The organism is Nonomuraea sp. NPDC049649 (assembly GCF_040675175.1).
GTDB lineage: Bacteria > Actinomycetota > Actinomycetes > Streptosporangiales > Streptosporangiaceae > Nonomuraea.
Genome location: NZ_JBFAOH010000012.1, coordinates 110207 through 191244 on the forward strand (window position 1 = coordinate 110207; position 81038 = coordinate 191244).

Genomic DNA, 81038 nt, shown 5'->3' on the forward strand with positions numbered 1-81038 from the left:
GCCCGCCTTGCTCGCGGTACGGTTCCACACCGTCACGTCGTGGCCCGCTTCCAGGAACGTCGCGGCCATCGCCGATCCCATCGGCCCCAGGCCGATCACCGTCACATCACTCATGGCCCTCAGCCTGGGGCGGGGCCCTTCGGAAATCCTTCCGGCCCGCCACGGGTTGACCATGACGTGGCGCGCATCGGAGTCCTGGGACCGCTGGAGGTGCGGTCGTCGGCGGGCGTGCCGCTGCGGGTTCCCGATCGCAAGGTACGTGTGCTGCTGGCGGCCCTGGTGGCCCGTGACAGCGGCCCGGTGTCGGCGGACCAGCTCATCGACGACCTCTGGGGCGACCGGCCACCCCGCAATCCTGCGGGCACCCTCCAGGCCCGCGTCTCCCAGCTCCGCCGTGCCCTCGGATCGCCTGTGCTGCACGGCCCCTCCGGGTACCGCCTGGACGGGGTGACGGTCGATGCGTCCCTCTTCCGTACACTGCTCGCTTCCTCTGCGGGAGGGGCGCCGGGGCGGGCCGCGGTCATCGAGGAGGCCCTCGCGTTGTGGCGGGGGCCCGCCTACGCCGACTTCGCCGATGAGGGTTTCGCCGCGCCGGAGATCGCTCGTCTCGACGAGCAGCGGCTGACGGCGTGGGAGGAGCTGGCGGAGATCCGGCTGGCTCTCGGAGAGCCTGTCGAACTGAGTGTCCTGGTGGCCGAGCATCCCCTGCGGGAACGACTCACCGCCCTCCACATGCGGGCGCTGTACAGGGACGGGCGGCAGAGCGAGGCCCTGGCGGTCTTCGCGTCCCTGCGCGACCGGCTCGCCCGGGAGCTGGGCGTCGATCCGGCTCCCGAGCTCAGAGCCCTGCACCAGGCCATCCTCCGTCAGGACCCGGCTCTCCCGGTCCGCCGCACCGGCCCTCTTCCTCGTACGGTGCAGGAAGCCTCCAACACGGTGGCGGGTGTTTGGCCGGTGCCGGTGTCTCCGGGGAATGTGCCTGCGCCGGTGGGTGGGTTGATCGGGCGGGAGGGGGACGTCGCCGAGGTACGGGGGCTGCTCGGGGAGAGGCGGCTGGTGACGGTCGCGGGGCCGGGCGGGGTGGGGAAGACGCGGCTGGCCGTCGAGGTGGCGCGGGGGCTGGCCGCTGCGGACGCTTATCCCGGCGGGGTGTGGCTGGTGGAGCTGGCCGGGGCCGGGGACGTGGCCGAGGCGGTGGCCGGGGTGCTCGGGGTCCGGGATGACGGGGCCGGGGCGTTGCCGCCCAAAATGGCTGGGGCGCTGGCCGGTAGACGGACGCTGCTGGTTGTGGACAACTGTGAGCATGTGGTCGAGCGGGCGGCCGAGGTGGTTTCCGCGCTGCTCAGGGACGCTCCGGGGCTGGATGTGCTGGTGACCGGGCAGGAACCGCTCGGCATCACCGGGGAGCACGTCAAGGTGCTGCCGCCGTTGGCGCGGGACGCGGCGGTGCGGCTGTTCACCGACCGGGCCGGGGTCGAGGCGAGCCCGGCCGTGGAAGGCATCTGCGCGCGGCTCGACGGCATTCCGCTGGCGCTGGAGCTGGCGGCCACCCGGGTGCGGGCGCTCGGCGTCGAGGAGCTGGCCGCGCGCCTGGACGACCGGTTCCGGCTGCTGAACTCGGGTACGCGCGACGCGCCCGCCCGGCAGCGGACGCTCCGGGCGATGATCGACTGGAGCTGGGAGCTGCTGTCGGGCCCGGAGCGGGTGGTGCTGCGCCGGCTGGCCGTGCACGCCGACGGCTGCACGCTGGAGGCGGCCGAGCAGGTCTGCGCGGAGCCGGGCGTGGACGTGACGGACGTGCTGGTACGGCTCGTCCAGCGTTCTCTGGTCACCCCCGGGCCGCGTCACCGGCTGCTGGAGTCGGTGGCGGTGTACTACGGCGAGCGGCTGCGGGAGGCGGGCGAGTACGAGCTGATCGCAGAGCGGCACGCGCGCTACTACACACGCCTCGCCGAACGGGCCGACCTGCGCGGTCCCCGGCAGCGCGAGTGGCTGGCCCGGCTGGACCAGGAGAGCGCCAACCTCCGCCGCGCCCTCACCGGACCGGACCCGCTCCGCCTGGTGAACGCCCTCGCCTGGTACTGGTTCCTGCGCGGCAGGCTGGGCGAGGCCCGCCGTTCCCTGACAGCGGCCCTCGCGGCCTCGAAACCGGCCGGCCCGGGTGCGGGCGGGGCGGAGCGGGCGCGGGCGGCGGTGTGGCTGGCCGGGATGACGATGGCGACGGGGGAGGCGGCGACGCCTGTCCCGGATGGGGAGCTGGATAGGGCCGGGCGGGCGCTGGCCGGGTGGTTTCCGACGCACGTGCGGTGGGCGTACGGGGATGTGGGCGCGCATGAGGAGGCGGCTGAGAGGGCGCTGCGGGGGTTCGGGGAGCTGGGTGATCGGTGGGGGGTGGCGGCGGCGCTGGCGCTCAGGTCGAAGCTGGCTGAGCGGCGCGGGGACCTGACGAGGATGCGCCGTGACGCCGAGCGGAGCCTGGCGATGTTCGAGGAGCTGGGGGACGGCTGGGGGCGGATCGAGGCGATGGACAGCCTCGATCGGCTGGCCGAGAAGCTGGGTGACTACGAGGAGGCCGGGCGGCTCCGGCACGAGGCACTGGAGCTGGCCGAGGAGCTGGGCTGCGAGGTCTCGTTCAGGCTGTCCGCCGTGGGCCGGATCGCGTTGCTGACCGGCGACTACGCCCGCGCCGACGACTATCACGAGCGGGCCCGCCGCCTGGCCGTCGAGCAGTCGTACAAGTCCGCCGAGGAGCACGCCGAGCTGGGCCTGGCCATGAGCGCCCGCAGGCAGGGGCGGTACGGGCGGGCGGAGGAGCTGCTGGGGCGGGCGGCGGCGCTGCGGGAGTCCGTCGGCACGCCGCTCGCCGCGGGAGAGCGCCACGACGTGGACCGGATCAGGGCCAGAGTTCTCAGTGAAGAGGGAACTCGGCGATGACCTGCCAGGCGCCCTCGGGGGTGGGCCCGGCGGTGAGCCGGCCGCCGAGGGCTTCGACGCGTTCGGCCATGCCGACCAGGCCGAAGCCGCCGCCGGTGCGGGCCAGCCGGGGGTTGGCGTCGGCGCCGTGGTTGAGCACGCGCAGCACCACGGTCGAGTCGTAGCGGCGCAGGTCGGCCTCCACCCACGCGGACCGCTGGGCGTGCTTGCGGATGTTGGTGAGCGCTTCCTGGAGCACCCGGTGCAGGGTGGTGAGGACTTCGGGCGGCAGGGTCTGGTCGTCGATGCCGGAGCCGATCTCGAACGCCACCTTCGGCCCTTCGGAGGAGAACCGCTCGGTGAGCAGCCGCAGATCGGCCAGGGTGCTGCCGGGGGTGCGGGCGGCCTCGTCGGCGCGGAGCACGGTCACCATGCGGCGCATCGAGGTCAGCGCGTCGCCGCCGGCCGTGGCGATGGCGTCCAGGGCGGGCAGGACCGCTTCCGGCTTGGTCTGGGCGACGGTCCGGGCGGCCTGGGCCTGGACGACGATGCCGGTGATGTGGTGGGCCACCAGGTCGTGCAGTTCCCGGGCCAGCTCCAGCCGTTCGGCGCGCCGTACGGAACGGACGGCCTCCTTGCGGCGCTCCTGCTGAAAGCGGAGGTAGCCGCCCACGCCCGCGATCGTGGACCAGGCCACGAGCAGCATGAACGAGTAGACGAGCGCTCCGCCGGCGGACGCCCGGCCGATGGCCTCGGCCATGAGCACGATCAGCCCGGAGACGGCGAGCATCGCGGCGTCCCGGACGGGTTCGACGTGGCGGAGCACGCCCAGCATGAGGACGAGCAGCACGCCGGTCTCCGCCGCCCCGGGCATCCCGCTCGTCCCGGTCAGCCACATGATCATCGAGACGGCGAACGACAGGCAGAGCATGATCGCGTACGTCTGGACCCGGTGGCTGCGGCGCAGGATCACGGCGGCGATGCCGGCGTTGCCGAGGAGGAACACCAGCCACTGCAGGCCCCCGCCCAGGGCGACGGCGAGGTCGGCCAGGAGCAGCAGGCCGAGCCAGCCGAGCATGGCCAGCTCGCTCAGCCGGCGTATCCAGTAGACGAGGCGATGGGATTCCCGCACGACCACGAGACTAAGCCGCAAGTCGGACATGTCGTATCAACCATTTGGCTGAGGTCCCGCCCGCGAGGACCGTCACTTCAGCCGAAGCGCCGGCGACCCCCGCTGACCGATTCTGGATACACCGAGAAGGGGGCAAGAAATGGCGACGATCGGATTCGTCTTACTGGGTGCGGGACTGCTCATCGGAGTGCTGCTGGCACTGTCCGACCCCGTACTGCTCTCCCGTATCAACGGCGAGCCCGCGCAGGGCGCGAGCGGCCGCCACCTCGACACAGACCGCATCGACACGGACCGCGTCGTCCCGCTGCCGCGCCGCGAGACCGGCGTGCACGGGCAGACGGCGGCCTGACAGACGGGCTCGCGCCACGCAGGGGCCGCGAGCGTCCACGGCGCCGCCCGGGGAGCGGCGCCCGGCCCCGGCCCGCGCCCGGCGGGGGACCGGTGCGCGGGCCGGGTCCGTTACCGTGGCGGTATGAGCAACGGTTTCGAAACCCTGGCGATCCACGCAGGTCAGGATCCCGATCCCACGACCGGCGCGGTGGTCACGCCCATCTACGCCACGTCCACCTACAAGCAGGACGGCGTGGGCGGCCTGCGGGGTGGATACGAATACAGCCGCTCGGCCAACCCCACCAGGACTGCCCTGGAGGAGGCGCTGGCCGCGGTGGAGGGCGGGACGCGGGGGCTGGCCTTCGCCTCCGGCCTGGCCGCCGAGGACACGCTGCTGCGCGCGGTGTGCAAGCCACAGGACCACGTCATCATCCCGAACGACGCGTACGGCGGCACCTACCGGCTGTTCGCCAAGGTCAACGAACGCTGGGACCTGCACTTCGACCCGGTGCCGCTCGGCGACCTCGACGCGGTGGCGTCGGCGATGACCCAGAAGACGAAGATCGTCTGGGTGGAGACGCCGACCAACCCGTTGCTCGGCGTCAACGACATCGCGGCGCTGGCCCAGCTCGCCCACGACAACGGCTCGCTGCTGGTGGTCGACAACACCTTCGCCTCGCCGTACCTCCAGCAGCCGCTGGCGCTCGGCGCGGACGTGGTCGTGCACTCCACGACCAAGTACATCGGCGGCCACTCCGACGTCATCGGCGGCGCGCTGATCACCGCCGACCGGGCGCTGGGCGATGAGCTGGCCTACCACCAGAACGCGATCGGCGCCGTCGCCGGGCCGTTCGACGCCTGGCTGACGCTGCGCGGGCTCAAGACGCTCGGCGTGCGCATGGACCGCCACTGCGACAACGCCGAGCGCGTCGTCGATCTGCTGCTCGCCCACCCGAAGGTGACCGAGGTGCTCTACCCCGGCCTTCCCGACCACCCCGGCCACGAGACCGCCGCCAAGCAGATGCGGCGCTTCGGCGGCATGGTGTCGTTCCGGGTGGCCGGCGGCGTCGAGCAGGCGCTTCAGGTGTGCGACCGCACCGAGCTGTTCACGCTGGGCGAGTCGCTCGGCGGCGTCGAGTCGCTCATCGAGCACCCGGGCCGCATGACGCACGCCTCGGTGGCCGGCTCCCCGCTGGAGGTGCCGGACGACCTGGTGCGCCTGTCGGTGGGCATCGAGACGGTGGACGACCTGCTCGCCGACCTGTCCCGGGCGCTCGGCTGAGTCAGCCCGGAAGGATCATCAGCGCGAGGATCACCAGCCAGATCAGCGCGAGCAGGCCGCCGATGGCGGCGATCCGGCCGTTCTGGACCTGCGCGTCGTCGGCTGTGTCCTCATTGCCCAGGACCTTCACGGCGCTGCGCAGGTCGCGGTCGATGAGGAACAGCAGCACGATCCCGACGAGGAACAGCGTCATCGACGCGGACATGTACCACTCGCCGAGCACGCCACCGCCCATCGCGATGCCGACGGCCAGGCCGAACACGAACACGCCCACCGACGCGAACCCGTAGATCCGGATCGTGCGCTGGATGTTGCGCAGGACGGGCACATTTTTGGCCCTGATGGTCCGCGGGGCGGCCATCAGGGCGGCGGTCAGCGGGCCGAGGGTGAAGATCGCGAACCCGACGTGCAGCAGAAGAAACAGATCCGACATGCGGGAGAGACTAGTCCCCGGCGATCTCGACGGGGGACTCGACACCCTCTTCGTCGTCGGAGGAGCTGCGCATGATCAGCTCCATGGCCGCGACGGCGACGATCATCAGCACGATCAGAACAATCATGGCGAACATCAGAGTCCCCTCCTTCCCGGTAAGAGGCGCGGTTATCGTCCCGTAAGGACTAAGACGCGCAGGCGGCGGCATTCGGACAGGTGATCCGCGCCTTTTTCCCTTACTTTCAGGACACAGAAGGGTGTCGTCAGCGCCAGCGGGCCCGGCGCACTCTGAGGAAGTCGCTGACCACGTACTCGCCCAGCCGGTCGGCGCTGGGGGAGAAGACGCGCCCGCCGTTGCGGCGGGCCACCTCGTCCACGAAGTCCTTGAGCCGGTCGTCGCCCGCCAGCATGAACACGTTGATCGTGGCCCGGCGGCGGGTCATCTTGTCGACCTCGGCCAGGGTCAGCTCCAGCGTCTCCGGCGAGGGCGGCCACTCGAAGGCGGAGTGGCCGTTGCGCAGCAGGTGGGCGGTCGGCTCGCCGTCGGTGACGACGAGCACCACCGGCTCGAAGTCGGGGTGCCGGTCCAGGTGGCGGCCGGCGATGAGCAGCGCGTGGTGCAGGTTCGTGCCCTGCACCATGTCCCAGTCGAGGCCCGCCAGCTCGTCCGGCTGCAGCACCCTGGCGTAGTTGGAGAAGCCGATGATCTGCACCGCGTCCTGCGGGAACTTGGACGCCACCAGCGCCTGCAGCGCGAGCGCCGTCTGCTTGGCGGCGGCCCAGGTGCCGCGGAGCGCCATCGAGTACGAGAGATCGACCAGCAGGCAGACGGCCGCGGCGGTGCGCCGCTCGGTCTCGGCCACCTCGAAGTCGTCGACCGACAGCCGGACCGACGGGCCGTTCTCGCCCATCCGCAGGCCGCCCCCGCGCACCCCGTTGACCAGCGTGCGCACCACGTCGATCGGCTGCTCGTCGCCGAACCGCCAGTGCCGCGACGAACCCGTCAGCTCGCCCGCCGCCCCGGCGTCGTGCTGGTCGTGGTCGCCCCGCCGGCCGGCGTCCAGCGAGGAGAACACCCGGCGCAGCGCCGTCTCGCCCAGCCGCCGCACCGCCTTGGGCGTCAGCTCCAGCTTGCCGCGGCGGCGCAGCAGGTAGCCCTGCTCCTCCAGCTCGCGCTCGATACGTTTGAGCGCCTCCAGGTCGTCGACCGCCGAGCGGCCCAGGGCTCGGCGGACCGCGGCCTCGTCGATGTCGTCCAGCCGCGCGCCGGGATAGTCCTGGCGCAGCGCCGACTCCAGCTGGCTCAGGTCGGCCAGCTCCTCCAGGGCGGTGACGGCGTCGCCCATGCCCAGGGGCTGGTCGCCGGTCATCCGCTCGGTGGAGTCCCACGCAAGGTCGGGGCGGCGGGCGTACAGGGCCTCGCCGAGGCGGCGCATCTGCTCGGACAGGCCGGCCTGGTCGAGGGTCTGGTTGATCAGGTTCTCGAGCTCCTCGCGCTGGCGCGGGGTCATCGAGGCGAGCAGCCGCTGGGTGGCCGCGGCGCGGCGGGCCAGCACGTCGACCAGCTCGCTGAGGTTGCGCGGCCGCTCCGGGAACATGTCGCCATATTTCGACATGAAGGCGTCGAAGTCCGCCTGGGTGTGCTCGCCCCTGGCGTCCTTGTCCAGCATGTCGTTCAGGTCCGTCATCATCTGACGGACCCGCTCCATCGCCTCCGGGTCCGGGTTGGCCAGCGCGTCGCGCATCCCCCGGAACTGGCTGTCGAGCACCTCGCGCCGCAGCAGGTCGCGCAGCTCCTCGAAGGTCTGCCGCGCCGCCGCCGAGCGCCATTCGTACGAGCTCAGCTGCTGGATGGCGTGGGCCGTGTCGTCCGGCAGCGTGTCGAGCTCGGCCTCGCGCGCCCTGGCCTCGTCGGACGGATCGGGGAACAGCTCGGCCCGCTCCTGGCCGATGGCCTTGTCGAGCAGCGCCCTGGCCCGCTCCAGCGTGCCGTCGAGGCGGCCGCCCTCCCGCAGCTCGCGGCGGCGCCTCCGCACCTCGCGCAGCATGTCGTCCAGGCCGCGCCGGTCACGGGCCCCGGGCAGGCCGCGCCGGAGCAGGTCGCGCAGCGCGTGCACCGGGGTCGAGCCGGACAGGATGGCGTCGCCCATCTCGTCCAGCGCCGCCCGCACGTCGTACGGCGGCGCGAGGGGATCAGGACCGTCGTGGTACTCGCCATAGCGGTAGGCCATCACGAATCCACGCTAACCCGCGCCGGGACGCCCGTCATGTCCGATAAACCGCGACCCCGTCGACGTCGTCCTTGGACAGCCGCCGCATCAGGTAGAGGCCCTCCAGCGTGAACTCCAGCGCCGCCGCCGCGTGACCGGGCGACTCGTCGCCCGCGCCCATGCCCAGCCGGGACATGATCTTGGCGAGGCCCTGGACCGGGCCGATGCGGCGCAGCAGCTCCGCGGCCGGGACCAGCTCGCCCGACTCCACCTGGTTGCCCTCGGCGAACTTGTCGGTCACCGGCGACAGGTCCATCCCGCCGAGCCGGCTCCGGAAGGTCTCGGCGACGGCCCGGCGCAGCAGGTGGGCCAGGATCTCGGTCTCCCTGCCCTCCTCGCTGACCTCGAACTCCACCTTGCCGCGCAGGCTGTGGACGATCGGAGTCAGGTCGCACACCCGGGCCACCGGCTGCTCCTCGCCGCACAGCGCCGCCCGGCGCACGGCCGAGGCCGCGGCGGTCTCGGCGGCCGCGATCGAGAACCGGGCCGACACGCCCGACCGGGCGTCCACGGCGGTGGACTCGCGCACCAGGCGGGTGAACCGGGCGACGGCCTCGATCAGGTGCTCGGGGACGTCGGCCCCGATGTCCGGCACGGACTCCTGGCGGATCAGCGTCAGCTCGTCCTCGACCGACCGCGGGTAGTGGGTGCGGATCTCGGCGCCGAAGCGGTCCTTCAGCGGCGTGATGATGCGGCCCCGGTTGGTGTAGTCCTCCGGGTTGGCGCTGGCGATGAGCAGGATGTCGAGCGGCAGGCGCAGGTTGTAGCCGCGGACCTGGATGTCGCGCTCCTCCAGCACGTTGAGCAGCGCCACCTGGATCCGCTCGGCCAGGTCGGGCAGCTCGTTGACGGAGAAGACGCCGCGGTTGGTGCGCGGCACCAGGCCGTAGTGGACGGTCTCCGGGTCGCCGAGCCGCCGGCCTTCCGCGATCTTGATGGGGTCGATGTCGCCGATCAGGTCGCCGACCGAGGTGTCGGGCGTGGCGAGCTTCTCGCCGTAGCGCTCGTCCCGGTGCTTCCAGGCCACCGGCAGCTCGTCGCCCAGCTCCTCGGCGAGGGCCTGGCAGCGTCCGCAGGCGGGCGCGTACGGATGGTCGTTGATCTCGCAGCCGTCGACGATCGGGGTCCACTCGTCGAGGAGCCCGGCGACGGTGCGGATGAGCCGGGTCTTGCCCTGGCCGCGCTCACCGAGCAGGACCAGGTCGTGACCGGCGAGCAGCGCCCGTTCGAGATGGGGCAGGACAGTGTCGTCGAAGCCCACGATGCCCGGGAACCTGGGTTCGCCCGTACGGAGCCTGGCCAGCAGGTTCTCGCGGACCTCGGCTTTGACGGTGCGATGAACGTGGCCGCTCTCTCGCAACTCGCGAAGAATACGAGGCAGATGCACGGGAACGAGACTACGTGCCCGCGAGGGAAAGCGGCAGGGAGTTTCGCATCTGGCGGAGATATCGGATCTCGACCATATCGTCACGTTTCGTATGCGTGCTCGCCTCTTTAGTGGGGAGAATCGGCCCTAGGGTAAGTGGACCAGGAGAGGAAGGCGAGATCCGTGGCCGTGATGACCAGCCGCTTCGCCGACGGCCTCGCCGTGGACTCCGACCTGGTGGGAGCCGCGGAACGGGCGGTGAACCAGGCCCTGTCCAGGCTCAGCGGGCCGGCTGACCTGGTGTGCTTCTTCATCTGCGGAGACGATCCCGACGACGTGGCCAGGGCCGGCGAGCGCGCGATGCGGATGGCGCCCGAGGCGCACGTGATCGGCTGCAGCGCCACCGGGGTGATCGGCGGCGACACCGGGGTGGAGCTGACGCCCTCGGTGAGCGCCTGGGCCGCCACCCTCGAAGGCGCCGAGCTCACCACGTTCGCGCTGGAGACGCTGACCGCCGAGGACCGGTTCGTGGTGGTCGGCCTGCCCGAGCGCAGCCCCGACGACCACGTGGCCATCCTGCTGGCGGACCCGTACTCGTTCCCCGCGGACGCCTTCGTCGAGCGCTCCATGGACGTGCTGGGCGACCTGCCGCTGGTCGGCGGGCTGGCCAACGGAGTCCAGGGGCGCGGCTCCGTACGTCTCTTCGCCGACGGCGAGATCTACACCGAAGGCGCCATCGGTGTCCTGATCAGCGGCTCGGTCAACGTGACCACCCTGGTCAGCCAGGGCTGCCGGCCGATCGGGCCCAACATGGTCGTGACCCGCGCCGAGGAGAACCTGCTGCTGGAACTGGCCGGGCAGCCCGCCCTGTCCCGGCTGGAGGACATCGTCACCGACCTGGACGAGGACGACCGCGAACTGGTCGCCGCCGGGCTGCAGATCGGGCTCGCCATGGACGAGTACGCCGAACGGCACGAACGCGGCGACTTCCTGATCCGCGGCGTCATCGGCATCGACCCCGAGCGCGAGGCGGTGGCCATCGGCGACATCGTGGAGATCGGCCGTACCGTGCGCTTCCAGGTGCGCGACGCCGCCACCGCCGACGAGGACCTGTACGACCTGCTCGACGCGCACCGGCAGCAGCTCGGCCGGGTCGACGGGGCGCTGCTGTTCTCCTGCAACGGGCGCGGCTCGGCGATGTTCGGCACCGCCGACCACGACCCGCTCGCGCTCCGCGACACGCTCGGGCCGGTCGGCGTGGCCGGGTTCTTCGCGGCCGGCGAGGTCGGGCCGGTCGGCGGGCACAACCACGTGCACGGGTTCACCGCGTCGCTGCTGGTGTTCTCCTCGGCGGACGGCGAGTGATCCTGGCGGTCGACGTCGGCGGCACCAAACTGGCCGCCGCCCGCGTGTCCCCCGACGGCGCCGTTCTGGACGTGCGGCGATCGGCGACCCCGCAGGACGCGGACGCCGAAACCCTCTGGCAGGCGCTCCTCGCCGTCATCACGCCCCTCTCCGACGGGGTGACCGGCGTCGGCGTCGGCTGCGGCGGCCCGATGACCTGGCCCTCCGGCGTCGTCTCGCCGCTCAACATCCCCGGCTGGCGCGGCTTCCCGCTGCGCGACCGGCTCTCCGCCCTGTTCCCGGATGTTCCGGTACGGATCCACAACGACGCCATCTGCCTGGCCGTGGCCGAACACTGGCGCGGGGCCGGGCGGGGCGTCGCGGACATGCTGGGCATGGTCGTCTCGACCGGCGTCGGCGGCGGCCTCATCCTCGGCGGCCGGCTCGTCAACGGCGGCACCGGCAACGCGGGGCACATCGGACACGTCGTCGTGGAACCGGACGGCGGGCCGCCCTGCGGCTGCGGCGGCCACGGCTGCCTCGAAGCGGTCGCCCGCGGCCCCGCCCTGACGGCCTGGGCCCTCGCCCAGGGATGGACCCCTGGCGGGCAGGACGACCTCGGAGAAATCCACGCGGGTGAGAGCGCGCGAGCCGTCGCTGGAGGGTGCGGCGAGGCGGGTGCGGCGCCGCCTCTGGATCAGCCTCGGCCGGGAGGGGCGGTCGCTCCTGGGCGGGTAGACGTTGGGGCGTACCGGGAGGAGCGGGCGGTTACCGGGCGGATGCTGGCGGCGGACGCGCGGGCGGGGGATGAAGTGGCGGTGGCGGCGATGCGGCGGGCGGGGCGGGCGCTGGGGATCGCCATCGCGTCCGCGACGCACCTGTGTGATCTGGAGCTGGTCACCATCGGCGGAGGGCTGTCACAAGCTGGGGAGTTGCTGTTCGGGCCGCTGGAAGAGGCGCTGAGGGAGCACGCCCGGATGGAGTTCGCCCGCCGCCTGCGGGTGGTGCCCGCGTCGCTGGGTCAGGAGGCCGGTCTGATCGGCGCCGCCGCCCTGATCATCGCGGGTGACACATACTGAGGTCTCTTGAGGTCGCTGGGGTGACGGGTATTCGGGTTGTCGTTCGTACTGGCTGCTTGACAGCATGATCGGATGGACGAGGCCGCAGCGCTGCTGATCACCGGAACGGTCGGGGCCGGGAAGACCTCGGTGGCGGAGGCGGCAGGAGAGCTGCTGGCCGAGCGCCGCACACCCCATGCCGTGATCGACCTCGACGGGCTCCGGAGGTTCTGGCCCGCCCCGGAGGACGACCCGTTCAGTCTCGGGCTGACGCTGCGCAACCTGCGGGACGTCGCCCGGAACTTCCTGGACGAAGGAGCCCGCCGAATTGTGCTGGCCGGGGTCGTGGAGAGCCGGGACGAGCGTAAGCGCTACGAGGAGGCGCTGGGCGTCCGACTCGTGGTGTGCCGGTTGCGGGTGCGCCTGCCCGTCGTCCACGAAAGGCTGGCGCGCCGTCACGAGGGTGACGAGCCCGGCCTGCGGTGGCATCTCGGCCGTTCGGGCGAGCTCGACCGGATCCTCGACGAGGCCGGGGCCGAGGATGTGACCGTCGACGCCACCGAGCGGCCGGTGAGGGACGTGGCCGCCGCGGTGCTGGAGGCGGCCGGGTGGCGCCGAGGCTGACGGCAGGGTCAGACGGCGGGGCGGCGGGGCTGGAAGAGCCAGGCGTCGAAGAGGGAGCCGAGCTGCTTGCCGGACAGCCGTTCGGCGAGCGCGGTGAACTGGTCGGTCGTCGCGTTGCCGTGTTCGTGCTCGGCCGCCCAGGTGCGGAGCAGCTTGAAGAAGGTGTCGTCGCCGATCTCCTGGCGCAGGGCGTGCAGCGTCATCGCACCCCGGAGGTAGACGGACTCGTGGAACAGGTCGTCGGGCCGGGTGTCGCCGGGCGGGTAGGACCAGATGGCGTCGTCGGCCGCGCGGTTCAGCGCGGTGCGAAAGCGCTGTTCGGCGGTGGAGTCGCCGCGGTGCTCGGCCCACAGCCACTCGGCGTAGGTGGCGAAGCCTTCGTTGAGCCAGAGGTCCTTCCAGCGCTTGATGCTGACGCTGTTGCCGAACCACTGGTGGGCGAGCTCGTGCGCGATGATCGACTCGTCCGGTTCGAAGCCGCCGTACATGGGTTTGGTCTGGTTCTCCAGCGCGTAGCCCGCGGAGAAGTCGTCGATGACGCCGCCGGTGGAGCCGAACGGGTAGGGGCCGAAGACCTTGACCCAGTGGTCGGTGATCTCGCCGGAGCGTTCGTAGAGCTTGTCGAGCGCGCCGGCGTAGCGCGGGTCGGTGGCGGCCAGGTTGGGGATGCCGCCCGCGGTCTTGCCCTCGCGGAGCCGGAACTTGCCGAGGGTGGCGGTGGCCAGGTAGGTGACCATCGGGTTGGACTCGCGCCAGGTGAACGTGGTGCCGCCGCCGGCGGCGGGTTTGCGGCTCAGCAGCTCGCCGTTGGCCAGCGCGGTCACCCCGCGCGGGACGGTGATCTTGAAGTCGAAGGTGGCCTTGTCGGCCGGGTGGTCGTTGGCGGGGAACCAGGTGCGGGCGCCGTTCGGCTCCGCGGTGACGAACGCGCCGTCCTTGGTGGGGATGAACCCGTACGTGCCGAGGTTGGACGAGCCGCGCACCGGCTGCGGCTCCCCGGAGTAGGCCACCCGGACCGCGAACTCGGCCCCCTGCGCCAGCGGCTTGGCGGGGGTGACGGAGAGCTCGTCGCCGTCGCGGGAGAACCGGGCCGCCGCGCCGTCGACGGTGACCTCGCTCACTTTGAACCCGTGCAGGTCGAGGTTGAACCGGGACAGCGGCTGGGTGGCCGTCGCCCGGATCGTCGCCTCGCCGTCGAGGTGCTTGCTGGCCGGCACGTAGCCGATCTCCAGCGCGTAGTGGGCGACGTCGTAGCCGCCGTTGCCGTCGAGCGGGAAGTGGGGGTCGCCGATGCCGGGCGCCCCCGCGCCCGCCCGCGCGGCGGCGGGCGGGCTCCCGTCGGAGCCGGTCGACCCCTTCGACGGCTCGACGGCCGCGCCGCACGCCAGCAGGTTCAGCGTGGCGAGCAGCGCCACGGCCCCCCGTGTCATCGACCCCATGAGCGGGACAGCCCCTTTCGGTGAGTGATCAGCAGCGTACGGTGAGTGAGCCGTTGATCACCACCCGGGCAGCAGGAAACCCGCCGGGGACGGCGGGTTTCCGTGACCTCAGAGGTTGCCCCGGCGCTCCTGCTCGCGCTCGATGGCCTCGAACAGGGCCTTGAAGTTGCCCTTGCCGAAGCCCAGCGACCCGTGCCGCTCGATCAGCTCGAAGAAGACCGTCGGCCGGTCCTGCACGGGCTTGGTGAAGATCTGCAGCAGGTAGCCGTCCTCGTCGCGGTCGACCAGGATCTTGCGCTTCTTCAGCTCCTCGATGGGCGCGCGCACGGTGCCGATGCGGGCGCGCAGCTCGGGGTCGTCGTAGTACGAGTCAGGCGTGTCCAGGAACTCGACCCCGGCCGCCCGCATGTGGTCGACCGTGGTGATGATGTCGTTGGTGGCCAGCGCGACGTGCTGGACGCCCGGCCCGCCGTAGAACTCCAGATACTCGTCGATCTGCGACTTGCGGCGGCTGACGGCCGGCTCGTTGAGCGGGAACTTGACCTTGCGCGAGCCGTCGGCGACGACCTTCGACATCAGCGCCGAGTACTCGGTGGCGATGTCGTCGCCGATGAACTCGGCCATGTTCGTGAAGCCCATCACCTTGCGGTAGAACTCCACCCATTCGTCCATCTTGCCGAGCTCGACGTTGCCGACGCAGTGGTCGACCGCCTGGAAGAGCCGCCCCGACTTGGTCGCGGGCGGCGGCACCAGCGGCTTGGCGGGGGCGTACCCGGGCAGGTAGGGGCCGGTGTAGTTGGAGCGGTCGACCAGCGTGTGGCGGGTCTCCCCGTACGTGGCGACGGCGGCGACCGTCACCTTGCCGTGCTCGTCCTCCAGCGTGTGCGGCTCGGCCAGCCCGCGCGCACCCTGGGAGACGGCGTGCCGGTAGGCGGCCTCCACGTCCGGCACGTCGAGCGCCAGGTCGATCACCCCGTCGCCGTGGTCGGCCACGTGCCTGGCCAGGTCGGTGCCCGGCCGGATGGACGCCCGGAACTCGAAGGTGGCGCCGCCGGAGGTGAGCACGTAGGCGGCCTCGTCGCGGCTGCCGTTCTCCGGCCCTCGGTAGGCCACCAGCTTCATGCCGAACGCCGTCGCGTAGTAGTGGGCGGACTGCTTGGCGTTCCCGACCGCGAACACCACGGCGTGCATGCCGTTCACCGGAAAGACATCACTCATAGGGCCAACTCTCAGTATGGATGGACGAGTTGCGCAAGAGTTGCCAGAATGAGTGGACAATCTGCTCAGCCTATTGGCCCGTACGACGGGAATTCTGTACATCATGACGATCGACGAGCTGGACGCCCGGCTCATCGCGCTGCTGACCACCGAGCCGCGCCTCGGCGTGCTGGAGTGCTCGCGCCGCCTCGGCGTCGCCCGGGGCACCGTCCAGGCCCGGCTGGACCGGCTCACCGCCCGGGGCGTCATCACCGGGTTCGGGCCGGACGTGTCGACCGCGGCGCTCGGCTACGACGTGACCGCGTTCGTGCTGCTGGAGATCCGGCAAGTGGCCGGGCACGACCCGGTGGCCGACCGGCTCGCGCACATCCCCGAAGTGCTGGAGGTCCACACGGTCACCGGCGCCAGCGACCTCATGTGCCGGGTGGTGGCCCGGACCAACGCCGACCTGCAGCGCGTCATCGACGGCATCGTCGAGGTCCAGGGCGTGCTCCGGACCTCCTCGATCATCGCGCTCGACACGCCCGTGCCCTACCGCGTGCTGCCTTTGGTGGCCGATGTCCCACGCCGGGCGGCCCGCGAGCCGTAGCATCGCGGATGGGACGAGGCACCGTAGTCGAGCGCTTACCCTTACATTCGCCCAGATGGCAGGGGGTCGGGAGGCGTGACGGGGTGGTGAGAAAGGTGTTGCGGAAGCGGCGGCTGCTCCGTCTCGCGCTGATCGTGGCGGGGGCGGTGATCGCCGTGGTGGCCGCGCTGTTCGGCGTGGCGTGGGCGCTGACGCCCATCCCCGACAGCACTCAGGCGGACGCCACGGCCCAGGGGTCGGTCATCTACTACCGCGACGGCAAGACCGTCATCGCCCGGCAGGGCGTCGACCGCCGCAACGTCGAGCTGGACAAGGTGCCCGAGCACGTCCGCGCGGCCGTCATCGCCGCCGAAAACCGCTCCTTCTACGAAGACAGCGGCGTCTCCATCAAGGGCACCGCCCGCGCCGTCTGGTCCACCGTCACCGGGCGGCAGCTCCAGGGCGGCTCCACCATCACCCAGCAGCTCGTCCGCAACTACTACAGCGGCCTCAGCCAGGAGCGCTCGGTCGTCCGCAAGGCCAAAGAGATCATGATCGCGATCAAGGTCGACCAGTCCAAGCCGAAGGACTGGGTGCTGGAGCAGTACCTCAACACGATCTACTTCGGCCGCGGCGCCAACGGCGTGCAGGCCGCCGCCCGCGCCTACTTCGGCAAGGACGTCGGCGACCTCACCGTCGCCGAGGGCGCCTACCTGGCCGCGGTGATCCAGCAGCCCTCCCGGTTCGCCGCCCCCGAGGGCGCCGACCTGAAAGCCGCCGAGGCCCGCTGGCAGTCGGTGATCAGGGCCATGACCGAGACCGGCGCGCTCACCCCCGAGCAGGCCGCCGCGCAGCGCTTCCCCGAGCTGAAGGCGCCGAAGAAGCCGTTCCGGCTCAAGGGCCAGGCCCGCTACATGCTCCAGCAGGTCACCGACGAGCTGAACCGGCGCGGCTACACCGACGAGGACATCAACGGCGGCGGCCTGAAGGTCGTCACCACCTTCGACAAGAAGCTCATGGAGGCGGCCGAGCGGGCGGTGAAGGGCACGCTGCCGGAGTCCACCCCGAAGAAGGTCCGCACCGGCCTGGCGGCCGTCGATCCCGCCACCGGCGAGGTGCTCGCCTTCTACGGCGGCAACCCCTCCAGGTCGCAGTACGACAACGCGTTCTCGGCCAAGGTCATGGCCGGGTCCACGTTCAAGCCGTACACGCTGGCGGCGGCGCTGGAGAGCGGGCTGGGCCTGTCCACCCGGGTCAACGGCAACTCGCCGATGCGGGTGGCGGGCGACCCCGACCACCCCATCCCCAACGACGGCAACCGCTCCTACGGCTGGATCGACCTGGTCACCGCCACTCGAAACTCGGTCAACACCGCCTTCGTCGACCTCGCCCAGAAGGTCGGCGCGCGCAAGGTGGCCGCCACCGCCGAGGCGATGGGCATCCCGGCCGACCAGCTCGGGCCGCACGTGGACCACGCGTCCTTCCCGCTCGGCGTGGCCTCGGTCAGCGCCGTGCAGAACGCCGCCGGGTTCGCCACCTTCGCCAACGAGGGCGTCCACATGGAGGCCCACGTCATCAGGTCGGTCACCAACGCCGACGGCATCAAGGACGTGGTCCGGCCGGTCGCCTCCCAGGCCATCGGCAAGCGGGCCGCCGCCGACGCCGTGTACGCGATGCGGCAGGTCGTCGAGTACGGCACCGGCACCGCCGCCCGCCTCTACGACCGGCCCGTGGCCGGCAAGACGGGCACCACCGACGACTCCAAGGCCGTCTGGTTCAACGGCTTCACCCCGCAGCTCGCCACCGCCGTCAACATGTTCCGCGACGACAACGAGACCGTGAGCATCCCCGGCTACGGGGTGCAGTTCGGCGGTCAGCTGCCCGCCCAGGTGTGGCGGGCGTTCATGGCCGAGGCGATGGAGGGCAAGCCGGTCGAGCAGTTCGCCCAGCCGTCGGGCGTCGGCACCTGGTCCGGTTACGAGCCGCGCGAGCGCGACCAGATCCGGCACGACGACACGCCGTCGCGCGAACCCGAGCAGCCGCAGCGCGAACGGTCCACGCCGGAGGAGACGGAGCCGCCGCTCACCGACGAGGAGCCGTTCCTGGACCTGGTGCCCGAGGACGAGCCCCGGCAGCGGGAGCGGCCCGAGCAGGACGCCGGGCCGCCGCCCGTCGACGAGGAGCCCCCGCCGGTCGTCCCGGAGGGCGACACCTCACCGTTCGGCGACTGAGCCGAGCTGCACCCGCAGGTCCTCCACCGTGGTCACCGGCAGCTTGCAGGCGAAGCCCCGGCACACGTAGGCGGCCGGCGCCCCGCCGACGAGGCCGCGGCCCTGGAGCAGCGGCACCTCCGGCTCTCCGTCGCCGGAGCCGGGCGCGACCACCAGGCCGGGCGCGCCCGACAGGTACGTCTCCTTGTGCAGCGCGCGCGTACGAGGGTCGTCCGGCGGCCCGACGACCGCCACCTCGACGGGACCGTCGAGCGCCGCCCGGGCCACCGCCAGCCCCCACCCGGCGAACCGGGCGTGCTTCCCGGCCAGCACCGACACCGTGCCGAGCGCGGCGTGCGCCGCGTCGCGGTGGCGGGCCGACCCGGTCAGCGCCGCGTACGACAGCAGCGCCCCGGCCGCCGCGTACTGGCCGGACGGCGTGGCGTTGTCCGTGGGGTCCTGCGGCCGCTGGAACAGCCGCTCGGCGTCGTCGGCGGTGTCGAAGAAGCCGCCCGAGCCGTCGCCGAACCGGTCGAGCACGGCGTCGAGCAGCGTCTCCGCCAGCCGGAACCAGCGGGCCTCCCCGGTCACGCCGTGCAGCGCGATCAGCCCTTCGGCCACGTTGGCGTAGTCCTCCAGCACTCCGGCGTTGCGCCCGGCCTGCCCGTCACGGGAGGTCCGCAGCAGCCTGCCGCCCTCGACGTGCACCTCGTCCAGCAGCACCGCCGCCGCGGTGGCCGCCTCCACCAGGTCGGGCCGGTCGAACACGATCCCGGCCTCGGCCAGGGCCGCGATGGCCAGCCCGTTCCAGCTCGCCACCACCTTGTCGTCGCGTTCCGGCCGTACCCGCTCCTCCCGGGCGGCGAGCAGCCGCGCGCGGACCCGTGCCAGCCGCTCGGGGTCGTCCGGGTCCTTCAGGAGTTGCAGCACCGACGTGCCGTGCTCGAACGTACCGGTCACCTCGAAGACCCGCACGGCCCAGTCGCCGTCGTCGGGCCCCAGGACGTCGCGGAGCTGCTCCGGAGTCCAGACGTAGAACTTGCCCTCCTGGCCCTCGGTGTCGGCGTCCAGGGCGGAGGCGAAGCCGCCCTCGGGGGTGCGCAGCTCGCTCAGCAGCCACTCGGCGGTCTCCAGCGCCACCCGGCGGGCCAGCGGCTCGTGCGCGGTCGTCCACCAGTGGGTGTAGACGCGCAGCAGCAGCGCGTTGTCGTAGAGCATCTTCTCGAAGTGCGGCACCACCCAGCCGGCGTCCACGCTGTAGCGGGCGAAGCCGCCGGCGAGCTGGTCGTAGATGCCGCCCCGGGCCATCGCCTCCAGCGTCTTGCCGGACATGTCGTGCTCGCCCATGCGGAGCAGGAACTCCAGCACCATCGACGGCGGGAACTTCGGCGCGCTGCCGAACCCGCCGCGGACCGGGTCGAACGACTCGCGCAGGTTGGCGACGGCCTGGTCCAGCGTCGCGGCCGTGGGCAGCGGGCCGCTGGGCAGGGTGCCGGCCGAGTTAAGCGCCTCCACCACCTTCGCGCCCTGCTTCAGCACGTTCTCGCGGTCGTGCGCCCAGGCATGGTGCAGGCCCGTCAGCAGCCGCTGGAACTGCGGGCGCGGGAAGTACGTGCCGCAGTAGAACGGATGGCCCTCCGGGGTGGCGAACACGGTCATCGGCCAGCCGCCCTGCCCGGTCATCGCCTGGGTGGCGCTCATGTAGACCGCGTCCACGTCGGGCCGCTCCTCGCGGTCGACCTTGACGTTGACGAAGTGCTCGTTCATCAGGCGGGCGGTCTCGGGATCCTCGAAGCTCTCGTGAGCCATGACATGACACCAGTGGCAGGCCGAATAGCCGACGCTCACCAGCAGCGGGACGTCACGCCGCGCCGCCTCGCGCATCGCCTCCTCGCCCCAGGGCCACCAGTCGACCGGATTGTCGGCGTGCTGGAGCAGGTAGGGGGAGGTCTCGCCACTGAGCCTGTTCATACCGTCAGACTCTCACACCCTCCACAGGGCCCGGCAGGTGCGGGAGCCCCGGGAGGAGGCGTAGTTTACGGAGCGTGGACCTGGAATTCGTCAGCCGCCACGCGGGCCGTCCGGCGACCGCTCTGACCCGCAGGGATGTGGCGCGGGCGCTGCTGGCCGTGCCCTCCGGGGTGGCGCTGGTGGCGCTGCCCGACCTGCGCAGGGCCCTGATGGCCGTGGGCAACCCGCTGTCCGCGCCGTTCTGGGACTCAGCCAGGACCACCCTGGCGGCCATCGAGTCCGGCACGGCCACGGTGGGTGACGTGCAGCGCTGGTCCGAGTCGACCGGGACCGAGCCGATCCTGCTGACGCCGAGCTACTTCGTCTGGCCCGAGGAGGACGAGCGCGGGCCGGTGGCCCAGGAGATGTACGACCTGCTCGTGGCCCACCTGGAGAAGCTGGTCGACGCGGGCGAGATCGACCCCGACGCGCTCGCCCGCGGCGACCATCAGGCCCGTCGCGCGTACGAGGAACTGCAGGAACGCTGGCTGGCCACGCCGCTGCCCGACGGGCGGGTGCCGGGGTTCGCGGTCAGCGACGAGCAGGACGAGGAGCTGTTCTCGGCGTGGGACGAGGAGGAGGCGTTCGCGCTGGAGGAGCTGCGGCGCATCACGGACGAGCTGCCCAAGCGGCCGGAGCTGCCGATCGCCGACCTGGAACGGGCCGCCGCCCGGCTGCGCACGCTGCTCGCCGTCGCGGGCTACCCGGGCAACGTGCTGCGGGCCTGCGCGGGCTTCGACACCGAGGCGACGCCGGACGACGACGTGGAGCTCTGGCTGACGGTGGCCGCCGGGATCGCCGGGCCGGTCTCGGACCTGCCCGAGGAGGGGGACCTGCTGGAGGAGTTCACCGACCTGGACGGTGAGGTCAGCCGGGAGGACGAGATCATGGCGCACCTCTGCGCGATCCAGCACGCCGACTGGCTCGCCGCCGTGGCGGCGCTGGCCCGGATGGGGCCGGGGGTGCTGGCCTCGCCGGAGCGGATCGCCCGCCTGATCGCCGAGTCGGAGGACATCGACGCCGACGAGCAGGAGCTCGACGACCTGGCGTCGACCGAGCGCCTCTTCCAGCCGGTGGTGACGCTCTGGGCGCACCTGGGCATCGTCGACGGCGACGACGTGCTCACGCCGCTCGGCTGGTGGGGCCTGCCGATGGCGCTGGAGCGCGCCTGGTCACCGCGCGACTGAGTCGACCAGGTCGTGATATTCGGGGTGGCGCTGGATGTAGCGGGCGACGTACTCGCACCGGGGCTCGACCTTCAGGCCGGTGTCGCGGGTGACGTCGAGCGCGTGTTTCACCAGCCGGCCCGCGAGGCCCTTCCCCTCGTACGCGGGAAGCACCTCGGTGTGGGTGAAGACGACCTTGGTGGGCAGCAGCAGGTAGTCGGCGAACCCGGCGACCTGGCCGTCCACGATGATCTCGAAGCGGCTCTTGCCGGTGTTGTCGACGACGTCAGGGGGCATCTACTCGGCCTTCTTGTCTTCGAGCCGCTTCTCTTCGAGCTCGGCCTCGCGGGGGACCTCGATCTTGCCCATCTGCTTGTTCATCGACTTGATCAGGAAGTAGAGGGCGAATCCGAGAAGGGCCACCACGACGAAGCCGAGCAGGCCCGGACTGACCTCACCTGTTGCCAGAACTATCACACTTCCAGTCTGCCACCCGGGGGCCGTGCTCCGGCCTCCGCGTCAGTGGCAGGCCGGGGAGGTCTCCGCGGCGTGGATGCCGGCGAACAGGTCGTCCTCCGGCAGCTCGGTGTCGACCAGCGAGCGGGCCAGGTGGTAGTCCTCCGTCGGCCAGATCTCCTCCTGCAGCTCGCGCGGGCAGACGAACCACCAGCCGTCGGGGTCGACCTGGGTGGCGTGCGCCTTCAGGGCCTCGTCACGCAGGTGGAAGTACTCGCCGCAGGGCACCCGGGTCGTCACCTCCCACTTGGCGGGGCGGTCCTCCCAGCGGGAGATCCAGTCGGCGTAGGGGGAGCCCATGCCGCGCGCCTGCATGGCTTCGTGCAGCGCCTCGAACCGGGCCCGGTGGAAGCCCATGTGGTAGTAGAGCTTGAGCGGCTGCCACGGGTCGCCGGTGCCGGGGTAGCGGTCGGGGTCGCCGGCCGCCTCGAACGCCTCCACGGACACCCGGTTGGTCATGATGTGGTCGGGGTGCGGGTAGCCGCCGTCGTCGTCGTACGTGAGGATCACGTGCGGCCTGAACTCGCGCACGGCGGCCACCAGCGGCGCCGAGGCGTCCTCGAGCTTCTGCAGCGCGAAGCAGCCCTCGGGCAGCGGCTCGTCCTCGTTCTCCGGCAACCCCGAGTCGACGAATCCCATGAAGCGCTGCTGCACGCCCAGGATCTCGCGCGCCCGGTCCATCTCGGCCCTGCGCACCTCGGCGATGTTGGCCACGATGTCGGGCCGGTCCATCTTGGGGTTGAGCACGGAGCCCCGTTCGCCCCCGGTCAGGGTGCAAACCAGCACGTCGACGCCTTCGCGGACGTATCGTGCCATTGTGGCTGCGCCCTTGCTCGACTCGTCGTCGGGGTGGGCATGGACGGCCATCAACCTCAGCGGTGCACTCACGGGCTCGACGTCTCCTCAGACACATGGACCGATCAGTCGCCCAGAGAGGCTAGTTTCTGCTGGGCGGTCGCGAGGGCATGACCCCCGCGGGCGACAATTGTCTCGGATAACGCCGAGGGAGTGCAGGGAGATTCCACCATGGCCACCAGAGATGCCGGGAACGGGCCCGTTCTCGGCACCCCCGACGACTTCCCGGACCGTCCCGAGCGGGGTGGCCGGCTCGTCGTGCATGTCGTGATCGGCGTGCTCGTGGCCATCATCGCGGGCGGCTGGGGCTACGTGATGTGGTCCATGAACGGCAGTGCCAACGGCGCGATCGCCCAGGTGATGACGTTCAAGGTGCAGGGGCCGACGGAAGCCGAGATCACCTTCCTGGTCAGCAAGCCCGACGACCGCGAGGCCGTCTGCCGGGTCCGCGCCATGGACGTTTACCACGTGGAAGTGGGCAGCAAAGAGGTAAGAATCCCGCCCGGTCAGGGTACGAAGCAGGTCAAGGAACGCCTCAGCACCAGCGCGGAGGCGACTTCCGTCCACGTCCAGTACTGCAATCTCGTATAGTGAGACATTTGGGGAAGCGTTCGTGCGACTGACTTGTTAGCCTTTCGCAATTCAACCGTACGTAACCCTCAGTGATCTCAGGGCCCCCTAGGCAAGCAAGGAGAACCCGTGGCCGACTCTCGCGATGAGAACGTCACATGGCTGACGCAGGAGGCGTACGACCGCCTGAAGGCCGAGTACGAATATCTCTCGGGGCCCGGGCGTGTCGAAATCGCCAAGAAGATCGAGGCCGCCCGGGAAGAGGGTGACCTCCGTGAGAACGGCGGCTACCACGCCGCCAAGGACGAACAGGGCAAGATGGAGGCGCGGATATTCCATCTGCGCCAGATCCTCGACAACGCGCGCGCGGGCAAGCCGCCCGCGGCCGACGGCGTCGTCGAGCCCGGCATGACCGTGACCATCCGGTTCGTCGGCGACGACGACGAGGTGACCTTCCTGCTCGCCTCGCGTGAGGAGAGCGGCGCGCCGATCGACGTCTACTCGCCCAAGTCGCCGCTGGGCGCCGCGATCAACGGTAAGAAGGTCGGCGACAAGGCGACCTACGCCCTCCCCAACGGCCGCCAGAACACCGTGGAGATCCTCGAGGCAGTGCCCTACATCGGCAGCTGATGCACCCTGAACGGAGCCGCCGGGCCTCGAAAGGCCCGGCTGATTTCATGCGCGGTGGTTCCGGCATCGGCCGGGATCTCGGCTTCCTGCTGAGGTCCGGCCGGCGCCGCGACCACCGCCGCCTGATCCCGTTCATCGTGGTGACCCTCGTCGCGGTGCTCACCGCCGACGTGCTGCTGCTCACCGAGGCCAACCGGCCCTCCGAGCCGGCCGCCGAGCCCGTACGGGTGCGCCAGACGCCCCGGCAGAGCCTGATGGCCGACAGCAGGACCGTGCGGCCGGTGGCGCCCCTCGGCAAGCTCCACAAGCCGCACGTGTTCGTGGTGACCCGCAAGCCGTTCACGCAGAAGCAGTTACAGAAGATCGCCCGCCTGTCCGGGGTGCGCGCGCTGGAGCTGGCCGACGCCGCCAGCGTCACCCTCGACGGCAAACGGGTGCAGACGCTGGCCGTCGAGCCGTCCACCTTCCGCGCCTTCACCCCCAAGGTGACGGCCACGTCCGACCCGCTCTGGAACAACGTCGCCGCCGGCGACGTCGCGGTCTCGTTCGTGCTCGGCAACGACGGCGGGCTCAGCCTGCACCGCAAGGTCAGCGGCCCGGCGGGGCCGATCCGCGTCGGCGCCTACGCCACCACCGGCTTCGGCGCCGTCGACGCGGTCGTGTCCAAGGAGACCGGCCGCGACCTCGGCCTGCCCCGCGACAACGCGCTGATCATCAGCGCCCCCAAGGCCGACTCGGCCCGGCTCCGCGACAAGGTGCTCAAGCTGCTGCCCAAAGGCACCCAGGCGGCCCTGGTCAACCCCGTGCGGCCGCAGCCGCAGGTCAAGGCCCGCGACTGGCCGACTGGCGCGTTCATGACGGGCGAGCAGCTCACCGCGGCGCTGCGCGCCGCCGCCTCCAAGCTCGGCAGACCGTACGTGTGGGGAGCCGAAGGGCCTGACAGCTTCGACTGCTCCGGGCTGGTCCAGTGGGCCTTCGCCCAGGCCGGGGTCAAGATGCCCCGGGTGACGCACCAGCAGTGGGTCACCGGCCCGCAGGTGCCGCTCTCGCAGGCGCACCCGGGCGACCTGCTGTTCTGGCGGCACGACCCCACCAACCCCGGCTACATCTCGCACGTGGGGATCTACTGGGGCGACGGGAAGATGCTGCACGCGCCGCGCACCGGCGACGTGGTGAAGATCGTGCCCGTCAGCACCCGCAACCTGGCCGGCGTCGTCCGGGTCAGCCCGCAGGTCGCGGCCCGGGTCCGCTGAAACGTCCGCACAGGCCCCGAGAGGCCGCATCGGTCATGTCTTTTCGGCGTCAGCTGTGTAATGGTGATTACATGGCAAGCGAAGACGACATCGCGCAGATACGCGGATGGTTCACCGGGCGGCTCCCTGAAGGCTGGTTCACCGGCGCGCCCGAGATCGTCAGGGACCGCGAGGAGATCGCGGTGCTCGGCACCCTGCCCGACCCGCCCGGCGACGTCGACGAGGCCGAGCGGGCCGCGCTCGTCGACGGCCTCATCGGGCGCTTCCGTGAGGAGACCAGGGAGCGCCGCATCGAGATCGCCAAGGAGGCCGAGCGGAGGTTCCGCCAGAAGGTCTCCTGGGGCGTGACCTGCGGCGGCGAGACTGTGATGTTCACCACACTCTCGGTGCCCGTCATGACGAGGCTGCGCCAGGCCGAGCGTCAGGTCCTCGACACTCTGGTGGCGGCAGGCGTGGCCCGCAGCCGCAGCGACGCACTCGCCTGGTGCGTCCGGCTCGTCGGCAAGAACACCGACACCTGGCTGGCCGACCTGCGCGATGCGCTGCGACATGTCGACCGGGTACGTGCCGCGGGCCCCGACGCGAATTCCCGGAGAATGGACTGAACCAATTCCGGAATTGGTTTAGACCAGCGCCGGTGGTATATACCAGTGCGCTGCGGAGTTTTTTTTAGACCCGGTTCCGGTGGGTAGGGTCCCCCAAATCGTCAGGGCCGCTGCCTGCGGCGACGTCGCGAGGCCGAAAGGTCTACGCCAATTGGCTTTCCCGTGTCGTCGCATGAATGATGAGCGGGCCCGGTGAGAGTGGAGGAGCCGAGTCGTGTCCGTGACCGTGGAAGTCCCTGCGCCGACCAGGAATGCCGAATTGGTCGCCTGGGTCAATCAGATAGCCGCGCTTACCCAACCGGACCGAATCGAATGGTGTGACGGTTCCGAGGCCGAATGGACGCGCCTGACCAACCTTCTGGTCGAGCAGGGCACGTTCACCCGCCTCGCGAAGCGGCCCAACAGCTTCTACGCGGCCTCCGACCCGAGCGACGTCGCCCGGGTCGAGGACCGCACGTTCATCTGCTCGGAACGTCAGGAGGACGCCGGACCCACCAACAACTGGATCGCGCCCGACGAGATGCGCGCGACCTTCGCCGAACTCTTCAAGGGCTGCATGCGCGGCCGCACCATGTACGTGGTGCCGTTCTGCATGGGGCCGCTCGGCAGCGAGATCTCCCAGGTCGGCGTCGAGATCACCGACTCGCCGTACGTCGCCGTGTCCATGCGGATCATGACCCGGATGGGAGAGCGGGCGCTGCGCCTCATCGAGGAGCGCGGCGGCTTCGTCAAGGCCGTCCACAGCGTCGGCGCGCCGCTGGCCCCCGGCCAGCGGGACGTGCCCTGGCCGTGCAACTCCACCAAGTACATCAGCCACTTCCCGGAGACCCGCGAGATCTGGTCGTACGGCTCCGGCTACGGCGGCAACGCGCTGCTCGGCAAGAAGTGCTACGCGCTGCGCATCGCCAGCGTCATGGCCCGCGACGAGGGCTGGCTGGCCGAGCACATGCTCATCCTCAAGCTGACCCCGCCCTCGGGCGAGGCCCGCTACATCGCGGCCGCCTTCCCGAGCGCCTGCGGCAAGACCAACCTGGCCATGCTGCAGCCCACCATCCCCGGCTGGAAGGTGGAGACCATCGGCGACGACATCGCCTGGATGCGCTTCGGCGACGACGGCCGGCTCTACGCCATCAACCCCGAGGCCGGGTTCTTCGGCGTCGCGCCGGGCACCGGCGAGGTCACCAACGCCAACGCGGTGAAGACGCTCTGGGGCAACAGCATCTTCACCAACGTCGCCCTCACCGACGACGGCGACGTCTGGTGGGAAGGGCTCACCGAGGAGCCGCCCGCCCACCTGACCGACTGGAAGGGCCGGCCCTGGACCCCGGACAGCGACGAGCCGGCGGCCCACCCGAACGCCCGCTTCACCACCCCGGCCTCCCAGTGCCCCACCATCGCCCCGGAATGGCAGGACCCCAAGGGCGTACCGATCTCGGCGATTCTGTTCGGCGGCCGCCGCGCCACCGCGGTACCGCTGGTCACCGAGTCGCTGAGCTGGCAGCACGGCGTCTTCCTCGGAGCCAACGTCGCCTCCGAGAAGACCGCCGCCGCCGAAGGCAAGGTCGGCGAGCTGCGCCACGACCCGTTCGCCATGCTGCCGTTCTGCGGCTACAACATGGGCGACTACTTCGGCCACTGGCTGAGGATCGGGCGGCGCGAAGGCGCTGTGCTGCCGCGCATCTACTACGTGAACTGGTTCCGCAAGGACGCGGACGGCCGGTTCATCTGGCCCGGCTTCGGCGAGAACAGCCGCGTGCTCAAGTGGATCGTCGACCGCCTCAACGGCGAGGCCGAGGCCGTCCCGACGCCGATCGGGCTGCTGCCCGAGACGCTCGACACCGAAGGGCTCGACCTGCCGGAGGAGGACCTGCGCACCCTGCTCACCGTCGACCGCGACGCCTGGCGGGAGGAGGCCGCGCTCATCCCGGCCCACTTCGAGAAGTTCGGCTCCCACCTGCCCAAGGAGCTGTGGGAGGAGCACCGGGCGCTGATCGACCGGCTCGGCTGAGCCACACGGTGCGCCGGCCGTCCCCGTGACGGCCGGCCTTCTCATGCCCGGGAACTCCTGCCCGCCTGTATCCGTGACGGCCGGCCTTCTCATACCCGGGAACTGCTGCCCGCCTGTATCCGTCTACCTGGTACACGGGAGGAGTTCTCATGGAACTTCGCGGGCTGGGGATCGGCTGGCGGGCCGAGATCGACCTCACCGTTGAGCGGCTGCCCGGCGTGGACTTCGTGGAGGTCGTCGCCGAGCACATCAGACCGGCCCGGCTCCCCGAGTCGCTGCGGGTGCTGCGCGCGCGGGGCGTCCCCGTGGTGCCCCACGGCGTGAGCCTCGGCGTCGGCGGCGCCGACCCGCTCTCCCCGGCCCGGCTGGCCCACCTCGCGGACTGCGCGCGGGCGCTCGGCTCGCCGCTGGTCAGCGAGCACCTGGCGTTCGTCAGAGCGGGCGGCGTCGAGGCCGGGCACCTGCTGCCCGTCCCGCGCACCCGGGAAGCATTGGACGTCGTCACCGAGAACGTGCGCCGCGCCCAGGACGCCCTGCCGGTCCCGCTCGCCCTGGAGAACGTCGCCGCCCTGTTCGGCTGGCCCGACGACGAGCTGACCGACGCCCAGTTCCTCGCCGAACTGGTCGAACGTACCGGCGTGCTCCTCCTCGTCGACGTGGCCAACCTCTACACCAACCAGGTCAACCTGGGCCTGTCCGCCGTCGAGGCGCTGGACCGGCTGCCGCTGTCGAAGCTCGCGTACGTCCACGTCGCGGGCGGCGAGGAGCACGGCGGTCTCTGGCACGACACCCACACCGCCCCGGTCCCCGACGCCGTCCTGGACATCCTCACCGAGCTCTGCGCCCGCACCACCCCGCCGGGCGTCCTCCTGGAATGGGACGACGCCTACCCGAGCGACGCCGCCCTCGAGACGGAGCTGTCCCGGATAGCCGCGGCGATAAGGCGGTCCTCATGACCCTCGTGAGCGGAAAGGCGGACGACGGGCCCCTCTTGGGGCGAGGCGGTGCTCATGACCGAGGTGGGGGCGGGGGCAGGAAGTGGGGTCTGCGTGGGCGGAGAGGTGGACGACGGGCCCTCTTTGGGGCGAGGCGGGATGAGGGGGTCCTCATGAGTGGGCACCAGCTGGATGACGGAGGCCGCACGGCTGGGGAGGCACGGCGGAGGCTGGGGGAGCGGCAGGGGGCGGTGGTGGCTGCTCTGGTGGGCGGGGGAGGGGTGCCCGAGGGGTTCGACGCCGGGCGGCTGCGGGTGCAGGCGCGGAGCCTGGTCGCCAAGCGGCGGAGTGTGGTGGCGAGGTCGCGGCCGGAGGTGGCCGCGGCGGCGGGAGAGGAGCTGGCGGTGCTGTTCGCCGCCTACGCGGCGGAGCGGGCCGAGCCGCCGTCCGGGTACCGCGCCGACGCCGACGACTTCGCCGAGTGGCTCCGGCGGCAGGGCAGGCTTCCGGCCGCGCGCCGCAGACCCTGGTGGTCACGGCTGCTGCGCCGCTGACCTGAAACGGGTACGTACGAGCTACTTCTTCCGATGGAGGCCCGGCATGGCATTCATGATCGCGTTACTTCTCGTCGTGGGTGTCGCCGTCTTCCTGGAGATCCAGGTGACCGGCACGGTGGCCGAGCTCGACGACGCCTACCGGGAGATGCGGGGCGGCGTCCTGGACGGCCGGGACGAGCTGGGCACCTACGAGCTGGCCTACCCGGCGGGCGGGCCGATACGGGTGGTGAACACCGGCCTGGCCGCGCTGGTGAGCGAGGGCCGCCTCCGCCTGTCCAGGGGCGGGACGCTGCACCGGGTGGCAGGCGCGGGACGGCCCCGCGACAAGGTCGAGCGGGAGCTGCTCTACACCGTGGAGCGGCACGGCGGGCAGCGCAGCGTCGCGGAGGTGCGGCGGGAGGTCTCCCCCGGTCCCGAGGTGGAGGCGGTGCGGCGCCGGCTCGTGGAGATGGGCCTGCTGGCGGGGGACGACGGGCTGACCCGGGTTCGCAGGCTCCTCGGCGACCTCCTGCGCTGGTCGCGCCTGGCGTGGGGCTCTGCGGCAGTCGCGGGGCTGGCGATCGTGCCGGTGGCCGGGCGGGTGTCGGCGGACGCGGCGTTCGTGCTGTTCGGCGGGGCGGCGGTGCTCACCGTGCAGGGAGTCAGGTGGCACCGGCTGCATCGCCGCAAGCGGGCGGCGGCGGAGCACCTGCTCACCTACGCGGGCCGCGAGCAGCTGCGGGCGGCCCAGGAGACCTACGCCGGGCAGGGCGTCCCGGCTCTAGCTTTCGCTCCGGTGGCGGTGTTCGGGCTGTCGGCGGTGGACGACGCCGTGGTCAGGGAGGAGCTCGCCAAGAGGCAGGACGGAGCGGCGGCTTGCGGAGGGGTGGCCTGCGGGGGCGGCATCGACGGCGGGCGGGTGTCCGGCGGCGACTTCGGCTCCGGCCATGACTCCGGCGGCGACTCCGGCGGAGGTGACGGCGGCGGGAGCGCGGGCTGCGGCGGCTGCGGGGGAGGCGGGGGCTGAGCACCCTTGCCCTGGAACCGCAGACATCCTATGTTCTGCTCGTGATTGTCGACGCGCACCAGCACTTCTGGAACCTCGAAACCGTCGGGTACCCGTGGCTGACCTCCGATAACGGCGTGCTCTACCGCACCTACGCGCCAGAGGATCTGGCCCCCGAGCTGCGATCCACAGGGGTGGACCGGACGGTGCTGGTGCAGGCGGCCGACTCCTATGACGAGACCGACGCGATGCTCGCGCACGCCGACGCGCACCCGTTCATCGCCGGAGTGGTCGGATGGGTGGACCTGACCGACCCGGGCGAGGCGGCCACGGCCCTCGACCGTTACCGGCGGCATCCCAAGTTCGTCGGGGTCCGCCACCTGATCCACGAGGAGCCCGACCCCGACTGGCTGGTGCGCGACGGGGTGCTGGAGTCGCTGGGCCTGCTGGCGGCGGCCGGGCTCACGTTCGACGTGGTGTCGCTGCTGCCCCGCCACCTGGAGCACGTGGTCACCGTGGCCGAGCGCCATCCCGGGCTGAAGCTGGTGGTCGACCACCTGTCGAAGCCGCGGATCAAGGACGGGGAGTGGGAGCCGTGGGCCACCGGGATCGCCGCCGCCGCTTCGTACCCGAATGTCCATGCCAAGGTGTCGGGCCTGGTCACCGAGGCCGACCACGAGCGGTGGACGGTGGAGGACCTGCGCCCGTACGTGGAGTACGCGGCGGAGCGGTTCGGCCCGGAGCGGCTGATGTTCGGCAGCGACTGGCCGGTCGCGCTGCTCGCGGCCGATTACGCGACGGTCTTCCGGGTGACGCGGGCGCTGCTCGGCGGCGCCGGCGCCGAGCACGTCTTCGGCGGCACCGCCACCCGCGTGTACGGCCTCGGCGAGGAGATTCGCGGGCCGGAGTGAGGGAAGGGACTCCGGCGTGGCAGGACTACGCTGCGCCGACGGCTCCTATCTCAACGTGACACCGGTGGCCTGCAGAGACAGCGCGGGCAGGCCGTACGAGGTCACGCTGGAGCTGTGCTGCGACGGCGTCCCGTACGGGGCTGTCGGAGAGCGGTGCGCGTGGTGGCTGGAGCGCCTGGCGGGCCGGGTGGAGGCGGCCCGCCGCGATCCGGGCCAGGCGTCCCGGTGGCCGGACCCGGACGACCGTTTCCCCGGGGAGGGTGACGGGCACGAGCTGTTCTCGTTCCGGGACCGCGGCAGAAGGGACGGCGCCGGGGGCGGCGAACTGCGCTGTTCGCTGCGTACCATCCCGATCTGGACGCGCCGCCGGCGGTGGCTGGTGACCCGCAGGGCCTACGTCGAGGCGTGGGGAGCGGGCGGCCCGGGGACGCGCGCGATCCTGACCTCCGGCGAGCTCGCGGGGTTCGTGCGCGCGCTCGTGGACGAGGCCGAGAGCTGTCTTGAGGCCGCGGACCCGGGCAAGATCGGTGTTCACGGCACGGGCACCGTCGAAACGCGGTGATAATGGCCTGTCAGGTCTTTCGACCGAGATATGGCAGCGCTGGGGAGGGACTTCCGTGCACCTGCGCGACCTGGTCTACCGGCTGTACGAGCGCCGGCTGGAGGCCAAGCTGTCCAAGGACAGCATTCCCCGGCACGTCGGGGTGATCATCGACGGCAACCGCCGGTGGGCGCGCGCCATGGGCATGACCGACGTGGCCAAAGGGCATCGCAAGGGCGCTGACAAGATTTCCGAGCTGCTCACCTGGTGTCGCGAGACCGGCGTCGAGGTCGTCACCGTCTGGATGCTGTCCAACGACAACCTCAACCGGCCGCCGCACGAGCTGGAGCCGCTGCTGCGCATCATCGAGGACGTCGTCCAGGAGCTGGTCGGGCAGGGCTGGCGGATCATCCCCGTGGGGGCCCTGGATCTGCTGCCGGACCGCACGGCCAATGTCCTGAAGGACGCAAAAGAAGCCACATCGCACCGTCCCGGCCTGATTGTGAACGTTGCAGTTGGGTATGGAGGAAGGCGTGAGATTGCCGATGCGGTGCGCTCACTCCTGCAGGAGCAGGCGAGCAAGGGTGCGAGCATCGAGGACCTCGTGGAGGGTCTCGATGTCGAACACATCGCGGAGCATCTCTACACTCGCGGTCAGCCCGACCCGGATCTGCTCATACGTACCTCGGGTGAGCAGCGCCTGTCGGGCTTCATGCTGTGGCAGAGCGCTCATTCCGAGTTCTACTTCCACGAGGCCTACTGGCCGGATTTCCGCAGGGTGGACTTCCTGCGAGCCCTGCGGGATTACGCCGCGAGAAACCGGCGTTACGGTTCCTGACGGGACATCCTGGAATTCAGGACGTAACGTTGGATATGTCCGGTCGAAGGCCGGACATTCCGGAAAGGGCCCGCCTTTGCGTCACTACGAGCCGAGGGGGCCGGAATCCGGCGCCGACGGCTTGTCGGGGACACGGGTCCGGTCCGATTCCCGCCTCGTCTGCAGGGTGCCCGCCCGCACGGGCGCCCGGGGGAGAACGTGTGGCAGTGTCCTCGAGCAACCCTACGACCCACCCCGCCAAGCGCACCTATGTGCTGGACACCTCGGTCCTGCTGGCCGACCCGGCGGCGATGACCCGCTTCGCGGAGCACGACGTCGTCCTGCCGATCGTCGTCATCACGGAGCTTGAGGGAAAGCGGCATCACCCGGAGCTGGGCTACTTCGCCAGGGAAGCCCTGCGTTACCTGGATGAGCTGCGCGTCCGGCACGGCCGGCTGGACGAGCCGATGCCCACGGGGGAAGGCACGATCAGGGTAGAGCTCAATCACAGCGACCCATCCATCCTGCCCGTCGGTTTCCGCCTGGGCGACAACGACACCCGCATCCTCACCGTGGCCCGCTCGCTGGCCGCCGAGGGCCGGGACGTCGTGCTCGTCTCCAAGGACCTGCCGATGCGGGTCAAGGCGGCCTCGATCGGCCTGGTGGCCGAGGAGTACCGCGCCGGGCTGGTCGTCGAGTCCGGCTGGACGGGGATGGCCGAGATGCAGGTGACGGCCGAGGACGTCGAGTCGCTCTTCGAGTCCGGCACGGCCGACCTGGAGGAGGCCAGAGAGCTGCCCACGCACACCGGCCTGCGGCTGCTGTCGGCCAAGGGCTCGGCGCTGGGCCGGGTCCAGCCCGACAAGTCGGTGCGGCTGGTCCGGGGCGACCGCGAGGTGTTCGGCCTGCACGGCCGCTCCGCCGAGCAGCGCATCGCGCTGGACCTGCTGATGGACCCGGAGATCGGCATCGTCTCGCTGGGCGGCCGGGCCGGCACCGGCAAGTCGGCGCTGGCGCTCTGCGCGGGCCTGGAGGCCGTGCTGGAGCGCCGCCAGCACCGCAAGGTGGTCGTCTTCCGGCCGCTGTACGCGGTCGGCGGCCAGGAGCTGGGCTACCTGCCGGGCACCGAGGGCGAGAAGATGGGCCCCTGGGCCCAGGCGGTCTTCGACACGATGAGCGCCGTCACCTCGCCCGAGGTGATCGAGGAGGTGCTCGACCGCGGGATGCTGGAGGTGCTGCCGCTCACGCACATCCGCGGGCGGTCGCTGCACGACGCGTTCGTGATCGTGGACGAGGCCCAGTCGCTGGAGCGCGGCGTGCTGCTGACCGTGCTCAGCCGCATCGGCGCCAACTCCCGCGTGGTGCTCACCCACGACATCGCCCAGCGCGACAACCTGCGCGTCGGGCGGCACGACGGCGTGGTGGCGGTGGTGGAGAAGCTCAAGGGCCACCCGCTCTTCGCGCACGTCACGCTGACCAGGTCGGAGCGCTCGCCGATCGCCGCGCTGGTGACGGAGATGCTGGAGGACATCACCCTCTAGCTCACTTGAGCTGACCGCAGGTGAGACCGCGCCTCGTGACCGGGGCGCGGTCTCCGTACCTCTGCACGATCTTCACCTCCTCGATGGTCACGTCCTGCTGGGCGGTGCAGACGATCTGCGCCATCGCGATCTTGCTCAGCCGGCCCGGCCCGCGCACGTACACGGTCAGCGTGGAGGTCCTGGGCAGCTTGACCTCGTCGCGCCGTATCGGGTTGAGCGAGTCGTCGATGCCCTCGAAGACGTAGCCGCGCAGGGCGGTGTCCAGCTCGCCGAGCGGCTGGGTGGAGGCGGCGAAGAGGGCGCGCAGCAGGCTCTCGACCGACGCCGAGCTCACGTTGGCGGGCTCCATCGTCAGCGCGCCGTTCTTCAGCAGGTAGATGGTCTTGGACGGGGGCGGGATCTCGATGACGGGCGCCGGGGCCCGCTCGATCACGTCGGTGGGCATGATGCCGCAGGCGACGCCGGACAGCAGCGCCGCGACGGCCAGGAACGCGCGTAGGGGCCTCATGCGTGCGGGAGCCAGACCGTGAAGAGGGTGCCGGGGTTCTGCGCGCGTACGGAGATCGTGCCGCCGTGCAGGTGCACGTTGGCGCGCGCGATGGCCAGGCCCAGGCCGCTGCCCTGGCTGCGGGTGCGGCCCGCGCCCGCCTTGAAGAAGCGGTCGAAGACGTGCGGCATCGCCTCGGGAGGGATGCCCTTGCCGTGATCGCGCACCTTCACCTCCAGACCGTTCTCGGTGGCCCGGGCGCTGACCAGCACCGGCGGGCCGCCGTGCTTGAGCGCGTTGCCGACCAGGTTGGCCACGATGACGTCGAACCGGCTCGGGTCCAGGTTGACGACCAGGCTGCGGGAGGCGTTGACCCGCACCTGCTCGGTCCAGCCGCGCACCTCCAGGCAGTCCTGGATCGTATCGGCCACGTTCACCTGCTCCAGGCTGAGTGTCGCGGTGCCCGCGTCGAAGCGGCTCACCTCGATGAGGTGCTCGACCAGCTCGCGCAGCCGCTCGATCTCGTGCAGGACCAGGCGTACGGCCTCCGCCGGGGCCTCCGGCAGCCGGTTCGCCTCCTCGTACAGCATGTCGGCGACGGCGGTCATCGCGGTGAGCGGGGTGCGCAGCTCGTGCGAGACGTCGGCGACGAACCGGCGCGACATGGCCTCCAGCGAGCGCAGCTCCGACACGCTCAGCTCCAGCGCCGCTGCGGCGTCGTTGAAGCGGGCGGTCAGCTCGGCCAGCTCGTCCTGGCCGTGCACGGGCAGACGGGTGTCGAGGCGTCCCTGGCCGAGCGCCTGGGCGGCCGCGCTGAGCCGCCGGACGGGCCGGAGCACCTGCCGGGCCGACACCAGCGCCACGACCAGGGCGATGAGCACGATCGCCACGCCGCCCTGGGCCATGGTGGTGCGCAGGTTGGCGAGCTGGCTCTGCTCGTCGCGCATCGGGTAGAAGACGAACGCGCGCAGGCCGGTGGCCTCCGGCTCCTGGCCGTTGTCGCGGTAGACGGCCGAGCCGACGATCAGCCAGAGCTCGTCGCGGACCGTCTTGCGCTGGGTGACGACGTGCCGCTTGGCCCGGCCGTGCAGCTCGTTGGGCACGTCGTCGAGCGTCATCGGGCCCTCGGCGTGCAGCAGGTCGCCGTACTCGATGACGACGCTGCGCCCAGGGCCGTCCAGCGCGTCGGCGAGCTCGGCCAGCTCCCTGATGCTGGGCGCGGCCTCGCCCTGCCTGAGCTTCCCTATGGGGAAGGTGATCCGGTTCAGCTCTCTGGTCACGAGGTCCACGGCGGTGTCCTCGGCCCGCTTGACCAGCGCCGACTTGGCGAGCTCGAACCCGATCGTGGCCACCAGGACGGAGGCGGTCATGGCCACGAGCGTGAAGAAGATGACGAGCCGGGTGCGGAACCCGACGGGAAGCCTGATCACTTGATCATGACGGCGGGCTGAACCGGTAGCCGAAGCCGCGCACGGTGTGGATGAACACGGGCTCGGCGGGCCTCGGCTCGATCTTCGCGCGGATCCGCTGCACGCAGGCGTCGACCAGCCGGGAGTCGGCGACGTGTGTGTGGTCCCAGACCGAGCGCAGCAGGTAGCGCCGGTTGAGCACCTGGCCGGGGTGGCGGACCAGCTCCAGCAGCAGGCGCAGCTCGGTGGGCGTCAGGTGGATCTCCTTGCCCGCCAGCGTCACCTTGAGCGCGCCCCGGTCGATCATCAGGTCGCCGAACGAGATGCGGTCGGAGGCGGCGGACTCGGCCCGCCGCAGGATGGCCCTGATGCGGGCGTCCAGGACCCGCGGCTCGACCGGCTTGACCACGTAGTCGTCGGCGCCCGCCTCCAGGCCGACCACGATGTCCAGGTCGTCGCCGCGCGCGGTGAGCAGGATCACCGGGAGCTGGTCGAGCTTGCGGATGCGCCGGCACACCTCGACACCGTCGATGCCGGGGAGCATGACGTCGAGGATGGCTATCTCGGGGCGGCGCGCCCTGATGTGGTCGAGGGCTTCCTCGCCCGTGGTGTAAGAGGTGACGGAGTGCCCCTGGCGCGACAGCGCCAGTTCGAGCGCCGTGCGGACAGAGGGGTCGTCTTCTACGAGGAGAATGCCAGCCACGACCACATTATTGTGCTATGTCGGGTATGCCCGCGTTCTGTGACGAAAATGTGACGTTCCGCGTACACCATGTGCAACTGCTTGTGGACCGGCGTTCTGCGCGTCCGAGCGTACCTGATCGACTGCGCCACCGATGTGACCAAAATCACATGACGGCCTTACCTGCTGGTTAGCCAAGGGAGTGCCAAGCGAAATACCCGTTTCGGTTGCGGACCACCCCCTGAGACAGGGCAAGCTCATGAGCCGTGAGCCCAGGTCCGAAGTTGAGCGAGCGCCCCACGCGCCGTGCCGCCCGCGCGGCACGCAAGCGTTCGCGGCTGAGCCCCAAGCGGGTGATGATCATCGGCCTGTCCGCCGTGGTCGTGTTCGGCGGCGGTGGTTTCGTCGTCCACCGCGCCATCGAGAACGCCAACCGGCCCCCCACCGAGGGCCCCACCCTCGACCAGCTCGCCCGCCTCGCCGCCGGCGACTTCTCCAGCGGAGACCCCGAGACCGACCAGCTCAAGGCCGCCGCCGTCCAGGCGCACAAGGCCGAGGAGCTGAAGAAGGGGCGCTCCGGCAACGACCCGCTCGACACCATCATCATCAAGAAGCAGGCGCCCGGCGGCGACGGCTTCCCGCCCGCCAACTTCCCGCCCGGCAGCACCCCCTCGCCCGGCTCCAACAAGGCCGTCGCCAAGGAGATGCTCGGCTCCTTCGGCTTCGGCGCCGACCAGTGGGGCTGCCTGGAGAGCCTCTGGCAGAAGGAGAGCGGCTGGAACGAGCGGGCGATGAACCGCTACTCCGGCGCGTACGGCATCCCGCAGTCGCTGCCCGGCAGCAAGATGGCCAGCGCCGGCGCCGACTGGCAGACCAACCCCGCCACCCAGATCAAGTGGGGACTCGGCTACATCAAGGGCCGCTACGGCACGCCTTGCGGAGCCTGGGGGCACTCCCAGGCCAGGGGATGGTATTAACAGGCCATCTTTCCTCCTGTAATCGGCAAGCCGTCGCGCCCCCGCGGGAGGGACCACGCACGCTGACCGCATGGGTGTGAAGGTCAGTGTGATCGTCAGTGTCCACAACCCGGGTGATTCAGCCGATCCGTGCATCCGCTCGACGCTGGAGCAGACGCTTCCGGCGGACGAGTACGAAGTGATCTTCGTGGACGACGGGTCCACGGACGGGATAGCGGAGCGGCTCGACACCATCGCCGCCGTCCGCAGGAACGTGCGCGTGCTGCACCTGCCGCACACGGGCTCACCCATGCGCGGCCGGAACGTCGGCATCGCCGCCGCCAAGGGCGACTACGTCTTCCTCCTCGGCCAGCAGGACCGGCTGTCCCGCGACGCGCTGCGGCGCATGCACGACCGGGCCGTGGAGACCGACGCCGACGTGCTCGCCGGGCGGCTGGTGCGCGAGGGCGGGCCGCCGATGACCGCCTTCGACCACAGCAAGGCCCGCGCGGACGTGCTGCGCGACAAGCTGCTCACGCTGCTCACCCCGCACAAGCTCTACCGCCGCGCCTTCCTGGAGGAGCACGAGCTGGGCTTCGCCGTGCCCGGCGGGACCATCGCCGAGCAGGCGTTCGTGGTCCGCGCCTACCTCCAGGCCAAGGTCATCGCGGTGCTCGCCGAAGAGATCTGCTGCTACCTCGGCCCGCGCGAGATCGTCGCCGAGGAGCCGCGCACCGCCGTCCGCGAGCTGCGGGCCCTGCTCGGCGACATCGACCAGTACGTGGGAGAAGGCCGCCAGCGTGACCGGATGTACGCGTACTGGTTCCGGTCGGCGGTGCTGCGCCCCTTCCTGACGACCGCGTTCGCCGCCTCCTCGATCGACCGGGGCGCGTACTTCCGGATGGTCCAGGAGCTCGTCACCGAGCGCTTCCCCGAGCGGCTGGACCGCTACCTGCCCGTCCAGCTCCGCGCCGTGGCCGCGCTCATCAGGTGCGGGCGGCTGGACCAGCTCGTCATGCTGGCCAACTCCTCCCGCCGGGCCGGGCTGCGCGCCGACCTGACCGAGGTCCGCTGGGACGCGCACGTGCTCGTGCTCGGGCTGAGCGTGGAGGTGCTGAACGGGGAGGGCAGGCCCGAGCGGTTCCTGACGGACGGCGACCGGCTCTACTGGAAGCCGCCGCGATCCGTCGACGCCAAGCTGCTGCCCGAGAGCGTCACCGACATCACCTCCTCCGTCGAACGCGCCCGCATCGAGGTCTACCTGCGCCACTCCGGCACCGGTGACGTGCACTTCCTGCCCGTCGCGTACCAGGTGGACACCGTGGAGGACGGGCGCCGCCACGCCCGCGTGCGCATCCTCGGCGAGGCCAGGGTGGACGTGACCGCCGCCGCGCAGGGCGAGCCGCTCCGGCCCGGCCAGTGGGAGGTGCACGTACGCATGTTCGGCGGCGCGCACCAGGCCAGGAGCCGGGTGCGGCACCCCGACGGGCCGCTCAACTGTCTCGGCGTGCTCGCCCAGCGGCCCAGGACGCGGCTGGTGGTGCCGTGCTGGACGGACACGGGGGAGCTGGGGCTGGCCGTCGAGCCGCGCTCGTTCACCGAGTCGATCGCGCTGGTGTCGCCCGGCGTGAGCGTCAAGCTGCTCGGCGAGTACCTGTGGGTGGTGCTGCCGGTGCCGTACGTGCCGCCGAGCGGCGGGCCGCCGCTGGAGCTGGTGCTGCGCACGGGCGGGCGGCGCGAGAGCGAGCTGTCGGCCCCCGCGCTGGTCGAGGCGGGGGTGCCCGGCAGGCTGGCCGGGCAGCTGGTGGCCAAGCTGCCGGTCAAGCGGCGCAGGCCCGGCCGGGACAACCTGGGGCCCGGCATCTGGACGGCGACGCTGCGCGGCGAGGACGGGGAGCTGGGGCTGCGGTTCGCGATCGAGCTGCGGCACGGCAAGGCGGTGGTGCGACCGGCCACGGCCGTCACCCCGGAACGGCGCTTCCCGCTGGCCCGCGACACCGCCTGGCGCCGGATGGCCCGCCGCCTGCCCGGCGCGCGCAAGCTCATCCGGCTGGCGCGCGCCGGCAAGCAGCGCTATCTCAAGGACTGATCCGCAGGTGGCCGGCGAGCAGGCTGACGAACGTGTCGGGATGCTCCAGATGGGGGCTGTGGCCGCAGTCCGCCAGCACCTCCTCGCGGTAGCGGCCGTAACGGTCGAGCACGGCCCTGGTCTGCGTGACCATCGGCTGGGCCGGGGTGCCGGGTGAGCCGGGCAGCACGCCCAGCGCGCCCAGGTGGGCGAGGTCGGACAGCGAGGTGTCGGAGACGATCCGGTCGTCGGCGCCCCTGATCCACAGGATCGGCGGCTTCGGGTCGATCTCGTGCAGGTCGTCCAGCCGGAAACGGGTCGGGGCCATGGTGTTGAGCACGCCGGTCTTGCCGGGGGCGACGTGCGGCCAGGCGTCCGAGGCGACCGCGTCGCCCGGGTAGTTCCCCTCCCCGGTGCGGGTGGTGAGCATGGCGCGGACGTAGAAGTCCTCGTCGGGGACGGGGTTCTTGACGTACGCGGCGCGGAAGACCGAGCGCGGCGAGGTCGGCGCCTCGTCCGACAGGTCACCGGCCGCCAGCCGCGCCACGAAGTCCGGGTTCGCACTGCCCGCCCCCGAACCGGTGCCGTCGGGGTGGGTGAGCCGGCCGTCCGGTCCTTCGGTGCCGCCGAACCCGTACGGCGAGACCGGGTTGACCAGGGTGACGCTCCGGACGGCGGCCGGGCGGTCGCGCAGCAGCTGGAGCACCACGCCGCCGCCCATGCTCCAGCCGACCAGGTGTACGGGGGCCAGCTCCAGCGCCTCGACCAGCTCGATCAGGTCGTCGGAGAAGTCGCGCAGCCCGCGGGTGGCGTCGACCGGGAGGGAGTCGGTCTCGCCGAACCCGCGCAGGTCCACCGCGAACGGCCGGAAGCCGCCGGGCATCGCCGCCATGGTGTCGCGCCAGAACGCGCCGGAAGAGACGTTGCCGTGCACGAACAGCACCGGCTCGCCGGTCCGGCCGTCGACGGTCCGCACGTGCTGGGTGAGCCGCGGCGTGGTGATCCTCATGCCCGGATCCTCTCAGCCAGGTCGCGGCCCTGCGTCTCCCTGGCGAGGTAGACCGAGACGAGCGTGACGGCCGCCGCCAGTGCGAGATACAGGGAGATCGGCAGGCTGCTCCCGAAGTCGCGCAGGAGCGCCACCGCGATCACCGGGGCCAGCGCGCCGGCCACGATCGCCGACAGCTGGGCGCCGATCGAGACCCCGGTGTAGCGCATCCTGGTGCCGAACAGCTCGGAGAAGAAGGCCGCCTGCGGACCGTACATCATGCCGTGGAACAGCAGCCCCACCGTGACCGCGAGCGTGATCGCCAGGAAGTTGCCGGTGTCGATGAGCGGGAAGAACGCGAAGATCCACACCCCGACGCCGGCCGCTCCCATCAGGTAGGTCGGGCGGCGGCCGATCCGGTCCGACAGCGCCCCCCACATCGGGATCGTGACGAAGTGGATGGCCGAGGCGACCAGCACCGCGTTGAGCACGGTCGAGTTGGATACCCCGGTGCTCTTGGCGTAGGTGATGACGAAGACCGTCAGCAGGTAGAAGGAGATGTTCTCCGCCATCCGGGCGCCGATCGCGATCAGCACGTCCCGCTTGTGGTGCCGCAGCACCCCGACGATCGGCGGCGCCTTCTCCGGCTCCGCCTGCTGGAAGACCGGCGACTCGCTGATCGTCAGCCGGATCCAGATCCCGAGCAGCACCAGCGCGCCCGACAGCAGGAACGGGATCCGCCAGCCCCAGGCGAGGAACTGCTCCTCCGGCTGCCAGGCGGCCAGCGCCGCCAGCACGCCCGTCGCCAGCAGGTTCCCGCCGGGCGCGCCCGCCTGCGGCCAGGACGCCCAGAACCCGCGGCGGGCCGCGTCGCCGTGCTCGGAGACGATCAGCACCGCGCCGCCCCACTCGCCGCCCAGCGCGAAGCCCTGCACCAGGCGGAGCGTCGTGAGCAGCAGCGGCGCCGCCGCGCCGATCGCGGCGTGCGTGGGCAGGAGGCCCATGAGGAACGTGGCGCCGCCCATCATCACCAGGCTGATGACGAGCAGCGTCTTGCGGCCGAACCGGTCGCCGTAGTGGCCGAACACCAGCCCGCCGAGCGGGCGGGCGACGAAGCCGACGGCGTAGGTGAGGAACGCCAGCAGCGTCCCGGTGAGCGGATCGGACTCGGGGAAGAACAGCTTGTTGAAGACGAGTGCGGCTGCCGAGCCGTACAGGAAGAAGTCGTACCACTCGATGGTGGTGCCGATCAGGCTCGCGCCGACGATCTTCTTGATGGATGTGGTGGCCATGCCGTCACGCTAGGGAGTGACCATCGTCACTCATATGGGTCCGTCACCCATACTCTTGCCGGTGCCTGTGTGGCCGAGCCGGTGCAGGCGGAGGGCGAGCTGGACCTCCAGCGCCCGCTCCGGGTCCTGCCAGCCGTCGCCGAGCAGCTTGCCGATCCGCTCCAGCCGCTGGGTGACGGTGTTGACGTGGATGTGCAGGGCCTCGGCCGTGCGTGAGGGCGAGGCGCCGGTGCCGAAGTACGCCGCGAGCGTGGAGGTCAGCTCGGTGCCGCGGCGCGCGTCGTACTCGATCACCGGGCCCAGCGTGGCCGCGACGAAGCCTCGCACGTCGCGGCCCTCGCCGATGAGCAGCCCGACGAACCCCAGCTCGGCCGCGCTCGCGCCGTCACCCGCCCGGCCCAGCGCGATCAGCGCGTCCGCGCACCGCCGCGCCTCCCGGTAAGCGCCCGCGACCCCGCCGACCGCCTGCTCGTCACCGGCCTGTTCCTGTCTCCGCGTGGATCCTCTGTCGCGGGCGGCACGGTGCGGATTCGCCTGGGCGGGGTCCGGAGTCCAGGCTCGGGCCGCGCCCGCCGTCGCCGGGGCCTGCAGCGCGGCGCTCAGCTCGGCGGCCACCCGCTGGGCGAGCGGCCCGGCGTCCGTGCCGGGCAGCAGCAGCACCACCTCGTCGCCGCGCCCCGCCGCCAGCCCGCCCCGCAGCGACGCCTCCGCCGAGGCCCAGAACGCGGCCCGTTCCCGCTGCCCGCCGTGCCGGGCCACGACCACGACGTGCGGCGCCGACAGGTCGACGCCCAGCCGGTCGGCCCGGTCGCGCAGCCCCGGCGAGTCCGGCCGGGAGATCAGGTCGTCGAGCAGCTCGCCCCGCACCCGGCCCTCGGCCTCCGCCACGCTCCGCCGGAACAGCAGCAGCAGCGCGCACACCAGCGCCGCCCGCTCCAGGATGCGCTCGTCGGCGTCGTCGCTGCGCAGGACCAGCGTGCAGAGCGGCTCGCCGCCGACGTCCACCGACGCGATGCGCAGGTCGCCCCTGCGCACGGTACGGCCGAGCGCCCGCGAAGCCTGAGCCGCCTCGGAAAGCCCAGGATCGAGCCCGGTGGCGTCGCCGACGAGCGGCCGGCCCAGATGGTCCAGCACGGCCAGCTCGCCGCCGAGCACGTCCGTCACCACGGCCGCCACGTCCTCGATGCCGCCGCCGCGCAGCACCAGCGAGGTCATCCGGTCGTGCGCGGTCGCCGCCCGCTCCACCGCCTCGGCGTGCTCCCTGGCGGTGCGGTGCGCCTGCGACAGCTCCTCCAGCGCGCTCCTGGTCTCCTGCAGCAGCCGGGCGTTGTCGATCGCCACCGCGGCGTGCGCCGCCAGGCTGGCCAGCAGCGAGACCTCCTCCTGGTGGAACGGCCGGGCGCTGCGGTTGGCCGCGAACAGCACGCCGATCACCCGCTGCCCCAGCCGGAGCGGCACGCCCAGGATCGCGACCAGGCCCTCCTCGGTGACGGCCTCGTCGATGTCGTGCTTGTGCCGGAAGCGGGAGTCGGCGAAGTAGTCGGCGGTCGAGTAGGGGACCGCGGTCTGCGCCACCAGCCCGCCCAGCCCCGCGCCCATCGGCAGCCGCAGCGAGCGGAACTTGGCCGAGATCGAGCCGTCGGTGACCCGCATGTAGGTGTCGCCGTGGTCGGGGTCGTGCAGCGTCAGATAGGCGGTGTCGGTCGCCAGCAGCTGCCGGGCGCGGTGGACGATCGCCTCCAGCACCGCGTCCAGGTCGCGCAGCGCCGACAGGTCGCCCGCCGTGTCGTACAGCGCCGACAGCTCGGCCTCGCGCCTGGCCCTGCGGCGCAGCAACGCCCGCACCTTCAGCGCCTCGACCTTGGCCCGTTCGAGCTCCTCGATGGCCGCCGGGTCGGCCCCGGCGGCCCTGGCTTCGATGATGGGGCCCTCGAACTCGACCGCCGACGCCTCCCTGGCCAGCAGTTCGAGAAAGGCCCTGGTCATGGCCGCTCCGGCTGGGTCATCGCGCCGTCCAGCCGCCGTCCATGGTCAGCGACACGCCCGTGATGAACGAGCCTCCCGGCCCGCACAGGTAGGCGACCAGGTCGGCCACCTCCCCGGGCTCGATCAGCCGCTTGATCGCGGTGGATCGCAGCATGACGTCCTCGACCACCTGATCGGGGCCGATGCCGTGGACCCTGGCCTGGTCGGCGATCTGGGCCTCGACCAGCGGGGTTCGCACGTACGCCGGGCAGACGCAGGTGGAGGTCACGCCGTGCGGCCCGCCTTCGAGCGCCAGCGTCTTCGAGAACCCCTCCAGCGCGTGCTTCGCCGTCACATAGGCGGATTTGTACGGTGAGGCGCGTAGTCCGTGGACCGAGGAGATGTTGACGAAACGTCCCCACCCTCTCTCGTACATGCCCGGCAGCACCCGGCGCGCGATCAGGAACGGCGCCTCCACCATCACCCTGAGTATCGCCGAGAACACCTCGGGCGGGAACTCCTCGATCGCCGCCACGTGCTGGAACCCCGCGTTGTTGACCACGATGTCGACCGGCTCGTCCGGCAGCGCCCCCACGAACCCCGGGTCCGTCAGATCCGCCACCACCGCCAGCCCGCCCACCTCGGCCGCGACCTCTCCGGCCGGACCGGCCTGCCGGTCCACGACCAGGACCCGCGCCCCCTCCGCGGCCAGCCGCCGGGCGCACTCGGCCCCGATCCCGCTCCCGGCCCCCGTCACCAGCGCGGTCCGCCCCGTCAGCTCCTTCGCCATGGCACGACTCTAGGCTCCGGCCGCCCGTGGACGGCATGGGGTCCGGCCACATAGATCAAAGCGTTTCCATGTGTGCTGCCTAGGCTGCTAGCCTTCTGGCATGACCGCGTACCCGATGCTGTGGTGGCCCGCCCTTTAGGCGGTCCTCCCTGCGTGCGTACGCATTCTTCCGGCCGCCTCGGCGAGGCGGCCATCCGGTAGGGAACGCCCCTTGTCGAGGTTTCGACACGAGAAAGGCGTCATCCATGACCGGCACCACCACCTGGCCCGCACTGCTCACCACGCTCCTCGACGGTGAGCCGCTCACCTCCGGGCAGACGGCCTGGGCCATGTCGGAGATCATGGCTGGGCGCGCCACGGACGCCCAGGTCGCGGCCTTCGCCGTCGCGCTGCGTGCCAAAGGAGAAACCGTCGCCGAACTGTCCGGGCTCGCCGACGGGCTGCTCGCCGGGACCTCCGCCATCAGGATCCCCGGCGACACCGTCGACCTCGTCGGTACCGGCGGCGACCGGGCCGACACCGTCAACGTCTCCACCATGGCCGCCGTCGTCGCCGCCGCGGCCGGGGCCAAGGTGGTCAAACACGGCGGCCGGGCCGCCTCCTCCACCACCGGCGCCGCCGACGTCCTGGAGGAACTGGGCGTGGTCGTCGACCTCCCGCCGGCCGCCGTCGCGGAGGTGGCCGAGGAGGTGGGCATCACGTTCTGCTTCGCCTCCGTCTTCCACCCGGCGCTCAAGCACGCCTCCCGGCCGCGCCGCGAGCTCGGCGTCCCCACCGTGTTCAACTTCCTGGCGCCCCTGACCAACCCGGCCCTGCCCACCGCCTCCGCGATCGGCGTCTACCACCCGACGATGGCCGAGGTCGTCGCCGGCGTCCTGGCCGTACGAGGCGCGTCCAGCCTGGTCTTCCGCGGCGACGACGGCCTGGACGAGCTGACCACCTCCGGGCCCTCCACCGTGTACGTGGTCCGCAGGGGCGCTGTCGCCCGCACCCGCTTCGACCCGGCCGACCTCGGCATCCCCCGCAGCAACCCGGGCGACCTGCGTGGCGGCCCGCCTGCCCACAACGCCGCAGTGGCCCGCGCCACACTCGCCGGCCAGCTGGGGCCCGTCCGCGACATCGTCCTGCTGAACGCCGCCGCGGCGCTGGTCGCCGCCCAGGGCACGCCACCGGCCGACGAGATCACCTCCGCGCTGGCCGACGCCTTCAAGCACGCGGAAGCCGCCGTCGACTCGGGCGCCGCCACCGACCTCCTCACCCGCTGGTCCACCGCCACCCAATCCCGCCGCTGACCCCGGAATCCCTCTGCCGGACGCTGGTGCCGGTGGGTGGGTCAAGTCAGCTTGACCATGGCGCCGCCACCCCCTCTGCCGGTGAGTGAGAGGTGGGGTCAGCTGGGTTTGGTCATGGCGAGGACGTCGAGGGCGGCGTCCAGCTGGGCTTCCGTCAGGGTGCCGTTGGCGACGTGGCCGCGTTCGATGACCACCTCGCGGATCGTCCTGCGTTCCGCGAGGGCCTGCTTGGCGATCCTGGCCGCTTCCTCGTAGCCCACGTACTTGTTGAGCGGGGTGACGATCGACGGGGAGGATTCGGCGTACTCGCGCAGGCGGTCGACGTTGGCGGTGATGCCGCTGACGCAGCGGTCGGCCAGGAGACGGGAGATGGTGGCCAGCAGCCGCACCGACTCCAGGATGTTACGGGCGATGACCGGAAGCTGGACGTTCAGCTCGAAGGAGCCGGACGCCCCGGCGAAGGTGATCGCGGCGTCGTTGCCGATGACCTGGGCGGCCACCATCATCGTGGCCTCGGGGATGACGGGGTTCACCTTGCCGGGCATGATCGACGAGCCGGGCTGCAGGTCGGGCAGGTTGATCTCGCCCAGCCCGGCGCGCGGGCCGGAACCCATCCAGCGCAGATCGTTGGCGATCTTGTTGAGCGAAACCGCGACGACCTTGAGCTGCCCGGACAACTCGACGATGGAGTCCTGCGTGCTCTGCGCCTCGAACCGGTCCGTCGCCACCCGGAAGTCGATGCCCGTCGCCTCGCGCAGCTTGGCGACGGCCTTCTCGGCGAAGCCCGGCGGGGTGTTGATGCCGGTGCCGACCGCGGTGCCGCCCAGCGGAAGCTCCAGCACGTGGCCGAGAGCCTGCCGCACCCGGACCACGCCGTGCTCGATCTGGGTCGCGTAACCGCCGAACTCCTGGCCCAGCGTCACCGGGGTGGCGTCCATCAGATGCGTCCGCCCGGCCTTCACCACGTCCTCGAACTGCAGCGCCTTGGCCCGCAGCGCCGCCGCCAGATGCTCCAGCGAGGGCAGCAGATGGAAGGACACCTCCGTCGCCGTCGCCACCCGGATCGAGGTCGGGAACACGTCGTTGGACGACTGCGAGGCGTTGACGTGGTCGTTCGGGTGGACCGCACGGCCCAGCCGCTCCTCGGCCAGCGTCGCGATGACCTCGTTGGCGTTCATGTTGGACGAGGTGCCGGAGCCGGTCTGGAACACGTCGACCGGGAAGTGGGCGTCGTGCTCGTTCTCGGCCACGTCCGCCGCCGCCTGGGCGATGGCCTCCGCCAGGTCCTTGTCGATCACGCCCAGTTCGCCGTTGACCTCGGCGGCCACCGCCTTGACCAAGCCCAGGGCGGCGATGTGGGACGGCTCCAGGGGGCGGCCGGACACGGGGAAGTTCTCCACCGCCCGCTGGGTCTGCGCCCGCCATTTGGCGCTCGCGGGGACGTGCACCTCGCCCATCGAGTCTTGCTCAACGCGATACTCGGTCATGTCTCCCAGTCTTACCCACAGGGAGGGAGATCAGTTGGTGAGCAACGCCACGATCAGGATGGCGATCACCACGGCGGCCGCGGCGGCCACCGCCATGAGCACCAGCATGCCGGTCCGGTTGCTCGCTTGCTGCTTCTCGGGGCCGATGATCGAGAACAGGTCGGTGCCGAGCCCGGGCGCGTCGTTCGCCTCGGGCGGCGGGCCCGGCGGGAACGGCGGACGCTGACCGGCCGGCTGCTGCCCCTGGCCGGGCGGCTGCTGAGTCGGGGGATAGACCTGCAGACCGGGCGGGTCGAGCTGCGGGTTACGGGGGACCCGGGTGGTGGCGAACGTCCCCTCGCCGGACTGCGGCCCCTGAGGGTTCTGGGGGAGCGGCGTCTTCGGCCGCATCATGCTGACCGTGCGCTCGGTGTCCGCCTGCCCGGCCTGCTGCTGAGCCCCGGGACTGCTGAACGCGTCCCGGCCCTCACCGTACGGGTTGCTCCCCCCGAAGGGAGCGGGCCCGCCTCGCGGATCGGTCCCGCCGGATGGGATGGGCCCGCCGGGCGGGTTGGGTCCGGAGGGCGAGCCCTTTCCGGAGTACGGGCCGGTGCCACCGTACGGATTCACTTCGGCGGGCGGTGGGGCGTGGGGGTGCGGGTGGTCGCTGCCAGGAGCCGGACCGGCGCCGAATGGGCCGGGACCCTGAGGGCCGGTGGGGACGGGGCTGGGGCCGGAGGGCCTGCCGTCCGCGGGGCCGCCACCAGGAGCCGGACCTGCACCGAACGGACCTGGGCCCTGGGGACCGGTGGGGACGGGGTTGGGACCGGAGGGCCTGCCGCTTGCGGGGCCGCCACCGGGAGCCGGGCCCGCACCGAACTGGCCGGGGCCGTGAGTGCCGGCGGGGACGGGGTTGGGACCGGAGGGCATGTCACCAGTGTGACCGCCTCCGAGGTGACCGCCCCCGGGATGACTGCCTCCGGCGTGACCGCCCCCGGGGTGGCCGCCGCCAGGGGGGATGGTGCCGGGTGGGTAGGGGCCGCGGTCGGTGTCGGGGGTTATTGCTGGGATGTCGCTGGTCGGGGTGTCGGCGAGCATGCGCAGCATGGTCTCCGCCTGAGCGGCGGTCATGCGGCGCTTGTGGTCCTTGTTGAGCAGCCCTTCCAGCACGGGCCGGAGCGGCCCCGCCTGGGTGGGCGGGTCGGCGCTCTCGCTGAGCAGCGCCGCCAGGGTCTCGGCGATCGTGGATCGTTCGTACGCGGGACGGCCCTCGACGGCGAAGTAGAGCGTCGCCCCGAGCGACCAGATGTCGGACTCGGGGCCGGTGTATTCGCCTCTGGCCCGTTCGGGGGCGGTGTAGCCGGGCGAGCCGATGACCATGCCGGTCTTGGTCAGCTTGGGGTCGCCTTCGGCCTTGGCGATGCCGAAGTCGGTGAGCACCACGCGGCCGTTCTCGGTGATGAGCACGTTGCCGGGTTTGACGTCGCGGTGGGTGATGCCCTGGGAGTGCGCGGCGCGGAGCGCGCCCAGCAGGTCGACGCCGATCTCGGCCACCAGCCGGGGCGGCAGCGGCCCTTCTTCGTCGATCACCTGCTCCAGGGATCGGCCCTCGACGAGCTCCATGATGATCCAGGGCCGGTTGCCGTGGACGATGACGTCGTGGATGGCGGCGACCGCGGGGTGGTTGATGCGGGAGGCGATGCGGCCCTCGCGGACCATGCGTTCGCGTAGTTCGGCCCGCTGCTCCTCGGTCAGGCCCGTGTCTTGGCGGATCTCCTTGACCGCGACCTCGCGTCCGAGCGCGCGGTCGCGGGCGCGCCACACGGTGCCCATGGTGCCGCGGCCGAGCGGGGCGAAGAGTTCGTACCGCTCCGCGAGCAGGTGCGTCTGCTGTTCCGGCATGAGAAGAAGATATCGATTCTCGCTTGGGAAGTGCTTTACCCTCGCTTGCGAAGTTCTCTTGGCCAGAACCGCCGAGGAAGGAGCAACTTTATCATCGTGGTGGTGAAGCGGGCGTAAGCCGAGGGCGCCGGCTCGGCTCGTCTGCGGTGGACTCCTTCGCCGGGGCGGCGCTCCTGACGTTGTGGGGGGACGTTCAGCGACGGCGTGGCGACGTCGGCCCGGTGCAGCCCGCGGTGCGCGGGCCGGCGGGTGAAAGGGGGCGCGCTCGGCACCATCGCCGGTCGCGGGAGCCTGCGCGGGGTCAGCGGTTCCTCCGCCGAGCCGCCCGCCGCGACGCGGGTGAGCATCAGCGACGCCCGTACCGAGTCGAGCCGGGTGTGCGGGTCGATGCGGAGCAGCGCGTCCAGGACCGGCGCGAGCGGCCCCGCCTTGGCCATCGGGATGGGTTCGCCGCTGGTCAGCGCCGCCAGCGCGGCCGCCGCCGTACGCCGCCCGTGCAGGCCGCGGCCCTCGACGGCGGTGTAGAGGGTCGCGCCGAGCGACCACAGGTCGCCGGCCGGGCTGGCCTTGGCGCCGAGCACCCGCTCGGGCGCGATGTAGCCGGCCGAGCCGAGCACTATGCCCGCCTGGGTGATGGAGACGTCGCCTTCGAGCGCGGCCAGGCCGAAGTCGGTGAGCACCGCGCGGTCCTCGGTCACCAGCACGTTGCTGGGCTTGACGTCGCGGTGGAGGATGCCCTTGGCGTGGACGGCGCGGAGCGCGCCGAGGATCTGGCGGCCGATCTCGGCCACCCGGCGCGGGTCGAGCGGCCCGTCCGCCTGGATGATCTGCTCCAGCGACCGGGCGCGGAGCAGCTCCATGACGATCCACGGCCGGTCGTCCTCGGTGACCACGTCGAAGACGGTGATCACCGACGGGTGCGCCACCATCGCGGTCGCCCGCCCCTCGCGTTCGGTGCGCGCGCACAACTCGGCACGCAACTCCTCGTCGAGGACCTTGGGCAGGCGGACCTCCTTGACTGCCACTTCACGGTTGAGCAGCTCGTCATGTGCCCGCCACACGGTGCCCATGCCGCCGCGTCCGACCGGCTCCACGAGCCGGTAGCGCGCGGCGAGGAGGTAACCGGAGGGCGCACGCATGCCTGGCAGCTTACCTATTTGTGTAAACCCACCAGTAGAGGCCGGGCCGATAAATTGTTGCGAATTCAAGTCAGCCATCATGACCGGCTGAGTCAGGACATGTCGGAGCGCCCGGCCAGGGCCGTCCTGAAAGCGTTGCGCCCGACACCGTCACAGCCCTGTAACGCTGTGGTAAGGGCATGAGGGCAAGGCGGGCGCACCGGGCAGGAGTCCAGGTGGAGCGACGGGAACTGTCAGTGCAGGTCGTCAGGATGGGAGGCAACCGCCCGAAGGTTGACCAGCGCAGACCAGAGGACGTGAGGACGATGCGCCAGATCCGGATTCGCCGCCGGCCCCGCAGGCCGGCCGCCGCCTCACTCGACCTCCGCACGCCGTCGGGGCGCAAGCTGCCCTACTGAGACCGGCCCGCTACCGGCCGGCGCCGGGGAGCCGCCCGGCGCCGGTCACGTGCTCTCAGGCCCGCCGGCCGATCGTCAGCACCGGCCCGGTGGTGTCGGCGAAGAAGTCGTTGCCCTTGTCGTCGACCACGATGAAGGCCGGGAAGTCCTCCACCTCGATCTTCCAGATCGCCTCCATGCCCAGCTCGGGGTACTCCAGCAGCTCGACCTTCTTGATGCAGTCCTGCGCCAGCCGGGCCGCGGGGCCGCCGATGGAGCCCAGGTAGAAGCCGCCGTACTTCTGGCAGGCCTCGGTCACCTGGAGGGACCGGTTGCCCTTGGCGAGCATCACCATCGACCCGCCCGCCGCCTGGAAGCGCTCGACGTACGAGTCCATCCGCCCGGCGGTCGTCGGCCCGAACGAGCCGGACGCGTACCCCTCGGGGGTCTTGGCCGGGCCCGCGTAGTAGACCGCGTGGTCCTTCAGGTACTGCGGCATCTCGCCGCCGGCGTCGAGCAGCTCGGCGATCTTGGCGTGCGCGATGTCGCGGGCCACGACGAGCGGCCCGGTGAGCGACAGCCGGGTCTTGACCGGGTACTTCGACAGCTCGGCCAGGATCTCCGGCATCGGCCGGTTCAGGTCGACGGAGACCACGTCGCCGGACAGGTCGGCGTCGGTGGTGTCGGGCAGGAACCGCGCCGGGTCGGTCTCCAGCCGCTCCAGGAACACGCCCTCGGGGGTGATCTTGGCGAGCGCCTGCCGGTCGGCGGAGCAGGAGACCGCGATGGCCACCGGGCAGGACGCGCCGTGGCGCGGCAGCCGGATGACCCGGACGTCGTGGGCGAAGTACTTGCCGCCGAACTGCGCGCCGATGCCCAGCTTCTGGGTCAGCTCGAAGACCTTCGCCTCCAGCTCCAGGTCGCGGAAGCCGTGGCCGGACGCGGAGCCCTCGGTGGGGATCGAGTCGAGGTAGCGGGCGCTGGCGTACTTGGCGGTCTTGAGCGCGTACTCGGCGGACGTGCCGCCCACGACCACGGCCAGGTGGTACGGCGGGCAGGCGGCGGTGCCGAGCGAGCGGATCTTCTCCTCCAGGAAGGCCATCATGCGCGCCTCGTTCAGCACGGCCTTGGTCTCCTGGTACAGGAACGACTTGTTGGCCGAGCCGCCGCCCTTGGCCATGAACAGCAGTTGATACTCGTCGGCGTGGCCGTGCGGGTCCTCGGCGTAGAGCTCGATCTGGGCGGGCAGGTTGGTGCCGGTGTTCTTCTCGTCCCACATGGTCAGCGGGGCCATCTGGGAGTAGCGCAGGTTGAGCCGGGTGTACGCGTCGTACACGCCGCGGGAGAGGTGCTCGGCGTCGCGGCCGTCGGTGAGCACGTGGCGCCCGCGCTTGCCCATGACGATCGCGGTGCCGGTGTCCTGGCACATGGGGAGGACGCCGCCGGCCGAGATGGAGGCGTTCTTCAGCAGATCGAGGGCCACGAACCGGTCGTTGCCGCTGGACTCCGGGTCATCGATGATCTTGCGGAGCTGGGCCAGGTGGGACGGGCGCAGGAAGTGGGAGATGTCGTGGATGGCGGTCTCGGTGAGCAGCCGGAGCGCCTCGGGGTCCACCTCCAGGAACGTCCGCCCCGCGGCTTCGACCGTGCGCACCCCCTCCGAGGTGATCAGGCGGTATTCCGTGTCGTCGGCGCCCAGCGGGAGAAGGTCGGTGTAGTCGAAATCGGCCATGTCCATCCTTTCGATCCGCTAGAAGGGTACGCCTTTGCTGGTCACGGTCCGTCCCTTGGGGGTTGCGCGGGTTTTTATGGCGGTACGAGCAGACGCCCCGCTCAGCCCGGCCAGGATGCCGGCGATCACCAATCCCGCCCCGGCCAGGTCGTAGGCGGTCGGCGTGGCGATGCCGAGCACCACTCCGGTGATGATCGCGCCGACCGGGATGAGCCCGGCGAACAGCCCCGCCCGCCCGGGCCCGAGCCGGGGCAGCGAGGTGTACCAGAGCAGGAACGCCACCACCGTCACCACCACGGCCAGGTAGCCGAGACCGAGCGCCTCGGCGGCCGTCGGCACCCGGAGCACGTTCGTACCCTCCTGGAAAAGCCCGATCGCCGCCAGCATCGGCACGGCCAGCACCGTCGCGTACGTGGACACCCGGATCGCCCCCAGCCTGGGCAGCAGCGGCAGGGCCAGCAGGGAGAAGCACACCTCGCCCGCCAGCGCGCCCAGCGCCCACAGCAGCCCGGTCAGGTTCCCGCTGCCCAGCCCGGTGGCCAGCGTCGCGCCCGCCACCACCACGACGGCCCCGGCGAGCAGGCGGGGCGCGGGACGGCCCCCGGCGAAGGCCAGCCAGAGCGGCACGGTGCCGAGCACGGTGCCGACCAGCGCGGGCCCGGCGGCCCGGGCGGACTCGATCACGAACACGTTGAACAGCGCCAGCCCCGTCAGGGCCAGCGCGCCGAGCAGCAGCCACTCCCGGCCGGTCAGGCGGACGAACCGCAGCCCCATGACCCGGGTGACCGCCACCAGGATGGCGGCGGCGATCAGGTAGCGCACGGCCTGCCCGCCGTAGACGGGATAATCCTCGATCAGGCCGGACACCCCGGCCAGCGTCCCCACGCAGAACATGGCCGCCGTGGCCCCCGCGACTCCGCTTCTCATGGCAGCCAGGCTAGGGAGACAATGGTCCCCGTAGACAGTCCAATACCGGGCGGCGATCGGGGGCCAATGTGGCCGACCTCCATGTGACGATAAATCGCGGAATCGGGGGAATCGCCGGGCAGATCGCCGCCGAGCTGCGCCACGCCGTCCGCACCGGCCGCCTCACCCCCGGCACCCGCCTCCCCGCCACCCGCGACCTCGCCGCCGACCTGCGTGTCTCACGCGGCGTCGTGGTGGAAGCGTACGAGCAACTCGTCGCGGAGGGCTTCCTCGTCTCCCGCGTCGGCTCCGGCACCCACGTCGCCCCGGCCGCCGCGCCCCGCGCCGAACCCCCGCCCGGCGACCGGGAGCACGCCCCCTACTACGGCCACCGCCCCACCTCGCCCGACCTCGGCCTCTTCCCCCGCGAACGCTGGCTGGCCGCCCTCCGCCACGTGCTCGCCACCGCCCCCGGCGACGCGCTCGACTACGGCGACCCCGGCGGCGTCCCCGAGCTGCGGGAGGAACTGGCCGGATACCTGAGCCGGGTGCGGGCCGCCGACGTGCGCCCGGACCACGTGGTGGTGACCGGCGGCGTGGCCCAGGGGCTCAGCCTGGTCCTGCGCGTCCTGGCGGAGCCGGGCAGGCTTCGCCTCGCGGTGGAGGACCCAGGCAGCGACCGCCAGCTCCCGCTGCTGCGCCGCGCGGGCGCCGACCCGGTGCCGGTCCCGGTCGACGAGGAGGGCCTGGACGTGGCCGCGCTCGCGGCGAGCCGGGCGGACGCGGTGCTGGTCACGCCCGCCCACCAGTTCCCCACGGGCGTGGTGCTCTCGCCCGCGCGCCGGGCCGCGCTCATGGCGTGGGCCCGCGACGGCGACCGGATCGTCCTGGAGGACGACTACGACGCCGAGTTCCGCTTCGACCGCGAGCCGGTCGGCTGCCTGCAAGGGCTCGCCCCCGACCGGGTGGTCCTGTCCGGCAGCGTCAGCAAGTCGCTCGCGCCCGGCCTGCGGCTGGGCTGGGTGGTCGCGCCCGCCCGCCTGGCCGCCGCGGTCCGCCGGGCGCGCGGCGAGCTCGACCTGGGCTCGCCGGTGATCGAGCAGTACGCGCTGGCGCACTTCCTGCGCACCGGCGGCTACGACAAGCACCTGCGCCGGATGCGCAGGGAGTACCGCGTTCGCCGGGACGCCCTGGTCGAGGCGCTGGCCCGGGACCTGCCGGAGGTCCGGGTACGGGGGATCGAGGCGGGCCTGCACGTCTACCTGGAGCTGCCGGAGGGCTGGGACGCGGAGCGGCTGGTCGCCGCCGCCCGGGAGCTGGGCCTGGTCGCCGCCCCGGTGAGCCGGACGCGCGGGGCGGGCGGCCCGCCGGCGGTGGTGGCCGGGTTCGCCCGGCTGCCCGCCCGTCGCGCCGCGGAGACCGTACGAGGGCTTAACGTCCTTATGTCTGGACATTTTAGGAAGTGAGAGTTAGAAAGAAGGCCGATCCCTACGGGAGGTGCCATGCGTGTGGGTCTGCTGGGGCTGGGACGGATCGGCGCGTTCCACGCCGCGACGCTGGCCGCGCACCCGCTGGTCGACGACCTGATCGTGGCCGACCCCGTACTGACCTCGCCGCACGGCAGGCCGGGCGACCCTTTCGAGGCCGACGCGGTGGTGATCGCCACCCCCACCAGCACCCACGCCGAGCTGCTGCTGGAGGCGTGCCGCCGGGGCATTCCGGTCTTCTGCGAGAAGCCGGTGGCGCCCGACGTCAAGGGCACGCTGGAGGTGCTGGAGGCGGCCCGGGGGAAGCGGGTGGTGATCGGGTTCCAGCGCCGGTTCGACCCCGGGTTCGCGGCGGCGGCGGACGCGCTGCGCCGCGGTGAGCTGGGCGACCTGCACCGGGCACACCTGATCACCGCGGACCCGGCGCCGCCGCCCGCCGGCTACATTCCGCTGTCCGGCGGGATCTTCCGCGACTGCCACATCCACGACTTCGACATGCTGCGCTGGGTGACCGGCCGCGAGGTCGTCTCGGTGTACGCGGCGGGGGCGAACCGGGGCGCCGCGTTCTTCGCCGAGGCGGGCGACGTTGACACCAGCGCCGCGCTGCTCACCCTCGACGACGGCACGCTCGCCACCGTCCAGGGCTCGCGCTACAACGGCGCCGGGTACGACGTGCGCATGGAACTGGCGGGCACCCGGGGCACCCTCGCCGTCGGGCTCGGCCCGCGTGCCCCGCTCACCCCGGCCGAGGGGCCCGGCCCCGAGGGGGAGCCGTGGCCCGACTTCGTCACCCGGTTCGCCGGCGCCTACCGCGCCGAGCTCGACGCGTTCCTGCGCGGCGCGGACGGCCTGTGCACGATCGAGGACGCGCTGGCGGCGCTGTACGTGGCGGAGGCGGCGGAGCTGTCCCGCCACGAACACCGGCCGGTCGAACTGGCCGAGGTCACGGCCGCGAGGTGACCCGCTCCGGCTCGAACGCCCTGGCCAGGAAGACGATCGCGGCGGCGAGCACCAGCGGCGCGGCGAACCCCGCCCGCATCCCGGCGACGTCCCCGAGCCCGCCCACCAGGGCCGCGCCCACGATGAAGCCGACGTAGTTGAACAGGTTGATCCGGGCGATCGCCACCCCGGCGCCCGACGGATCCAGCCGCCCCGCCGCCGAGAACGACTGCGGCGCCACCACCGACAGCCCCACCCCGGTCAGCCCGAACGCCACCACCGCCAGCGGCTGGCTCGGCGCGAACACGATCCCCAGGAAACCCAGGGTGGCGATCGCCCCGCCCAGCCGGACCACGACGGCCGGACCGTGCTTCCTGACCGCCAGGTCGCCCGCCAGCCGCACCAGCAGCGTGGTCGCCTGGTACGCGGCGTAGGCCAGCGGGATCACCCGGGCGTCGGCCAGCAGCTCGTCCTGCATGAAGACCGTGCTGAAGTTCGACACCGCCGCGTCGCCCACGTACAGGAAGCCCATCGCCAGGCAGAGCGGGATGAGCGGCCGCCACGGGACCTTGGCCCCGGCGGCCTGCCCGGCGGTGTCCCCCCACTCCTCCTCGGGCGCGTACAGGCGGGGACCGGCGAGCAGCGAGCCCGCGACGGCCAGCACCATCGGGATCGACATGACCGCCTCCAGCGGCAGCCCGTCGCCCGCCGCCGACGCCCACAGCGCCCCGGCCAGGCTGAACACGCTCCACAGGCAGTGGAATCCGTTCAGCACGGCCCGTCCGTACCGGCGCTCGACCGCGACGCCCTGGATGTTCATGCCCGCGTCCACCGCGCCCGCCGTCACCCCGAACAGCAGCAGAGCCGGCACCAGGAGCGCCACGCTGGGCGCCAGTGCGGCGAGCACGACGGCGGCGGCGAGCGTGGGCTGGGCGAGGCGTAACAGGAGGCGGCTGCCGAGGGGGGCGGCGAACGCGCCCGCCGCCATGCTGCCCACCCCCGCGAACACCGGGACGATGAGCAGCAGCGCGGTCAGCGCCCCGGTGCTCAGACCATGTTTGTTCTGCAGGTGCGCGACCTGGGTGAGGAGGGTGGCGAAGGACAGGCCCTGCACCGCGTACACGGCGAAGGTGGCGACGCGGGCCTGGCGATCACGCGGAGACGGCACGGCGGCCTCCTGAGCGGGGGGAGAAAAACGTGAGGAGGGGTCAGGTTAGCCTCTGGGATCCCCGCTCCACCAGGGCCTGACCCGAGTTCCCCGCCAGCCTCCTGCCCGCCGCCCAGAAACCCAGCGCCGCCACCGCCGCCACCTCCACGGCCGCCAGCCCGCGCTCCACCAGACCCAGCGGCATGACCTGCCACCACCGCAGCCCGTCCTGCGCCCCGAGCAGCACCAGCACCCCCATCCCCGCCAGGTACAGCACCGAGCACACCCCGAGCCCGAACGCCACCAGCGACGCCGGATTCCGCGCGCCCCGCCGCCACGGCCGGGCGATGACCAGCGCGGCCAGAGGCAGACTAAGGAAGGCCACCACGCTGCCCGCCCGGTGGATGCTGCCGCTCAGACTCGGCCCCACCGACCAGTCGTGCTTGGGAAAATAGGCCGCCACCAGCAGCCCCGCGCTCCACGCCAGCAGCGCCAGAGTGCCGACCGCCCCCGCCAGCCCCGCCCGCCGCAGCGCCAGCCCGATCGCCGCCGACCCCGCCGCCAGCAGCGCCACCCCCAGCCCGAACAGCCAGCCCAGCTCGGTCAGGCCGTGCTCGCTGATCGTCCGACGGAACGGGTCGATCTCCCCTAAAGCGGCCAGATCCAGCCCCAGGACCACCACGGCCCCCGCGCCCACACCGCCCAGTCCCCAGCGTGCCGGCTGACTCAAGAACGCCTCCCGCGTCGTACTCCATCGGATGCAACGGCCCCGGCGACCGCGGGGATTCCGGACAGGGGCGAACCGGGTGTCAGCCGGATATCGTGGAAACCGTGAAAGAACGCCCGGGATCCTGGCTCCCCCGTCTTCAGGAGGCCGGCGAGCGGCTAGCCGAGGAGTGGGCCTCGGCCCGCCGCCCCCGCAAAGACGATCAGCCGCAGCCCTCGGAGCTGCGCGCCTCCGACGCCGACCGCGAACGCATCGCCCAGGTGCTCCAGGACGCGCACGCCGACGGCCGGCTGACCCTCGACGAGCTCGAAGAGCGGCTCGCCGCCCTCTACTCGGCCCGCACTCTCGGCGAGCTGGCCGGGCTCACCACGGACCTGCTCCCCGCCGACCAGCAGCCGCTCAACCTCGACGGCACACCGGTCTCCGCGTTCCTCAGGCAGCAGCAGCGGGGCGGGCGCTGGGTGGTGCCGGCGGAGCTCGACGTGACCGCCATGTTCGGCACCACCAAGCTCGACTTCCGCGACGCGATCCTGCAGAACAGCCGCGTTGTCATCAACGCCACGCTGGTCTTCGGCGGGCTGGAGATCCACGTGCCCGAGGGGCTGGAGGTCGTCCGCGTCACCAAGGACAAGACCGTGCGGCTCACCAAGGGGCCGGAGGAGCCCGGCGCGCCCGTCGTCGAGGTGCGGACCACCAACTTCATCGGCGACGTCTCGGTCAAGCAGCCCCGCCGCCGCAAGCGCCGCCGCTGATCAGCCGCGCGCCCGGTGCGCGGGCTCCGCGGGCTCAGCCCGCGTGCCTGTATCGCGGGCTGAGCCCGCGTGCGGCTCTGCGGGCCTCAGCCCGCGGTGTCGAAGTTGATCGCGCTGTACGCGCGCAGCTTCCACAGCTGGTGCTCGCTCTCGACCTTGCGGATCGTGCCCGACCGCCCCCGCATGACCAGCGACTGGGTCATCGCCACGCCGCCGCGGTAGCGGACGCCTTCCATCAGCTCGCCCTGGGTGATGCCCGTCGCCGCGAAGAACACGTCGTCGGACTTGACCAGGTCGTTCGTGGTGAGCACCTGGTCGAGGTCGAGCCCGGCGTCCAGCGCCTTGCGCCGCTCGGCCTCGTCGCGCGGCCAGAGCCTGCCCTGGATGACGCCGCCCAGGCACTTGAGCGCGCACGCGGCCACGATGCCTTCCGGCGTGCCGCCGATGCCCATCATCAGGTCGATGGCGGTGCCGCTGCGCGCCGCCATGATGGCGCCCGCCACGTCGCCGTCCATGATGAACTTGATCCGCGCCCCGGTCTCCCGGATCTCCTTGACCAGCTGCTCGTGCCGGGGCCGGTCGAGCACCACCACGGTGACGTCGGAGGGGGAGCAGTGCTTGGCCTTGGCCACCGCCCTGATGTTGTCGCCCACCGGCCTCTCGATGTCGACCACGTCGGCCGCCTCGGGCCCGGTGACCAGCTTCTCCATGTAGAAAACGGCCGACGGGTCGTACATCGAGCCGCGCTCGCTCACCGCGATCACCGAGACCGCGTCCGGCATGCCCATCGCCGTCAACCGGGTGCCGTCGATCGGGTCGACGGCCACGTCGCATTCGGGACCGCTGCCGTCACCCACCTGCTCCCCGTTGTAGAGCATCGGCGCGTGGTCCTTCTCACCCTCACCGATGACCACCACACCGTTCATCGACACCGTGCTGATCAACTGGCGCATGGCGTTCACCGCGGCGCCGTCGGCGCCGTTCTTGTCACCTCTGCCCACCCAGCGGGCCGCCGCCATCGCCGCCGCCTCTGTAACGCGGACGAGCTCCAGAGCGAGGTTACGGTCGGGGGCGTGCTCGCCCGTTGCCAGTGGTTCGGGCACCGAGGTCTGTTCGGACATGATGTGAGGCCTCCTCGTCACGACTACCCCGATGGTAGTTGTCCCTGTATCCCCGGTCGGCGGAGGATAATGTGCCAGCCATGAGCAGCGATGTGGAACCCCCGGTGTCGGCCCGCACCTCCGAGCGCGGTGCGGCGACCCGCTCCGCGCTGCTGCGCGCCGCGAGAGACGTCTTCGTCACGAAAGGCTTCGCCGAGGCGGGCGTCACCGACGTGGTGGCCAAGGCCGATGCGAGCGTCGGCAGCCTCTACCACCACTTCGCCGGCAAGGCCGACCTCTACCTCACGCTGTTCGAGGAGTTCCAGGCCCGGCAGGCGCAGCGCACCAAGCAGGCCGCCCGCGACGCCCGCGAGGCGGGCGAGACCGACCCGATGCGGGTGTTCGTCAGCGCCGCCCGCGCCTACCTCGACGGCTGCCTGGCCGAGCGCGAGCTGGCCGCCCTGTTCCTGCGCGGCGACGGGCCGCCCGGCTTCGACGTCGTCATGCGCGACCGCCTCCGCACCTGGGCGCGCCGGAACGCCGCCCTCTTCGACGAGGACCAGAACGCGCTGGTGGTCGTCCTGACCGGCGCGCTCGCTGGCGCCGTCAGCGAGATCGTCCAGTCCGGCGACCGGAAGCTCGCCGAGGACGTCCTGGAGATCGTCGGCCGGCTCCGCCCGGCCGGGTCCGCGACCGGTGCCACCAGCGGGTAATCTCGCCAGGTGTGCGACGGTTCACCGAAGGTCTCCACGGCTACGTCGTAGCCGTCCTCGTCTGCTTGGCGGGCGTCGGCCTGTTCCTGCTGGTCACGCCGCGGGGCCAGGCTGAGTACATCCCGAAGCGCGATTACTCGATCACCGTGGCCAACTTCGCCCGTACGGTCCCGTACACCGTCTGGGAGCCCGAGCAGGACCCGGAGGGGTGGATCCCCAACAGCAACCGGATCGCCGACGGCGAGAACGGCGCGAAGGTCCTCCACCTCGGCTACGCCACGGCCGAGCGCGAGCACGCGATGTTCATCCAGAGCGACGAGAAGCCCGCGGCCGAGTTCGCCAACCGCATGGCCAACTCCGACAAGTCCGTCGGCACCCAGCAGGTCGGCGGAGAGACGTGGGAGCGGCGCTTCCGCGAGGACAAGAAGCAGCGCACCCTGATCCGCGTGCTGCCCGATGTCACGCTGGTCGTGACCGGCACCGCCGACTGGCCGGAGCTCGGTCAGCTCGCGGCCACTCTGCGTGAGCGTCCCAAGTCTGTCACCTGATCGGATACGACGCTGCTAGCATCGGCGCCGCGTGGAAGGACCCGCCTCGACGGGCGCCGGTTCTGCTGTCAACCACGTGCGAAGGCCCCCGCCCCCGCGGCGGGGGCCTTCCGCTTGTGCGCCGCACTAGGGTGGGCTTGTGGCTGAGGAGAAGACGCCCTCGTACGAGCAGGCACGCGAGGAGCTGACCGAGGTGGTGCGCCGCCTGGAGGCGGGCGGGCTCACCCTGGAGCAGTCGATCGAGCTCTGGGAGCGCGGTGAGAAGCTGGCCGCGATCTGCGAGGAGTGGCTGCAGGGCGCCCGGGTGAAGCTGGCCGCCGCCATGGCGCGCAGGGCCGAGCCGGGCGGTCAGGACGACGCGCCCTTCTGAGGCGGCGGCTCAGCCGACCCGCTCCAGCGCGACGACGGGGATGACCCGGCTGGTCTTCGCCTCGTACTCGGCGAACCCCGGGGCCTTCTCCACCATGCGGGCGTAGAGCCGGTCGCGCTCCGGCGGGTCCACGACCGAGGCCCTGGCCTGGAAGGTGTCGGTGCCGGCCTCGACCGTCACCCCGGGGTTGGCGCGCAGGTTGTGGAACCACGCCGGGTGGTGGTCGGCGCCCGCCTTGGAGGCGATCACTACGAGCCGGTCGCCGTCCTCCAGATACATCACGGGGGTGGTCACCCGCCTGCCCGACTTGGCGCCGGTGGTGGTGAGCAGGAGCAGGTCGGCGCCCTCGAAGGGGCCGCCGACCTTTCCGGCGTTGGCGCGGAACTCCTCGATGACCTTCTGGTTGAAGTCGTTCATGGTCTCTCCTTGGTTTCTCCGATCACGGAGCCTAACCGGAGAAATTTCCGTTTGCGCGCCCCGTATGCTCAGAGCCGTGTGCGGACGTCAGCTTCCCGTGCTGGGGCAGCCCCAACCGGAGCGCGCCGACGCGGCGCGGAACCGGCGGAAGATCATCGAAGTGGCCGCCCGCATGATCCAAGCCCGCGGCGCCGACCAGCTCTCCCTGGACGAGGTCGCCAAGGAGGCGTGTGTGGGCGTGGGCACGGTCTACCGGCGCTTCGGCGACCGGGCAGGCCTGGCGTGGGCGCTCATCGACGAGCGGGAGCGCCGCTTCCAGGAGGCGTTCATCAGCGGCCCGCCGCCGCTGGGGCCGGGAGCTCCGCCGGCCGAGCGGGTCGCGGCCTTCCTGACGGGGCTCGTCGACCGCGTGGTGTCGCAGCTCGACCTGTTCCTGCTGGCGGAGGTGGGCACCCCCAAATCCAGATACAGCGGCCCCTACCGGGTGTACCACACCCATCTGGCCACGCTCCTGGCCCAGGCCAGGCCCGACGCCGACCCGCGCTTCCTGGCCGACGCGCTGCTCTCACCCGTCAACGCGCACCTGATCTCGTTCCAGCGCGCGGAACGCGGGCTCACCGTCGAGGAGATCAAGGCGGGGGTCGGCGACATCGCCGCCGCCGTCACGGCTCGGCGCGCACCGTGACACGGCCGTCGGCCAGCCGCACCGTGAGCTCGTCGCCCGGGGCGACCTCCGCCGCGCCGCGGACCACCTCGCCCGCCGGGCGCTGCACGATCGCGTAACCGCGCTCCAGCGTGGCGGCGGGCGACAGCGCCACCAGGCGGGCCCGCACATGCGTCAAGTCGTCACCGGCCCGGTCCAGCGAACCGGAGAGCGCGCGCCTGGCCCGCTCGCGCAGCCCGTCGACCTGCTCGGCGTGCCGCTCCAGCTCGCGCACCGGATCGGCGAGCGAAGGCCGCGAACGCACCGCCGTCAGCCAGGACATCTCCCGGTCCAGCCAGCCGCTCACCACCCTGCGGCCCCGGTCGCGCAGCTGGCGGATCAGCGTCAGCTGCTCGCCCACGTCGGGCACGACCTTCTTGGCGGCGTCCGTCGGCGTGGAGGCGCGCACGTCGGCCACCAGGTCGAGCAGCGGGCTGTCCTGTTCGTGGCCGATCGCGCTGATCACCGGGGTCCGGCAGGCCGCCACCGCGCGCACCAGCGTCTCATCGGAGAACGGCAGCAGGTCCTCCAGCGACCCGCCGCCCCGGGCGATCACGATCACCTCGACGTCGGGGTCGGCCTCCAGGCGCTCCAGCGCCCCGGTCACCTCGGCCACCGCGTACGGGCCCTGGACGGCGACCTCCTCGACCCTGAACCGTACGGCGGGCCAGCGGCGCCGCGCGTTCTCCAGCACGTCGCGCTCGGCCGCCGAGTCGCGGCCGCAGATCAGCCCGATCGTGCCCGGCAGGAAGGGCAGCCGCCGCTTGCGCTCGGCGCCGAACAGCCCCTCGGCCGCCAGCAGCCGGCGCAGCCGCTCCAGACGCGCCAGCAGCTCGCCCACCCCGACCGGGCGGATCTCCAGCGCGGTGAAAGCGAACGAGCCGCGGTTGACCCAGAAGTCCGGCTTGACGTGCACCACGACTCTGGCGCCGTCAGCCGGTCGGGGCTCCGCGGCCTCGTACACCCCGCGCGGCGCCGTGACCCGGGCCGACACGTTCGCCACCGGGTCGCGCAGCGTCAGGAACACCGTGCCGCCGCGGGCGCTCAGATCGGTGATCTGGCCCTCGGCCCAGACCGTGCCCAGCTTGCCGATCCAGCCGCCCACCATCTGCAGGACCGTGCGGATCGGCAGCGGTGATTCGGGCGTGGTCTTGGACGTCATGCGCCGGAGCGCAGCTTCGCCAGGCGGTTCTCGTACATGCGGATCACCTCGGGACGGGCCGAGGTCGCCTGCTCGTACGCGAGGTACTCGGCGATCTGCTCTTCGGTCTTGCCGCGCATGCGGGCACGCAGCGACGCCACCGACAGGGACGCGAAGCCGGGGATGGGTTCGACCAGCTCGCCCGCGCCCAGGGAAGGCTCGCTCCCGGCGGCGGCGGGTACGGTCTCGGCCGCCTCGGCCAGCTTCTCCTTCTCCTTAGCCTTGGCGGGCTCGGCCTTGGCCTTGGCGGCCTTCTTGGGCTTCGGCTGCTCCTCGGCCTTCTCGGGCTCCATCGTCACGGGCTGCGCGACGGCGGGCTGGGCGACCGCGTCCTCAGGAGCGGCCTTGCTCTCGGCCTCGGGCTTGGTCTCGGCCTCGGGCTTGGGCTTCGTCTCGGGTTCGGGCTTGGCGGCGGTCTCGGGGGCGGTGTCGGTCTTGGCGGGGGCGAAGATGACGGGGTCCGGCTTGGCCTTGGCGGTGCCGTTGGGCTCGGCGGCGCCGGGCTTGGGAGCGAAGATGACCGGCTCCTTGCGGGCCGGCTTCTCCTCCTCGGCGGCCGGTGTCGTGGCGTCCGACGGCCGGGATTCGGCGTCTTCCTTCTCCTTGCCGTCCTTGCCGCCCCTGATCGAGTTCTTCACCCGGTCAACGAGCGTGAGCGCCTGACCGGCCGCGCTGAGCGTGCCGCGCACGACGAGGAGCGGCAGGTCACGCGCCTTGTCCTTGAGTCCGTCCTTGCCGGTGACGGACTTGGCGATGTTGCGTATCACGTCGCTGAGGGACATGTACGTCTCCCTGGGAGGTCAGTGTGGGATGGCCAGTCTGGCAAAGCGTGTGCGTATACGCACGCGCAGGCCCGTCGGCCGCTCCACGTAGCATATGGACTATGGAGCTCCAGACCTCTTCTTCCCGCCGCGTTCTCGTGGCCAAGCCCCGCGGCTACTGCGCCGGAGTCGATCGAGCCGTCGTGGCGGTCGAGAAGGCGCTGGAGCAGTACGGCGCACCGATCTACGTACGCAAGCAGATCGTGCACAACACGCACGTGGTCAAGACGCTCGAGGCCAAGGGCGCCATCTTCGTCGAGGAGACCGAGGAGGTGCCCGAGGGGGAGATCGTGGTGTTCTCCGCCCACGGCGTCTCTCCCGCGGTGCACGCCGAGGCCGCAGAGCGGCAGCTTCGCACCATTGACGCTACATGCCCGCTCGTGACGAAGGTTCACAACGAAGCGAAGAGATTCGCCGGCCAGGACTACGACATCCTGCTCATCGGGCACGAAGGACACGAGGAGGTCGAGGGCACCAGCGGCGAGGCCCCCGACCACATCCGGCTCGTCGACGGCCTCGACTCCGTCGAGAAGGTCGAGGTCCGTGACCCGGGCAAGCTGGTGTGGCTGTCGCAGACCACGCTGTCGGTCGACGAGACCAACGAGACCGTCGCCCGGCTCAAGCAGCGCTTCCCCAACCTGATCGACCCGCCCAGCGACGACATCTGCTACGCGACGCAGAACCGGCAGGTCGCGGTCAAGGAGATCGCCGCGGAGGCCGACCTGGTGATCGTGGTCGGCTCCGACAACTCCTCCAACTCCAAGCGCCTGGTCGAGGTCGCCCTGGACCACGGCGCCAAGGCCGCCTACCTCGTCGACGACGCCTCGCACATCCGCGACGAGTGGTTCGAGGGCGTCACCACGGTCGGCCTCACCAGCGGCGCGTCGGTGCCGGACGAGCTGGTCCAGGGCGTGCTGGCGCGGCTGGCCGAGCGCGGCTTCGGCGACGTGACCGAGGTCGAGTCCGTGGAGGAGAAGGTGCGCTTCGCGCTCCCGCACGAGCTCCGCAAGGACCTGCGGGCCGGCTAGTCCTCGCCTCTGGGCGTGCCGTAGACGCGGGGCTCGAAGTAGCCCTCGGGCTCCGGCACGTACGGCTGCGGCTGACGCGGGCGCGGGACCTCCGCGCCCGCCCGCAGCTCCTCGCGCAGGTCTCGTACGTTGTCGCGCAGGCCGCGGGCCAGGGCCACGCCGAGCACGATCGCCGAGCCCGCGAACAGCCAGGGCGCGCCGCGCGACAGCGACCCGTACAGGCCGAGCGCCAGCGACTGCAGGATGCCGACCGTGACGAGCGCCCGGCCCAGCTCGACGAAGAGGGTCGCCACGAAGAACACCAGCGGCGGCGTCACCACCAGCGACAGCAGCTCGCGCGGGTTGACCATCACCACGCCGAGCAGGCAGGCGGCCACGAACGCCAGCCCGACGAGCACCTGCATGTCGAGCAGGGCGGCCAGCACGTAACCGGCGAGCGTCGAGACGAGCGTGAGAGCGATGGCGCCGCGCGCGGTCAGCCTGACGGCGGAACGCTTGCCTGTGCCGGTCACCGGCCCACCCCCCTTATTGCGACCCGCTGGTCAACTTACCGTTCGCGTGTGTGATGAGAGACGGGGTTTCGAGGAGTTCGGGGGAGGCCAGAGGGCGCGGCAGGTCCTCGACGCTCCCGGGGGAGTCGAGCTCGCCGTCGACGACGCCCAGGTCGTGCAGCTTGCGCGCGGTGACCAGGACGCGGCTCTCCAGCGATCCGACGGTCTTGTTGTACGCCTCCACGGTACGGGCCAGAGTCCTGCCGAGGGCCTCCACGTTCCGTCCCATCGAGGACAGTCTTTCGTACAGCTCCTTGCCCAGCTCGAACACCGCCCGCGCGTTCTCGCTCAGCGCGGCCTGCTGCCAGGCGTACTGAGCGGTGCGCAGCATCGTGATCAGCGTGGTCGGGGTGGCGATGTGGACCCGGCGGGCCATCGCGTGCTCCAGCAGGCCGGGGTCGCGCTCCAGCGCGGGCGCCAAAAACGCCTCGCCGGGGATGAACAGCACCACGAACTCCGGCGCCGGGGAGAACGACTGCCAGTAGGACTTGGCGGCCAGCCGGTCGACGTGCTCGCGCAGGTGCCGGGCGTGCGCGTCGAGCCGGACCGTGGACAGCGACTCGTCGCCCGCCTCCGCGGCCTCCAGGTAGGCGGCCAGCGACACCTTGGCGTCGACCACGATGTTCTTGCCCCCGGCCAGCCGCACCACCATGTCGGGACGTACCGAGGACTCCGACACCTGCTCGTCGAAGTCGCAGTGGCGCTGCATGCCCGCGATCTCGGCGACCCGGCGCAGCTGCATCTCGCCCCAGCGGCCGCGCGCCTCCGGGCGCTGCAGCGCCCGCACCAGCGCGGTGGTCTGGGCGCGCAGTTGCTCGTGGCTGTGGCGGACGAACTCCATCTCCTTGGCCAGCTCGGCCCGGGCGGCGCGCTGGCCCGACTCGGTGTCGCGCAGCTGCGTCTCGACCCGCGCCAGCGCCTCCCGCAACGGCTCGACCAGGTGCTCGACGGCCTGCCTGCGCTGGTCCAGGTCACCGGCGGCCTCCGCCCTGGTGGCGGCCAGGCGGCTCTCGGCCAGCTCCAGGAAGCGCACGTTGTTCACGTCCAGCGCCCGGGTGGACAGGGCCTGGAACCGCTCGGCCAGCTGCTCCTCGACGTAGACGAGCTTGTCGGCGGCGGACTTGGCGCGCGCGTCGGCCTCGGCCACCCGCACCGCCGCCCGCGTCCTGGCCACGAGGAACCCGATGAGCGCGCCGGCGAGCAGCCCCAGCAGAAGCGAGACGACATCCATCTGATCGATGATGCAGGCCATCCCGCCGTGATGGGGACCCGACACGCCTGGGCTCCTCCGCGGAGCCAGTAAACTCGCTGGGCGTGAGCCTCTCCATCGGCATCGTCGGTCTGCCCAACGTCGGCAAGTCGACGCTGTTCAATGCCCTGACCAAGACCGGCAACGCGCTTGCCGCCAACTACCCGTTCGCCACCATCGAGCCCAACGTGGGCATCGTGGGCGTGCCCGACGAGCGCCTGCCCAAGCTGGCCGAGATCTTCGGGTCCGCCCGGATCCTGCCCGCCAAGGTGGAGTTCGTCGACATCGCGGGCCTGGTCAAGGGCGCCTCCGAGGGGCAGGGCCGGGGCAACCAGTTCCTCGCCAACATCCGCGACACCGACGCCATCTGCCAGGTGATCCGGGTCTTCAACGACCCCGACGTCACCCACGTCGACGGCGAGATCTCCCCCAAGCGCGACATCGAGACGATCAACACCGAGCTGATCATGGCCGACCTCCAGACGGTCGAGAGGGCCATCCCGCGCCTGGAGAAGGAGTCGCGCCACAACAAGGACAAGAAGCCCGCCCTGGAGGCCGCCCAGGCCGCGCTCGCCGTCCTGGAGACCGGCCGGACCATCTTCGAGAGCGGGCTCGACAGCGCCGAGCTGCGCGAGCTCCACCTGCTGACGGCCAAGCCGTTCCTGTACGTGTTCAACGTCGACTCCGACGAGCTGGTCGACGACGACCTGAAGGCGCAGCTGTCGGCCCTGGTCGCGCCCGCCGAGGCGGTGTTCCTCGACGCCAAGCTGGAGTCCGAGCTGGTCGAGCTCGACGAGGACGAGGCGATGGAGCTGCTGGAGTCCGTCGGCCAGCACGAGTCGGGGCTGAGCAAGCTCGCCCGGGTCGGCTTCGAGACCCTCGGCCTGCAGACCTACCTGACCGCCGGGCCGAAGGAGGCCCGCGCGTGGACCATCCCCAAGGGCGCCACCGCGCCGGAGGCGGCCGGGGTCATCCACACCGATTTCCAGCGCGGCTTCATCAAGGCCGAGGTGGTCTCGTTCGACGACCTCGTGGAGACCGGCTCGATCGCGGCGGCCCGCGCGGCCGGCAAGGCCCGCATCGAGGGCAAGGACTACGTCATGCAGGACGGCGACGTGGTGGAGTTCCGCTTCAACGTGTAGCGGGCTTCAGGAAAACCCGTTGTACGGGTCGATAGCGTCGGTTCCATGCCTGATGCGCACTATGCCGTGCCCCGGCTGGCCCGGATCTACGACGCGCTCGACCCCGACCGGAGTGATCTCGACGTGTACGCGGCGATGGTCGCGGAGTTCGGCGCGCGGCGGGTGCTCGACGTGGGCTGCGGCACCGGCGTGCTCGCCTGCCTGCTCGCCGGGCGCGGCGCCGAGGTGGTCGGCGCGGACCCCGCTGAGGCGTCCCTGGAGGTCGCCCGCGCCAAGCCGGAGGCGGAGCGGGTGCGGTGGATCCTCGGCGACGCCGCCGGGCTGCCGCCGCTCGATGCCGACCTGGCGACCATGACGGGGAACGTGGCGCAGGTCTTCCTCACCGACGACGAGTGGCTGGCCGCCTTGCGCGGGGTGCGCGCGGCGCTGCGGCCCGGCGGCGTGCTCGTCTTCGAGACCCGCGACCCCGCCCGCCGTGCCTGGGAGGGGTGGGACGGGGCCTGCGAGGTCGCCGACATTCCGGGGGAGGGCCGGGTCGAGACGCGGACCGACGTGCTGGACGTCTCGGGGCCGCTGGTGACCTTCCGTCGCACGTACGCCTTCGCGGACGGCGCGGTGCTCACCTCCGAGTCGACGCTGCGCTTCCGTGAGCGTGACGAGGTCGAGCGGACGCTGCGCGAGACCGGCTACCGGGTCGAGGACGTCCGGGACGCCCCGGACCGGCCGGGGCTGGAGTTCGTCTTCGTGGCACGGGCCTAGACGAGCACGTCGTCGCCCGCCTCCACTGCGGCATCCGGCTCGGCGAGTGAAGATCTCGTTCCCCGTCGGGGCTGCTGATTAGCCGGATTCTGTATATCTGATTCCGGGACTACTTCTGTGTCAACCAATTGGGCGGCTCGCGCGTCGAACCGTCAAGGCGGTCACGCTTGACTCGGGAGGCCCCCATGCTCCGTCGCATCATCAGGAACCGGCGCCAGACGCCCTCGCTCACCGGCATCAGCCTGGAGGAGGAGCTCGCGCTCTTGCGGGTCGAGCAGATGTACGGGCTGCGCGTCGACCGCGACGACTACCTCCGGATGAAGGCGGACGAGCGCGAGCAGGTGATCAGGCGGCTGCGCGGCCGGGACGCCGCCACGAGCCTGCTGGCCGGGCTGCGCGACACCCTGGAGCGGGCCGTCCAGCCCGCCGGTCTCCGCGACCGCCCCCGCCGGCCCGCCTGACCGCGGCCGGTCCGATCCCAGGCTCGGCCGGAGCCGGAACGGCCGGGCCAGACCCGTGAGGTATCGAACACGGGGTGAAGAAGTCGCAGGTCACAGCTATCGCGCCGCCGTGAGGACAGGAATTCGTGGCGGTCGGGTTATGCGTTTTTAGGTCTCTGGCCTGGTCAAATGCCCTTTCGACAGGGAACACACACAAACCGGCGCGCCGGGTGCGTCCTATGCGCACTCGGTTTGCCCCTGGACGGCGATGCTTGCAGCATGGGCGTGGCTTTCCTGGAACAATGGCGGAGACCGGATAAGGTGACTGCTTCACCGCGGATGATGGGGATCGGCAACGGACGACACCGCGCCAGCCGGGGCGATTGGCGCGAGCGGAGGCGTGATGGCTCGTAGGTCAACCGTCCAGCACGGTCCTCGGACCGCTGGCGGGCCCGAGCTTTCCGAACACCCCGACATCGGTTACGACCCCCCGCAGTCCCGGCGGCCGCGGCGCGGCGGGTGGTCGGGTGGCGGCGGGCGGTGGCTCGTCTGGACGGGCCGGATCGTCCTCTGGGCGCTTATCGTAGTAATCGTGGTAAATGGGATCCGTGCCCCATTCGAGCGGTTTACCGGGCAAAACGCCGCCGCTCCGAATGCGACCGCGCAACCGGGCAGCGACTTCCCTCGCGACCAGGCCATGGCGTTCGCCGCCCAGTTCGCGGGCGTCTACCTGAATTTCAATCCCGACGACGCCGTGAGCAGGTCAGGCAAGCTGGCCGCATTCATCGCCGACGGCATGGACCAGCAACTGGGCTGGGACGGCAACGGCCGGCTGGGCGCCGTCGCCATCCAGGCGTACGACATCGAGGTCGCCGACGCCAACAACGCCGTCGTCACCGTGGCGTTCCAGTCCGGCCCGCGCAGGATGCACCTGTCGGTGCCGATCTACTACTCCGGTGGCGAGAACGGCCGCCGGTTCGTCGTCTCGGGCTGGCCCGCGATCCTGCCCGCCCCCGCCCCCGCCCAGCTGCCGCAGGCCGCCGGCCCGGAGACCGACGACGCGGCCACCGCCGAGCTCAAGCCGCAACTGGAGGGCTTCTTCCGCAACTACGCCTCCGGCAACACCGCCGAACTCCAGCGTTACGTCACCGCCGGCACGAGCCTGCCGAGCTTCGCCGGCGCCTTCACCTTCGCCGAGCTCAAGAGCGTCGTGGTGCCTGTGGGGGGTGCCACCAGAGAGATCGAGGCGGTCGTGGTCTGGGTCGTGCCCGGCAGCGCGCCCGCGACCACCGACCCCGACAACACCGCAGGCCCCGGCGTGACGGACGGCCGCCTCCAGCAGGCATACCGCCTCACCGTCGAGAAGCAGGGCGACAAATGGTACGTCGACGACATCCGTGGCGCCGGTCGTGTCGTCGGATAGCCGGGTCCCGCTGATCGGCACCCCCCGGGAGGACAAGAAGTGATCTTCAAGACCGTACTGCTCAACCTCATCGAGATGACGCCCACCCCCCCACCCACCGGCGTCAACACCGAAGGGCTCGCCGAGTTCCTGCGCGCCTTCTTCGCCCCGCTCTTCCTCGTCGTCGTGTCCGTCGTCGCACTGTTCTTCCTCTTCACCCGGGAGATCACGCGCTTCGTCCAGTTCCTCATCCTGGCCGTGGCCATCGGCGTGATCTTCTACGTACCCAACATCATCGAGGTGACGGCCAAGGCGATCGCGGGTGCCCTCGGCATCCAGTAAGGGTTGAGACCACTCTCCGGTGGTCATGAACGAGCGGGTGGAGAGGAGGACCGCGTGGACCTGCCCACGTACACGAACATCTGGCGCATCGAGAAGCGGCTCTACAAGCTGTACGACCTACGGCTGCCCATGCCGCTCCCGATCGTCTGGATCGGCGTGTTCGTCGGCGTCTTCGTCCCCTGGTCGCTCCTGCTCTGGCTCGTCGGCGTGCCCGTGGCGATGCCCTGGCACGTGCTCTACCTGGTGCCGCCCGGCATCGTGACCTGGCTCGCCACCCGCCCCGTCATCGAGGGCAAACGGCTCACCGAACTGCTGGAGTCCCAGCTGCGCTACCTCGGCGAGCCCAAGGCGTGGTACCGCCTGGCGCCCCTGTCGGAGCCCGACACCATCACGTTCTCGGCCCGCGTCTGGCGCGCCTACCCCGTACGCGTCAAGGCTTCCCGCAAGTCCCGCCAGCCCGCCCGCAAGCGCACCCCGGCCACGGCCCCGCGCCAAGTCAGGCCCGCCGTGGCCGCCGCCGCAGCAGCCGCCGCCCACGCCCCGCTCACGGTCACGGTCGCCGAGTCGGCCGGCCGGGTCCAGGTCGCCGCGGAACCGTCCCGCACGGGCTGGGGCACCCGCGTCCACCCGAGCACTGCGCCCGCGCTGCCGTCCGGCGAGTCCGCGCTCCCGTCCGCTGATTCCGGCCTTGGGGCGCGTGAGTCCGTACTCCCGTCCGGAGAGTCAGGGCTTCCGTCCCGGGAACCGGCGGACCACGAGCAGGTCTCTTCGGGAGAGCCCGCCGACGTCCCTTCTGCTTCTTCGGTACGGGAACTGCGCCTGGTCCGCGACCCCGTACGAGAGGAACGTCCCTCGGAGCCGGAGTCTCAGGACGAGGCCGCCCCTCGCCGGCCCCGCCAGAGCGCCGGGGCCAGGCCGATCGACACCGAAGCACTGCGGCGCCTCCGCAAACTGGCGGCCAGCGCCGACGGCACCTCCGCCGACACCGCGCGCCCCGAGCGCTCCGGCGAAGACGAGGCCGCCAGGAGACAGCACCGCAAGGGCCAGCCGCCCCGGCTCAACCCCGCCCTCCTCGCCGACGCCCAGCGGAGTTGGGCGCCGCTGACACCCGACTCGCGGCCCATCACGCTGTCCCGCCCGCTGCACGACCACGGGCCCGAGCCGACGTTCCCCACCAGACGGGACGACACTTCGGAGCTCGCGCCGGAAGACTCTCCCCGGGATGCGGCACCGTCCGGAGAATCCGACGGTGCCGAGGAACGCCCGGACAGATCCGAGCCTGAGACGGACCGCGGGGGAACGCGCCGTCGCGGGCTTCGAGTAGTGACCACCGAGCAGGAGGCACACCCTCAGCAAGCCGAACAGCCTGCGGAAGAGCCCGCACCCGCCGACCACCAGCAGACCGGGGATACGACCCCCGAGGGTCAGATTGCGCCGTCCGAGGACGAGCAGCCTGACGGTGAGGCGTCCCGTGGCGGAAGCGCGGAGGATGCGCGGTCCGCTACTTCGCGGGGGGCGGGGCGTAAGCGGGCTGCGAGGGGCGCGGGCACCGAGGGGAAGGTTGCGCCGTCCGAGAGCGGGCGGGCTGCGAGTGAAGAGCCTGAGCGGGTCGCCGGCGCTGAGGTGTCCCGTGGCGAGAGCGGGGAGGACGCGGGGGATGCGCGGTCCGCTGCCTCGCCGGGTGCGACGCGTGGGCGGGATGCGGGCGCCGAGAGGCGGGGTAGGCGGGCTGAGGCGGCGCGGGATGGTGCCGAGCGCAGGCAGACTGCGTGGGCCAATGCCGGGCGGGACGTCGGCGGCGAGCGCGGTGAGGTGCCGTCGGACGGGGTGAGCCCGGAGACTGCGCAAGGTGAGCGGGCTGGGGAGCCGGTTGGGCGTCAGGTGGGTCGGGCGGATGGGCTGATCGACGGTGGGGTGGTGGTGCCGGGGCCGCGGGCGGGGGAGGCGCGGGTGCGGCGGGTCGAGTCCGTGGTGGGGCGCGACTCCGGGGGGTGGCGGCGGGTCGCGCGGGTCGTGGTCGGCGGAAGCGGGATGCGCGGCGACGGGTCCGAGATCGACGAGGCCCGGGCGCGGAGTGTGTTCAGCGGGAGTCGCCGGATCGTGGTGCTGGGGTGTACGGGGGGTGCGGGGCAGAGTACGACGGCGTTGATGCTGGGGCACACGCTTGCCGGATATCGCGATGACCGGGTGGTGGCGGTGGATGCCAGCACCGGGGCGAGCACGTTGAGCAGCAGGATCGAGCCTGAGACGCCGGAGACGCTGGGGTCGCTGCTGGCGGGGGTGTCGCAGGTCAGCGGCTATTTGAGGATGCGGGGTTATACGACTCGCACGGCGTCGGGGCTGGAGGTGGTGGCGGCCGACGGTGACGCGGAGGCCGAGCAGCGGCTGGCTGACCGGGGTCTCTTCTCCGACGAGCGGCTGGGTGACGCGCTGGCGCTGCTGGACCGGCATTACAAGCTGACGGTGATCGATCCGGCCGCGGCGCTGGCGGCCCGCGTGCTTCCGTACGCGGATCAGCTGGTGCTCGTGGTGCCCGCCAGCGAGGAGGCGTCCGAGGCGGTCGGGATGACGTACGAGTGGCTCGACGGCCACGGCTGCGCCGACTTGAGGAGGCGCGCGGTCATGGTGGTCAACGGGGTGAGCAGGCGTTCGATGCCGGACGTCGAGCAGGCGGAGGCGGTGGCCAGCGGCAGGTGCCGGGCCATCGTCAGGGTGCCCTGGGAGGACGATCTGGCCCCGGGCGGGGCGGAGATCGTGGATCCCGGGCGGTTGCGCACGGCCGGCAGGCGGGCGTACCTGGCGCTCGCGGGGGTCGTGGTCGCAGGCTTCGCGGCACAGAAGGTCCGACCGAGCGAAGAGGAGTTGGCGAGTGACCCCCCGGGCACGAGAATCGGTGAGCGTTAAGTGAACATCCGAGCAGGTCTGGCCCGTTCATGCGCTGAGGGGGCGGCATGAGCAGGGCGTCCCGCGCGCATCAGCGCCTGGCGGTCCGATATTTCGACGACCGCATCCTGCTCACGAACACCTGCGCGTGGGCGTACTTCCGCCTGCCGACGGTCAGCTACGAGTTCGTCACGCCGGAGGAGCGCGAGGCGCTGGCGACCAACATCACGATCGCGCTGGCCGCGATCAGGATGCCCGACGCCGAGGTGCACCTGCGGGTGGCGCACCGGGCCTATCCGGCGGCCGAGTGGGCGATGGCGCTCAACGGCACCTCCGACGAGGGGCCGGGCTGGCGCGACTACCTGGAGGAGATGTACCGGCACGTCTGGGCGAAGGACTTCTGGACCAAGGAGGTCTATCTCGGGGTCCGGCTCGGGGCGCGGGGCAAGCAGCTCGGCACGGGCGCGCTGGCCCAGCTCCTGGGGCTGTACCAGCGTACGGAGAAGGCTCTCGGGATCGAGGACGACCACGTACCGGACGGCGAGATAACGCGCTGGACCGAGCAGGCGGAACGGCTCGGCCGGGCGCTCGCGTCGAGCGCGCTCTACGCACGGCACGCCACCTCCACGGAGGTGGCGTGGCTGTTCCAGCACGCGGCGGCGGGCGGGCTCGCCGACGGGCCGCCGTCGGCCAGCCCGAAGCGGCGCTGGGGCAAGGGCGAGATCGAGGCCCTGGTCGAGGGGGAGATCCACAACGGCCGGTCGCTGCTGCGCATCGTGCAGCCGCAGGGCGACTCGTACGTGGCGCATCTGTCGTTCGCGCGGTTCCCGGATCTGATGCCGTTCCCGGACGGTGAGCCGTGGATGCACTTCGCCGACCAGTTGCCGTTCCCGGTGGAGATCTCGTCGCGGATGCGGCTGATCCCGCCCGTGAAGGCCTCCCGCGACGTCGCGCGTAAGCTGGCGCACGCCCGCGACATGGACATCCACATCCGCGAGGCCGGCGCGGAGGCGCCGCTGGCGCTGGCGGAGCAGATCGACGCGGCCCGGATGCTGGAGCACGGCATCACCAAGGAGCGGCTGCCGTTCGTGTACGGGTGGCACCGGCTGATCGTGTCGGCCCCGACCGAGGACATCTGCGTGCAGCGGGTGGAGGCGGTGGTCGAGCACTACCGCGACATGGGCATCGACGTGGTGAACTCGACGGGCGACCAGTTCTCGCTGTTCTGCGAGTCGCTGCCGGGCGAGCGCGTCAAGATCAACGCCTATGCGCAGCGGCAGCCGCTGCGGACGATCGCGGGCGGCATGGCCACCGCGACCGTCGACCTCGGCGACCGGCTGGAGCACGGCGGCGAGGGCTGGCTGGGCCCGTACATCGGCGAGACCGTGGGCCGGGCCCGCAGCATCGTCCACTTCGACCCGCTGCTGGCCGCGAGCCGCAACCGGCCGACGGCGATCGCGATCACCGGTGAGCCGGGCGGCGGCAAGACCACGCTCGCGCTGCTGATGATCTACCAGATGGCGCTGCGCGGCGTCACGGTCGCGGTGATCGACCCGAAGGGCGACGCCGAGTCGCTGGTGCGGCTGCTCGAAAAACGGGGCCGCAAGGCGCGGATCATCCCGCTCGGGTCGGCCGCGCCGGGGCTGCTCGACCCGTTCTCGTTCGGCGACGACATAGCGGCCAAGAAGACGATGGCGACCGAGACGCTCCGGCTGCTGCTGCCGCGGATGTCGGAGGAACGCGAGTCGGCGATGATCCAGGCGGTGGCGGCGGTGTCCAACCAGCCGGACCCGTCGCTCGGCAAGGTCGTCGACTATCTGGAGCAGGCCGAGGACGCCGCGTCGAAGAACCTCGGCGCGGTGCTGCGCTCCATGTCGGAGATGCATCTGGCGCGGCTCTGCTTCGACCCGTCCGGCGGCGACCAGATCGACACCGAGGGCTGGACGACCGTGTTCACGCTCGGCGGGCTCACCCTGCCGGACGTCTCCACGACCCGGGACGACTACTCCTACGAGCAGCGGCTCTCGGTGGCCCTGCTCTACCTGGTCTCCCAGTTCGCGCGGAGGCTGATGAACGGGCTCGACCGGCGCGCGCCCAAGGCGATCTTCCTGGACGAGGCGTGGGCGATCACGTCCACGCCGGAGGGCGCCAAGCTGGTGCCCGAGGTGAGCCGGATGGGCCGGTCCCGCAACACGGCGCTGGTGCTCGTCTCCCAGAACGCCGGAGACCTGCTCAACGAGCAGGTGACGAACTGCCTGTCGTCCGTGTTCGCCTTCCGGTCGACCGAACGGGTGGAGGTCGACCACGTGATGGCGCTGCTCGGGGTGGAGCCGCTGGAGGAGCACAAGGCCGTGCTCCGGTCGCTGGGCAACGGGGAGTGTGTGTTCCGCGATCTGGACGGCCGTGCCGGGCGCATCGGAGTGGACCTCATCTCGGATGAGCTGCTTCGTTGGCTCGACACGAATCCAACGCACGACAAACCCGACGGCAACGGGCATGATGATCTTCAGGGGGGCGTGGGCTCGGCGCAGGAGGTGCGGTCATGAAGATCCGGCTACCCAGGCGGTGGGCGCTCGCCGTGGTGACGGTGCTGCTCGGGTTCGTGGTGGTGCCCGTCGTGGTCGGGTCCACGTCGCCGGCCGCCGCCGCGCCCTGCGACCTGTCCGGCCAGCTCGCCCCCGAGGTGATCGGCAGCGGCGTCGACGGCATGATCAAGCCGCCGGAGCCGGAGGGCGGCCAGGCGCCGGTCGTGACGAACTACGGCCAGTTCGGCATGGCCGGCCAGTTCTGGCATACGCACGAGCTCGGCTGCTCCGACATCGCCGCGGTGCTCGGCAACTCCTGGGCCAACACGATCTTCCTGTGGGCCAAGGCCATCGACCGGCTGACGATCACCACGTACCAGGCCGCGGCGACCGAGGGACCGCTCCAGGCCATCAAGGACGTGGTCGACGACATCGTCACCAACCTCTCGCAGGCCATGTACTGGCCGTACCTGCAGCCGATCGTCATCCTCGGCGCCATCTGGCTGGCGTGGTACGGGCTGATCCGTAAGCGGGCCACCACGACCGCCGAAGGCGTCATCTGGATGGTGCTCGCGGTCACGGTCGCGACCTGGTTCCTCAGCCGCCCGCAGGACTTCACCGGCCTCGGCGCGGTCGTCACCGACAAGACCGGCGAAGTGGTCAACTCCGCGTTCTCCGGGCTGCCCGGCGCGGGCGGCACGTCCTGCCTGCCGCCGCCCGGCGAGACCAACCCCGAGGTGCGGGCCGGCGGCTACGGGCAGAACGGCACCCCCGGCGTCGAGCAGAACGCCGACGCGCTCTGGTCCACCCTGGTGTGCAAGCCGTGGCTGATGGGCATGTTCGGCACCGCCGACCCCGACCAGCCGATCGTGCGAGACTTCGGCCGGGTCATGCTGGAGACCCAGTCCATCGCGCCCGCGACCGCCGAGAACCCGGCCCCCGACGTGGGCGCCCACCAGGCCCAGTACGCCGAGATCGCCGACAAGCTCAGGAACGACTCGCGCTACTTCATCTTCTCCGGCCGCGACTGGACGAGCCGGCTCGGCGTGGCCATCGGCGCGCTCATCGCCGCGATGGTGGCCGGGGTGCTCATCTTCCTGGTGGCGGTCTCGCTGCTGGTGCTGAAGGTCGGCTTCCTGCTGCTGCTGATCCTCGGGCCGGTGTTCCTGCTCATCGGCGTGCATCCGGGCAGCGGGCGGATCATCGCCATGCGGTGGGTGGAGATGCTCATCGGGACGCTGCTCCGGCAGGCCGTGCTGGCGCTGGTGCTCGGGGTGCTGGTGTACGGGTACGCATTGATCATCTCGACGGCCATGCCGTGGGGGCTGCAGATCCTGTTCATGGCGCTGCTGACGATCGCGGTGTTCTTCTACCGCAGGCCGTTCCAGCACCTGTTCTCCTCGATCAACGGGCACACGCTGGCCACCCGGATGCTCGGCGAGGCGGCCAGCTCGCCGACACTGGAGCGGGCCGCGAACGTGCTGCCTCCGGTGGCGTCCGCACGGATCGGGCGGTGGGGGGTGCGGAAGGCCGAACCGCTCCTCACGGCCGCGGTCTCCGGCGGAGCGGCCGGGGCGGCGGCGTCCGGGGTCGCCCAGGGCAGGGTCCGGGGCGAGGAGAGCGAGGGCGCCTCGGGCGTGCGGGTGCCCGCGCCGCTGGACAAGGAGCAGCAGGGGGTCAAGGCAGGCGGCAGGCGGGTGCCCGAGGCGCGCAAGGGCGACGCGCCGCCGCTCAACCTCGGCGGGACGAACAGCCGCGGCGGGACCGTACGGCCGGGCGGCGGAGTGCGGGCGGCCGGTGGGCCGCGCGGGCTCGGCGGCGGGGCGGGCGGTCCCCGGGCTTCCGGGTCGGGCGGCGGTTCCTCCGGTTCCTCCGGTGCGTCCGCGGCCTCGGGCGGGTCCGGCGGCTGGTTCGGCGGGCGGCCGAGCGGCTGGGCGCCGCGTGGCGGGACCTCCTCGGGCGGAAGGCGCTCGCGCTTCGGCGGCTCCGGTGGCTCGGGCAGCTCGGGGGGGCGCTCCGGCGGTGGCTCCGGCGGGTCGCTGTTCGGGCGTGGCTCCGGTTCCGGCGGGTCGCTGTTCGGCGGGTCGAACGGGTCCCGCTCGGGCGGCTCGCGGCCCGGACCGGCGCGGTCGCGGTTCGGCGGCGGGGCGCGGTCCTCCCGGGACAACGGCTCCTCCGGCGGCGTCTTCGGCCGCAACCCCGACGGCCGCGTCTTCGGCGGCTCCTCCTCCGGAGGCGGGTTCTTCGACTCCGACCGGCGCGGCTCCGAGCCGCCGCCGCTGTGGGGCAGCAGCTCGCGCGGGAGCGAGCCCGCGGTGCCCTTCTGGCTCAACCCCACCAACCCCGACAAGGACTAGACCGTGGCGCAGCCGGGTGACAGGCGAGGACTGGTCTTCGCCGCCATCGTGGCGGTGCTCGCCGCCGTCGGCCTCTACCTGACCATGTGGCCGGACTCGCGCGAGCCCGCCGCCGGGCAGGAACAGGCGGCGCCCCGCACCACCGCCTCGCCCGTCGTGCCGGCGACGCCGCTGGCCACCGCCAGCGACGCGCCGTTCGACGTCTACGCCTACCTGCCCATGTCGAAGGAGCAACTGGCCGCCGCCGCCGACCTGGCCGAGCGGTTCCTGGCCGAGTACGCGACGTTCCGCCATGACGAGGATCCGGCCGCGTACGTGGCCCGGGTGCGCCGCTACACCACGGCCGACCTGGGCAACGTGCTCGCCCGTACCCTCACCTCGCCCGGCACCGTGGAGCAGAACCGCGACGAGCAGGTCGTCTCCACGGCGACGGCGAAAGTCCGGGAAATCAGGCAGATCGAGAAGGCGTCCATCGTGTTCGTGGTCACCGGAACCCAGCAGATCAGTCAGCGGAGCGGCCCCCGGCAGCTGACGGAGGACTACGCGGTCACGGTCAGCCAGCTCGGCACCGACTGGCGCGTGTTCGACCTCCAGCCGGCGAGCGACGGCCAGGAGGGGGACACGCAGGGGTGAACCGGTCACGAGCGGTCTTCGCGGCCGTCGCCGCCGGAGTGCTCCTGCTGGGTCTGGCTATCATCTCGCCGATGCTGATGACCTCCATCCCCGCGTTCATCGGGTCCGGCGGTGAGCTGCCGGACTGCACCGACGACGGCCCCCGCGTGCAGGCGGCGTCCGACTCGGCCGCCGCCGACATCCCGTCCGAGTACCTGGAGCTGTACCGGAAGTACGGCGAGGAGGTCGGGGTCCAGTGGACGATCCTGGCCGCCGTCGGCAAGCGCGAGACCGACCACGGCCGCTCCACGCTGCCCGGCGTGAAGAGCGGCACCAACTACGCGGGCGCGGCCGGGCCGATGCAGTTCCTGATCAGCACGTGGGGCGGCAAGGCCAGGGTGCCGATGTCGTCGGACTTCAACGGGTACGCCTCCGACGGCGACGGCGACGGCATCGGCGACGTCTACAACCCGGCCGACGCCATCCTCGGCGCGGCCAAGATGCTGCGGCGCAACGGCGCGCCGGAGAACGTGCGGCGGGCGCTGTTCGTCTACAACCGCGCCTGGTGGTACGTCGACCAGGTGGAGGAGATCGCCCGGAAGTACGCCGAGTCCGGTGTGGTGGAGGTGCCGCCGGAGGCGGACGACGCCTGCGACGAGCCGCTGGTCGAGGCCGCGCCGAGCGCCGTGGTGGCCAAGATCCTCGACTACGCCCTGGACCAGCGCGGCAAGCCGTACCTGTGGGGCGGCACCGGGCCGGACGCGTTCGACTGCTCGGGCATCGTGTACGCCGCGTACCGGCACGCGGGGCTGTCCATCCCGCGCACCACGTTCGGGCAGTGGCCGTTCGGCGAGAAGATCCAGCAGGGCTCCGAGCAGCCGGGCGACCTGGTGTTCTTCGACTCCGGGCCGGGCACGGCGCCCGACCGGCCGGGACACGTCGGGCTGGTCGTGTCGAAGGGCAAGATGGTGGAGGCGCGCTGCCGCCTGTGCGGGCCGATCAAGGTGACCAGCTACGAGGGCCGCGACAAGATCGTCGGTTTCACCCGGCCGCTGCGCAACCCCACCGTCCTGGAACAGCTCGCCAAGCTCGGGGACGCCGCCGTATGACACTCCCTGTGTCAACCTCAGGCAACAACGAACTCGGTGAGCGCTGCTGCGGCACCGTGTTTGGCGGGGTCGTAGGGAACGCCGTCGAGCCAGCAGCGCCAGATCACGCGGATCCAGGCGCGGGCCAGCACGCGGACGGCGTGCGGGTGGTCCTTACCCGCCTTGCGGGCGTCGTT

73 protein-coding genes (1 of these 73 cut by a window edge) are annotated in these 81038 nt (G+C 71.7%); 42 read left to right on the plus strand and 31 right to left on the minus strand.

Features of this window, described 5'->3' with window-relative positions; genetic code table 11:
• On the minus strand, positions 1-114 hold the start of the coding sequence (locus AB0J42_RS18210; RefSeq protein WP_364295586.1) for an NAD(P)-binding domain-containing protein. 756 nt of this gene lie to the left of the window's left edge; only the first 114 of its 870 coding nucleotides appear in the window; the start codon lies at positions 112-114; the stop codon falls past the left edge of the window.
• A 63-nt stretch (positions 115-177) separates the two neighbouring features.
• Between AB0J42_RS18210 and AB0J42_RS18215 the strand changes: the two genes are divergently transcribed.
• Positions 178-2934, plus strand: coding sequence for a BTAD domain-containing putative transcriptional regulator (locus AB0J42_RS18215; RefSeq protein ID WP_364295589.1), 2757 nt, complete (start codon positions 178-180; stop codon positions 2932-2934).
• Here AB0J42_RS18215 and AB0J42_RS18220 read toward each other — a convergent pair.
• The gene (locus tag AB0J42_RS18220) at positions 2909-4045 is read right to left on the minus strand and encodes a histidine kinase (RefSeq protein ID WP_364295591.1); all 1137 of its coding nucleotides are present in this window, start codon (positions 4043-4045) and stop codon (positions 2909-2911) included. The genes AB0J42_RS18215 and AB0J42_RS18220 overlap by 26 nt on opposite strands.
• A gap of 139 nt (positions 4046-4184) precedes the next feature.
• Between AB0J42_RS18220 and AB0J42_RS18225 the strand changes: the two genes are divergently transcribed.
• Both AB0J42_RS18225 and AB0J42_RS18230 read left to right on the plus strand, forming a co-directional pair.
• Positions 4185-4394 (plus strand): hypothetical protein, encoded by a 210-nt coding sequence (locus AB0J42_RS18225; RefSeq protein WP_364295594.1) that lies wholly within the window; start codon positions 4185-4187, stop codon positions 4392-4394.
• 123 nt (positions 4395-4517) lie between these two features.
• Positions 4518-5657, plus strand: a complete 1140-nt coding sequence (locus AB0J42_RS18230) for a cystathionine gamma-synthase (RefSeq protein WP_364295597.1) — start codon at positions 4518-4520, stop codon at positions 5655-5657.
• Between the two features lies 1 nt (position 5658).
• Here AB0J42_RS18230 and AB0J42_RS18235 read toward each other — a convergent pair whose 3' ends face one another.
• The 3 genes from AB0J42_RS18235 to AB0J42_RS18245 all read right to left on the minus strand — a co-directional run bounded on the left by AB0J42_RS18235 (position 5659) and on the right by AB0J42_RS18245 (position 9747).
• Positions 5659-6090 carry a hypothetical protein gene (locus AB0J42_RS18235; protein WP_364295600.1) on the minus strand — a complete coding sequence of 144 codons (432 nt, stop codon included), beginning with the start codon at positions 6088-6090 and terminating at the stop codon, positions 5659-5661.
• A gap of 263 nt (positions 6091-6353) precedes the next feature.
• Positions 6354-8321, minus strand: a complete 1968-nt coding sequence (locus AB0J42_RS18240; RefSeq protein ID WP_364295603.1) for a hypothetical protein — start codon at positions 8319-8321, stop codon at positions 6354-6356.
• Between the two features lie 34 nt (positions 8322-8355).
• Positions 8356-9747: a sigma 54-interacting transcriptional regulator gene (locus tag AB0J42_RS18245; RefSeq protein ID WP_364295606.1), complete on the minus strand. Its 1392-nt coding sequence runs from the start codon at positions 9745-9747 to the stop codon at positions 8356-8358.
• 171 nt (positions 9748-9918) lie between these two features.
• On the opposite strand from AB0J42_RS18245, the gene AB0J42_RS18250 reads away from it, so the two are divergent.
• The 3 genes from AB0J42_RS18250 to AB0J42_RS18260 all read left to right on the plus strand — a co-directional run bounded on the left by AB0J42_RS18250 (position 9919) and on the right by AB0J42_RS18260 (position 12752).
• Positions 9919-11091: an FIST N-terminal domain-containing protein gene (locus AB0J42_RS18250; RefSeq protein WP_364295801.1), complete on the plus strand. Its 1173-nt coding sequence runs from the start codon at positions 9919-9921 to the stop codon at positions 11089-11091.
• Positions 11088-12149, plus strand: a complete 1062-nt coding sequence (locus AB0J42_RS18255) for an ROK family protein (protein ID WP_364295609.1) — start codon at positions 11088-11090, stop codon at positions 12147-12149. The genes AB0J42_RS18250 and AB0J42_RS18255 overlap by 4 nt, the downstream gene beginning before the upstream one ends.
• 72 nt (positions 12150-12221) lie before the next feature.
• Positions 12222-12752 (plus strand): adenylyl-sulfate kinase, encoded by a 531-nt coding sequence (locus tag AB0J42_RS18260; RefSeq protein WP_364295612.1) that lies wholly within the window; start codon positions 12222-12224, stop codon positions 12750-12752.
• A gap of 8 nt (positions 12753-12760) precedes the next feature.
• Here the strand turns inward: AB0J42_RS18260 and AB0J42_RS18265 are convergent, their stop codons facing one another.
• Both AB0J42_RS18265 and hppD read right to left on the minus strand, forming a co-directional pair.
• A complete protein-coding gene (locus AB0J42_RS18265; protein ID WP_364295615.1) occupies positions 12761-14182 on the minus strand; it encodes a M1 family metallopeptidase in 1422 nt (473 codons plus the stop codon).
• Between the two features lie 117 nt (positions 14183-14299).
• Positions 14300-15409 carry a 4-hydroxyphenylpyruvate dioxygenase gene (gene hppD / locus AB0J42_RS18270; protein ID WP_364295618.1) on the minus strand — a complete coding sequence of 370 codons (1110 nt, stop codon included), beginning with the start codon at positions 15407-15409 and terminating at the stop codon, positions 14300-14302.
• A 103-nt stretch (positions 15410-15512) separates the two neighbouring features.
• On the opposite strand from hppD, the gene AB0J42_RS18275 reads away from it, so the two are divergent.
• Both AB0J42_RS18275 and AB0J42_RS18280 read left to right on the plus strand, forming a co-directional pair.
• Entirely contained in the window at positions 15513-15998 is a 486-nt protein-coding gene (locus AB0J42_RS18275; protein WP_364295621.1) for an Lrp/AsnC family transcriptional regulator, read from the plus strand.
• 95 nt (positions 15999-16093) lie between these two features.
• The gene (locus AB0J42_RS18280; RefSeq protein WP_364295624.1) at positions 16094-18208 is read left to right on the plus strand and encodes a transglycosylase domain-containing protein; all 2115 of its coding nucleotides are present in this window, start codon (positions 16094-16096) and stop codon (positions 18206-18208) included.
• Here AB0J42_RS18280 and AB0J42_RS18285 read toward each other — a convergent pair.
• Complete coding sequence (locus tag AB0J42_RS18285; RefSeq protein ID WP_364295627.1) at positions 18191-20158, minus strand: thioredoxin domain-containing protein; 1968 nt, start codon at positions 20156-20158, stop codon at positions 18191-18193. The genes AB0J42_RS18280 and AB0J42_RS18285 overlap by 18 nt on opposite strands.
• A 74-nt stretch (positions 20159-20232) precedes the next feature.
• On the opposite strand from AB0J42_RS18285, the gene AB0J42_RS18290 reads away from it, so the two are divergent.
• Positions 20233-21384, plus strand: a complete 1152-nt coding sequence (locus AB0J42_RS18290) for a hypothetical protein (RefSeq protein WP_364295630.1) — start codon at positions 20233-20235, stop codon at positions 21382-21384.
• On the opposite strand, the gene AB0J42_RS18295 is transcribed toward AB0J42_RS18290, so the two are convergent.
• Genes AB0J42_RS18295 through mca form a run of 3 tightly spaced genes read right to left on the minus strand, consistent with a single transcriptional unit; the run spans position 21370 to position 22767 of the window.
• The gene (locus tag AB0J42_RS18295; protein WP_364295633.1) at positions 21370-21660 is read right to left on the minus strand and encodes a GNAT family N-acetyltransferase; all 291 of its coding nucleotides are present in this window, start codon (positions 21658-21660) and stop codon (positions 21370-21372) included. The genes AB0J42_RS18290 and AB0J42_RS18295 overlap by 15 nt on opposite strands.
• Positions 21661-21840, minus strand: a complete 180-nt coding sequence (locus tag AB0J42_RS18300; RefSeq protein WP_364295636.1) for a hypothetical protein — start codon at positions 21838-21840, stop codon at positions 21661-21663.
• Between the two features lie 42 nt (positions 21841-21882).
• A complete protein-coding gene (gene mca / locus AB0J42_RS18305) occupies positions 21883-22767 on the minus strand; it encodes a mycothiol conjugate amidase Mca (protein WP_364295639.1) in 885 nt (294 codons plus the stop codon).
• A 138-nt stretch (positions 22768-22905) separates the two neighbouring features.
• On the opposite strand from mca, the gene AB0J42_RS18310 reads away from it, so the two are divergent.
• The 12 genes from AB0J42_RS18310 (at position 22906) to AB0J42_RS18365 (ending at position 34087) form a co-directional block, all read left to right on the plus strand.
• Positions 22906-23325, plus strand: coding sequence for a DUF4307 domain-containing protein (locus AB0J42_RS18310; RefSeq protein ID WP_364295642.1), 420 nt, complete (start codon positions 22906-22908; stop codon positions 23323-23325).
• A gap of 108 nt (positions 23326-23433) precedes the next feature.
• Positions 23434-23934 carry a transcription elongation factor GreA gene (gene greA / locus AB0J42_RS18315; protein WP_364295645.1) on the plus strand — a complete coding sequence of 167 codons (501 nt, stop codon included), beginning with the start codon at positions 23434-23436 and terminating at the stop codon, positions 23932-23934.
• A 47-nt stretch (positions 23935-23981) separates the two neighbouring features.
• The gene (locus AB0J42_RS18320) at positions 23982-25187 is read left to right on the plus strand and encodes a C40 family peptidase (protein ID WP_364295648.1); all 1206 of its coding nucleotides are present in this window, start codon (positions 23982-23984) and stop codon (positions 25185-25187) included.
• A 71-nt stretch (positions 25188-25258) separates the two neighbouring features.
• On the plus strand, positions 25259-25792 hold the full coding sequence (locus AB0J42_RS18325) for a hypothetical protein (RefSeq protein WP_364295651.1): 534 nt from the start codon (positions 25259-25261) through the stop codon (positions 25790-25792).
• A gap of 220 nt (positions 25793-26012) precedes the next feature.
• Positions 26013-27800: a phosphoenolpyruvate carboxykinase (GTP) gene (locus AB0J42_RS18330; protein ID WP_364295804.1), complete on the plus strand. Its 1788-nt coding sequence runs from the start codon at positions 26013-26015 to the stop codon at positions 27798-27800.
• A gap of 149 nt (positions 27801-27949) precedes the next feature.
• Positions 27950-28756 carry a DUF692 domain-containing protein gene (locus tag AB0J42_RS18335; protein WP_364295654.1) on the plus strand — a complete coding sequence of 269 codons (807 nt, stop codon included), beginning with the start codon at positions 27950-27952 and terminating at the stop codon, positions 28754-28756.
• Positions 28757-28908: 152 nt separating this feature from the next.
• The gene (locus tag AB0J42_RS18340; RefSeq protein WP_364295657.1) at positions 28909-29289 is read left to right on the plus strand and encodes a hypothetical protein; all 381 of its coding nucleotides are present in this window, start codon (positions 28909-28911) and stop codon (positions 29287-29289) included.
• Positions 29290-29335: 46 nt separating this feature from the next.
• On the plus strand, positions 29336-30298 hold the full coding sequence (locus tag AB0J42_RS18345; RefSeq protein ID WP_364295660.1) for a TIGR04222 domain-containing membrane protein: 963 nt from the start codon (positions 29336-29338) through the stop codon (positions 30296-30298).
• Between the two features lie 41 nt (positions 30299-30339).
• A complete protein-coding gene (locus tag AB0J42_RS18350) occupies positions 30340-31188 on the plus strand; it encodes an amidohydrolase family protein (protein WP_364295663.1) in 849 nt (282 codons plus the stop codon).
• Positions 31189-31204: 16 nt separating this feature from the next.
• The gene (locus tag AB0J42_RS18355; protein ID WP_364295666.1) at positions 31205-31750 is read left to right on the plus strand and encodes a hypothetical protein; all 546 of its coding nucleotides are present in this window, start codon (positions 31205-31207) and stop codon (positions 31748-31750) included.
• 55 nt (positions 31751-31805) lie between these two features.
• The gene (locus AB0J42_RS18360; protein WP_364295669.1) at positions 31806-32567 is read left to right on the plus strand and encodes an isoprenyl transferase; all 762 of its coding nucleotides are present in this window, start codon (positions 31806-31808) and stop codon (positions 32565-32567) included.
• 200 nt (positions 32568-32767) lie between these two features.
• Positions 32768-34087: a PhoH family protein gene (locus AB0J42_RS18365; protein ID WP_364295672.1), complete on the plus strand. Its 1320-nt coding sequence runs from the start codon at positions 32768-32770 to the stop codon at positions 34085-34087.
• Position 34088: 1 nt separating this feature from the next.
• Here the strand turns inward: AB0J42_RS18365 and AB0J42_RS18370 are convergent, their stop codons facing one another.
• Genes AB0J42_RS18370 through AB0J42_RS18380 form a run of 3 tightly spaced genes read right to left on the minus strand, consistent with a single transcriptional unit; the run spans position 34089 to position 36686 of the window.
• A complete protein-coding gene (locus tag AB0J42_RS18370) occupies positions 34089-34595 on the minus strand; it encodes a hypothetical protein (protein WP_364295675.1) in 507 nt (168 codons plus the stop codon).
• A complete protein-coding gene (locus AB0J42_RS18375) occupies positions 34592-36004 on the minus strand; it encodes a HAMP domain-containing sensor histidine kinase (RefSeq protein WP_364295678.1) in 1413 nt (470 codons plus the stop codon). The genes AB0J42_RS18370 and AB0J42_RS18375 overlap by 4 nt, the downstream gene beginning before the upstream one ends.
• A gap of 4 nt (positions 36005-36008) precedes the next feature.
• Entirely contained in the window at positions 36009-36686 is a 678-nt protein-coding gene (locus AB0J42_RS18380; protein ID WP_364295681.1) for a response regulator transcription factor, read from the minus strand.
• Positions 36687-36949: 263 nt separating this feature from the next.
• Between AB0J42_RS18380 and AB0J42_RS18385 the strand changes: the two genes are divergently transcribed.
• The gene (locus AB0J42_RS18385) at positions 36950-37642 is read left to right on the plus strand and encodes a lytic transglycosylase domain-containing protein (RefSeq protein WP_364295684.1); all 693 of its coding nucleotides are present in this window, start codon (positions 36950-36952) and stop codon (positions 37640-37642) included.
• 70 nt (positions 37643-37712) lie between these two features.
• The gene (locus tag AB0J42_RS18390; protein WP_364295687.1) at positions 37713-39710 is read left to right on the plus strand and encodes a glycosyltransferase; all 1998 of its coding nucleotides are present in this window, start codon (positions 37713-37715) and stop codon (positions 39708-39710) included.
• Here AB0J42_RS18390 and AB0J42_RS18395 read toward each other — a convergent pair.
• Genes AB0J42_RS18395 through AB0J42_RS18410 form a run of 4 tightly spaced genes read right to left on the minus strand, consistent with a single transcriptional unit; the run spans position 39700 to position 44724 of the window.
• The gene (locus AB0J42_RS18395) at positions 39700-40698 is read right to left on the minus strand and encodes an alpha/beta hydrolase (protein WP_364295690.1); all 999 of its coding nucleotides are present in this window, start codon (positions 40696-40698) and stop codon (positions 39700-39702) included. The genes AB0J42_RS18390 and AB0J42_RS18395 overlap by 11 nt on opposite strands.
• A complete protein-coding gene (locus tag AB0J42_RS18400; RefSeq protein WP_364295693.1) occupies positions 40695-41969 on the minus strand; it encodes an MFS transporter in 1275 nt (424 codons plus the stop codon). Before AB0J42_RS18400 ends, AB0J42_RS18395 begins: the two co-directional genes overlap by 4 nt.
• Before the next feature lie 30 nt (positions 41970-41999).
• Entirely contained in the window at positions 42000-43955 is a 1956-nt protein-coding gene (locus AB0J42_RS18405) for a helix-turn-helix domain-containing protein (protein WP_364295696.1), read from the minus strand.
• Positions 43956-43971: 16 nt separating this feature from the next.
• Entirely contained in the window at positions 43972-44724 is a 753-nt protein-coding gene (locus tag AB0J42_RS18410) for a 3-hydroxybutyrate dehydrogenase (protein WP_364295699.1), read from the minus strand.
• Positions 44725-44969: 245 nt separating this feature from the next.
• Between AB0J42_RS18410 and trpD the strand changes: the two genes are divergently transcribed.
• Positions 44970-46016: an anthranilate phosphoribosyltransferase gene (trpD, locus tag AB0J42_RS18415; protein WP_364295702.1), complete on the plus strand. Its 1047-nt coding sequence runs from the start codon at positions 44970-44972 to the stop codon at positions 46014-46016.
• 98 nt (positions 46017-46114) lie between these two features.
• On the opposite strand, the gene AB0J42_RS18420 is transcribed toward trpD, so the two are convergent.
• From AB0J42_RS18420 to AB0J42_RS18440, 5 genes are all read right to left on the minus strand, one after another.
• The gene (locus tag AB0J42_RS18420; protein WP_364295705.1) at positions 46115-47503 is read right to left on the minus strand and encodes a class II fumarate hydratase; all 1389 of its coding nucleotides are present in this window, start codon (positions 47501-47503) and stop codon (positions 46115-46117) included.
• A 30-nt stretch (positions 47504-47533) separates the two neighbouring features.
• On the minus strand, positions 47534-49384 hold the full coding sequence (locus AB0J42_RS18425) for a serine/threonine-protein kinase (RefSeq protein ID WP_364295708.1): 1851 nt from the start codon (positions 49382-49384) through the stop codon (positions 47534-47536).
• A 35-nt stretch (positions 49385-49419) separates the two neighbouring features.
• Positions 49420-50523, minus strand: coding sequence for a serine/threonine-protein kinase (locus tag AB0J42_RS18430; RefSeq protein WP_364295711.1), 1104 nt, complete (start codon positions 50521-50523; stop codon positions 49420-49422).
• Between the two features lie 453 nt (positions 50524-50976).
• On the minus strand, positions 50977-52632 hold the full coding sequence (locus AB0J42_RS18435) for a fumarate hydratase (RefSeq protein WP_364295714.1): 1656 nt from the start codon (positions 52630-52632) through the stop codon (positions 50977-50979).
• Positions 52633-52650: 18 nt separating this feature from the next.
• Entirely contained in the window at positions 52651-53559 is a 909-nt protein-coding gene (locus AB0J42_RS18440; protein WP_364295717.1) for a DMT family transporter, read from the minus strand.
• 83 nt (positions 53560-53642) lie between these two features.
• Between AB0J42_RS18440 and AB0J42_RS18445 the strand changes: the two genes are divergently transcribed.
• Together AB0J42_RS18445 and AB0J42_RS18450 are read left to right on the plus strand one after the other, a co-directional pair.
• A complete protein-coding gene (locus AB0J42_RS18445) occupies positions 53643-55004 on the plus strand; it encodes a PLP-dependent aminotransferase family protein (RefSeq protein WP_364295720.1) in 1362 nt (453 codons plus the stop codon).
• A gap of 36 nt (positions 55005-55040) precedes the next feature.
• Positions 55041-55985 carry a Gfo/Idh/MocA family oxidoreductase gene (locus tag AB0J42_RS18450; protein WP_364295724.1) on the plus strand — a complete coding sequence of 315 codons (945 nt, stop codon included), beginning with the start codon at positions 55041-55043 and terminating at the stop codon, positions 55983-55985.
• Here AB0J42_RS18450 and AB0J42_RS18455 read toward each other — a convergent pair.
• Both AB0J42_RS18455 and AB0J42_RS18460 read right to left on the minus strand, forming a co-directional pair.
• Positions 55969-57132, minus strand: a complete 1164-nt coding sequence (locus AB0J42_RS18455) for an MFS transporter (protein WP_364295727.1) — start codon at positions 57130-57132, stop codon at positions 55969-55971. The genes AB0J42_RS18450 and AB0J42_RS18455 overlap by 17 nt on opposite strands.
• A 40-nt stretch (positions 57133-57172) precedes the next feature.
• Entirely contained in the window at positions 57173-57841 is a 669-nt protein-coding gene (locus tag AB0J42_RS18460; RefSeq protein WP_364295730.1) for a DUF998 domain-containing protein, read from the minus strand.
• Positions 57842-57942: 101 nt separating this feature from the next.
• Here AB0J42_RS18460 and AB0J42_RS18465 point away from each other — a divergent pair, with 101 nt between their 5' ends.
• The gene (locus AB0J42_RS18465; protein ID WP_364295733.1) at positions 57943-58590 is read left to right on the plus strand and encodes a DUF1707 domain-containing protein; all 648 of its coding nucleotides are present in this window, start codon (positions 57943-57945) and stop codon (positions 58588-58590) included.
• A gap of 86 nt (positions 58591-58676) precedes the next feature.
• On the opposite strand, the gene glpX is transcribed toward AB0J42_RS18465, so the two are convergent.
• Complete coding sequence (gene glpX / locus AB0J42_RS18470) at positions 58677-59711, minus strand: class II fructose-bisphosphatase (RefSeq protein WP_364295736.1); 1035 nt, start codon at positions 59709-59711, stop codon at positions 58677-58679.
• A gap of 80 nt (positions 59712-59791) precedes the next feature.
• Between glpX and AB0J42_RS18475 the strand changes: the two genes are divergently transcribed.
• The 3 genes from AB0J42_RS18475 (at position 59792) to AB0J42_RS18485 (ending at position 61321) form a co-directional block, all read left to right on the plus strand.
• Positions 59792-60403, plus strand: a complete 612-nt coding sequence (locus AB0J42_RS18475; protein ID WP_364295739.1) for a TetR/AcrR family transcriptional regulator — start codon at positions 59792-59794, stop codon at positions 60401-60403.
• Between the two features lie 11 nt (positions 60404-60414).
• Positions 60415-60951, plus strand: coding sequence for a DUF4245 domain-containing protein (locus AB0J42_RS18480; RefSeq protein ID WP_364295742.1), 537 nt, complete (start codon positions 60415-60417; stop codon positions 60949-60951).
• Between the two features lie 139 nt (positions 60952-61090).
• A complete protein-coding gene (locus AB0J42_RS18485; RefSeq protein WP_364295745.1) occupies positions 61091-61321 on the plus strand; it encodes an exodeoxyribonuclease VII small subunit in 231 nt (76 codons plus the stop codon).
• Positions 61322-61330: 9 nt separating this feature from the next.
• Here AB0J42_RS18485 and AB0J42_RS18490 read toward each other — a convergent pair whose 3' ends face one another.
• Entirely contained in the window at positions 61331-61738 is a 408-nt protein-coding gene (locus tag AB0J42_RS18490) for a nitroreductase family deazaflavin-dependent oxidoreductase (protein ID WP_364295748.1), read from the minus strand.
• 76 nt (positions 61739-61814) lie between these two features.
• Here AB0J42_RS18490 and AB0J42_RS18495 point away from each other — a divergent pair, with 76 nt between their 5' ends.
• The gene (locus AB0J42_RS18495) at positions 61815-62423 is read left to right on the plus strand and encodes a TetR/AcrR family transcriptional regulator (protein ID WP_364295751.1); all 609 of its coding nucleotides are present in this window, start codon (positions 61815-61817) and stop codon (positions 62421-62423) included.
• Here the strand turns inward: AB0J42_RS18495 and xseA are convergent.
• Both xseA and AB0J42_RS18505 read right to left on the minus strand, forming a co-directional pair.
• Positions 62401-63603 (minus strand): exodeoxyribonuclease VII large subunit, encoded by a 1203-nt coding sequence (gene xseA / locus AB0J42_RS18500; protein ID WP_364295754.1) that lies wholly within the window; start codon positions 63601-63603, stop codon positions 62401-62403. The two genes, AB0J42_RS18495 and xseA, sit on opposite strands and share 23 nt — an antisense overlap.
• On the minus strand, positions 63600-64424 hold the full coding sequence (locus AB0J42_RS18505) for a hypothetical protein (protein ID WP_364295757.1): 825 nt from the start codon (positions 64422-64424) through the stop codon (positions 63600-63602). Before AB0J42_RS18505 ends, xseA begins: the two co-directional genes overlap by 4 nt.
• A 101-nt stretch (positions 64425-64525) precedes the next feature.
• Between AB0J42_RS18505 and AB0J42_RS18510 the strand changes: the two genes are divergently transcribed.
• Entirely contained in the window at positions 64526-65491 is a 966-nt protein-coding gene (locus AB0J42_RS18510) for a 4-hydroxy-3-methylbut-2-enyl diphosphate reductase (RefSeq protein ID WP_364295760.1), read from the plus strand.
• Here the strand turns inward: AB0J42_RS18510 and AB0J42_RS18515 are convergent.
• Positions 65488-66003 carry a DUF6542 domain-containing protein gene (locus AB0J42_RS18515; protein WP_364295763.1) on the minus strand — a complete coding sequence of 172 codons (516 nt, stop codon included), beginning with the start codon at positions 66001-66003 and terminating at the stop codon, positions 65488-65490. The genes AB0J42_RS18510 and AB0J42_RS18515 overlap by 4 nt on opposite strands.
• A gap of 13 nt (positions 66004-66016) precedes the next feature.
• Positions 66017-67273 (minus strand): DNA recombination protein RmuC, encoded by a 1257-nt coding sequence (locus tag AB0J42_RS18520; RefSeq protein WP_364295766.1) that lies wholly within the window; start codon positions 67271-67273, stop codon positions 66017-66019.
• Positions 67274-67356: 83 nt separating this feature from the next.
• On the opposite strand from AB0J42_RS18520, the gene ychF reads away from it, so the two are divergent.
• The 10 genes from ychF to AB0J42_RS18570 all read left to right on the plus strand — a co-directional run bounded on the left by ychF (position 67357) and on the right by AB0J42_RS18570 (position 80862).
• Positions 67357-68433 (plus strand): redox-regulated ATPase YchF, encoded by a 1077-nt coding sequence (gene ychF / locus AB0J42_RS18525; RefSeq protein ID WP_364295769.1) that lies wholly within the window; start codon positions 67357-67359, stop codon positions 68431-68433.
• A gap of 45 nt (positions 68434-68478) precedes the next feature.
• Positions 68479-69192: a class I SAM-dependent methyltransferase gene (locus AB0J42_RS18530; protein WP_364295772.1), complete on the plus strand. Its 714-nt coding sequence runs from the start codon at positions 68479-68481 to the stop codon at positions 69190-69192.
• 185 nt (positions 69193-69377) lie between these two features.
• Positions 69378-69653, plus strand: a complete 276-nt coding sequence (locus AB0J42_RS18535) for a hypothetical protein (RefSeq protein ID WP_364295775.1) — start codon at positions 69378-69380, stop codon at positions 69651-69653.
• Between the two features lie 676 nt (positions 69654-70329).
• Positions 70330-71055, plus strand: a complete 726-nt coding sequence (locus tag AB0J42_RS18540; protein ID WP_364295778.1) for a conjugal transfer protein — start codon at positions 70330-70332, stop codon at positions 71053-71055.
• A 75-nt stretch (positions 71056-71130) separates the two neighbouring features.
• Positions 71131-71376, plus strand: coding sequence for a hypothetical protein (locus tag AB0J42_RS18545; protein ID WP_364295807.1), 246 nt, complete (start codon positions 71131-71133; stop codon positions 71374-71376).
• Positions 71377-71430: 54 nt separating this feature from the next.
• Positions 71431-74280: a TcpE family conjugal transfer membrane protein gene (locus AB0J42_RS18550; RefSeq protein ID WP_364295781.1), complete on the plus strand. Its 2850-nt coding sequence runs from the start codon at positions 71431-71433 to the stop codon at positions 74278-74280.
• A 47-nt stretch (positions 74281-74327) separates the two neighbouring features.
• Positions 74328-76805 carry an ATP-binding protein gene (locus tag AB0J42_RS18555; protein ID WP_364295784.1) on the plus strand — a complete coding sequence of 826 codons (2478 nt, stop codon included), beginning with the start codon at positions 74328-74330 and terminating at the stop codon, positions 76803-76805.
• Positions 76802-79141: a type IV secretion system protein gene (locus AB0J42_RS18560; RefSeq protein WP_364295787.1), complete on the plus strand. Its 2340-nt coding sequence runs from the start codon at positions 76802-76804 to the stop codon at positions 79139-79141. The genes AB0J42_RS18555 and AB0J42_RS18560 overlap by 4 nt, the downstream gene beginning before the upstream one ends.
• A 3-nt stretch (positions 79142-79144) precedes the next feature.
• Positions 79145-79774: a hypothetical protein gene (locus tag AB0J42_RS18565; protein ID WP_364295790.1), complete on the plus strand. Its 630-nt coding sequence runs from the start codon at positions 79145-79147 to the stop codon at positions 79772-79774.
• Between the two features lie 71 nt (positions 79775-79845).
• Positions 79846-80862 (plus strand): NlpC/P60 family protein, encoded by a 1017-nt coding sequence (locus tag AB0J42_RS18570; RefSeq protein ID WP_364295793.1) that lies wholly within the window; start codon positions 79846-79848, stop codon positions 80860-80862.
• Positions 80863-81038 lie beyond the last annotated feature (176 nt).

Coding starts and splice junctions, on each gene's coding strand:
- xseA (WP_364295754.1), bottom strand. CDS start 63,603: ATGACGTCCAAGACCACGCCCGAATCACCGCTGCCGATCCGCACGGTC.
- glpX (WP_364295736.1), bottom strand. CDS start 59,711: ATGTCCGAACAGACCTCGGTGCCCGAACCACTGGCAACGGGCGAGCAC.
- AB0J42_RS18545 (WP_364295807.1), top strand. CDS start 71,131: ATGACGCCCACCCCCCCACCCACCGGCGTCAACACCGAAGGGCTCGCC.
- AB0J42_RS18260 (WP_364295612.1), top strand. CDS start 12,222: ATGGACGAGGCCGCAGCGCTGCTGATCACCGGAACGGTCGGGGCCGGG.
- AB0J42_RS18310 (WP_364295642.1), top strand. CDS start 22,906: ATGGCCACCAGAGATGCCGGGAACGGGCCCGTTCTCGGCACCCCCGAC.
- AB0J42_RS18520 (WP_364295766.1), bottom strand. CDS start 67,273: ATGGATGTCGTCTCGCTTCTGCTGGGGCTGCTCGCCGGCGCGCTCATC.
- AB0J42_RS18250 (WP_364295801.1), top strand. CDS start 9,919: ATGACCAGCCGCTTCGCCGACGGCCTCGCCGTGGACTCCGACCTGGTG.
- AB0J42_RS18530 (WP_364295772.1), top strand. CDS start 68,479: ATGCCTGATGCGCACTATGCCGTGCCCCGGCTGGCCCGGATCTACGAC.
- AB0J42_RS18370 (WP_364295675.1), bottom strand. CDS start 34,595: ATGAGGCCCCTACGCGCGTTCCTGGCCGTCGCGGCGCTGCTGTCCGGC.
- AB0J42_RS18325 (WP_364295651.1), top strand. CDS start 25,259: ATGGCAAGCGAAGACGACATCGCGCAGATACGCGGATGGTTCACCGGG.
- AB0J42_RS18225 (WP_364295594.1), top strand. CDS start 4,185: ATGGCGACGATCGGATTCGTCTTACTGGGTGCGGGACTGCTCATCGGA.
- AB0J42_RS18570 (WP_364295793.1), top strand. CDS start 79,846: ATGCTGATGACCTCCATCCCCGCGTTCATCGGGTCCGGCGGTGAGCTG.
- hppD (WP_364295618.1), bottom strand. CDS start 15,409: ATGAGTGATGTCTTTCCGGTGAACGGCATGCACGCCGTGGTGTTCGCG.
- AB0J42_RS18295 (WP_364295633.1), bottom strand. CDS start 21,660: ATGCCCCCTGACGTCGTCGACAACACCGGCAAGAGCCGCTTCGAGATC.
- AB0J42_RS18400 (WP_364295693.1), bottom strand. CDS start 41,969: ATGGCCACCACATCCATCAAGAAGATCGTCGGCGCGAGCCTGATCGGC.
- AB0J42_RS18420 (WP_364295705.1), bottom strand. CDS start 47,503: ATGACCGAGTATCGCGTTGAGCAAGACTCGATGGGCGAGGTGCACGTC.
- AB0J42_RS18490 (WP_364295748.1), bottom strand. CDS start 61,738: ATGAACGACTTCAACCAGAAGGTCATCGAGGAGTTCCGCGCCAACGCC.
- trpD (WP_364295702.1), top strand. CDS start 44,970: ATGACCGGCACCACCACCTGGCCCGCACTGCTCACCACGCTCCTCGAC.
- AB0J42_RS18540 (WP_364295778.1), top strand. CDS start 70,330: ATGGCGTTCGCCGCCCAGTTCGCGGGCGTCTACCTGAATTTCAATCCC.
- AB0J42_RS18395 (WP_364295690.1), bottom strand. CDS start 40,698: ATGAGGATCACCACGCCGCGGCTCACCCAGCACGTGCGGACCGTCGAC.
- AB0J42_RS18390 (WP_364295687.1), top strand. CDS start 37,713: ATGGGTGTGAAGGTCAGTGTGATCGTCAGTGTCCACAACCCGGGTGAT.
- AB0J42_RS18240 (WP_364295603.1), bottom strand. CDS start 8,321: ATGGCCTACCGCTATGGCGAGTACCACGACGGTCCTGATCCCCTCGCG.
- AB0J42_RS18425 (WP_364295708.1), bottom strand. CDS start 49,384: ATGCCGGAACAGCAGACGCACCTGCTCGCGGAGCGGTACGAACTCTTC.
- AB0J42_RS18505 (WP_364295757.1), bottom strand. CDS start 64,424: ATGTCCCTCAGCGACGTGATACGCAACATCGCCAAGTCCGTCACCGGC.
- AB0J42_RS18285 (WP_364295627.1), bottom strand. CDS start 20,158: ATGAACAGGCTCAGTGGCGAGACCTCCCCCTACCTGCTCCAGCACGCC.
- AB0J42_RS18265 (WP_364295615.1), bottom strand. CDS start 14,182: ATGACACGGGGGGCCGTGGCGCTGCTCGCCACGCTGAACCTGCTGGCG.
- AB0J42_RS18430 (WP_364295711.1), bottom strand. CDS start 50,523: ATGCGTGCGCCCTCCGGTTACCTCCTCGCCGCGCGCTACCGGCTCGTG.
- AB0J42_RS18475 (WP_364295739.1), top strand. CDS start 59,792: ATGAGCAGCGATGTGGAACCCCCGGTGTCGGCCCGCACCTCCGAGCGC.
- AB0J42_RS18340 (WP_364295657.1), top strand. CDS start 28,909: ATGAGTGGGCACCAGCTGGATGACGGAGGCCGCACGGCTGGGGAGGCA.
- AB0J42_RS18320 (WP_364295648.1), top strand. CDS start 23,982: ATGCGCGGTGGTTCCGGCATCGGCCGGGATCTCGGCTTCCTGCTGAGG.
- AB0J42_RS18230 (WP_364295597.1), top strand. CDS start 4,518: ATGAGCAACGGTTTCGAAACCCTGGCGATCCACGCAGGTCAGGATCCC.
- AB0J42_RS18405 (WP_364295696.1), bottom strand. CDS start 43,955: ATGACCAGGGCCTTTCTCGAACTGCTGGCCAGGGAGGCGTCGGCGGTC.
- AB0J42_RS18510 (WP_364295760.1), top strand. CDS start 64,526: ATGGAGCTCCAGACCTCTTCTTCCCGCCGCGTTCTCGTGGCCAAGCCC.
- AB0J42_RS18410 (WP_364295699.1), bottom strand. CDS start 44,724: ATGGCGAAGGAGCTGACGGGGCGGACCGCGCTGGTGACGGGGGCCGGG.
- AB0J42_RS18560 (WP_364295787.1), top strand. CDS start 76,802: ATGAAGATCCGGCTACCCAGGCGGTGGGCGCTCGCCGTGGTGACGGTG.
- AB0J42_RS18440 (WP_364295717.1), bottom strand. CDS start 53,559: ATGAGAAGCGGAGTCGCGGGGGCCACGGCGGCCATGTTCTGCGTGGGG.
- AB0J42_RS18345 (WP_364295660.1), top strand. CDS start 29,336: ATGGCATTCATGATCGCGTTACTTCTCGTCGTGGGTGTCGCCGTCTTC.
- AB0J42_RS18555 (WP_364295784.1), top strand. CDS start 74,328: ATGAGCAGGGCGTCCCGCGCGCATCAGCGCCTGGCGGTCCGATATTTC.
- AB0J42_RS18335 (WP_364295654.1), top strand. CDS start 27,950: ATGGAACTTCGCGGGCTGGGGATCGGCTGGCGGGCCGAGATCGACCTC.
- AB0J42_RS18535 (WP_364295775.1), top strand. CDS start 69,378: ATGCTCCGTCGCATCATCAGGAACCGGCGCCAGACGCCCTCGCTCACC.
- AB0J42_RS18235 (WP_364295600.1), bottom strand. CDS start 6,090: ATGTCGGATCTGTTTCTTCTGCTGCACGTCGGGTTCGCGATCTTCACC.
- AB0J42_RS18450 (WP_364295724.1), top strand. CDS start 55,041: ATGCGTGTGGGTCTGCTGGGGCTGGGACGGATCGGCGCGTTCCACGCC.
- AB0J42_RS18435 (WP_364295714.1), bottom strand. CDS start 52,632: ATGGCCGATTTCGACTACACCGACCTTCTCCCGCTGGGCGCCGACGAC.
- AB0J42_RS18275 (WP_364295621.1), top strand. CDS start 15,513: ATGACGATCGACGAGCTGGACGCCCGGCTCATCGCGCTGCTGACCACC.